This is a genomic window from Streptomyces sp. NPDC023527 (assembly GCF_055560115.1).
Window position 1 is genome coordinate 1 of sequence record NZ_JBVHJJ010000003.1, and the last position, 113031, is coordinate 113031.

Consider the following 113031-nt stretch of genomic DNA (forward strand, 5'->3'; position numbering starts at 1 on the left):
TACCAGATCCGTTTTCCGTTCCGTTCCCGGTTCGGATTTCATCTCCGGCCCCCTGTTGGAGCGGGGTTTGCCTTCTTGCTTTCGCTTTCCGGCTTGGCCGACTTTATCAGAAGCTTTCCGGGCCGAGCTAATCGGCCTTTTCGCTTCCGCCAGGGAATCGGGGTGTCTCCGTGCGAATTCAATCCGCCACCGGAGCGCTGTAGATACTATCCGTAGCGGTTGAACTTGTCCAGTTCTCCCGCCAACCGTTCGAATCTACCTCCCCCCGCGACCTGTGTCAACAGGTTTTGTGGGGCGAGGAGGACAGTACCAGCCCGAGCGGGTGCGACGCACATCCACGGCCCAGTAGTGGAGCGGGCTCCGGCTCAGGCGAAGGAGGATGGGGGGGTCTCCAGCTCCTCCAGCTCGACGCCGGGCGCCGCGAGGACCACGTCGCCGGCCAGGTGCACGGTCTGCACCTCACCGGTCTCCAGGTCGCTGACCTGGTACTCGTCCACGTCCAGCGGGCCGTTGTCAGTGGCGTGTGCTGTCCTGTCGACCAGGGCCCACGCCTGGTCGAGGGTGCGGGGGGCGAGTACGGGGGAGGTGAAGCCGACGAGGCGGATCCGCTTGGCGCCTTCGCCGGGTGCGAGCCGGAGCAGGCGGGACAGGGCCACGTAGAAGGCCGGGGAAGCGCCCGTGAAGGCATGCGCCGCGACGTTGCCCTCCGTCCCGTGCTCGCCGGTCGGGTCGGTGCGTACCCAGGTGACGCCGTCGAGGGCCGCGCCCCGTACCTGCCAGCTCGCCGCGTGGAGCTGGAGGCGGATGGGGCGGCCGAGGTCGTCGAGGGTGAGGTCGACGGAGCCGGCGTGGTCGCCGGCGGGGGTGGTGAGCTGCGAGACGTAGCGCCAGCCGGAGGGGCCGGTGGCGCAGTGGAAGTGTTCCGCGCCGAGGGGGGTGTGGTCGTGCGGGTCATAAAGGGAGTAGCGGCCGCGAGGCATGTGGGGGTCCTTGACGGGAAGCGGACAGGCCCCCGCCGAGGAGGGCGGGGGCCTGGCTACCGGCTTGTCACGCGGGTGGCGCGGTCAGTGGGCTCAGTAGCGGTAGTGGTCGGGCTTGTACGGGCCCTCGACCGGGACGCCGATGTAGGCGGCCTGCTCCGGGCGGAGCGTGGTCAGCTTGACGCCCAGGGCGTCGAGGTGGAGCCGGGCGACCTTCTCGTCCAGGTGCTTGGGCAGCACATAGACGTCGGTCGGGTACGACTCCGGCTTGGTGAACAGCTCGATCTGGGCCAGCGTCTGGTCCGCGAACGAGTTGGACATGACGAAGGACGGGTGACCGGTGGCGTTGCCCAGGTTCAGCAGACGGCCCTCGGACAGCACGATCAGGACCTTGCCGTCGGGGAACGTCCAGGTGTGGACCTGCGGCTTGACCTCGTCCTTGACGATGCCCGGGATCTTCGCGAGACCGGCCATGTCGATCTCGTTGTCGAAGTGACCGATGTTGCCCACGATGGCCTGGTGCTTCATCTTGGCCATGTCGGCGGCCATGATGATGTCCTTGTTGCCCGTGGTGGTGACGAAGATGTCGGCGATCTCGACGACATCGTCCAGGGTGGTGACCTGGAAGCCGTCCATCGCCGCCTGGAGGGCGTTGATCGGGTCGATCTCGGTGACGATGACCCGGGCGCCCTGGCCGCGCAGGGACTCGGCGCAGCCCTTGCCGACGTCGCCGTAGCCGCAGACGACCGCGACCTTGCCGCCGATGAGGACGTCGGTGGCGCGGTTGATGCCGTCGATGAGGGAGTGGCGGCAGCCGTACTTGTTGTCGAACTTCGACTTCGTCACGGCGTCGTTCACATTGATCGCCGGGAAGAGCAGCGAGCCGGCCTGCTGCATCTCGTACAGGCGGTGGACGCCGGTGGTGGTCTCCTCGGTGACGCCGCGGATCTCCGACGCCAGCTGGGTCCACTTCTGCGGGTTCTCACCGAGGGTGCGGTTCAGGACGGTGAGGATCTGCGCGTACTCCTCGCTGTCCGCGGTGGACGGGTCCGGGGCCGCGCCGGCCTTCTCGAACTCGACGCCCTTGTGGACCAGGAGCGTGGCGTCGCCGCCGTCGTCCAGGATCATGTTCGGGCCGCCGGTGACGGTGCCCGGCCAGGTCAGCGCCTGCTCCGTGCACCACCAGTACTCCTCCAGGGTCTCGCCCTTCCAGGCGAAGACCGGCACGCCCTGCGGGTCCTCCGGCGTGCCGTTCGGGCCCACCGCGATGGCGGCGGCCGCGTGGTCCTGGGTGGAGAAGATGTTGCAGGACGCCCAGCGCACCTGAGCGCCCAGCGCCACCAGCGTCTCGATGAGCACGGCCGTCTGCACCGTCATGTGCAGCGAACCGGTGACACGGGCGCCGGCCAGCGGCTGCGCCTGCGCGTACTCCTTGCGGATCGCCATCAGACCGGGCATCTCGTGCTCGGCGAGGGTGATCTCCTTGCGACCGAAGGCCGCCAGCGACAGGTCGGCGACCTTGAAGTCCTGACCGGTGGAGGTGGTGGTCATACGGGCTGCTCCTCCTGAAGGGGCGAGCGAGGGTGTGGGTACGACTGGGCACGCGGTCAGGCTGCCTGCCGCAGAAGCGACAGGACCTGGACAGAGGCCGTCAGAGTTGACGCACCTGTCCCCTGGCCGCAGCGCAGTCCGTCGGAGGCCCTCTCTCCCTCGGCCGGTCCGTCGCGCGGGCCGCCCGACCGCCATCAGCAGCGACGTCTGGCTCTGGTCACGAATCTACACCGGGGGCCCGGCGAACCCCAGCCCCACTCGGCCCTGTTCCGGTCAGGGGGCGAGTTCCTTGCGGACGGCGGCACCTGATGGTCCGGCAGGTCATCCCTTTGCTCCGCAGGTCACGTGTTGCAGGATGCGAGCAGCGCGAGGAAGCGGCACGCTCCACGCGCGCGTTGAGTTGTGAGGAGATCCACGTGATCAGTCCGGCCGATCCTCCCGAGGGCGCTTCCCCCGAGGACACCTCCTCCGGCGGCGCGGGCGCCGGGGGGCCGGGACTCAGACTGCTGGCCGTGACGGCCTGTCCGACCGGCATCGCGCACACGTACATGGCCGCGGAGAAGCTGGCCCAGGCGGCGCAGGCGCTCGGCCATGTGATGAAGGTGGAGACCCAGGGGTCGATCGGGGCCGAGAACGTCCTCACCGACAACGATGTCAGCCAGGCCGACGGCATCATCGTCGCCGCCGACAAGGACGTCGACCTCAGCCGCTTCGTGGGCAAGAGGGTGCTGTCGGTCGGTGTCGCGGAGGGCATTCACCATCCGGAGCGGCTCATCGAGCGGGTGCGGAGGGCGCCCGTGTACGAGGACGGCCGGGGGTCCGGCGGGAGCGGCGGTGGTGCCTCCCTGGCGCTGGACGGCGGCAGGGAGCGCGGCGCCGTCTACAAGGCGCTGATGAACGGCGTCTCGTACATGATCCCGTTCGTCGTCGTCGGCGGGCTGCTGATCGCGGTGTCGCTGGCGCTGGGCGGGCACACCACGCCCGAGGGGATCGTCTTCGAGAGCTCCTTCTGGAAGTCCGTCAACGACATCGGCGTCATCGGCTTCACGCTCATGATCCCGATCCTGTCCGGCTATATCGCCTACGCCATCGGTGACCGGCCCGCACTCGTGCCGGGCATGGTCGGCGGCTGGATCGCGGGCCACGGGGAGCTGTACGACAGCAAGGCGGGCGCGGGCTTCATCGGGGCGATCGCCACCGGGTTCCTGGCCGGTTATCTGGTGCTGTGGATCAAGAAGATGCGGGTTCCGGGGTTCGCCCGCCCGATCATGCCGGTCATCGTGATCCCGATCGTGTCGACGACCGCGCTCGGCCTGTTCTTCGTCTATGTCATCGGCCGGCCGATCGCCTGGGTCTTCGAGCACCTGACCAGCTGGCTGAGCGGCCTGACCGGTACGAGCGCGGCGCTGCTCGGGGTGCTCCTCGGCTTGATGATCGCATTCGACATGGGCGGGCCGGTCAACAAGACGGCGTTCCTCTTCGGCGCGGGTCTGGTCTCCCGGAACCCGGAGATCATGGGCATGTGCGCGGCGGCCATCCCGGTGCCGCCGCTCGGTCAGGGTCTGGCGACGGTGGTGCGGCGCGGGATGTTCACGGCGCAGGAGCGGGAGACCGGGTTCGCGGCGCTGTTCATGGGGTTCTTCGGGATCACGGAGGGCGCGATCCCGTTCGCGGCCGCCCGGCCGGCCCGGGTCATCCCCGCGAACATGCTCGGCGGCGCCGTGGCGGGTGCCGTCGCGGGCCTCGCGGCGGTCAAGGACTCCGTGCCGCACGGCGGTCCGATCGTGGCGGTGCTGGGCGCGGTCGGCGGGGTGCCGATGTTCTTCGTGGCCATCGCCATCGGCGCGGTGGTGACGGCTCTGACGACGGTGACCCTGATGGCGCTGGGCACTAGGACACCGGCGGGGGTGACGGGTGTGGCGGCGGCCGCGGTGCCCGCCGTGCGCCCGGTGGCGGCCGGCAGTCCCGCTTCCACCCTTTCCGGCCATCTCTCCGCGTCGGCGGTGCGGCCGCTGCTCGCCGCCGGGACGAAGGAGGCGGCGATCCGCGAGCTGGCCGAGCTGCTGGCCGCCACCGGGAAGGTCCGTGATGTCGACGGCCTGGTCGCCGCCGCGCTGGCGCGGGAGGCGCTGGGTACGACCGGCCTGGGTGAGGAGATCGCGATTCCGCACGCCAAGACGGACGCGGTCTCGGCGCCCGTCGTCGGCTTCGCGCGGTCCGCCGAGGGCGTCGAGTGGGGCTCGCTGGACGGTACGCGGGCCCGCCTGGTCTTCATGATCGCGGTGCCGGAGGCGGCCGCGGGCGACGAGCACCTGCGCATCCTGGCGATGCTCTCGCGCAAGCTGATGGACCCCGGCTTCCGGGAGCGGCTGCTGGTGGCCCCGGACACCACCGCGCTCATAAGGGTCCTGGGCGAGATCGAGTAGGCGCACGGCGTCGCACGTGAAGGCCCCCGCACCGTCCTGGGTGCGGGGGCCTTCACGTACGTACGCCATGCGGTGTCGTCAGTGGCGGTTCGGGCCGCCGGGGGTGGTGGCGGGGTCCTCGCCCGCGGCGGCGGCCTCCGCGCTGTAGATGTCCGGTTCCAGATAGATCACCCGGGCGATGGGCACCGCCTCGCGGATCCTGGCCTCGGCGGCGTCGATGGCCCGCGCGACCTCCACGGCGGTGTCGTCGTGCGGCACCGCGATCTTGGCGGCGACGAGCAGTTCCTCCGGGCCCAGGTGCAGCGTGCGCATGTGGATGACGGCGGTGACCGTCTCGCCGTCGACGGCGGCGGCGCGGATCCTCGCCACCTGCTCGGGGCCGGCGGCCTCGCCGAGGAGCAGCGACTTCGTCTCGGCGGCCAGGACCAGCGCGATCAGGACGAGCAGGGCGCCGATGCACATGGTGCCGATGCCGTCCCAGATGCCGTCGCCGGTGGCGAGGGTCAGGCCGACGCCGGCGAGGGCGAGGACGAGGCCGACGAGGGCGCCGAGGTCCTCCAGCAGGACGACGGGCAGTTCGGGTGCCTTGGCCGTCCGGATGAACTGGCTCCAGGACTGCTTGCCGCGCAGCTCGTTGGACTCCTTGACGGCCGTGCGGAAGGAGAAGCCCTCCGCGAGGATCGCGAAGACGAGCACACCGATCGGCCAGTACCAGTGTTTGAGCTCGTCCGGTTCCTTGATCTTTTCGTAGCCCTCGTAGAGGGCGAAGACGCCACCGATCGTGAACAGCACGATGGAGACGAGGAATCCGTAGATGTAGCGCTCTCGGCCGTAGCCGAAGGGGTGTTCCTCGCTCGCCTTCTTCTGCGCCTTCTTGCCGCCGAGCAGGAGCAGCGCCTGGTTGCCGGAGTCGGCGACCGAGTGCACCCCTTCGGCGAGCATCGACGGCGAGCCGCTGAACGCGAACGCGACGAATTTCGCCACGGCGATGGCCAGATTGGCGCCAAGCGCGGCGACGATGGCCTTGGTTCCGCCTGTTGCACTCATATGTGCGGGATGTCCCTTCCGCCCCAGCAGTTGCTTTGCTCTTCCTTTACGGCGGGCCATTGTTGCAGCCGCCGGGCGGAGTTACGGCTCGGACCGCGACTGTGGCGCGGAACACCGTGGCGCCGTCGCCGGCGAGCTCGACGCGCTCGTCCGCCCGTACGAACGCGGACTCGCCCCGCCCGAGGGGGAGCTCGGTGCCGTCGGCGGCGCGGAGCACGGCGGAGCCGGTGGTGCACAGGAGGATCTGCGGGGTGCCCCCGGGCAGGGCCGCCGGCGTCTCCGAGGCGGGTGCGAAGACGTAGCGGGAGAGGCGGAACTCGTCGGTGGGCGTCGCGTAGACCTCCTCGCCGCCGGCGTCGGCCTCGGGGCGCAGGACGGCCGGGGTGGTGCTCTCGAAGCGGACGACGCGCAGCAGTTCGGGGATGTCGATGTGCTTGGGGGTCAGACCGCAGCGGAGCACATTGTCCGAGTTGGCCATGATTTCGACGCCGAAGCCGTCGAGGTAGGCGTGCGGGACGCCGGCGCCCAGGAACAGCGCCTCGCCGGGGTGGAGGCATACGTGGTTGAGGAGCATGGCGGCGATCACACCGGGGTCGCCGGGGTAGTGGCGGGCGAGCCCGGCGTAGGCGGCGTACGCGGCCCGGTGCGGCCCGTCCTCGGCGGCGAGCCGCTCGGCGGCGGCGGTGGTGGCCGCGACGGTCTCCGCGATGGCGGCGGGTTCGGCGCTGAGGACCGCGGTGAGGACCTCGCGCAGGGCGTCCGACTCGGGCCGGGCGTGCAGGAGGTCCACGTACGGCTTGAGGGGATCGACGTCGAGGGCGGCGAGCAGCTCGGCGGTCCTGTCGGGGGCGCGGAAGCCGCACAGGCCCTCGAAGGGGGTGAGGGCGCAGAGCAGTTCGGGCTTGTGGTTGGCGTCCTTGTACGTGCGGTGCGGCGCGTCGTGCGGGACGCCGCGCGCCTCCTCGTCGGCGAAGCCGGCCCTGGCCTGTTCGAGGTCGGGGTGGACCTGGAGGGAGAGGGGGGACGCGGCGGCGAGGAGCTTGAAGAGGAACGGCAGCCGCGGGCCGAAGCGCCGGACGGCGGCGGCGCCGAGCTCGGCCTCCGGGTCGTCGGCGATGGCGTCGCACAGCGGGCGCGGGCCGTCGCCGCGGTCGACGCGGGAGGGGGCGCCGGGGTGGGCGCCCATCCACAGCTCGGCCTGGGGCTCGCCGGTGGGGGTGGTGCCGAGGAGTTCGGGGATCGCGGTGGTGGATCCCCACGCGTAGGGGCGCACGGTGTTGGCGAGGCGGTCCATGGGCGCGGTTCCTGACTGTTCGTACGGGCTGATGTCCGGTGGTGGGGCCTGGACACGGCCTTTGTGCGGCGGCCTTCTGGGGCCTTTCTACGGGCCGTCTACGGGGTGGAGGCGAGGGCCAGGTAGACGGCGGCGAAATCCGTGATGGCGAGCAGCTCCGCGGCGGTCTCCAGCGCGGTCTCCGCGTCGACCGCCTCCAGCTCGCTGACGGGGGTGTCGCGCTGGAGGGCGAGCTCGCGGGCGGCGGGGGCGGGCGAGGTGACGTCCGGTTCCTGCTCGCGTAGCAGGACGACCCGGACGTGCAGCGCCTCGGGCTCCTCCACCCGGTCGCGGAAGAACTCCTCCGGGTCGGCTCCGGCCGCGAAGTCCCCGGCGAGCAGCGTGCCGTGCAGGGTGAGCGCCTCGGGGAGCTCGGCAGCGAGCGCGGGGCGGCCGGCGAGCGCGGCGAGGACCGTGGCGAAGTGCCGGCCGGCCGCGCCGGCGAGCTCGCCCTCGGTCCAGATCAGGGGGAGGGTGTCCGCCAGCTCGGCCGCGAGGGTCTTGGCGGGGTTGCTGTACGTGGCGATGGCCGGGCCGCAGCGCTCGGCGACCTGGTCGAGCCGGTCGGCGAGCGACTCGATCGCGGAGGTGTCCGCGGCGAGCAGGCCGATGCGGTCGGCGAGGGTCAGCAAGGGGGTGAGCAGCGACCAGAGCAGGCCGGGGCCGATGGGCAGTGCGACCCTGCCCCTGGGGGGCTCCTCGCTCGCCAGGGACTCGCTCGGGGAATTGGTGAGCGGGATCGCCAGGCCGCGGGCCTGAGCGGTGGCGTCGGCGAGCGGCGAGCCGGCCGGGCTGACGCAGACGACGGAGCAGCCGCGCCGGTATGCCTGTTCGAGGAGGATGGCGAGGCCGGGTTCGGTGCCGTCCGGGCTGGCGACGAGCAGCAGGTCGAGCGGGCCCGTCCAGCCGGGGAGCGTCCAGAGCAGGGCGCCGGGGGCGGGGGCGACGCCGGTCGGGCGGATCAGGGAGACGGGCGCGCTGCCGCCGGCGAGGGCGGTGAGCAGGTCGGCGGTGCAGCCGGCGGCGGGGCCGGGGCCGGCGACCAGGACGGCGCGCGGGCGCCCGTCCGGCCGGAGACCGTCTATGCCCGCTTCGACGCTGTTCCGCGCGGCCGTACGGACCCGGGCGCCGGATTCGGCGGCGCCGCGCAGGAGTCCGTGGACATCGGCTCGGGACAGGGCGTCGGGGTCATCGAGGAGTGACTCGTCGAACACCGTTGATCAGCCTCCGATCGCCGTGGCGTACGCCGCGGCCTGCGGGCCGCCCTGTGGCGTGCGCCTCAGGGCGGGGGCGGGGTCAGGCCGGGCGCCGGGCCTCGTCCACGAGCAGGACGGGAATCTCGTCGCGCACGGGGTAGGCCAGGCCGCAGCTCTGGCTCTGGCACACCAGCTCGGAGCGCTCCTCGGAGGCGGCTTCCTCACGGAGGGGGGCGTGGCACGCCGGACAGGCGAGGATCTCCAGGAGACCGGCTTCGAGCGGCATGGGGGGTTCCCTTCGGGATGTGCGTGTTCTGTCCGGCCAGCGTAGTCGTTCCCACTGGGGGTGGCGGAGATATGGGTGGGGTGGCCCCGGGGGTGTGGCCGGCGCCGCCGGGCGGTCGCCGTCGCGGCGGGGAGTACCGGCGGACCGGAACCGCCGCCCGCACCCGGCGGGACGGGGATCCCGGAACCGCCGGGCGCCGCGATTTCGGCACCGCCGGGCCGCGGCGTGGTGGCCGGTCGCCGTCGCGGCGGGAAATCTGCAGCGGACCGGACCCGCTCTGCCCCTGCCCCTGCGGTGGCGCTGCCCGGCCCGCGGGGCGCCGCTCCTGCGGCCGGTGATCTCGGCACCGCCGGGCCGCGACGTGGTGGCCGGTCGCCGTCGCGGCGGGGAGTTGCCGGCGGGCCGGCCCGCCGCCCAACCTTTGGGTGACGAGGCTCCCGGCACCGGGATCCGGTCTGCGGAGCGCCGCCCTTGCGGCCGCGATTTCGGCACCGCCGGGCCACGGCCTCGTGGCTGATCGCCGTCGCGGCGGAGAGTTGCTGGCGGGCCAGGCCGCCGCCCGCACCCCCGCCGGACAGGGGTCCCGGGGCCGCCGGGCTCGGAGCGCCGCCCTCGTCGCGGTGATTTCGGCACCGCCGGGCCACGGCCTCGTGGCCGGTCGCCGTCGCGGCGGGGAGTTGCTGGCGGACCGGAACCGCCGCCCGCACCCCCGCCGCGGCGGTGGCCCACCGGCGCCGTCCGGCGCCGCCCCGTGCTCAGCGGAACCCGGCCGCCCCGCCCCCGAGTTGCGGGCGGGCCCCCGCCCGCTACGCGCGGACGATCGACAGGACCTCGTCGCGGATTCGTGCCACCGTTTCGGGGTCGCGGGCCTCTACGTTCAGGCGGAGGAGGGGCTCCGTGTTGGAGGCGCGGAGGTTGAACCACCAGTCGGGGGTGGTGACCGTGAGGCCGTCGAGGTCGTCGAGGTCGGTGTTGTCGCGGCCCTCGTACGCCGCGCGGACGGCGGCGGCGCGGTCGGCCTGGTCGGCGACGGTGCTGTTGATCTCGCCGGAGCCGGCGTAGCGGTCGTACTGCCGGACGAGCTCGGACAGGGTCCCGCCCTGGCCGCCGAGCGCCGCCAGGACGTGCAGGGCGGCCAGCATGCCCGTATCGGCGTTCCAGAAGTCGCGGAAGTAGTAGTGCGCGGAGTGCTCGCCGCCGAAGATCGCGCCGGTGCGGGCCATTTCCCCCTTGATGAAGGAGTGCCCCACGCGCGTACGGACCGCCTTGCCGCCGTTCTCCTTGACGACCTCCGGCACCGACCACGACGTGATCAGGTTGTGGATGACCGTGCCGCCGGGGTGCTTGGCCAGCTCGCGGGCGGCGACCAGGGCGGTGATCGCGGACGGGGAGACCGGCTCGCCGCGCTCGTCGACGACGAAGCAGCGGTCGGCGTCGCCGTCGAAGGCGAGACCGATGTCGGCGCCGGTCTCGCGGACCTTCGCCTGGAGGTCGACGAGGTTCTTCGGGTCGAGGGGGTTGGCCTCGTGGTTGGGGAACGTGCCGTCGAGCTCGAAGTACATCGGCGTCAGGTCGATCGGCAGGGCGTCGAACACGGTGGGCACCGTGTGTCCGCCCATGCCGTTGCCGGCGTCGACGACGACCTTCAGCGGCCGGATGGCGCGCAGGTCGACGAGCGAGCGCAGATACGCGGCGTAGTCGGTGAGGACGTCCCGCTCGGTGATCGTGCCGGCGGTGGCGGTGGGCGCGGGGGCGCCCGTCTCCGCCCAGCCCTCGACGAGCGTGCGGATCTCGCCGAGGCCGGTGTCCTGGCCGACCGGAGCGGCACCCGCCCGGCACAGCTTGATGCCGTTGTACTGCGCGGGGTTGTGGCTGGCCGTGAACATCGCGCCGGGCATGTCCAGTTGGCCGCTGGCGAAGTAGAGCTGGTCGGTGGAGCACAGGCCGATGCCGGTGACGTCCACGCCGCGCGCCGCCGCGCCCCGCGCGAAGGCGCGCGAGAGGCCGGGCGAGGACGGCCGCATGTCATGGCCGACCACGATCGCGTCCGCGCCGGTCACCTCGGCGAACGCGGCACCGAACAGCTCGGCCAGCGCCTCGTCCCACTGGTCGGGGACGACGCCGCGCACGTCGTACGCCTTCACGATCTGCGACAGATCAGCCACAGCCAACCCCTCCTGGAGTCCGGTACGGGGGAACAAACCTACCCGGACGGACTGACAATCCGGGACGCCGGACGGGTGAGAACGGGGGTGACAGGACGTCGAGGCGTCAGGAGTCGGGTGAACGCAGCACCCTGAGGTGGCCTCGGCGGGCGACCTCCATCGGGTCGGCCTCACGGCCGTTGGGCCCGACGGCGCCCGGCGTGTGCGGGCTCGCGAGACGTTCCTGCGGGCGGGCCGCCTCGCGCACGGCGTTGGCGAGCGCTTCGAGGTCGTCACCGCTGGGCCGGGAGGGGCCGCTGTCGAGGGCGAGCCGGACGACGTCCCAGCCACGGGGCGCGGTCAACCGCTCGGAGTGCTCGGCGCACAGGTCGTAGCAGTGGGGTTCCGCATAGGTGGCGAGCGGTCCGAGAACGGCGGTCGAATCGGCGTAGACGTACGTCAGCGTCGCGACGGCCGGGCGGCCGCACGCGGTGCGCGAACAGCGACGTACAGGGCTCACGAGGTTGGACGGTACCGCACTCTTGAGCGGTCCGCGACGACACTCCCCCGGCTCACTCCCCCGTGTCGTCCCGGTTCGTCCCGTGGACACCGTTTCCGCACCGGTCGGTTGACCTGCACGGAGTCCCTGGAAGCAGGCGCCGTTCGGGGCGAAAACTGTCATGTACCCACCTGCACTGTGTCATTCGGCATGCGTCATCCGATCCCGCGCCTGGCCGTAATTGATCGCAGAGGTGACCGAAATGTTCATCCGGCGACATGCCGTGGATGCGCGATCACCGCGTGCGCGCGGCCGGCCGGCGGATACCCTCAGGAGTGATGGACAGCCCTGTACCTCCTCGCCGCTCCGAGCCTCGCCCGCGCCACCGCGACCGCCACGGACGGGGCATGCGCGGCCCGATCGCCCCGCCCCAAGTGCCCTTGTCGGTCAGCCGCGGCGAGGCGTTCGTGGATCTGGTGCACGACTCGGCGGAGCGGCTGGAGCGGCGCTGGCCGCAGCTCTCCGCGGTCGACTTCGTCGTACGCGAGGTGCCGGTCACGCTCCGCGACTCCCCGGGCACTTCCGGCGACCCGGACGGGCTGGACGTCTTCGACTTCGACGGCGAGTCCGTGCCGCTGGGCCGGTACGTCGCCGCCCACGGTGACGCGCCCGACCGGATCGTGATCTACCGCCGCCCGGTGGAGATCCGCACCAAGACGCGCGACGAGCGCGCCCTGCTCGTGCACGAGGTCGTGGTGGAGCAGGTCGCCGAACTCCTCGGGCTCGCCCCGGAGTCGGTGGATCCGCGCTATGGACAGGACTAGCGCTCCCGGAAGGAGCGTCCGCCGCGGGCTCAGCGGTTGAGCATCGACAGGTCCTGCTCGGCCGCCGGGACCGCCACCGTGGAACGGTCGTCCGGCAGCGGCTGGACGGTGAACATCGGCACACCGTCCTTCGGCAGCGACAGCGTCCGCGACGCGTGCACCGGCCCGCCGGAGACCCGCTCGACGGTCACCGCGTACGACCCCTTGCCGCCGGCGGGCTGCGGCGGCTCCACGGTCAGCGTCGTGCCCGCCTTGACGGTGTAGGTCCTGCTCACCGGACCGCCGCCCTCGCTGCCCGCCGACGACGTGACCTTCACCTGCGCCGCCTCCTTGCCGGGCGCGACCAGGGCGAGCGTGCTGCCCTTGGCGCGGTTGTCGGCGACGGTGCCGCGCCGCTCGATCGCCGGCGTGGCCGGGATGAACGCCGTCTCCTGCTTGTCCTCCTTGCCGCGCGTGACCCGCAGCGCGGCCACGACCGGCGCTCCGCCGTCCTCCCCGGTGAGCAGGAGCGATCCCGCCTCGCCCTTGGTGACGTCCCCGAGGTCGACGGCCGCCGTCATGCCGCTCTTGATGTGCAGCGTCTCGTGGCCGGCCGGGGTGATCGAACCGTTCGGCCCGGCGAACCGCAGCTTGAGGTCGGCGTCGTCCGCGCCGGGCGCGAAGGCGACGAGCCGTACGGAGGTCGCGTCGGCCGGGATGCCGGGCAGGACCGCGTTCGCGGCCGGTCCGGCGGAGGCCGGCAGCCAGTCGCCGCCGGCCTTGTCGTCGGACGCCTGCACCGCGGCGCCGATCCGGCCGGAGCGGGCCGCCACGTGCAGCGTGATGTTCTCGGCGGGCGCGTCCGTCAGCGTCGACAGGAGCACCGGCACGGTGGAGCGGGGCGGGATGGTGACGCCCTCCCCGCCGACCGCCTTGATCCGGCCGTCCTTGCCGTAGAGCTCCAGGTCGACGACGGCCGCCGTGCCGTCCGGGTTGGTCAGATGGGCGTAGTCCTGGCGGCTCTTGACGGTGCTCGCGCCCGGGAACCAGAAGGACGTGTCGGGCGCCGTGCAGCTCAGCCCGTGCAGTCCGCGCCCGCTGCCCGCGCTCACCACGGTGCTCTGCTGCACGCTCCAGCCGGGCGCGAGGGCGCCCTCCGCGCTGCCGATGAGGGCGGGCGCCTCGGAGCTGCCGGTGGTGGCCGTGGCGGGCTTGCCGGGCTCCTTCAGTGAGAGGACGGACGTGCCCGGCGCGACCGCGCTCTTGTCGTCCTTCTTCTTTTCCTTGGCGTCCTTGGCGTTCGCGCCCTTGCCCGCGTCGTCCTTCCTGCCGCCGGCCGCGGCCGCCACCAGCTCCGCCGCCTTCCGCGCCGCCTTGTCCCCGGATTGCGGGGCGAAGGCCGTGTACGTCGTCTCCGCCACGTCGGAGGTCGTCGGAGCCGGGCACAGCGCCATGGACCGCTGCACCGGCAGCCGCTGCGCGGACTTCGCGGGCGTACGGGCGCCGTCCGCCGGCGCGGTGACCACGGCGACACCCGTGACGGCCGCGAGTGCCGCCACGGCACCGAACAGGGACAGGGTGGTGCGCTTCACTGCTGCTCGCTCCCGTCGCGGTGCGGCCGCGTGGCGCCGCCGTACGTCGTGTCATACGTCGTGTCGTAGGGCTGCGCGCTGTAGCCGTACGGGTCGTAGGCGCCGGCCGCGTACGGATCCGCCGCGTACTGCTGCTGCGGGTACGAGCCGTCCTGGGGGTGGCCCTGCTGGGGGTACGAGCCGTCGTAGCCCTCCTGGTAGGGCTGCCCGCCGTAGCCGCCGGGGTAGCCCTGGGCGGCGTCCCAGCCCTCGCCGCCGTACTGCTGCTGGTCCGGCACGGCCGCGTACGGATCGGCCGTCCCGCCCGCGTACGGATCGGCCGGGAGCTCGGCGGCGGGCGCCGGGGGCGCCACGGGCTCGGCGGGCCGCTCGGCCTCGGCGGCGGCGGCCCGCAGCCTGCGGGCGCGGCGGCCCTCGCCGGCGGCGGGCTGCGCCGGTACGGACGCGGGCGCCGGTGCGGGGGCGGCGGTCGCGGGCTCCGGCAGGTCGTCGTCGATCTCGCGTCGCCGGCCCGGGAGGGCGAGCACGACCAGGACGGCCGCGAGCAGGCCCTGCGCCCACACCCAGACGGTGTGCGACAGCGGCGTCCGGTAGGTCAGCACCAGCTTGCCGCCGGCGGCGGGGAGCTGGAAGCCCTGCGCCCAGCCGTCGAGGGTGACGCGCTTGAGGGCGCGGCCGTCGACGGTGGCCTCCCAGCCGGGGTCGGCCTTGTCGGCGAGCCGCAGGAGGCGGCCCTCGGCGCCGGCGGGGACGGTGGTGCGGGCCTCGACGGGCCCGGCCGCCACCGGCACCGGCGCGGTGCGACGGGCCGCGTCCTGGTCGGCGCCCGCGACGACGGTGACGCGGGCGACCTCCCGGTCGACCCGCCACAGCGAGCTGCTGTCCTGCCGGCTGAGCCGGGTGAGGCCGGGGGTGGTGTCCAGGACGCGGCCCATGCCCGGCGGCGCGCTGTCGCGGACGAGGACGTAGCCGACGGCGTAGTCGCCGAGGACGCCCGCCTGGTCGGCGCCGGAGCCCGCGACGAGGCCGGCGACGACGGCGTCGAGCTTCTTGTCGGGGCCGGCGGCCGCCGCCGGTTCGGCGTCGCCGAGCCGCGCCCCGGCGCCCCGTACGAGCGTGTAGACGACATGGCCGGCGTCCCCGTCGAGGACGAGGGTGCGGGCCTGGTCACGGGTGCCGGCCTCCTCGGCGACGAACGCGGGCACCTGGGCCGCGGGACGGCGCCCGACCGGTCCGTCGGCGCCGTCGGCCATCCAGCCGACGGCGGCGACCGCGGGCGCCGCGACGGCGGCGACGGCGATGAGGGCGGCCACCGGCTGCCGCCAGCCGAAGCTGAGGGCCGCGACGCGTTCGCGGGCGCCCTCGGCGCCGACGACGGCGGCGGCGATGAGCGCGAGGCAGTAGACGAGGGTGGCCGGTCCGGCCCAGGCGGAGCTCGCGTTGGCCAGCGCGGCGCACAGGAGGGCGGCGAGCGCGGCCGTCCAGGCCGTACGGACCGCGAGGACCCGGTCGGCGCGCAGCAGGGCGGCCAGCGCCGCCAGGACGAGGCCGACGAGCAGGAGTCCGCTGAGGGTCTTCGGGCCGCCGGGGTCGCCGGTCAGCAGCTGCCAGGGGGCGGGCGAGCCGTGCCCCTGGTCGAGGCCGGCCTCGGTGAAGAAGCGGCTCGGGTGGGAGAGCAGGTCCAGTGACCAGGGGGCGAGGACGGCGAGCGGGGTGAGGGCGACGGCGAGGAAGCGCGGCCCGTGGACCTTCAGCCGGTCGGCGCCGCCGTGCTTGAAGTGCAGCGCGAGCACGCCGAGGCCCAGGACGACGGCGAGCGGCCACACGACGGGCGTGAAGGCGGTGGTGACGGTGAGCAGGAGTGCGTACGTCCAGGAGGCGCGCCAGGTGGGGCGCGCGCCGAGCACCCGCAATCCGGCGCCCGCGACGGCCGCGCGCGCCATCAGCGGCAGCACGATCGCGAGGACAGCCGTGCCGAGCCGGCCGGTGGCGAGGGCGCCGGTGGCGGCGGGCAGGAAGGCGTAGGTGACGCTCGCCCAGGCCCGCAGGAGGCGTGAGGAGACCAGCGGGCGGGAAGCGAAGTAGGCGGTGAGCCCGGCCAGGGGCACCGAGCAGACCAGCAGCAGGGTGAGGGTGAAGCCGGTGGAGCCGAGGAAGAGCGTCGACAGGGCGGCGAGGACCGCCAGGTAGGGCGGTGCGGTGCCGGTGGTGCCGGTGGAGACCGGGTGCCAGGCGTCGGTGTAGCGCGCCCACAGGTCGGAGGCGCCGTCGGGCACGGGCAGCAGGGCGCCGCCGGACAGCGAGCCGCCGCCGAACAGGGCGCGGCAGGCGATGACCGAGACGAGCAGCAGGAGGGCGAAGAGGACGGGGGCGGGCTTGCGGGCGACGCGCTTGAGCCGGGCGAACTGCTCGATCTCCAGGAAGTCCGCGTCGTCGCCCCCGGGCCCGGACTCGACGGCGCCGCCGTGGCGTCCGGCGGAGGAGAGCTCGGCGTCCGAGCGGCCGCCGAGGTTGCTCGCGAGCTGTTCGACCGTGGCCCGGACGGTGGCGCCGGGCGGTGGGAACAGCGGCCGCAGTTCGCTCGGGGCGACGGCTCCGGCGGCGCGCCGCTTGCGGGCGGCGCGGAGTCTGCCGGGGCGCAGCAGGGTGCCGAAGAGGCCGGTGAGTTCGTCCAGGGCCTGTCCGGGGGCCTTGCCGAGGAGGTAGCCGAGCGTGCGCAGCAGCGTGCCGAGGACGATGCGCAGCATGACGTACGGCAGGAGCGGGCCACGGGTGTTGGCGAGGAGGGTGTAGACGGCACCGGCCTTGTCGACGCGGTGCGGGTTCGCGGCGGTGCGGCCGGCGCAGTCGACGGGGCGGCGCTCGCGGGCGGCGGCCTCGGCGTGGCGGGCCACGGCGTCGGGGGCGATGAGGACGCGGTGGCCGGCGGCGTGGGCGCGCCAGCACAGGTCGACGTCGTCGCGCATGAGGGGCAGCCGGGGGTCGAAGCCGCCGAGCTGTTCGTGGACGTCGCGGCGGACGAGCATGCCGGCGGTGGACACGGACAGGACGGGGCGCACCTGGTCGTGCTGGCCCTGGTCCTGTTCGCGGCGCTCCAGGCCGGTCCAGCGGCGGCCGCTGCGGGCGATGGAGACGCCGACCTCCAGCAGCTGTCTGCGGTCGTACCAGCTGCGCAGCTTGGGTCCGATGACGGCGGCGTCGGGTTCGGCGTCGGCGACGCGCAGCAGTTCGTGGAGGGCGGCGGGGTCGGGTGCGCAGTCGTCGTGCAGGAGCCACAGCCACTGGACGGGTTCGAGGTCGTCGCCGTGGCGCTGGTCGGACCGGCCGAAGTCGTGGGGGGCCTCGGTCCAGGTGCGGCTGACGGGGTCCCAGCCGCTGGAGCGCTTGAGGTAGGGCAGTGCGCCGGGGTCCGGTGCGGGGACGGTGCGGACCGCCTCGTCGACGGCGGCGCCGAATCCGGTGCGGCGCGCGAGGTGCAGGACGCGGTCGTCGCCGAGGGCGTCGGCGAGCAACCGGGCGGAGTCGTCGGTGCTGGCGGTGTCGGCGGCGACGACGCTCTGCACGGGGCGTTCCTGGCCGAGCAGCCCGGCCAGCGCGTCGGGCAGCCAGCGGGCGCCGTCGTGGGCGACGAGGACGGCCGTGACGACGTGGCGGGGGAACGCCGGGGGTACGGCGGGGTCGAACCCGGGCAGGGGTGCCGACGCGAAGGGGGCAGCGGTGGCCGGGTAGTGGGCCGCCGTATTGCTGTGCACGGACATCGAGGTACGGGCCCTCCGGCCGGGGTCCGGGGGGGCGCCCCCCGGATGACTGCTGTGCTGGACTGCGGACGGTGCGCCCCTGCGGGGCGGCGGTGCGTCGCGAACGGGCCACCACACTAGTGGCTGCGAACACAGCGGTCCGCCTCCTGCGGGGAGTCCCCGGGAGACGGACCGTTCGTCACGGGCGAGGCAATTTCCGGTATGCGGGCCCGGAGTGCGCTTCGTTTTCCCGGTCGGTCCTCGAGCCTGACGTGAAGTCGGGGCTTGAGTCAGTCCTTGAGTCGGACCTTGTTGTCGAGCCGGTCGGGCCTTGAGTCGGGCCTTGAGTCGGGCCTCAATAAGACCGTTCATCGGATCGGTCGGATCTGTATGAACTATCCGATCCGTGCGACCAATCCGACTTGTCAGACCGCGGCTTTCTTGAGGCGGCGGCGCTCGCGCTCGGACAGCCCGCCCCAGATGCCGAAGCGTTCGTCATTGGCAAGGGCATATTCAAGGCACTCCGAGCGAACCTCGCAGGCGAGACAGACCTTCTTCGCCTCGCGGGTGGATCCACCCTTTTCGGGGAAGAAGGACTCGGGGTCGGTCTGAGCGCACAACGCGCGCTCCTGCCAGCCGAGCTCCTCGTCCGCCTCCTCGACCAGCAGTTGCTGAAACAGCTCGGTCATGTGCGCCCCTCGTCTGTATTTGCGTCCCCGTGATGCTGCCTTCATCAAAGCGGCAGAACGACACGGGTGAAATTACAAGTGTGCGGATCCGGGCCAGTCAAGCCGAGATCTGCTATTGGGCCCCTTATTCACTCTGCGGAACCAAAGCCAAGCAGAAAGTGTCCAAAACATCACAAGTCCGGACACACTCATCCGCCTGTCGCGGGCGCCCCGCTTCCCTCTCCGAGAAGAGGACGCCACGGGCGGCAATCCCGTTGCACCGTCCGGTCGAACGATGTTTAAGCCCCGACTGGAGCGCCACCTGTCCGCACCCCCGCTTGCGCAAACCTTTCGACACCCACAGTAACCGGATGAGGTGAAAGATTAGCCTCAAAAGGGACGCGCAGTTGACAGAACGCAGTCGCGCCCGCCACCTTGGTTGGCATGCCAGCCATCGCCGCACTCAGCCTGACCCGGTCCTACGGGTCCCGCTGCGCTGTGCAGGCGCGCTGTCGCTGTTCCAGCTGTTGATGCCCTCGCGCTCCAGCTGATTCACCCTTGTGGCCCCGCCGTAGGGCCGCACCCGTGCGCGTATCTCCCTGTGTACGTACGCGCCGTCGTGCTCTCCCGCTCCGCCCGTCACTGCGCCGCCCCGCACACCCGCCGAGGAATCCCGCACATGAACAGCGACGTCCAGATCGCCGGCGACCCGCTCGCCATCCCGCACCTGCTGCCGCCCGCGCCCGCCCACCCCAGCACCGTCGCCGAGTTCGCCGGCCTGGCCCGCGCCGTCGCCGCCGACGTCGCCTCCTGGGCGCCGCTCGTCCAGTACGACGCCACGAGCCGCTGGTACCACCGCCTGCGCACCGGTCCCGGCTATGAGCTGTGGCTGCTCAGCTGGGTGCCCGGCCAGGGCAGCGGCCCGCACGACCACGGCCCCTCCGCCGGCGTGCTCACCGTCCTCCAGGGTGAACTCACCGAGATCACCGAGAGCGCGGGACCGCAGGCCGGCGCCCGGCGTCGGCTGCGCGCCGGAGCCCAGCGGGTCTTCGCGCCCGGCTACGCCCACGAGGTCGTCAACGACTCCCTCGCGCCGGCGGTCAGCCTGCACGTCTACTCCCCCGGGCTCACCGAGATGCCGATGCACGACCGGGCCCCGCTGATCACCTCCACGGCGCCCGTTGCCCGAGGTGTCGTGCTCGGCTGAGCCGGGCGGCCGTTGTCCACACCGCGCTTCGGTGGGCCGCCCCCGGCTGACAGACTGATCACATGCAGCGCATTGTGGTTCTGGCCGGCGGGATCGGGGGCGCCCGCTTCCTTCGTGGCCTCAAGTCAGCAGTCCCCGACGCGGACATCACCGTCATCGGGAACACCGGAGACGACATCCACCTCTTCGGCCTCAAAGTCTGTCCCGACCTCGACACCGTGATGTACACCCTCGGCGGCGGCATCCACGAGGAGCAGGGGTGGGGGCGGGCCGACGAGTCCTTCGCGGTGAAGGAGGAGCTGGCGGCGTACGGCGTGGGGCCCGAGTGGTTCGGGCTCGGCGACCGCGACTTCGCCACGCACATCGTCCGCACCCAGATGATCGCCGCCGGCTATCCGCTCAGCGCCGTCACGGAGGCCCTGTGCCGGCGCTGGCAGCCCGGCGTGCGGCTGCTGCCGATGAGCGACGACCGCGTCGAGACGCACGTCCTGATCGACGACCCGGACGGTGAGGGCCGCAAGGCCGTCCACTTCCAGGAGTACTGGGTACGGCTGCGCGCCGCCGCGACGGCGCACGCGATCATCCCCGTCGGCGCGGAGAGCGCCAAGCCCGCGCCCGGCGTCCTCGACGCCATCGCCCAGGCCGACGTCATCCTCTTCCCGCCGTCCAACCCCGTCGTCAGCGTCGGCACGATCCTCGCCGTGCCGGGTGTCCGCGAGGCCATCGCCGAGGCCGGCGTGCCCGTCGTGGGCCTCTCCCCCATCGTCGGCGACGCGCCCGTCCGCGGCATGGCCGACAAGGTGCTCGCGGCGGTCGGCGTCGAGTCCACGGCGGCCGCGGTGGCGCTCCACTACGGCTCCGGACTGCTCGACGGGTGGCTGGTCGACTCGGTGGACGCGGGCTCGGTGGACGCGGTCGAGGCCGCGGGCATCCGCTGCCGTGCCGTGCCGCTGATGATGACGGACACCGAGGCGACGGCCCTCATGGCGGCGGAGGCGCTGCGCCTCGCCGAGGAGGTCCGCTCATGAGCTCGCCCTCGTCCGCGCCCGCGTCTCCGCCCGCGTACCGGGTCTGGGCCCTGCCCGGCCTCCCTGAGGTGCGGCCAGGTGACGACCTCGTCAAGCTCGTCGCCGCCGCCGCGACCGCCCAGGGGATGCCCGGGCTCGCCGACGGCGATGTCCTGCTGGTCACCTCGAAGATCGTCAGCAAGGCCGAGGGGCGGATCGTGACGGCCGCGGACCGCGAGGCCGCCATAGACGCGGAAGCCGTACGCGTCGTCGCCCGGCGCGGGGACCTGCGCATCGTCGAGAACCGGCTCGGGATGGTCATGGCCGCCGCCGGCGTCGACGCCTCGAACACCGAGGCCGGCACGATACTGCTGCTTCCCGAGGACCCCGACGCCTCCGCGCGGGCCCTGCGGGCCGGGCTGCGCGAGGCGCTCGGTGTCGACGTCGGCGTCGTCGTCACCGACACGTTCGGGCGCCCTTGGCGCAGCGGGCTGACGGATGTGGCCATCGGCGCCGCCGGTGTTCGCGTGCTCGACGATCTGCGCGGTGGCGTCGACTCGCACGGCAATCCGCTGAACGTGACGGTCGTGGCCACGGCCGATGAGCTCGCCGCCGCGGGTGACCTCGTCAAGGGCAAGGCCGCGGGGCTGCCGGTCGCCGTGGTCCGGGGGCTGCCGCACGTGGTGGCGGACGCGGAGGCCGACGACGTCGGTGCGCGGGCGCTCGTCCGGGACGCCGCCGACGACATGTTCCGGCTGGGGACCTCCGAGGCGGTACGGGAAGCGGTGACGCTGCGGCGTACGGTCCGGGAGTTCACGGACCAGCCGGTGGACGGCTCCGCCGTGCGGCGCGCCGTGGCGGCCGCGGTCACCGCGCCCGCGCCGCATCACACGACGCCCTGGCGGTTCGTGCTGCTGGAGTCGGAGTCCTCGCGGGTTCGGCTGCTCGACGCCATGCGGGACGCGTGGATCGCCGACCTGCGCGGGGACGGCTTCAGCGAGGAGAGCGTCGCCAAGCGGGTGCGCCGGGGCGACGTCCTGCGCAACGCGCCCTATCTGGTGGTGCCGTGCCTGGTCATGGACGGCTCGCACACGTATCCCGATGCTCGGCGCAACGCGGCCGAGCGCGAGATGTTCGTGGTCGCGGCGGGGGCGGGCGTGCAGAACTTCCTGGTGGCGCTGGCCGGTGAGCGGCTGGGGTCGGCTTGGGTGTCGTCGACGCTGTTCTGCCGGGATGTGGTGCGGTCGGTGCTGTCGCTGCCGGATGAGTGGGATCCGATGGGGGCCGTGGCCGTCGGGCATGCGGCTGCCCCGCCCAGCTCTCGGCCTGCTCGGGACGCCACCGCCTTCTTCGAGGTGCGGTAGGGATGCGCGGGGCGCCGTCGTAGCGCCGGACGCCGGGGCCTCCGGGGCAGGGCCCCTGGACCGTATATTTACGGCGCCCTGCCCTCTGTTCCTCCGGGCACCCCGCACTTGGCGCCACAAATACACGTAAGCGTCCAGGAGCCCTGCCCCTCCGGCCCCGTCACCCTCCCGCCGTTCGCGGCCGGCCCTCTCCCCTACAGGGCCCTGATGTCGTTCACCGAGAAGCGCTGTGCGCGGCGCGGCGGGGTGCGGCCCGTGAGGAGGATCAGGCGGCATGCCCGGTGGCGCTGGCCCGCGTACGGGGCCAGGAGGTCGAGCATGCCCGCGTCGTCCGTGCCCCGGACGCCGGTGAGCGCGTAGCCGATGATCTTCGGCAGGTGGAGGTCGCCCAGCGTCACCGCGTCGGCCGCGCCGTTGCTGCGCTGGAGGGTCTCGGCGGCCGTCCAGGGGCCGATGCCCGGGACCAGCTGGAGGCGCGCCGCGGCGGCGGCCTCGTCCATGGCCGCCGCTTCCTCCAGCCGGGCCGCCACGCGCGCGGCCCGGATGATGGTCGCCGAGCGTTTGCCGTCCACGCCCGCCTTGTGCCACTCCCAGGAGGGGATCAGCGCCCAGGCGCGCGGCTCGGGCATCACGCGCATGCGGGGCGCGCCCGGTGCCGGTTCGCCGTGCCGCTGGAGGAGCAGTCGCCAGGCGCGGTACGCCTCGTCGCTGGTGACCTTCTGTTCCAGGACGGACGGGATGAGGGATTCCAGGACCAGCCCGGTGCGGGTCAGCCTCAGGCCCGGGTTTCTGCGGTGCGCCTCGTGGAGGAGGTGATGGCGGGGCGTGAAGGCGCTCGGGTCGTCCGCCTCTCCGAGGAGGGCCGGGAGGGTTTCCAGCAGCCAGTCCCCGCCCGGGCCCCATGCCTCGGCGTGGATGTCGCCCAGGCGGGCCGTCATGCGGAGGGTTCCCGGGCCCGCCGGGGTCCTGCTCGCTCGCCAGATGGAGCCGTCCGGGTCCCTGCGGTAGGCCGGGTCGCCGGGGCCGCGCGCCAGGACGCCCAGGGTGCGGCCCAGGTCGTACCGGGCCGGCGGGGTCCATGTGCGGGTGGCCATCCCGCCAGCCTACGTCCCGCCGATGACAAACGGAGGGGGCCGATCCACTTGGATCCCGGCCCGGAAATCACCCGGACGGATGGCTACTGGTCCGACGAGAAGCGGATCGCCGCGGCCGGGATCTCCGCCCCGCACCAGATCCTCGCCCCTGCCCGCAGCTCGTTGTCCGCGCCGATGACCGCCGTGTCGCCGATGACCGCGCCGTCCAGGACCGTACGGGCCCCGATGCGCGCGCCCGCGCCCACCAGTGAGTCGCGGATCTGCGCGCCGGCCTCGATGACCGCGCCGTCCAGGACCGTGGAGCCGTCCACCCGTGCGCCCGGCTCCACGCGGGCGCCCGCGCCGATGACCGTGCCGCCGGTGAGCTTGGCGTCCGGGGCGACCTCGGCCGTGTCGAGGATCAGCCGGTCGCCGCAGCGGCCGGGGACCGCCGGGGACGGGGCGCGGCCGAGGACCAGGTCCGCCGAGCCTCGAACGAACGCCTGCGGCGTCCCCAGGTCGAGCCAGTACGTGGAGTCGACCATGCCCTGGAGGTGGGCGCCCGCCGCGAGCAGCCCGGGGAAGGTCTCGCGTTCCACCGAGACCGGGCGGTCCGCCGGGATGGAGTCGATGATCTCGCGGTTGAAGACGTACGCGCCGGCGTTGATCTGGTCGGTGACGATCTCCTCGGGCGTCTGCGGCTTTTCCAGGAACGCCGTGACGCGCCCGTCCGGGTCCGTGGGGACCAGCCCGAACGCCCGGGGGTCCGACACCCGGGTGAGGTGCAGGGAGACGTCCGCGCCCGTGGTGCGGTGGGTGTCGACCAGGGCCTCGATGTCGAGGCCCGTGAGGATGTCGCCGTTGAAGATCAGGACCGGGTCGCCCGGGCCGGAGCGCAGCTTGGCGGCGACGTTGCGGATGGCTCCGCCCGTGCCGAGCGGCTCCTCCTCGGTGACGTACTCCAGGTGCAGGCCCAGGGCCGAGCCGTCGCCGAAGTACGGCTCGAAGACCTCGGCCAGATAGGAGGTCGCGAGCACGATGTGCTCGACCCCCGCCGCCCGGGCCCGCGCCAGCTGGTGCGTGAGGAACGGGACGCCCGCCGCCGGAACCATGGGTTTGGGCGTGTGCATCGTGAGCGGGCGCAGCCGGGTTCCCTTGCCGCCGACCAGGAGGATCGCTTCTGTCACCTTGTCGTCTCTGCTTCCTGCTGGGGCCGGGCCTTGATCGGCGGCCAGTGTATGCAGACCGGAGGGGCGCGCCGCGCCAGGTCAGCGCCCCTGGAGCCGGGCGGCCGTGCTGCGGGCGGTGCCGAGCTTGCCGTAGAGCTTGTCACCGGGGCACTCCGTGGCGTAACCGTCACGGTGCCCGGAGATGACCTTGAGCTTGACGTTGGTGCCCTTCTTGAACAGGTTTCCGCCCCCGGAGACCAGGGTCGCGGTGCCGGCCGGGTTGCCGCCGAACAGGCCGAGTTTCCAGGCGGTGAGGGAGCTGATGGCCTTCACCGCCGCGTTGGGCGGGTTGGATTTGGCGAAGGTTCCGAGAACGGCGATGCCCATGCTGTTGGTGTTGAAACCGAGAGTATGCGCACCCATGACGGCCTTGGCCACACCGCCTGCCCGGCCTTCGTAGATCGTGCCGCACTTGTCGATAAGGAAGTTGTAGCCCATGTCCCGCCAGCCGCTGCTCACAACGTGATAGCGGTAGATACCGCGGATGACTGACGCCGACTGCGAACAGCTGTAGGTGTTGCCCGAGGCCGAGTGGTGGACGAAGGCGACCTTGACCTTCTTGGTGTAGGCGAAGCCGTTCTCCCGGATCGATTCGTCGGCTCCCCAGCCGGCCCGGGTGACGATGCGCGGGCGCGGGCCGACGTAGCCGCCGGCCTCCTCGGCATATCTGTCCGGGTAGTCCTGGTAGTCCGAATAGTCCGTGTCATCGGGGTAGTCCGGGAAGTCGTCGTAGTCGTTGGCGCGGGGGACGTCCAGCTCGTCGAGCGGGTCCAGGTCGAACGGGAACTCCGGGTCGTCCGGCGGCCTGCCGCCCGTACGGCTGGCGGCGATGTCGGCGGCCGAGGCGGGTCTGGCGAGCGCCGGGATCTCGGTGGCGCCGAGCGGCGCGAGCGGGGCGTTGGCGGCGGAGCTGGCGTTCTCCTCCGGGTCCGCCGCCGCCCGGGAGCGGGCCGGGTCCTCGCCGGGGTCGACGAGTTCCAGGCGCATCCCGGAGGGCAGGGCGCGGCCCTCGGGGGTGCGTTCGGTCGCGGGTTCCGGGCGGACCTTGACCTGGATGGCGTCGGACGCGCCGACCCACAGGGGTGCCGTGGAGCCGCGCAGCCGCCCGCCACGCCCCTCCGCGGAGTCCAGGTCGGGGCGGTCGTCGTCGTGGGTCTGCACGTCCTGCCAGGCCGACCAGCCGCCGGCCACCGCACGGGTGCGCACCTGGGCCCGGCCGCGGAGTTCCGCCGAGGCGTCGTCCCAGACGATGCCGACCAGCGAGAAGGGCTTGACCTCCCGCTCCAGCAGCCCCTGCTCCGGAGCGGGGCCGGCGCCGCGGGTCCGGCCGAGCGGCACCAGCGGCAGCGACTGCGTCGAGCCGGGCACGGCCGCGGGGCCGGCCCGTCGGGCGGAGGAGGCGCCGGTGTCGGCGGCCCCGGAGGAGGAGGCGAGGAAGGGCAGCGTCAGGGCGGCGGCGCATGCGGTCACGGTCGAGGACACAAGGAATCCACGCATGACAGAAATCCTGGACATGTGCCCATGTATCTGTCTATTCGGAAAGTGACGTCCAGTCGGTTCGCGCGTGGTCCGCCCGGGGCTTTCCGACTGCCCGTCACCCCTTGCCGCCCCGTACGCTGGCGCCGATGAACGCCACCGATCGCACCCCCGCCGACCTGCTGCGTTCCGCGCTCGCCGCGGACCCGGCCCGCCCGCTCGTGACCTTCTACGACGACGCCACCGGCGAACGCGTGGAACTGTCCGTGGCCACCTTCGCCAATTGGGTGGCGAAGACCGCCAATCTGCTCCAGGGCGATCTCGCCGCCGAGCCGGGCGACCGGCTCGCGCTGCTGCTGCCCGCCCACTGGCAGACCGCCGTCTGGCTGCTCGCCTGTTCCTCGGTCGGCGTACTGGCCGATGTGGGCGGCGACCCGGCCGCGGCCGACCTGGTGGTGAGCGGGCCGGACACCCTGGAGGAGGCGCGCGCCTGCTCCGGGGAGCGCGTCGCGCTCGCCCTGCGCCCCCTGGGCGGCCGGTTCCCCCAGCCGCCGGCGGGCTTCGCCGACTACGCCGTCGAGGTGCCGAGCCAGGGCGACCGGTTCGCGCCTTTCGCCCCGGTCGACGCCGACGCGCCCGCCCTCGCGGTCGGCGGCCTGGAGCTGACGGGTGCGCAGCTGGTCGAGCGGGCCCGCACGGACGCCTTCCAGCACGGCCTGGGCCCGGGCTCGCGAATGCTCTCGGGCCTGCCGTACGACACCTGGGACGGCCTGTCCGCCGGGCTCTTCGCCCCGCTGGCGGCCGGCGGCTCCGTGGTGCTCTGCCGCAACCTCGACCGGCTCTCCGGCGGGGGCCTGGACAAGCGCCGGGAGAGCGAGCGCGTCACCGTGACGGCCCTGTAGAGCCTGCCGCGCGGTCGCGATCGCGCGATGATCGGGGGGTACGTACCGAAAACGACCGAGCGCGGACCCCCGCGCGGACCAGGCCCCTGCGGAGGCACGTACCACCCGATGAGGGAGGGACGCAGCCGTGAACGACAGCACCGACGCTCTCTCTCCCGCGCCCCGGCGCCGCCGCTGGGTGCGCTGGCTGGCGCTGGGTCTGGCCGTGCTCGTCGTCGGCGCGGTGGCGGTGGGCTGGGTGCTCTACGAGCGGCTCGACAGCAACATCACCACCGACACCGAGACCGCGAACGAGCTCGCCCGCTACGAGAAGGAGCGCCCCACGGCCCTGGTGGCCGGCGCGCAGAACATCCTGATCATCGGCTCCGACACGCGCGGCGGCCCCGGCAACGGCGAGTACGGCGAGGACAGCGGCACCCAGCGCTCGGACACCACGATCCTGCTGCACGTCGCCGCCGACCGGCACAGCGCGACCGCCGTCAGCCTGCCGCGCGACCTGATGGCGAAGATCCCGAGCTGCCGGCGACCGGACGGAACCCGGACGAACGAGCGATTCGCGCAGTTCAACTGGGCGTACGAGCTCGCCGGCGCGGCCTGCACGATCCGTACCGTCGAGAACATCAGCGGCATCCGCATCAACCACCACGTGATCGTGGACTTCAACGGCTTCAAGCGGCTGGTGGACGCCATCGACGGTGTCGAGGTGTGCCTGCGCCAGTCCGTGGACGACCCGGAGGCACGGCTGAAGCTCCCGGCGGGCCGTCAGGTCCTGCGCGGGGAACAGGCGCTGGGGTACGTACGGGCCCGCTACAGCCTCGGCAACGGCAGCGACACCGAGCGGATGGGCCGGCAGCAGGAGTTCCTGGGCTCGCTGTTCAAGGCGATGAAGAGCAACGGCGTGCTGCTCAACCCCACCCGGCTCTACCCGGTCCTGGACGCGGCCACGTCCTCGCTCACCACGGACGCCGGGCTGGACACGCTGCGGAAGATGTACGACCTGGTGCGCACGGTCCGGGGCATCCCCAGTGAGCGGGTGCAGTTCCTGACGGTGCCTCGGCGCCCGTACGTCTACAACCCCGACCGCGACGAGCTCGTACAACCGGACGCGGACCAGCTCTTCCAGCAACTGCGCATGGACCGCCCGGTGTCGGTCGGCGCGCACGTCCGGCCGGCGGACAGCAGGCCCGGCGGCCCGGCGCCGCGGCGGGAGTCGGACGAACCCTTGGGCCTGGAGGAGCCGTCCGCGGCCCCCGGCGTCCCGGCCACCCCGGCGAACCCCTCGTCGGCGTCGCCCCCGGACTCCCCGACGCCCTCCCCCGCGTCCTCTCCCTCACCCACCACACCGCCCACCTATGAAGGAACCACCGCAGCTCATGGCATCTGTGGATGAAACACCCGAAACGCATGATCGGGTTTTTCGGCCGGGCGAAGGGATTGGGCAGATTGCCCAGTTGTAGGGGAGTGGAATTTGTCACCGGCGTCGCTTGACGCTGAACTGGGCGGATAGTGTGAGCGATCCGGTGCGCACGGCCGGTGGACCGCGCACTGCACAGATGACATGACCGTGCGCCTCGGGGGGGTAGGCGCCGCGTGGCACCGACGGAGGACTCAAGCGACCGTGGACGCGCAAGGCCGTGGGCGGGCGGGCGGCATCGACCCCGCCGACCAGTGGGTCTACGACCCCAAAACCGGCAGCTACGAGCTGCGTCTTGACCATACCGAGGGGTCGGACACACCCCCCGGTGACAGCTCTGCCTCCGCGGCCCCTTCCGCCGATGCGGCGGCTTCCGCCTCGTCCGCCGAGCCGGCCGCGCCACGCGGCCCCAAGGCGACACCGGGCCGTCGTGCCGTACCGCCGCAGCGCGGTGGCGGCGGTGGCCGGCGGGCCGGGCTGAAGCAGGCCACGGGCCGGCGCAAGCCGAAACCGAAGAAGTCGGCGAAGAAGAAGGTCCTGCTGTGGACGGGCGGCACCCTCGCCTTCGTCCTGGTGGGCGGCTCGCTGGGCGCGTATCTGCTCTACGAGCACTTCAACAACAACCTCAACAAGATCGACGTCGGGGTGGACAACGCCGCCGTCACCAAGGGCCCGGTCAACATCCTCGTCATCGGCACCGACAAGCGTGACGGCAAGGGCAACCAGGGCTACGGCGACGAGGGCAGCGTCGGCCACGCCGACACCACGCTGCTCTTCCACGTCTCCGAGGACCGTACGAACGCCACCGCGCTCTCGATCCCGCGCGACATGATCACCGACATCCCGGAGTGCACCACCAAGAAGGACGGCAAGACCAAGACCATCCCCGGCTCCAAGGGCGTCCGCTTCAACGAGAGCCTGGGCCAGGAGGACCGCGACCCCGGCTGCACATGGCGGACGGTCGAGTCGCTGATGAACCTGAAGGTCAGTCACTTCATGATGGCCGACTTCAACGCCGTCAAGGAGATGTCCGCGGCCGTCGGCGGTGTCGAGGTGTGCCTGGGCAAGGACATCGACGACCCCAAGTCGCACCTCAAGCTCAGCGAGGGCCGGCACAAGATCCAGGGCGAGCAGGCGCTGGCGTTCGTACGGACCCGGCACAGCGTCGGCTTCGAGAGCGACCTGGACCGCATCAAGCTCCAGCAGCAGTTCCTGAGCTCGATGATCCGCGAGATGAAGTCGGACGACACCTTCACCAACCCGAAGAAGCTCTACAACCTCGGCAACGCCGCGACCAAGTCGCTGACCGTCGACACCGGCATAGGCTCCGTCAGCAACCTGACGCGGCTGGCCAAGGACCTCAGCCGGGTCAACCTCAAGAACATCACCTTCGCGACCGTCCCCGTCGACGACAACCCCGCCGAGGGCAAGAACCACAAGACCGTCGTCCTGAACAAGGCGAAGGCCGAGCAGCTCTTCTCCATGGTCCGCGAGGACGTCTCCCTCACCGAGGTGAAGGAGAAGGAGAAGAAGGCCCAGGAGAAGGAGGACGCCAAGCAGTCGGCGCTCCTGAAGGGTCCGAAGGCCGAGCCCGCGAACGTACGGGTCAAGGTGCTCAACGGCAGCGGCAGGATGGGGGCCGCCGGGGAGACCGTCACCTGGATGCAGAACTCCCAGGGCATGCGGCGCTCCAGCAACGGCGGCAACGCCGCGGGCGGCAAGAAGATCGACAAGACGGTCCTGGAGTTCGCGCCCAACCAGGCCGACCAGGCCCGGCGGCTCGCGGAGGCCATGGGTCTGCCCGCCGAGGCCCTCAAGGTGGGCACGGCCGACGCGGCGCCGACCGCGGAGATGACGCTCACCCTGGGCGCCGATTTCAAGGCCGCGGGCACCCCCGTCTCCACTCCGGCACCGGCCAAGGCGCCGAAGGACATCCAAAAGATCGAAGCGGACGACAAGAACATCTGCGCCAAGTGAACCCCGGCACCGCCCATACGCATCTCACTATCGGGCGACCGTCCGTGTGAGCACGGCACGGCCGTACCATCCGCACCGCACGCCGCGCGTGCGCCGAGCGACGAGATGATCACGCCTGCCCATCGGGCCGGACGCACCAGTTAGGGGAGGCCCGATGCGGCAGAGCAGTGTGCGGGGGCCGCGGGCGCGCGGCGGGGTGCCGGGAGCACGCGACGGCGGGGACGGCGGCAAGCCCGCGAACGGCGACGATGCCAAGGCCGAAAAGGGCGGGAGCGGCGGGAAGGGCAAGGCGGCCGGCGGCTCCTCCCGGCGCGCCCGCGCCGCCCGAATAGCCCGCTGGACCGCGCTCTGCCTCGCGGTCCTGATCCTCGGCACGGCGGCCGCGGGGTACTTCTACTACGAGCACCTCAACAGCAACCTCAAGAAGGATCCGCTCAACCTCGGCGACAAGCGGCTCGACCGCAGCGCGGCCAACGCGGCCGGACAACGTCCCCTGAACATCCTGCTCCTGGGCTCCGACAGCCGGAACAGCCCGGAGAACGTCGCCCTGGGCGGCGCCCGCGAGGACGCCGACCGCAAGCCGCTGGCCGATGTGCAGATGCTGGTGCACGTCTCGGCCGACCGCACGAACATGTCGGTCATCAGCGTCCCGCGCGACACCCGGGTGACGATTCCCAAGTGCACCGACCCTGAGGACGGCAAGGTCTACCGCGAGACCAACCGGCAGATCATCAACACCAGCCTGATGAACGGCGGCCCCGGCTGCACCGTCGCCACCTGGGAAGAGCTCACGGGCATCCCCGTCGACCACTTCATGATGATCGACTTCGCCGGTGTGGTGAGCATGGCCGACGCCGTCGGCGGCGTCCCGGTCTGCGTGGACGGCAACGTCTACGACGACAAGTCGGGGCTGCGTCTGACGAAGGGCGAGCACAAGGTCAAGGGCGAGCAGGCACTGCAGTGGCTGCGTACCCGCCACGGCTTCGAGGACGGCAGCGACATCGGCCGTACGCACGCGCAGCACATGTACATGAACTCGATGGTCCGGCAGCTGAAGTCCGGCACCAAGCTCTCCGACCCCGGCCAGCTCACCGACCTCGCCGACGCCGCCACCAAGGCCCTGACCGTCGACAAGGACCTCGGCTCGGTCAAGAAGCTCTACGACCTCGCCAACGACATCAAGCGCGTCCCGTCCGGCCGCATCACCATGACGACGATGCCCTGGATCTCCGACCCGCAGGACCCGGACGCGCACGTCATACCCAAGCCGGGCGACGCGGACAAGCTCTTCTCGCTCGTACGCAACGACATCGCGCTCGACGGCAAGGACAAGAAGAAGGACGACAAGGGCCCCGCGCGGTCCCTGCCGGCCGCGCCCAAGGCCGAGATCGCGGTGACCGTCTTCAACGGCACCGGCACCGCCGCCCAGCCGGTGGTCACCGGCCGCGGCTCCGACATCGCCGCGCACCTGGTCGAGCAGGGCTTCGCCAAGGCCACGGCCGACTCCACGCCGCGCGCGCAGGCCGATACGACCCTCACCTACGCCAAGGCGTCCCAGCGTGGCGACGCCGAAGCCCTGGCCAAGGCCCTGGGGCTGCCGGACACCGCGGTGCGCATGTCCACGGCGGTCGACGGGCTGACCCTGGTCATCGGCGGGGACTGGCGTACGGGCACGACCTACCCGAAGACCCCCGCGGGCGCCGACGGCGGCGCCAAGGGCGACCGGGACGGCAAGGGCGAGGACGGCGGCGCCAAGGGCGACGGCGGCAAGAACGGGGAGAAGGGCAAGGAGGGCGACAACAAGGCGCCCGAGAGCTCGGACCCGCTCAACGGCAACGACACGGCGGCCTGCATGAAGGTCAACTCGCTGACCCGCTTCTGAGCGGCGGGGGTGGAACGCCGGACGGGCCCGGCCACCGGGGGCCGGGCCCGTCCGGGGTGCCCTACTTCTTGACCGCCGGCCGGCGGCTGGCGATGACCTTCTTCGCGAGCGACCGCGGGCTGGTGAGGAAGCCGAATCCCCACGACATGTGCATCGTCGCCAGCGCGACGGGGATCTGCGCCCGTGCCTTCAGCGGCAGCCCCTTGCCGGCGGGCAGCGAGCCGGCCGTGATGGCCGCGAGATAGCCGGCGGGCACGACCAGGCCCCACGGTGTGACGGCCGCGCCGACCACGACGCCCGCGGCGATGGCCACGACGGCGGTCGGCGGCGCGAGATAGCGGAGGTTGATCGAGCCCTGGTGGTAGCGGGCGACGACATGCCGCCAGCGGCCGTAGTCCTTGTACTGCTTGGCGAGCGCCTTGACGCTCGGGCGCGGCCGGTAGGAGACCTTCAGCTCCGGCGAGAACCAGATCAGGCCGCCCGCCTCGCGGATCCGGAAGTTCAGCTCCCAGTCCTGGGCGCGGATGAATTCCTCGTTGTAGCCGCCCTGCTGCTCCAGCGCCTCGCGCCGGAAGACGCCCAGATACACGGTTTCGGCGGGCGCGGCCGCGCCGCCCGTGTGGAAGGCGGCGTTGCCCACGCCGATCTTCGAGGTCATGGCGGCGGCGACGGCCTGCTCCCAGGCGTTCTCGCCCTCGGCGTGCATGATGCCGCCGACATTCTGCGCGCCCGTCTCGTCGAGCAGGCGCACGGCCGTCGCGATGTAGTTCGGCGACAGCATGCCGTGACCGTCGACGCGCACCACGATCGGGTGGCGGGACGCCTTGATCGCGGCGTTGAGGGCGGCGGGCGTCCGGCCGGTGGGGTTCGGCACGGTGTGGACCCGCGGGTCCTCCCGTACGAGCTCGGCGGCGATCTCGTCCGTGCGGTCCGTGGACGGGCCGAGGGCGATCACCACCTCAAGCTCGCCGGCGTACTCCTGCTCCAGGATGTGCCGCACGGAGGTGCGCAGATGCCGCTCCTCATTGAGCACCGGCATGATCACGGAAACGGCGGGAGGCTGCTGTTCGGGCATGGTTCCTCGGGGGTACGGGGGTCACCCGCCGGCAGGGGCGCGGGCCGGTGGCATCGCGGTCACGTTACCGCTAATGGCGGACACCGACGCTCCCGGCCGGGTGGCAGGGGTGACCCGAACGGCGTGGGGGCGCGGTCCATTGATCGTATGGGCATACCGTGATCGGTCCTTGGCCCTCCCGGGCCTCGTCCCTGGTCCCGTCCGCGGAGGTCTCCTCATGACCGCACCGGCCCGTAACCAGCGCCCGCGCCGGGCCCGCCACGGCGCTCCCCGCCACCCGCGCTGGGGTCTGCGGCTCACGGCGGTGGCGGCGCTGGCGGTGCTGGGGACCGGTGGCATCGGGCACGCGATGGTCACCCGGATCGAGAACCGGATCGAGCGGGTGGACGCCTTCCGCGGGCTGTCGAACCGGCCGCCCGAGACGCGGCAGGGGATGAACGTCCTCCTCGTCGGCACCGACGGCCGGGACCGGATCAGCAAGGCCCAGCGGCAGCGCTACCACCTGGGCGGGGCGGCCTGCCACTGCACCGACACGCTGATGCTCGCCCACCTCTCGGCGGACCACGACCGGGCCACCGTCGTCAGCCTGCCGCGCGACACCTACGCCGAGATCCCCGAGCACATCGACGAGACCGGCCGCAGGCACCCCACCCACCCGCAGAAACTCAACGCCGCCTACGCCGAGGGCGGCCCCAGCCTGACCGTGCGGACGGTGGAGCGGCTGACCGGCGTGCACGTCGATCACTATCTGGAGATCGACTTCGCCACCTTCATGAGGACCGTCGACGTGCTGGGCGGGGTGCGGGTGTGCACGGCCAAGCCCCTGAAGGACATCTACAGCGGCCTGGACCTCCCGGCGGGCACCAGCAGCCTCAACGGCGGCCAGGCCCTTCAGTACGTACGCTCCCGGCATCTCGACGGCGCCGCCGACCTGGGCCGGATGCAGCGCCAGCAGCGCTTCCTCGCCTCCTTGCTGCACAAGGCCACCGGCAGCGGCGTGCTGCTGAACCCGGTGAAGTTCCAGGAGGTCTCCAGCACGCTGCTGGACTCCGTACGCGCGGACCGGGGCTTCGGCAGCGGTGAGCTGGTCCGGCTGGGCCGGGGGATGCGGAACCTGACGCCGGCCTCGGCGGAGTTCGTCTCGGTGCCGGTCGGCACGGCGAATTTCCCCGTGCCGCACATCGGCTCGACGGTGAAGTGGGACGAGGAGGCGGCCGCCAGGCTCTTCCAGGCCCTGCGCGAGGACCGGCCGCTCACCGACCGGATGCTGATCCGGCCGCACGACGCGAAGGCGCCGGGCCGGCCCGCGCTGCCGCCGGTCCCGGTCGAGGTGGCCCCCGGGCAGGTCCGGGTCCAGGTCTTCAACGGCTCCGGCCGCGAGGGCCTCGCCCGCGCCACCGACCTGGCGCTGCGCGCGACCGGCTTCGACACCACCGGGCTCCCCGCCGACGCCCGGACGCCGGTCGCGCAACCGCGCACGGTGATCTCGTACGACCCGCGCTGGGACCGCTCGGCGCGCTCCCTGGCGACCGCCCTGCCCGGCGCGGAGCTGCGGCCGGCGCCGGGCCAGGGGCCGCTGATGAAGGTCACCCTGGGCGCGGACTTCAAGGAGGTCCGCCCGGTGCGCCCGCAGGACCCGCCGCAGCGGGAGAACCCCACCAAGGCGGTCACGGGCGACCAGGTGCTCTGCCCGGAGAACCTCTAGGGGCCTCGCGGAGGGGGCTGTCAGTCCTCGATGCCCTCGGCGATCCGCTTCTCGCGGAGTTCCATGATCGCGCGGCGGCGGGCGAGGCGGTGGGTGCGGCGGATCTGGGCCTCCTGGTAGCGCCGCTTGTCCTGCTCGGTCTCCGGGAGCACCTGCGGTACGCGGCGGGGCTTGCCGTCCTCGTCGACGGCGGCGAAGACGAGATAGGCGCTGCCGACCTGGGTGGCGGGGGTCGACTCGTTCCAGCGCTCGGCGAGGACCCGTACGCCGACCTCCATGGACGACCGGCCGGTCCAGTTGCACTGCGCGCGCACATGGACCAGGTCGCCGACGCGGACGGGGGCGAGGAAAGCCATCTCGTCCATCGACGCGGTGACCGCGGGGCCGCCGGAGTGCCGCCCGGCGACGGCGCCGGCGGCGTCGTCCACGAGCTTCATGATCACACCGCCGTGGACGGTGCCCAGCAGATTGGTGTCGCTCGCCGTCATGATGTGGGAGAGCGTGGTGCGAGAAGCCGACGTCGGCTTGCCGGGTATGTCCGTCTCCGGGCTCCGGTCCTGAATGGTCATGTCCACCACTGTATGCCGGACCCGGTGGGCAGGTCGTTTTGCATCAGCTCTGCAACAGCACTGCCCCGATCATGTAGCCACCTGCCGGTCGACTGGCCACCGGGGGCACACTCGTCCCATGAGCGATTGGCCGGATGGACGGACCGACGAGCGGCGGAGCCGGTACGGGCAGGGCAGCGCCCGCCCCGAGCCGGAGGGTGCCCGCGCCATGCCGCACGTACGCCGTCCCGCACCGCCCCGTCAGTACCAGCCCGCCCCGGGCTACGACGACGGGTACGCCGGCGTACCGGAGCAGACCCGCCCCGACGACGGCTACAACACCGGCCAGGTCTACGGGCACGGCGGCCCCGGTGGCCCGGGCCGCGGCGGTGGCGGCGGCGACGGTCCGCGCGGCCGCGGTGGCTCGCCCCGCACCACGCCGCCGAACTGGCGCAAGAGGATCACGGTCGGCCTCACCACCCTCGTCGTGGTGCTGCTCGCCGTCTCCATCGGCACCTACTTCTGGGCGGACTCCAAGCTGCGCACCGAGGTCGACCTGTCCAAGGTGACGGACCGCCCCGCGTCGGGCGAGGGCACGAACTACCTGATCGTGGGTTCCGACAGTCGCGAGGGCCTGTCGGACGACGACAAGAAGGCGCTCCACACCGGGTCGGCCGACGGCAAGCGCACCGACTCGATGATGATCCTGCACACCGGTGACAACGGCACCACGATGCTGAGCCTGCCGCGCGACTCCTTCGTCACGATCCCGGCCTTCACCGGGCAGAAGTCCGGCAAGAAGTTCCCCGCCTCCACGCACAAGCTCAACCAGGCGTACTCGGACGGCGGGCCGGAGCTGCTCGCGCAGACCATCGAGTTCAACACCGGGCTGCGCATCGACCACTACGCGGAGATCGGCTTCGGCGGCTTCCGCAATCTGGTCGACGCGCTGGGCGGGGTGGAGATGTGCCTGGACAAGCCGCTGAAGGACCGCGACTCGGGCGCGGACTTCAAGGCGGGCTGCCAGGAGCTCGACGGCGCCCAGTCGCTGGCCTTCGTGCGCCAGCGCCACCAGGAGGCCGACCAGGACCTGGGCCGGATGCGCAACCAGCAGAAGTTCCTGAACACCCTGGCGAAGCAGGCCGCCTCGCCGAGCACGATCCTCAACCCCTTCCGCCTCTACCCCGTGATCGGCTCCGGGCTCGACACGCTCATCGTCGACAAGGACATGGGGCTGTGGGACCTGTCGTCGATGTTCTGGGCGATGAAGGGCGTGACGGGCGGCGACGGCAAGCAGCTGACCGTGCCGATAGCGTCGGCGAACTTCCCCACGCCGAGTGACGGCGTCGCGGTGAAGTGGGACAGGACCAAGTCGAAGCAGCTCTTCGACCAGCTGAAGAAGGACCAGAAGGTCACCGCCGAGTGAGGGCCGTCAGGCAGGCTGTCCGGCGGCGTTGATGACGGCGAAGACGCCGCCCCACGGGTCCTGCACGACGGCCATCCGGCCCGCCACCATGTCGAACGGCGGCTTGAGCACCACGCCGCCGGCGCGGACGAGCGCGTCGGTGACGCTGTCGGTGTCGTCGACCGCGAAGTACGTCATCCAGTGCGAGGGCGTGCCGGGCGGGAGCTTGTCCAGGCCCTGCATACCGCCGACCATGCGCCCGTCCGCCTCGAAGCAGAAGTAGTCGGGCAGGTCCTCCATGGGGACCGTCTCCACGCCCAGGGCGGCCGAGTAGAACGTCGAGGCCGCCTGGGCGTCGCCGGTGTTGAGCTCGTTCCAGATCAGCGCTCCGGGCTCGTTGACCACCTGCGCCCCGGTGAAGTCCCCGGCCTGCCACAGCCCGAAGATCGCCCCGGTGGGGTCGGCGGCCACGGCCATCCGCCCGCGCGCGAGCACGTCCATGCCCGGCATGATCACGGTGCCGCCGGCCGCGGCGATCGCCTTCTCGGTGGCGTTCAGGTCGGAGGAGGCCAGGTAGGTGGTCCAGACGGTCGGCGGGGTGGGCTGCTCGTCGTCCGGCGCCATCGCGGTCATGACCCCGGCGACGGCCTTCCCGTTCAGCGTGCAGACGGCGTACCCACCGACCTCCGGCGGCCCGGGCTCGCCCTGCCACCCGAAGAGATCCCGGTAGAAGTCGAGGGCGGCCTGCTGATCGGGAACCATCAGATCGACCCAGCAGGGGGTGCCGGGCGCGTAGGGACCGGTGACATCGGGCATGAGCAAACCCTCCAGCGCGGGTGCGGCCTGTCCCCCACCGCTACTTTCCGAGCTCCCGCCCCGCGGCGCCACCGCCGCTGGGCCGTACGGGCGGCCGCGACGCGCAACGGCCCCCGGCATCGCGCCGGGGGCCGTTCGTGGTGGTGCGGAGACTACTTCGGCAGGTTGCGCGCCATCACGATCCGCTGGACCTGGTTCGTGCCTTCATAAATCTGCGTGCTTCACGGGAAACGAGGCTCTGACCTGCACAGATGCCCACCCTGGAGGGGGTCTCCCCAGGATTTCCCCAGCATGACGCCGCCCGCCCATGCCATCGTCCGTGCTCAGGGCTGCTTTGGCTGCGATCTCGGTCTGCGGGGAGCTCTCCAGCACCAAGCACGCGCCCTTGACGCGCCCTTGCCGCCGGGCTGATGGTCATGCAATCGAGCGCAAGCCGGTGGACACAGGAGATCACCATGCCACTAGATTTCGTGGGGATGGACCCTGAGACGAAGGAAGAAGGGTCCGCTACGGTCTGGGTGCACCACGAGCAGCAGAGGATCATCATCCAAGGCGTGACTGCTGACGCCGCCCTCGCGGAGGAGGTCGGCAGCATCGAGTGGGTGCCTGGACACGCGGTGGGGATTCCGGCACATGAGTCGGTGATCTCCCTGCCTCTACGGATGGTTCCGATCTTGAGGAAGGCGTGCGATGCCGCAGAACGTGCCGGACTTTCCGACCCTGCTCCGGAGCGCGCAGGGGTCAGCGGTCCATCTGGAGATGCGTGACAGCTACGGTGTCGCTGGCGAAGCCGAGGAGTTCGAGCAGTGGAAGCGCACCGGTGAGGTAGACCTCGACCCGGAGTCCGAAGGCTGGTCCCGCTGGGTGTCGCTGGTACGTGAGACCGTCGCCCGGGGCGTGGTCATGCGACGCGCACGCATCGTCTCCGAGCCGGTGAGCGAATACATCAAGTACGAGCACGCCACCACCGCCGTCAACGTCGCCGTAGGCGAACAAGTCCGCTGGCTGCCTCGCCGGAAAGCGCTCGGCATCGCAGTGCCCGCAGCCGACTTCTGGCTGTTCGACAACCACCTCGTTCGGTTCAACCTCTTCACAGGTGACGGGGACTGGGCTGATCCCCGATTCGAGATCACCGAAGACCCGGCTGTCGCCAAGCTATGTTCCTCGGCCTTCGAAGCGGTGTGGGACCGAGGCATCCCGCACGAGGAGTACAAGGTCTGACGTACGCCACCACCGGACTGCCAGCAGATGTCCACGTCGCCGTCCTCCAGCGCCCAGGCCGCCCGCGAAGCTCTTGCCGAGCGGCTGGTGGAGATCCGTAAGGACGCCGGTATCACCGGCCATGAGCTCTCCGTCCGGTGCGAGTGGCACCCTGCGAAGACGAGCCGAATCCAGAGCGCCAAGGCAGCGCCCACGGACGCCGACATCCGTGCGTGGTGCGCTGCCTGTGGGGTGGAGGACCAAGCAGCCGACCTGATCGCCACGGCCCGAGCAGCCGACTCCATGTATGTCGAGTGGCGCAGGCGTCACCGGACAGGACTGCGGCAGGCACAAGAGCGGTTGATCAGCGGCTACGAGCAGACCTCGCTGTTCCGGATCTACGTCTCCAACGTGATCCCGGGCTTCTTCCAGACCCCCAAGTACGCCACGGCCCTGATGCGGTCGATGACCGACTTCCACGAGACCCCCGACGATGTCGCCGAGGCCGTACCGGCCCGGATGGCCCGAAGCCGCCTCATATACGAAGGCGGGCACCGGTTCGCTGTCCTGATCGAAGAATGGGTTCTCCGGAGTCAGATCGGTGACATCGAGACTATGGCTGGGCAGCTCAGGCACCTGCTTTCGCTGATGCCTCTGGCGTCCGTGTCGCTCGGGGTGATCCCCTCCGCAGGTCAGCGGAAGGTGTGGCCGCTGGAAGCGTTTTATTTGTTCGATGACCGGCGGGTCGCAGTCGAGAACCTGACAGCCAAGATCAACGTCGTGCAACCACGCGAGATCGCCGACTACGCCAAGGCGTTCAACGAACTGTCCAGCATGGCTGTCTACGGCGGTCGCGCCCAGGCGCTGATCACTGCGGCCATCGAAGCGCTCAGGTAGATCCGCGCGCAAGAAGTCGCAAGTTCCTGGCCGTCGAAGAGCACCGGTCCCTAGCGTCTCCTCATGGCCACGGACACCGAAGCAGCCGCCCAGCAAGCCGACGCCTTCATGGCGGGGAAGAAGAAAGCCGACGACACCGCGTTCATGTTCGGACGGGTGCTGGCGGAGATGGGCATCAAGGTCGGAGACCCGGACTCCTGGCCCCAGGTGATGGGCCGGGCATCCCTCTCCGGTGAGCCGTCGGTCTTCCTGGGAACCGTGCCCCTGCCCACCGTGCGGAAGCTGATCAACGCGCTGATCTACGCCGAGTCGGCGCAGCGACGCCAGCGCGACCAGGGTCACGACGCATAGCCCGGCGTCCTCCTGAAGCCCTCGTCCGGTCCCCAGCACGACAGCCGGCGGCTGGGACGGGTTCCGGTACACCACCCCGCTCCATCGAGAGAAAGGGAACATGGTGGCAACAGCACTCCAGACGCGGACCCGCGATCCGCGCATCATCCTCAATGCCGTGCAGGAGCGAGTACCGCACCTGGTCACCGATGTGGGGGTAGAGGACCTGTGGGAGCGCGAGGTTCGTCTGCTGCTGCGTGACAGCGTGGCCGTCCGAAGCCTCGCCGAACGCATCCTTGGGCAGGGCATCGCCTACCTGATCACAGCCATGGAGAACCCCGGCGTGGACATGGGCGTCGGGTACACGGTGGACATCGGTGTCCACCAGCTCATCCTCGACACGCCCCTGTACTTCGCCCTGTGCGACGAGTACAACGCCGGGCGGTACAAGCACCACGCCCCGCTCATCGAACGCCGCCGGGATGGCACCGTGATGCGCACGGCCGAGCTGCTGCGCCAGAACGGCTTCACCGTCGATGACGAGCTGTGGGCGGTGGACGCGTCCGACTGCTCACCGTGTGACAACAAGGTCCCCGACAGCCACTGACGCGGGACTAGAGTGCCCTCGCCCCCGGTCCGAACCAGGGGTGGGGGCACCTTCTTGCCCGCCCCGACACAGAGGAAGCGCCGTTGCCCGCACGACACGACATCGAAAGCGAACGCGAACTCTGGGACACCTTCGCGGAGAGCACTAAGGACAAGGTGTTCGACGCCGACCCTGTCTTCTGCTGGACGCAGTACGCCGGGCACGGACCAGGCCCCGAACTGCTGGGCGACCCGACAACCGTCCTGGAGATCGGATGCGGTACCGGGCGAGCGCTGGCCTACCTCGCACAGCAAGGCGTGAAGGCAACGGGCGTGGACCTCTCTCCCGTCATGGTCGCGAACACCACTGAACGATGGGGCCCGTTGAGAACGCGGTTCGTGTGTGCCGAAGTGCTGGACTACCTGAGCACCACGACGGACACCTACGACGCCGTTTACTCGATCTTCGGGGCCGCCTGGTTCACCGATCCGGCCAAGCTGCTCCCGCTCGCTGCCAAGCGGTTGAATCCGGGCGGCGTGCTCGCCTTCTCCCAGCCTCCGGCCATCCCTGGTGCGTACGGGCCACAGGGCATGTACAAGGGAGGGTTCGCGGGCAAGGCCATGTACACGTACCGGTACAGCTACACACCCCGGAAGTGGGCAAGTCTCCTTCTGCGGGCTGGGTTCGAGACGGCGGATGTGCGGGTTCTCGACGCCCCCGAGCCTGACCACATCGGGACTTTGATCGCTCGCGCTGTGGTGGGCTGAGCCAAAGCAAAGCAAGAACGCCCCGGCTGTGATGGCCGGGGCGTTTCTTTGGTTGGTTAGAGGAGAGCTCGGAAGGGGTTGTCCGCGAGCGGTTCCAAGCGCTTCGGTTCGGGCGCGGGCTTCGGGGCCTGCACGGGTGCCGGGCGGTAGGCATCGAGGTGCACGACAGTGGCACTGTTCCCCTCACGCTCCGCGCTGGCCGGCTGCGGCTCCGCGTAACGGGAAGCGTCCCGGTTCTGCTCACTGCCCGCGCTCGCCGGCTGGCGCTCAGGGTGATGGGAACTGTCACCGCAGATCGTGAAGACCGTCTTCGGTCGACCGGTCTTCCCTTCCCGTTGCACGGTGACGGCGATTCCGGGCAGTTCCCTGACCTCCGTTGTGGTCGCCCCCACGTACGGGAGCACCTGAGAGGACGTGGCCCGTCCGCCGTGCATCTCGATGCGGGCCCGGACCTTGTCGGCGAGGCTGAGCGGCTGGCGCTTCGTCTTCGGGGTGGTGGCGCCCCGCGTGATGCGGACGGCGTCCTGGACGGAGCGGCGTACGAGGGTGAAGGCGGCGAACAGCATGTCGTCTGTGATGGTCTCGGAGCATTCGGAGGCTGAGAGGCAGGCCGCGACCCGAAGGGTTTGTTCGGCGGTCCGCTCGATGAACACCGCCTGTCCCTCGGGCAGGGTCTCGCCCAGGATGCGGGCGTACCGGCGGACGGTCCGCCACAGCGGCCGGGCGTCCTCGGCCAGGGTGATCACCCAGGGGCGGGCGGTGGCCCATGCGTAGGCGTCGGACAGTTCCGAGCCGTCCAGCTTCGGCAGGCTCACACGGTCGTCATCGAGCATCGGCACCGAGGCGAGCAGGAAGGGAAGGATGCGGTTGTACGAGCCGCCCGCAGCCTCGGACTCGCCCACGTACTTGGCCCAGTCGGACGGTGTGATGTGCGAGTGGAGAACCATGGCGGGGTCGCGGATTTCCTGGGCCTCTTCCTTGGTGGTGTTGCGGAGCGTTGCCCCGTCCCACGCGGCCCGGAGTTTCGTGGTGAACGACGGGTCACGCTTGACCCGCTTCAAGACCTCCGTCCACTCCTCCTCGACCACCAGAGCCCGGACGTCCCGGCCGTGTTCAGTCTCGGCCGTTGTCTCCTGCTGCTCCCAGAGGTGACGCACCAGGCTCGCCCCGGAGGTGATCCCGGACGTGGTGTGTGTTGCCAGGAAGCGGCTCAGGGGCTCGTCCAGGACGTGAAGCGCTGCCCGCAGCGCGGTTCCCTTACCCCTGCCGGTCCCGGCTACCAGCGCCGACCACACCAGCACGGGGCGGGCGTGGCCTCGGGATGACACCTTGACCGTGCCGCCGATCGCGGCCGACCACATCGACAGGGCGGCGACGTACACCCCCAAGGCGTCAGTCTCAAGAAAGGGTGTGATCTTGCGGACGGCCCGGCCGATGGGACCGTAGAGAACCGGGGTGCTCATGCTTCCTCGATGTTCAGGAGTGAGAGTTGTACAGGGGGACGGCTGGGGAGGGCGGGCGCCCGACGCGCCCGCCACCATGGGCGCGGCTCAGGCCGCTACCGTTTCCTCCACGGCCTCGGTCTGGCGGTTGAGTTCGTAGGCGTGCCGCACGTGCATCGGAATGCGTCCCTTCTCTGGGACCGTGAAGCCGTTGTCCCTGGCCCACGAACGAACCAACCGGTTCCGCTCCCGCGCACTCACCCCAGACCGACCGATCTTCACCGGCTCGGGCAGCGGGTCACCACCGGTGAACTCACCGGCTCGGACAGCGGACTTGAAGCGACCCGGTGCGGACGCATCCATGCAGGGCACATCGCGTGCCCTCGCGTCGGCCAGCTTCGTGGCGTTCCGCTCCGCACCCTCACCACAGATGATCAGCACGGTGGAGTCGTCAGCACGCCCCACCACGTCGTAGCCGCAGTTACGCACCGCTTCCCGTGCCTCGTCGATCGTGTAGCCGGGCACCTCGCCACTGACCATCACGGACGGACGCACCGGCTCGCCCTGCTCGCCCTCGGCCGGATCGTCGTCGTCCTCCGGTTCGTCCTGTCCACTCACGCTCATAGTTGGGGTCTGACCCCCACTGTCCGAGGTGCGGCCCTCAATAGCAGGGGGCTGGCCCAGGCTTTCGGCGTCGTTCTGCTCCGTGACCACCAGTGCGGCCGGAGCCTCAACAGGTACCCCCAGGGCATCCGTCAGGTACCGGCCGAACACCACGTCGTGTTCCAGGCACAGATCCCACGTGCAGGACCCCAGAGACAGCGTCGCCGTCGCCTCTACCTCGCTCCCGTCTTTCGCTATATGAGCGTCACAGAAGCTCTTGTGCACGGGAACGAGCACGGTCTTACGCATGGCGCGGGAATCCTTTGATTCGGACTGGCAGGTGAAGTCTCAGTGAGTGGCCGGAGCGTTGCTCTTACGGCCGCCGCATTCACTGTTGCGGTACTGATCAACATCCTGCCCGACCCCTATCACGAAACGATAACGGACAGATTTCTAGACCATTACTCAAAACGGGGTAATGCCCATTGGGAAAAGAATAGGACCCGCCGCGGGCCCGGTTCTCCAGGTATGTACGGGTATGAAATCCCGGACAATCGACCAGGAAGGCTTCATGCGGCCTCACCAGTGTCGACCCAGAGCCGATCAGGGCCCCCGGGGGCCTGATTCAGGCCTTCAAAGTCCCCCACAAGACCCCACTGATGACCGGCGGGGCAATTTAATAAATTAATGCCACCGAGAACACGTGATTCCTCGCACTCTTGCGATGTTCGGCATCCGAAACGACCAGAAGGACACCGACATCCAGCACCTGGAACGTCCTCTGCCCGTGGGATTGACGCCTCCCAGTGGGTGTCCTCTCGGGTGATTCGGTTCGAGAGAGGCGGCATCTCGGTACTGTCCCCAGCATGACCGACACCGACAAGTCCGCAGAATCAGCCGATCCAAGAAAGCCATCCTGGCTAAAGCTTATTGAGCGCTTCGCAGATCTCGTAATCGTCGGGGGCCTCATCCTCTTCTGCGTGCTTGCCGCCCTTTACGATTCTTTCTACGGGGCCTTCGGGCTCACGTTGACAGATGTCGGCATCGGATACACAGATACACTTACTCGTTCCTGGGGCTTCATCTTCGCAATTATGATTTTGGCCATTGCTTTTTTTGGAACCCTCTATGGCACCTACCGCCTGCTGAAGCCTCAAGCTATCCGCCTCGGCCGGTGGCTGTGCAGAAAGTGCGGGCATCTTGACGTATTCAAGCATTCCGTCAAGAGGAAGCTTCCCGTGAAAGAGTCCATGCGAATGCATTGGAGATTCTTCTTTCAGGCTTTTGCGTTGGGGCTGTTCATTCTCGCAGTTGGGTGGCTGACGCATAGATGGTGGGTTTCAGAGCGGGCACGCACTGCGGTGAGCGGGAGCCCCGTCGATCCAATTCGCGTACTGCACTTTGTCACCCTCGATATTTACGCTCATCGCGTGGTGCAGGTGACGCCAGTACAAAGCGGAGATCCGAACTCCGTTCCATGCTGCCGGAACCCCATGCTGCATCTCGGAAGCAGCGACAGAGCGTACATCCTCTACTGCCCTGAATCTGGAAACAAAAGACTGATTCGACTGTCCGTCGAAAGGTACGTCCTGCAAACCTCTCGGGAGAAATGACGGAGCCCTCAGCTTCCTTCAAGGGCTCCGTCAGCGGGCAGCTCACTTACCGATCAGGCAACTTTTAGAGCCAAGCCAACCGAGCGGCGCTCGTCCAGGACGGCGGATCCTACGTAGCAGTCCATGATGGACCGCTGCTTGAGGGTGTCGCCGTTGAAGTCCAGCAGCCAGCGCATCGCGTAGCCCCGGTCAGCACCGCCTGAGGAGAAGGTCCCGCGGACTGCCACCGGCTGGCAGACGGCCATGGCGAAGGCCGATTCGACGTAGGCCACGGCGCCCTTAACGTAGGGGGAGAAGACGACCACGAAGCCGTACGCCGAGCCGATGACGCCGCCGCGCAGGGACTCGGCAGTGCCGGCCTGGCTGACCTGGCTGAAGTTGTCGTCCTTCATGAGGGCGTTCTTCACGTCCGGGTCAACGGCCAGATACCGGGTACCGGAGACCCGGGCCTTGTCCAGGTAGGTCATGGCGTCGATGATCGCCATACGCGGGTTCTTCGGGTCCATGGTGATCAGGCCGGACGCGTTGGCGGCGCTCCTGGTGCTGATCGTGTTGGCGATGTGCTGTTCGAGGTAGTCGGCGACACCGGCGGCCTGCGGGCCGGTTACCTGGGTCTCGAAGTCGGCGATGCTGAACCGCATCTCGCGGTCGGTGAGGTCCGTGGCCACGAGCGGCTGGTCCGTGATCTCCAGCTCGACCGTGTTCTCCTTGATCGGCTTGGCCAGCGCATTGACGGACCCGGCGAAGTTCTTCGCCTCGATGATCTCCGGGCGGCGGATGCGGACCTTGTCTCCGACACCGCCCCGGAAGTCTTCCTGTGCGTCGCGGTGAACGGTGTTGGCGAGCCCGGTAGCACCCTTGAGAAGGGCGAGGGCTCCGGACGCCACGATGTGGCTGATGGCGAAGTCGTTGTCCTGAACGGCGTCGTGCAGAGTGACTATGGATAACTCCTAATAAAGAAAACGGCTGTATTCGGGGCGCTGACCTGTGCCGAGCGCCCGCAGTGGAAGGCTCGTTGAGCAACGCTGTGCGAGTCCACGCCCTTCGTGAGCCCGCAGACCTCGCAGCGGATGGTGAACTCGTATCGCCACTCGTCGTGCGGGGTGACCTTCCAGGTCATCAGAGGCTCATGGCGGCCTGGGGGCCGATGCCGGAGCGGTCGGTCTCCGCTGCGGCTCGGGCATCAGCCTTCGTCATCAGGATTCGGCCTGTGCCCTGTTCCCGGTGCCGCAGCGCCTCGGCGGCGTAGATGGCCTTGACGAGCACGTTCCAGCCTTCAGCGTCTGCGGTCTGACACCGCTGCTCCGCCTGCTCCACCAGCGAAGCCACGCTGATGCGCAGATGGTGAGCCAGCTTGATGAACGTCAGAAAGCTCGGCCGAAGGTCCCCGGCCTCGTACTTGTAGATGGCCATCGGTGAAACTCCGCACAGAGCAGCCATCTGAGGAACGGACAGGCCAAGCTCCTTGCGTCGAGCCTTGCCACGAACAGGGTCATAGAGATTCACGATCACTCCAGAGATTTGTAGAACGAGAGGCCAAATAAAAAATCCCCTCAGGGGGGAGGAGGTAGCTCTAGATGTAGAACCCGCTCAAAATAAATGTCGGTGTCCGGTGGGCCCGGATCGGACACCAACAGCGGAAAGTGTGACTGGCCTCACCCCTGGATGGGTGACTTTGCCCTGACGGCGTGACACCCCGGTATCAGTCAGCTCGGTTGTCGAACCATCGCTCCAGTTCGGTCGGGCGGCACCTCAACGCTTGCCCCACCTTCTTGAACGGCAATGCCTCGCGGCGCCAGTTGTCGTACACCCAGGAAGGCGGCTTGCCCAGGAACTCGGCAACGTCGGCAACGGTCATCAGCTTGGTCAAAGGTCCTCCGAAACAGAACAGCCCCCGAGTGGCCTCGGGGGCTGACGAAATATGAAGCTGAGTGCGCGACAGGAAGCGGCTATCTCACCGCGCTGGCCATCGATTCCAGGACCGCCTTGGCCTTGTCGGTCAAGTCCCCTCCGGCCTTGCCCGCCAGCGTGCTCAGATAGCCGTCCCGGCGGGCCTTCTTGAGGTGGTCCTTGACCGTCTCCGGACGTCGGTCGATCAGCCGGGCCAGCCAGGGAACGGGCGCAGGCGCCCCGCTGTCGGCCATGCCCTTGTAGGTCGCCGCCAGCATGGCCAGGTACCGCTCGGAGACGCCTTCGTCGGCCAGCAGCGCCCCTGCGGCCTCCCCGGATTCGGTGAGCTTCCGCGTCACGTCCTCCAAGGTGCGCTGGGCCTCAGGGGCCAGCTTGGCCGCGTTCATGGCCGCTGCGATGTCCAGCCTGCGAAGCACCGTTGTGGAGATTCCGCGCACCACATCCCGAGAAGACGCGTCATCGGCCGCCTCCACGGTGATGCGCTGCGGGCCGCCCGTCACCGGGCCCGCCGGCCACCACATCCGGATCACCCAGCTCCCTTGCTGCTGGCTGATCTCGAAGCCGCTTTCCTCTGCTCGCATACGCCGAGGCTACACCACACGGAGTGGACCACCCCGGGTTGACAAGCAAGGGTGGATGCCGGGCAGACTGAGGCACGGGCCGACCAAGGACGACATGGGGGGCGGTCCGCTCACCGACCAGAGAGGCCAGCACGGCAGTGGCAAGGGCATGGGTAGCGCGGTCCACGGACGATCCGAAGAAGTGGACCACCTACTGGTACGACCCCGACGGCAAGCAACGGCAGAAGACGTTCGAGACCAAGAAACGCGCTGACGACCAGCGCAAGCGCAAGGAGCGGGAACTCGACGCGGGGACCTACCTCGACGACAAACTGGCCAAGCAGCCCGTGACGGCCGTCTGGCAGCAGTGGACGACCCAGCGAAAGCTGGAGAACAGCACCAAGAAGCAGTACCGGTCGATCCTGACGACGACCATCGAGCCCTTCTTCAAGGCCCGCTCCATCGGCTCCCTGAAGGTCGCGGACGTCGAGCAGTGGCTGTTGTGGATGGAGACCGACCGCAAGCTGGCCGCCAGGACACGCCGCCAGCGCTTCTCGTTCTTCTCCGGAATGATGGACTGGGCCGTGATCAACGAGATCATCGGCCGTAACCCCTGCAAGAAGATCAGGCATGCGGGCAGCCGCGCCAAGGAGATCCGCGAGCACAAGACCAAGGCGCGGCGGCTGACGACGCGGGAAGTCCTCGCCCTGCTGGACAGCTGCCCGCCCCGGTACCGGGCGATGCTCTGGCTGATGGCCGGCTGCGGTCTGCGGCTCGGCGAGGCCATGGGCGTGGCCCGCGACCAGATCGACTTCAAGGCCGAGACGCTACGGGTCGACTTTCAGATCACCGAGGACGGTGAGACCGAGTCGGGCAAGAACAGCGCGCTTCAGCGTCGGCACATCAAGGCGCGCGACGAGGAGGAGCCCGGCCGGATCGTCCCGCTCCCGCCGAACGTCGCCTTCGAGCTGCGGCGGCACATCAAGAACCACGGAGTGTGGGGGCCGGAGGGCCTGCTCTTCCCCAACGTCACCCGGACCGGCTACCTGTACGCGTCGTACTTCTACCCGAAGATCTGGCTGACGGCGCTCACCAAAGGCAAGGTGCCGTACTGCAAGCCCCACGCCCTCCGGCACTACTACGGGTCTCGCCTGCTCTACGCAGGCGTCCCTGAGAACGACGTGGCGGACTGGATGGGCCACAGCAGCACGGACGTGCTGCGGCAGCACTATCACTACATCTTCGAGGGAGCCGAGCAGCGCGGCAGGGCGGCCATCGCAACGATGCTGACACCCGGCGCGGACGACCCCACCGAGCGGGCCGAGGTCGCCTGATCGACCCAAACGAACAGCCCCCGGCGCTACGCCGGGGGCTGTGTCATATGTGCAGGTCAGAGGGCGTTTTCACCCCAGCGTCAGCCCAGGATCTCCCCAGCATGACGCCAGGAACGGCCCCGACCGGGCCGGAACGGACCGAAGCCCGAGACTGCCGTTCCGATAGCGGAAAACTGCCTCTGACCTGCGAAAATGCCGCTACGGCAGGTTCCTGGCCATGACGATCCGCTGGACCTGGTTCGTGCCTTCATAAATCTGCGTGATCTTGGCGTCGCGCATCATGCGCTCGACCGGGTAGTCACGGGTGTAGCCGTAGCCGCCGAGGAGCTGGACGGCGTCCACCGTGACCTCCATGGCCACGTCCGAGGCGAAGCACTTGGCGGCCGCGCCCTGGAAGGTGAGGTCGCTGTCGCCGCGCTCCGACTTCGCGGCGGCCGCGTAGGTCAGCTGGCGGGCGGCCTCGATCTTCATGGCCATGTCGGCGAGCATGAACTGCACGCCCTGGAAGTCCGCGATCGGCTTGCCGAACTGCTTGCGCTCCTGGACATAGCCCTTGGCGTAGTCCAGCGCGCCCTGGGCGATGCCCAGCGCCTGCGCCGCGATCGTGATGCGGGTGTGGTCGAGCGTCTTCATCGCCGTGGCGAAGCCGGTGCCCTCCTCGCCGATCATGCGGTCGGCGGGGATCCGGACGTTGTCGAGGTAGACCTCGCGGGTCGGGGACCCCTTGATGCCGAGCTTGCGCTCGGGGGCGCCGAAGGAGACGCCCTCGTCCGACTTCTCGACGACGAACGCGGAGATGCCCTTGGAGCGCTTCTCCGGGTCGGTGACGGCCATGACCGTGTAGTACTCGCTGACGCCGGCGTTGGTGATCCAGCGCTTCACGCCGTTGAGGACCCAGAAGTCGCCGTCGCGCACGGCCTTGGTCTTCATGCCGGCCGCGTCCGAGCCCGCGTCGGGCTCGGAGAGGCAGTACGAGAACATCGCGTCGCCCTGGGCGAGCGGGCCCAGGTACTTCTTCTTCAGCTCCTCGGAACCGGAGAGGATCACCGGCAGCGAGCCCAGCTTGTTGACCGCCGGGATCAGGGAGGAGGAGGCACAGACGCGCGCGACCTCCTCGATGACGATCACGGTCGCCAGGGCGTCGGCGCCCGCGCCGCCGAAGTCCTCCGGGACGTGCACGGCGTGCAGGTCGGAGGCGACCAGCGCGTCGAGCGCCTCCTGTGGGAAGCGACCCTCCTCGTCCACCTCGGCGGCGAACGGCGCGATCTTCGCCTCGGCGAGCTGGCGAACGACCTTCCGGAGCTCGTCGTGCTCCTCGGCCGGCCGGTACAGGTCGAAGTCCTTTGATCCCGCCAAGGCGTACTCCCCTGAAAAGTTAACTACCGTTTAGTAACCCAATTCTAGGGGGCGGCTTCCGGACAGGGATACGTGAGCTTGCCGACAGCGTCCGCACAGGGTCCGCGCTGCGCCCGGTGGTCATGGCGTCTCCCCAGGTCCTTCCCCTGCCCGGCCCCGACTATGCTCGGGGCGCAGTCCAGCCCGTCAGCACATGGAGCACCGCATGGCCCCCAGGATCACCGTGATCGGCACCGGCTACCTCGGCGCCACCCATGCCGCCGCCATGGCCGAACTCGGATTCGAGGTGCTGGGCCTCGACGTGGTCCCCGAGAAGATCGAGATGCTCGGCCGCGGCAAGGTCCCGATGTACGAGCCGGGCCTGGAGGAGCTGCTGCGCCGCCATGTGGCCGGAATCGAGGGTTCGACCGGGCGGCTGCGCTTCACGGACTCCTGGGAGGAGGTCGGCGAATTCGGCGACGTCCACTTCGTCTGTGTGAACACTCCGCAGAAGCACGGCGAGTACGCCTGCGACATGTCCTACGTCGACTCCGCCTTCTCCTCGCTGGCCCAGGTGCTGCACCGGCCGGCGCTGGTCGTCGGCAAGTCCACCGTCCCGGTCGGCAGCGCGGCCCGGCTCGCCCGGCTGCTGGCGGAGCGGGCGCCGGCGGGCGCGGACGTCGAGCTGGCCTGGAACCCCGAGTTCCTGCGCGAGGGCTTCGCGGTCCAGGACACCCTGCACCCGGACCGGATCGTCGTCGGCGTCTCCGGCGAGCGTGGCGAGAAGCTGCTGCGCGAGGTGTACGCGATCCCGATCGGCGAGGGCTCGCCGTTCGTCGTCGCCGACTACCCCACGGCCGAGCTGGTCAAGACCGCCGCGAACTCCTTCCTCGCCACGAAGATCTCCTTCATCAACGCCATGGCCGAGGTCTGCGAGGCCGCCGACGGCGACGTGGTGAAGCTGGCGGAGGCCATCGGCCACGACGAGCGGATCGGGAAGAAGTTCCTGCGGGCCGGCATCGGCTTCGGCGGCGGCTGCCTGCCCAAGGACATCCGCGCCTTCATGGCCCGCGCGGGCGAGCTGGGCGCCGACCAGGCGCTGACGTTCCTGCGCGAGGTCGACTCGATCAACATGCGCCGCCGCGGCCACATGGTCGAGCTGGCCCGTGAGACGGTCGGTGGCAGCTTCCTCGGGCAGCGCGTCGCGGTGCTCGGCGCCACGTTCAAGCCGGACTCCGACGACGTGCGGGACTCCCCGGCGCTCAATGTCGCCGGGCAGATCCACCTCCAGGGCGGCCAGGTCACCGTCTACGACCCCAAGGGCATGGACAACGCCGCCCGGCTCTTCCCGACGCTCGCCTACGCGCCGACCGCGCTGGAGGCGTGCCGCGGGGCGCACGTCGTGCTGCATCTGACGGAGTGGTCGGAGTTCCGCGAGCTGGACCCGGCCGCGCTGGGCGAGGTGGTGGCCGAGCGGCGGATCCTCGACGGCCGCAACGCGCTCGACTCCGGCGCCTGGCGCGGGGCCGGCTGGGCCTTCCGGGCGATGGGCCGGCCGCAGGCGTAGCCCGGCCCCCGGCGGGGAACCCGTCTCTTCCCCGTCCGGTTCCATCCGAGGAGGAGTGAGCATGGGCTTCGCGAAGATCACCGCGATCGTCCTGGACTGTCCCGAGCCCCTGGCGCTGGCCCGTTTCTACGCCGAGGTGCTCGGCGGCGAGATCAAGGGCGGCGCCGACGACGACTGGGTCGACCTCTTCCTGGAGGACGGTCACCGGCTGGCGTTCCAGCGCGCCCCCGGCTACGTACCGCCGAACTGGCCCAGCTCCGACGACAACTCGCAGCAGCTGCACCTCGACTTCGACGTCACCGACATCGAGGCGGCACAGGAGCGGGTGCTGGCGCTCGGGGCGCTGCCGCTGGACATCGACGACCAGGACGGCCGGCGTGACTTCCGCGTCTACGCGGACCCCGCCGGCCACCCGTTCTGCCTGATCCTCCCCTGACGGGCCGGGCCCGCCCGGGGCGGGGCGGTCAGCCGTCCAGCTGGTCGATGGTCGCGATCGACGGGCCGCGGCGGGTCTGCAGGTCCCGCGCCACGCTCTCCGCGTCGCCGAGGACGCGTACCGCGTTGCGCCACGTCAGCTTCGCCAGGTCGGTCTCCGACCAGCCGCGGCGCAGGAGCTCCGCGACCAGGTTGGGGTAGCCGGCCACGTCGGCGAGGTCGGCCGGGGTGAAGGCCGTGCCGTCGTAGTCGCCGCCGACGCCGATGTGGTCGACGCCCGCGACCTCGCGCATGTGGTCGAGGTGGTCGGCGACGGTCGCGGCCGTGGCCAGCGGGCGCGGGTGCTCCGCCTCGAAGGCGCGCTGCACCGCCATGCCGGCGGACGTGGTGTCGAGGGGATGCAGGCCGTTGGCGCGCATGTTCTCGTCGGCGGCCTTGGTCCAGCCGATCGCCGCGGGCAGGATGAACTTCGGGACGAAGGTCGCCATGGCGACGCCGCCGTTCGCGGCGAGCGCGGCGAGGACGTCGTCGGGGATGTTGCGCGGGTGGTCGCAGACGGCGCGTGCCGAGGAGTGCGAGAAGATCACCGGCGCCTCGGAGACCCGCAGCGCGTCCCGCATGGTGTCGGCCGAGACGTGCGAGAGGTCGACGAGCATGCCGGTGCGGTTCATCTCCCGGACGACCTCTTCGCCGAAGCGGGTCAGACCGCCCGCCTTCGGCTCGTCGGTCGCCGAGTCCGCCCACGCGATGTTGTCGTTGTGGGTCAGCGTCATATAGCGGACGCCGAGCCGGTGCATGGCGCGGAGCGTGGCGAGGGAGTTGTTGATGCTGTGGCCGCCCTCGGCGCCCATGAGGGAGGCGATCCGGCCCTCGGCGCGTGCCGTCTCCATGTCGTGGGCGCTGAGCGCGAGCCGCAGCTCGCCGGGATAGCGGGCGATCAGCTGCTGGACGATGTCGATCTGTTCGAGCGTGGCGCTGACCGCCTCGTCGCCGGCCATGTCGGTGCGTACGTACACGGACCAGAACTGCGCGCCGACGCCGCCCGCGCGCAGCCGGGGCAGGTCGGTGTGCAGGTCGGCGCTCTGGTCGGTGGCGATGTCGCGCCGGTCGAGGTCGTAGCGGACCTGCTCGCGCAGCGCCCAGGGGAGGTCGTTGTGACCGTCGACGACGGGGTGCGCGGCGAGGAGTTCGCGGGCGCGGGCGAGGTGGCCGGAGGCGGCGGACGCGTCGGTCACGGCGGTCACTTCCCGAAGCCGAAGGAGTCCTGGCTCGCGGCCTTGGCGCGCAGCCGCCGGCCCTTCTCGGTGGCCTGTTCGTTCAGCTCGTCCTGGAAGTGGCGCATGCGCGCCTGGAGGTCGCTGTCGTACGCGGCGAGCATCCGGACGGCGAGCAGGCCGGCGTTGCGGGCGCCCGCGACGGAGACGGTGGCGACCGGCACGCCGGCCGGCATCTGCACGATGGACAGCAGGGAGTCCATGCCGTCGAGGTACTTCAGCGGTACGGGCACGCCGATGACCGGCAGCGGGGTCACGGAGGCGAGCATGCCGGGCAGGTGGGCCGCTCCCCCGGCGCCGGCGATGACCGCCTTGAGGCCGCGGCCGGCGGCCTGCTCCCCGTACGCGATCATCTCGCGCGGCATCCGGTGCGCGGAGACGACGTCCACCTCGTAGGGGACCTCGAATTCGGCCAGGGCCTTGGCCGCTGCTTCCATGACGGGCCAGTCGGAGTCGGAGCCCATGACGATGCCGACGAGAGGAGAACTCATTCCGTGATCGTTCCTCGCAGATATCCGGCGGCGTGGCTCGCGCGCTCACGCACATCCGCCAGATCGTCGCCGTAGGTGTTGACGTGTCCGACCTTCCGACCGGGCTTGACGTCCTTGCCGTACATATGGATCTTCAGGCCAGGATCGCGTGCCATGCAATGGAGGTAGGCGGAATACATGTCGGGATAGTCGCCGCCGAGCACATTGGCCATGACGGTCCACTTGGCGCGCGGGCGGGGATCGCCGAGCGGGAGGTCCAGTACGGCGCGGACGTGGTTGGCGAACTGCGAGGTGATCGCGCCGTCCTGGGTCCAGTGGCCGGAGTTGTGGGGGCGCATCGCGAGCTCGTTGACGAGGATGCGGCCGTCGCGGGTCTCGAACAGCTCCACGGCGAGGTGTCCGACGACGCCCAGTTCCTGGGCGACCTTCAGGGCGAGCTGCTGGGCCCGTGCGGAGAGCTCCTGGGAGAGGTCCGGCGCGGGGGCGATGACGGTGTCGCAGACGCCGTCGACCTGGATGGACTCGACGACGGGGTACGAGACGGCCTGGCCGTGCGGGGAGCGGACGACATTGGCCGCGAGCTCGCGGACGAAGTCGACCTTCTCCTCGGCGAGTACGGGCACTCCGGCGCGGAAGGGCTCAGCCGCGTCCTCCGCGCTTCGGACGACCCAGACCCCCTTTCCGTCGTATCCGCCGCGCACCGTCTTCAGGACGACGGGGAAACCATCGCCCTCGGCCGCGAAGCGCTCGACGTCGGCGGGGTCCTCGACGATCCGGTGCCGTGGGCACGGCACCCCGATCTCCTGGAGCCTGGCCCGCATCACGCCCTTGTCCTGGGCGTGCACCAGGGCGTCGGGCCCGGGGCGGACGGGAATGCCGTCGGCCTCCAGGGCCCGGAGGTGCTCGGTCGGAACGTGCTCGTGATCGAAGGTGATCACGTCACAGCCTTGTGCGAAAGCACGAAGGGTGTCCAGGTCGCGGTAGTCGCCGATGACGACATCGCTGACCACCTGGGCCGCCGAGTCCTGCGGGGTATCGCTGAGCAGCTTGAACTTGATGCCGAGGGGGATGCCCGCCTCGTGGGTCATACGGGCGAGCTGGCCGCCGCCGACCATGCCGACTACCGGGAACGTCACGCCCCCAGGGTATCCGTACGCGCCAACCACCCCGGACCCGGCCTGGAGGATCATCCGAAGAGACAGCATGTGCGGGCTTGGCCGATATGGCACGCGTTCGTCTCGCGTTCACCGACTCGGCCCATCGACCACCGGGGTCGCTGGATAGCATGAATGCTGCCCCACGCCCCCTGACGCCGAACCGACGGAGCCTGAGATCGTGACGAGTCAACGGCGGACAGTGCGTTCCCGGCTGGAGCGGCTGGTCCGCGAGATCGCGAAATTCGGCGCGGTCGGGGCCATCGGGTTCGTGGTCAATTTCATCGTCTTCAACATCTGTATCCACGGTTTCGGCCTCGCCGTGGTGCGCTCGGGCATCATCGCCACCGCGGTCGCGATCGCCGCCAATTACGTGGGCAACCGCTACTGGACGTACCGCGACGCGGACCGCAATCGCCGCAGCCGCGAACTGTCGCTGTTCCTGCTCTTCAGCGGCGTCGGCCTGGTCATCGAGAACGGCATCCTGGGCCTGTCGCACTACGGCTTCGGCTTCACGTCCACCCTCGCGGACAACATCGCCAAGAATGTCATCGGCCTCGGCATAGGGACGGTCTTCCGCTTCTGGTCCTACCGGACCTGGGTGTTCCGCGCGCTGCCGGCGCGCGCTGCCGTAGAGACTGCCGAATCGTTCCTGGCGGCGCCGCCGCAGCCGGTCGACGCGGCGAGCGGGCCCCGGGCCGGCGGCCCGCGGACCGGCCGCTAGGAGCGTCCCCGCAGGCCCGCGTCGGCTCCGCGGGGCTCTTCGCCCTAGCCCCGCTCGGGGTGGTCCCCTTCGCGGCTCAGGAAGAGCGCGAACACGGGCGGGTTCGCCTGGAGGAGCTCCAGCCGCCCGCCGTCCGCCTCCGCCAGGTCGCGGGCGACCGCCAGCCCCAGCCCGGTGGAGTTGCGGCCGCTGACCGTCCGCTCGAAGACCCGCGCCCCCAGGTCCGGCGGCACGCCCGGCCCCTCGTCGGTGACCTCCACGACCGCCTGGTTGCCGGTGACCCGGGTGCGCAGGGCCACCGTGCCGTCCCCGTGCATCAGCGAGTTCTCGATGAGGGTCGCGAGCACCTGCGAGACCGCGCCCGGCGTGCCCACGGCCCGCAGCCCCTGCTTGCCCGAGCGCACGATGGCGCGCCCCTCGCTGCGGGTGGCCGGCCGCCACTCCTCCAGCTGCTGCTTGATGACCTCGTCGAGGTCGAAGACGACGGCCGAGCTGGACTTGGGGTCACGGGAATTGGTCAGCAGCCGTTGGACGACGTCGGTGAGCCGCTCCACCTGCGCCAGCGCGATGGTCGCCTCCTCCTTGACCGTCTCGGGCTCGTCGGTGAGCGTGATCTCCTCCAGCCGCATCGACAGCGCGGTCAGCGGCGTGCGGAGCTGATGCGAGGCGTCCGCCGCGAGCCTGCGCTCGGCGGTCAGCATGCGGGCGATGCGCTCGGCGGACCCGTCCAGGACGTCGGCGACGCGGTCCAGTTCGGGCACGCCGTAGCGGCGGTGGCGGGGACGGGGGTCGCCGGAGCCGAGCCGCTCGGCGGTCTCGGCGAGGTCGGTGAGCGGCGCGGTGAGCCGGTTGGCCTGTCGTACGGCCAGGAAGACGGCGGCGACCACGGCCAGCAGGGCCACCGCGAGGATCACCAGCAGGGTCCGGCCGAGCTCCCGGCTGACGGTGGAGCGGGACTCCTCGACCCGTACGGTCTCGCCCTGCTCGCCCTTCTGCGTCGTGCTGATGACCCCGCCCTCGGGCGGGGTGCCGATCTCGATGGTCGACCGGCCGGGGATCTCGATCCGGGCGTACCGGTCCGGGGTGATCTGCTCGCGCAGCACCTCGGACTCCACGCGCTCCTTGCCCAGCAGCCGGCTGTCGACGATGCTCACCAGGCGCACGGCCTCGGACTGCACGCTCTCGCGCGCGCTGCTCTCGATCGTGCGGGTCTCGACGATGACGAGCGAGATCCCGAAGACGGCGATCACGACGAGCACGACGGCGAGCGTGGAGTTGATCAGTCGGCGGCGCACGGTGTCCTCCGGGCGGGGGTGGTACGTAAGCAGCCCGGGTGGGCCCTGAGTCCGGTGGGATCAGCTCTTCTCGAAGCGGAAGCCGACGCCACGGACAGTGGCGATGTAGCGGGGGTTCGCGGCGTCGTCGCCGAGCTTCTTGCGGAGCCAGGAGATGTGCATGTCCAGGGTCTTGGTGGACGACCACCAAGTGGTGTCCCAGACCTCGCGCATCAGCTGGTCACGGGTGACGACCCGGCCCGCGTCGCGCACCAGCACCCGCAGCAGGTCGAACTCCTTGGCGGTGAGCTGGAGTTCCTCCTCGCCCATCCAGGCCCGGTGCGACTCGACGTCGATGCGCACGCCATGGGTGGCGGGCGGCTGCTGGTGGGAGTCGACGGTGCCGCGCCGCAGGAGGGCCCGTACGCGCGCGAGGAGCTCGGCGAGGCGGAAGGGCTTGGTGACGTAGTCGTCGGCGCCGGCGTCCAGGCCGACGACGGTGTCCACCTCGTCGGCGCGGGCGGTCAGGACCAGCACCGGGAAGCCGTGGCCCTCGGTGCGCAGTCGGCGGCACACCTCCAGGCCGTCCATCCCGGGCAGCCCGAGGTCGAGGACGAGCAGGTCCACCCCTCCCTTGAGGCCGGCGTCGAGCGCCGTGGGACCGTCTTCGCGCACCTCCACCTCATAACCCTCGCGGCGCAACGCGCGCGCGAGAGGCTCCGAGATGGACGCGTCATCCTCGGCGAGCAGTACTCGGGTCATGGACAGATGGTAGTCCGCTCGGGCGCACGTCAGAGGTGTACTGACAGCTACCTACGGCAACACTTCTCCAAGAACAAACTCACCTTCGAAAGTGTGCGGATGGTTCCGCCGCAAGCTGTGATCCATATCTCAACTCCTTCCATTTGCGGGCGGGGTGTGACGTATGGTTACCAGACGTCTGTAGCACCACCGAGGGACCTTCGGGCCGTATGACACACCGAAGGTCTCTGTTGTGCGCGGGGCTGAATCCCTCAGCCTTGTTTCACAGTGAATGACCTGTCGGCCGGGCCCGCCGCGCGAAGGTGCGCGGGGGCGTGGATCCCGGAATACGGCTGTCCTGTCCGTCCCTCAGCGAGGTGCGGAACCCCTGGGGCGTGGGGGGCGGGCGGTGCAGTAGCCGGTGCCGGCCCACCCCCACCCGGGCGCGCAGCAGCTCCACGCGTCCCGAGCACACAAGGATCGACCATGGCGTCCAGCCTTACGAAGGGCGCGGCCCCGGCCCCGCAGGAGACCACTCCCGCCGCCGGCGGCGGCAAGACCTTCTTCGGCCACCCCCGCGGCCTGGCCCCTCTCTTCCTGACGGAGATGTGGGAGCGCTTCAGCTACTACGGCATGCGCGCTCTCCTCGTCGTCTACCTGATCGCTGGCGGCCCGGACGCCAAGCCGGACAGCCAGGGCGGCGGTCTGGCGATGCCCGAGGCCAGCTCGGTGGCCATCTACTCCGTCTACGTGGCGATGGTCTACCTGCTCGCCATGCCCGGCGGCTGGTTCGGCGACCGAGTCTGGGGGCCGCGCAAGACGGTCGCCATCGCGGCGGGCATCATCATGGCCGGTCACCTGGCCCTGGCGATCCCCGGCAAGCCGAGCTTCTTCGCCGGCCTCGCGCTGGTGGCGATGGGCTCGGGTCTGCTGAAGGCCAACATCTCCACGATGGTCGGCCACCTCTACGACGGCCCGCAGGACCCGCGCCGCGACGGCGGCTTCACGATCTTCTACATCGGTGTGAACACCGGTGCCTTCGCCGCTCCGCTCGTCATCGGCACGGTCGGCCAGAAGGTCAACTGGCACCTGGGCTTCTCGATCGCCGCGATCGGCATGGGCATCGGCCTGATCATCTTCATGCTGGGCACCCGCCACCTCAGCCCCAAGAGCAGCGTCGTCCCGAAGCCGCTGACGGCCGCCGAGCGCAAGTCGACGCTCATGAAGGCCCTCCTCTGGCTGGCCGTCGCCGCCGCGTTCTACGGCGTCGTCGGTGGCACCGGCCACTTCTCGCAGAAGTGGGCCACCATCCCGCTCGCCCTGCTCGGCGTGGCCATCCCGATCACGGTGCTGACCCGCATCAAGCGCGACAAGGAACTGTCCGCGAGCGAGCAGACCAAGGTCAGCGGCTACATCTGGTTCTTCGTCGCCGCCGCCGTGTTCTGGATGATCTTCGACCAGGCCGGCTCGACGATGTCGACCTTCGCCGAGAAGAAGACCGCGGACAACGTCTTCGGCATCGACTTCCCGTCGACCTGGTTCCAGTCGGTCAACCCGCTGTGGGTCATGGCCATCGCCCCGATCTTCGCGTCGATGTGGCTCTGGCTGGCCCGCTCCAACCGCGAGCCGAGCACCACGGTGAAGTTCTCGATGGCCATGGTCATCATCGGTGCCTCGTTCTTCGTCTTCGCCATCCCGATGGCGATGGCCACCGACGGCACGAAGGTCACCCCGGCCTGGCTGCTGATGATCTACGGCATCCAGACCATGGGCGAGCTGTGCCTCTCCCCGGTCGGCCTGTCGCTCACCACGAAGATGGCGCCGCAGAAGTACGCGAGCCAGATGATGGGTGTCTGGTTCCTCGCGGTGACCGCGGGCGACTGCACGATGACCCTGCTGACCGAGGCGGGCGCCGACCTGAACGGCACCAGCGTGATCCTCGCGCAGGCGGCGGCCGCCACCCTGGCCGGTTTCGCGGTGTGGATGTCCCGCAAGCGGATCGAAGGCCTGATGGGCGACGTCCGCTGACGCGGTCGACTTCCTGAGCAGTGGGAAAGGCCCCCGGCGCGATGGCGCCGGGGGCCTTTTTCATGTCTGCTCCGCGGCCGGGGGGTCGGGGTCCTTCCGCCGGGCGGCCGGCGAGACGTCCGGCGTGAACCAGGGCAGGCCGCCGTCCGGGGCGTGGGGCGGGGGGCTGTCGGTGCTCTTGGGGTTTTTGGTGTCCTTGCGAATCGCGTGGCGGGAGCGGCGTACGAGCGGCCCGCGTGCCGGCTCCGTGGAGCCCGCACGCTCCGTGGAGCCCGCACGCGGCCGGAGCCGGTCCACCACCGCCATCCCGACGCGGAACACCCCCACGGGCACCACCACGCACAGCAGGATCCAGAAGAGCGTCACGCCCCACGGTCGGCCCACGTCCCAGGGCTCCCTCACCAGCACCGTGTCCCCGTACTTCAGTGACACGGTGTAGTCGCCGTACGCGCCCGCCGACAGCTCCACGTCCAGGGCGACCGCGGCGCGCTGCCCGGCGGCGATCGTGCCCCGCCAGCGCCGCTCCTCCCAGGACGGGGCCAGCACCCCGTGCGCGGTGCCGAGCCGGAAGACCGGGTCCTTCGCCGGGGTCGAGCCGAGATTGCCGACGGTGACCACGAGCCGGCGCTTCGGCGGCGCCCCGAACCACGTCAGCACCCCGCTCGACCCCGTCAGCCGCGCCCCCAGGACGCCCAGCCGCTCGCCGCCGCTCTGCTGCGGCAGCGGTGCGACGGGGTGCCCGGCCACGGTGAACGCGGCGTCCGCGGCCGCCGCCGTCCCCTCGGTCACCGTCGCCACGTGCACCACGCACGGGCAGGGCTTGGGCGGCTCGGCGACCGGGAGCTCGCGGCGGAAGGCCCCCTGGGCGTCGGTGGTGACGGTCCGGCCGTCCGCGTTGGCGCAGGCGTTGGTGCCGCCGATCATGTTCTGGCCGCAGATCAGCAGGGTGAGCAGGGTCCGGGGCCGCCATCCGGTGCCGCTCACCGTGACGCTGCCGCCCTTGCCGGCCTCTTGACGGCTCAGGGTCACGGTGGGCGCGGCGGCGGCCTCGGCCGGGGCGGCGGGCAGCAGGACGAGGGCCGGGGCGAGAGCCGGGGCGAGGAGGAGCAGCGCGAGCAGTGGGCGTATCAGCGCCCGGGGGATGCTCCGGAGGGCTTTCGCGACGCTTTTCCCGGTGCCTCTCACGCCGGGGCCTCACTGGCGGCCCCCGTGGCCTCGTCGGGGACTCTGTGGCGGTCGGGGCGGCCGTGACGGCGTACGAGCAGCCCGGCGGCGGTGGCGAGGGCCATGCCGAGCCCACCGAGAGCGGGCAGCACCCAGGGCAGCGGCGTATACGAACCGGAAGCGGAGGCGCGGGCGGCGCCGGGGGCGCTCGCTGTGACCTCGACGTCGACCCGGTCCAGGCGCGGGGCGTCCGGCCACGGCTCGCTCAGCCGCAGGCTCCGGCCGGGCGGCAGCTCGGCGGGCACGCCGCTCACAGTGCGGCGCAGGGACGTGCCGAGGACGCCGTCGGCGCGGATCGTCAGGTGCGGGGCGAGCGCGGTGTTGCCGCGGTTGACCAGGGCGTAGCGGATGACGGCGCCCCTGCCCGCGCGCTCGACCCGGACGTTCTCGACCGCGAGCGCGGGCAGCGCGGGGCCGCCGGTGACGCGGACGGCGAGCGGTACGCGCGCGTGGCGGCCGTCCCCGCTGACGACGACCGCGGCGGGGTGGTCGCCCGCCCGGGCGCCGCCGGGGACGGTCACGGTGAGGGGGATGTCCGCGCGGGTGCGCGGCGGGACCCTCACCCGCCGTGCGGCCAGGGTGATCCACGGCCCGGTGGCCCCTATGTCGAGGGAGAGCGCCCGGCCGGCCGGGTTGACGACCGACAGCCTGTCCTCGAAGACCGTGCCCGGGCCGCCCTCCAGGTAGAACGCCGACCGGTCCTCCGCGCCGGGCGCGGCCCTGCCCGGGGGCGCGGGCGCCGCCGTCCAGGGCCTGTCGTCCGCCCCGGCGGCGGGGGCGGCGGCGAGGAGGGCCACGGCGGCGGCCAGGGCGGCCGCGCGGGCGAGTACCGCGCGGGGGGTACGGGACGTCATCGGCGGCTCCCTGTGCGTACGCGTACGGCGGTCTAGCCCGCGGCGCGGTTCCTGCGGGTGAGCCAGAGGGTGCCGGCGACGCCGGCGAGGAGGACGGTGCCGCCGAGGGTACCGAGGGCGACGGCGGAGTCGACGGGGCCGGTCTGGGGGAGCTGGCCACCGCCGGTGGAACCGGAGCCCCCGGTGGAAGCGGAACCTCCGGTGGTGGATCCGGAGCCGCCGGTGGAACCCGTACCGCCCGTGGAGCCTGTGCCGCCCGTGGAGCCGCCGGTCGAGCCGGTGCCGCCGGTGGAACCCGTACCGCCCGTGGACCCGCCCGAGCCGCCCGTACTGCCGGTGCCGCCGGAGGACGACCCTCCGGGGCCCTTGACGTCGAGGGTCAGGGACGGCTTGGGGTTGTTGGAGGGCGTGCAGGTGGTCGTCGTGCCCAGCGCGCTGATGGTGAGGGTGGACGCCGTGAAGGTGACCGAGCCGGTCTTCTTGGGCGTGTAGGTACCCGACAAATCACTGATCTTGATCGGGGTGTTGGCGGGTATCTCCTGGTCGTTGGCGGGGCCCGAGACCGCCACCGTGCCGCTCTCCGCGCCGCCGAGCTTGATCAGCGCGCTTGGCTTCATCGCGCCCTTGCCGAGCGGTATCGGACTGGAGGAGACGCCCTTTTCGAAGGACATGGTGAGTTTGTACGAACTGCCGCTCGCCACTCCCTTGATGTCGATCGGTGAGACGGCGCTGCGGTCCCCGATCGGGGTCTTGCACTGGTAGTTGACCTCGACCGTGACGGCGTGCGCGGCCGGGGCGAGCAGCAGGATCGTCCCGCCGGCCAGTGCCGCGGCGACCGCGAGCGCGCTCGACCGGCGCGCGGGGCGGCGTGGGATGTGGGACACCTCGGGTTCCCCTCTCGTCCGGTGCCGTCGCCGGAAATTACTGACGACACATCAGATCGGGCGCCGACAGTACGCCGGGGACCTTGCGGAGGGAAGACACGGAACACGCCGCCGTGGGGATCCGGCGGCGTATACGAAGCGGTGGGGCGGTACGGCCCACGCGGGGGGCGGGTCGGGCGGAGGGAGGGGGTCCGATCCGGCCCGCACGAGTGGGACCGGTCCGCACCTGATCGGATCCGGAGCGTGCGGGCGTGCCCCCCGGATCCGGACCGGCCGACGCGGCCCCCGCATCCGTACCGTCTACGCGGGCGCGGCCAGCTCGGCCCAGACCGTCTTGCCTTCGCTCTCCTCGTCGCGCACGACGCCCCAGTCGAGGCAGAGCCGCTGCACGATGAACATGCCGTGGCCGCCGGGGCGGCCCGCGCGGTGCGGAGTGCGGGGCGCCGGCGTACCGGCGCCGAGGTCGACGACCTCCAGGCGCAGCACCTTGCCCGCGAAGCTCACGCGCAGCTCCTCGGGGCCGTCGGCGTGCAGGCAGGCGTTGGTGACCAGCTCGGAGACGACCAGCAGGACATCCTCGGCGGCGGCCCGCCGGTCGGCGCCGGCCGCGGGCAGCCAGCCCCAGTCCGTCAGCGCCTGGCGGGTGAAGTCGCGAGACCGCGGCACGGCGCCGCTGACCCCGACGAGGCGGAGCCTGCGGACCTGCCCGGCGCCCGGTGGATGCGGCGGGGTGAGGGCCGACGCGGCGCCGTCCGCCTCCGGACCGGGCTCGCCCGGCGGCGGGTACGGCCGGGTGGTGCTCATCAGCGCTTCACCTCACCGATTCACCGATTGAGAAATGATGGTCACCTGGTCACCTGGTCGCCTGGCACATGGAACAGATTCAGCAGACTCCTGCCCGACCGTTCGAGGGGAACACCCACTTCTTCGGTACGGGTCCTGTGACGCGGGTAACGCGTGAGAAATACACAGGTGGCGGCAGGAGCCGCCGGAGTCATTCGGCGATGGCCGCTTCGAGCGTGTCGTGCACGGTGAAGACGGCTTCGGCGCCGGTGATCTCGAAGACCCTGGCGACAACGGGCCGCATCGCCGCCAGGTGGACGGCGCCTCCGGCGGCCTCGGCGGTGAGCCGGGCGCCGAGCAGCACGTTCAGCCCGGTGGAGTCACAGAACTCCAGCTTCGAGCAGTCGACCACCACGCGGGTGAGCCCCTGCTCCACGCAGGCGTCGAGGGGCTCGCGCAGCAGTTCGGCCGTGTGGTGATCGAGCTCACCCTCCGGCGTCACGATCGCGCTCACGCCGTGGCGCCGGACCTCTACATGCAGCCGGCCCCTGCTCGCACTGCCGACCATTTCGCGGTCCATGCGCATCCCTTCCCGGTGATCCTGCCTGGCCTGCCAGAACACTACGCCTTTGATACGACGACCGGTAGCCGAAGATCCGTCATTTACGTACATAAGCGGACATGACGCACTTGCCATGGGGAGGTCAAGGCAGGTAGGGCTAGTAGAGGACATCCACCACGGACGGCTTTGGAGGCGCCGCAAACCGCAGCAAGAAGTAAGGCATCGGCGGCCATATGCCGAGAATGATGGAGGAGACCATGTCACCCCGGCTCGACGAACCGCGCACCGAATACTCTCGGGAGACCGCCTCGTCGACAACCCCGCCCGAGCAGTTGGAGCCCGAGAATTCCGGACTCCCCGTGATCCCGCCGTACGACGAGGTGGGGCCGCTCGACGCACGGGCTCTGTCCAAGACACTCTTCGCACGGCTCGTGGAGCTCGAAGAGGGCACCCACGAATACTCCTACGTACGCAACACCCTGGTCGAACTGAACCTGGCGCTCGTGAAGTTCGCCGCCTCCCGGTTCCGCTCCCGCAGCGAGCCGATGGAGGACATCGTCCAGGTGGGCACGATCGGCCTGATCAAGGCCATCGACCGCTTCGAGCTCAGCCGGGGCGTCGAGTTCCCCACCTTCGCGATGCCGACGATCATCGGCGAGATCAAGCGCTTCTTCCGCGACACCAGCTGGTCGGTCCGCGTCCCCCGACGCCTCCAGGAACTCCGCATCGACCTGGCCAAGGCCCGCGACGAACTGGCCCAGCAGCTGGACCGCTCCCCCACCGTCGCCGAACTGGCCGAGCGCCTCGGCCTCTCCGAGGACGAGGTCGTCGAGGGCATGGCCGCGAGCAACGCGTACACCGCGAGCTCGCTGGACGCCCAGCCCGACGAGGACGACTCGGAAGGCTCGCTCACCGCCCGCATCGGCTATGAGGACCACGGCCTCGAAGGCATCGAGTACGTCGAGTCCCTCAAGCCCATGATCGCCGAACTGGCGCCGCGCGACCGGAAGATCCTGTCGCTGCGCTTCGTCGCGAACATGACCCAGTCGGAGATCGGCGAGGAACTGGGCATCTCCCAGATGCACGTCTCCAGGCTGCTCTCCCGCACGCTGGTGCGGTTGCGCCGGGGGCTGACCCTCGACGAGTGATCCTCAAGGAGGGACCTCCGCCCTCCTCACGCCGCGCGCCGCCCGGACCCCGTCCGGTGCGGCGCGCGGCGTTTCCAGCGGGCGTCAGCGGCCGGGGACGGCCCGGGGTGTACGGCGGGCGGGACGCCGCGTCAGTCGTCCGCCCCGCCGGATCGGTGCTTCGCGTGGCCCGCTGTGCGCCAGATCACCGTCATGCCCACGGTCAGGGCGATCAGGGCCACGACCACGATGGCGCCCTTGATCGCGTAGTCCATCAGCAGGTGGTGGACCAGGTCGGACGACTCCGCCGTCTCCACCGCGAGGGCGATCATCGCCGGCCGTCCCGGTGTCGCGACCGGGCGGGGCCGTCCTCCAGGCGCCGGGTGGCGGCGCGCAGCGCGGCGCGTACGGCGGGGTCGGCGTACCGGCGGGCCTGGTCGAGCCGGCCCCTGCGCTTGAGGGTCAGGGCGACGGCGAAGGCCGCCAGGGCCAGCACCACGAGGCCGCCCGCGATGAGGCCGAACCGGATGAGCATCAGGTCGAGGAACGTTTCCATGGGTTCTCCCGGCTTTTTATCACGACTGTGATACCAAACAATTTATCACAGGCGTGATAGAAAGAAGCCATGCCGAAGCTCGTGGACCCGGACGCCCGCCGCCGCGACGTCGTCGACGCCCTGTTCCGCGTCGCCGTGCGGGACGGCTTGCAGCGCGCCTCGCTACGGGCCGTCGCCGACGAGGCGGGGCTCAATATCGGGTCGCTGCGCCATTACTTCGCCGGCCAGCAGGAACTGATGGACTTCGCGATGCAGTCGATGCTCGACCGCGTCAGCAGCCGGCTGCTCCGCCACGCCGAGCGCATCGGAGACCTGAACCGCGACGACCACTCCGAACGCGTCCGGCTCGCCGCGGACCTCCTGGCCGAGCTGTTGCCGCTCGACGAGCGGCGCCGCGCGGAGGTCACGGTCTTCGTCGACTTCAACGCGGCCGCCCGCACCAACCCCGCCTTCCGGGGCCTCGCGCGGGAGACCGCCGCCGGCACGCGGAGACTGGTGCGCCGCGTCCTCACCCGGCTCGACGACAACGGCACCCTGCGCCCCGGCCTCGACATCGACATCGAGACCGAGCACCTGACCGCACTGCTGGACGGGCTCGGCCACAACGCCGTACTCCACCCCGACGTCCTGAGCGCGCAGGCGTGCGCCGAGGTGCTGCTCGCCCACCTGAAGGACCGCTGCGCGCCCGCCCGTTGACCTACGACAGGCGAACCCGCCGGGCCGCCCCGCCGGGGAGCGCACCCCTGGGGGTGATTCGGCGTGTCTCGCGGCTTTCGATCACCGTTGAGTCGGCATGACCACATTCCGCGGTGTGCGCCGTACGGCTGCCGCTGTGCTGTTCCTGACCGCCGTCGCCGTCCCGACCGTTCCGGCCATGCCGTCGGCCACCGCGGTGGCGCCGCGGGGCTCCCGGGCGCACCAGGCGGTCCGGCCGGCCGATGTCGCCGATCCGCCCCTGCCCGTCGAGCAGTTCCCCGGCCAGGTCAAGGTGGCGTGCGGCATCTGGCGGGAGCTGAACTGGCCGACCGCCAACCGCGCCCAGGACTACCGGGTGCCGGACACCACCTTCGTCATCCGCGGCAGCAACACCTACGGCAACCGCAGCGGCGACCTCCCGCCCTCCAGCCGCTACCGCGAATACGACGTCAACCCGCGCCGCCCCGGCCAGCACCGCGACGCGGAACGCCTCGTGCGCGACAGCGGCTCCCACACCGTCTGGTACACGGACGACCACTACAACAACTTCCGGGAGATCTCCTCGGGGTGCTCCTGAACGGCGCCGGCGGGCGGGTCCGGAGGGAGCCGCGCCCTCACACCACCCGCTCGCCGCGTTGCCAGACCGCCGAGACCAGGGGGACGCCCGGGCGGTAGGCGAGGTGCACGTGGGAGGGGGCGTCGAGGAGGGTGAGGTCGGCTCGGGTGCCGGGGGAGATCCGGCCGATGTCGGTGCGGCGCAGGGCCTTCGCGCCGCCCGCCGTCGCCGACCAGATCGCCTCGTCGGGCGTCATCCCCATGTCGCGTACGGCCAGTGCCACGCAGAACGGCACCGAGCTGGTGAAGGACGAGCCGGGGTTGCAGTCCGTGGAGAGGGCGACGGTGGCGCCCGCGTCCAGGAGGCGGCGGGCGTCCGGCCACTGTGCGCGGGTGGAGAACTCCGCGCCGGGCAGGAGCGTCGCCACCGTGTCGCCGCTCGCGAGGGCGTCGACGTCCGCGTCGGTCAGGTGCGTGCAGTGGTCGGCGGAGGCGGCGCCGAGCTCCACGGCGAGCTGGACGCCGGGGCCGTGGGTGAGCTGGTTGGCGTGGACGCGGGGAGTCAGGCCCCGGGCGGCGCCGGCGGTGAGGATCGTACGGGCCTGGTCGCCGTCGAAGGCGCCCCGCTCGCAGAAGACGTCGATCCAGCGGGCGTGCGGGGCGCACGCGTCGAGCATCGGGCCGGTGACGAGGTCGACGTAGGCGGCCGGGTCGTCGGCGTAGTCGGGCGGGACGATGTGGGCGCCGAGGTAGGTGACCTCGTCCGTGTGGGCGGCGGCGATGCGCAGGGCACGGGCCTCGTCCTCGACCGTCAGGCCGTAGCCGGACTTGGTCTCCAGGGTCGTGGTGCCCTGGCGCAGCGCCTCGCGTACGTACCGCCGGAGGTTGTCCTCCAGCGTCTCGTCGCTCGCGGCGCGGGTCGCGGCGACCGTGGTGCGGATGCCGCCGGCGCTGTAGCTCTGCCCGGACATCCGGGCGTTGAACTCGGCCGTGCGGTCGCCCGCGAAGACCAGGTGGGAGTGGGAGTCGACGAAGCCGGGGAGCGCGGAGCGGCCCTCGGCGTCGACTCGATTGTCAGTGGCGGGTGCTTTGCTCGACCTACCGACCCAGGCGACGCGGTCACCGTCGAGGACGACCGCCGCGTCCTGGATCAGACCGAGGGGGCCTTCACCGAGGAAGGGGTCGTTGGTGACGAGACTGCTGATGTTGGTGATGACCGTGGTCGCCATGGGTGGGCGGCACTCCTTCGGGTTTCTCGGGGTCTGCCTGGGTCTCAGGCGCGCAGCGCCGCGATGGACTCGGCCAGCGCCGCCGGCACGTCCGGTACGAGCTGGTGGGCTCCCTCGCGCACGATGTGGCGGCCGCCGACGACCGTGTCCCGGACATCCGCGTTGCTCGCCGCGAATACGGCCGTCTCGACGGCGAGTTCCGGCGGCGGGCCCGCGGTGCGTACGGAGTCCAGGGCGATCGTGGTGAAGTCGGCGAGCGCGCCCGCCTCGATGCGTCCCGCGTCGTCCCAGCCGAGCGCGGCGTGCCCGTCGGTGGTGGCGGCGCGCAGCAGCTGATCCGCGGTCCAGTGGCCGCGGGCGCGGGTGTGCAGCCGTTCGTCCAGCTCCATGGCGCGCGCCTCTTCGAGGATGTCGATGACGGCGTGGCTGTCGCTGCCGAGGGACAGCGGCGAGCCCGAGAGCTGGAGCTTCAGGGCCGGGCCGATGCCGTCGGCCAGGTCGCGCTCCGTGGTGGGGCACATGCACACGCCGGTGGCCGAGTGACCGAGGAGGCGGATGTCGCCGGGCGTGAGGTGGGTGGCGTGGACGGCCGTGGTGCGCGGGCCGAGCACGCCGTGGTCCGACAGCAGGGTGGTGGGGGTGAAGCCATGGGCCTCGACGCAGGCGTCGTTCTCGGCGGTCTGCTCGGAGAGGTGGACGTGCAGGGGCGCCTCGCGCTCCCGGGCCCAGTCGGCGACGGTGGCCAGCTGGTCGACGGGCACGGCCCGCACGGAGTGGATGGCCGCGCCGATCCGGGTGTTGTCGTCGGCCTTGAGACCGGCGGCGCGCTCCGCCCATGCCTCGGCGGTGCCGTCGCTGAAACGGAGCTGGTGCGGGTTGGGCTCGGCGCCGAAACCGGCGGAGAGATAGCAGGTGTCGAGGAGGGTGATGCGGATGCCGGCCTCGGACGCGGCCGCGATCAGGGCCTCGCCCATGGCGTTGGGGTCGGCGTAGCCGGCTCCGCCGGGCGCGTGGTGGAGGTAGTGGAACTCCCCCACGGCGGTGATGCCCGCGAGGGCCATCTCGGCGTACGTCGCCCTGGCGAGCGCGAAATACGTGTCCGGGGTGAGCCGGTCGGCGACGCCGTACATCACCTCGCGCCAGGCCCAGAAGGAGTCCGGCGCGTGGGTGTGCTGCCGGTCCGCCTCCGCCTCGGCGCCCGGCAGGGAGCCGGGTGGCGCCTGCACGACGCCGCGCAGGGCCCGGTGGAAGCAGTGCGAGTGGGCGTTGGCCAGGCCCGGGACCGTGAGGCCCCGGAGGGTCACCGATCCCGTCGGCGGTGCCTCGACGCCCTTGCGCACGGTCTTGATCCGGCCGTTCGTGCCCGTCTTGATGACCACTCCCGGCTCGACGCCCGTGTCGAGCCAGGCGTGCTCCGCCCAGTAAGTCTGTGCCGTCAGCGACACGCCAGGCCCTCCAGTACATCGGCGAGTGCGGTCACCCCGGCCAGGCAGTCGTCCTCGGTCGCCGTCTCGGCGGGTGAGTGGGAGACGCCTGTGGGGTTGCGTACGAACAGCATGGCGGTCGGGACGGTCCCGGAGAGGATTCCGGCGTCGTGTCCCGCGCCCGTACCGAGGACGGGGAGGGATCCGCCCAGGATCCGGCCGAGCTCGTCACGCAGGGCGTGTTCGAATTCGACGACGGGGGTGAAGGACTCGCGGGTGATGCGGACGTCGACGCCGTCGCGCTCGCCGCGCTCGACGGCCGCCTTCTCGATCTCGGCGATCACGAGGTCGAGGGTGTCCTGGTCGGCGGCGCGGGAGTCCAGCCAGCCGCGCACGAGGGAGGGGATGGCGTTGACGCCGTTCGGCTCGACGCTCACCTTCCCGAAGGTGGCCAGGGCGCCGGCGAGGCGGGCCTTCTTGCGGGCGGCGAGGACGGTGTTGGCGTAGGTGAGCATCGGGTCGCGCCGGTCCTCGATGCGGGTGGTGCCGGCGTGGTTGGCCTCGCCGTGGAAGTCGAACCGCCAGCGGCCGTGCGGCCAGATGGCGGAGGCGATGCCGACGGGGTCGCCGCTCAGGTCCAGGGCACGGCCCTGTTCGACGTGCAGCTCGACGAAGGCGCCGATGCGGGCGAGCCGCTCGGGGTCGGCGCCGATGGCCTCCGGGTCGTATCCGGCGCGCTCCATGGCCTGTGGCAGGGACACCCCGTCGCCGTCGCGGAGCTTGTGGGCCGCCTCGACGGTCAGCTGCCCGGCGGCCAGGCGGGAGCCCACGCAGGCGAGGCCGAAGCGGGCTCCTTCCTCGTCGCCGAAGTTGACGACGGCCAGTGGTCGGCTGGGGTGCGCCCCGCGGGAGCGGAGTTCGTCCAGGGCGGCGAAGGAGGACACGACGCCGAGCGGGCCGTCGTACGCGCCGCCGTCCGGGACGGAGTCCAGGTGCGAGCCGGTGACGACGGCGTCACCGGCTTCGGGGTCGCCGAGCCAGGCCCATTGGTTGCCGTTGCGGTCGAGCTCGTAGGTGAGGCCGCGGGACTCCGCCTGGGCGCGGAACCACGCCCGGCAGTCGGTGTCGGCTTCGGTCCAGGCGTAGCGGCGGTATCCGCGGGTGGCCGCGTTGCGGCCGATGGGCCGTAGGTCGGACCACATCTCGTGGAAGGACGCGCCCGCGGCGGGGCTCCGCCCCGGCCCCCGGTCCTCAAACGCCGGACGGGCTGAATGGTTGCCCGGACGGGCTGAGTGGCTGGGCTCGTCCGTCACGCCGACCCGCCCTCCCGCATCGGGATGCGGACGCCCTTGTCCTCCGCGACCGACTCCGCGATGTCGTAGCCCGCGTCGACGTGGCGGATGACGCCCATGCCGGGGTCGTTCGTCAGGACGCGGCGGATCTTCTCGCCGGCGAGCGGGGTGCCGTCGGCGACCGTCACCTGGCCGGCGTGGATGGAGCGGCCCATGCCGACGCCGCCGCCGTGGTGGAGGGAGACCCAGGAGGCGCCCGAGGCCACGTTGACCATGGCGTTGAGGAGCGGCCAGTCGGCGATCGCGTCGGAGCCGTCGAGCATGGCCTCCGTCTCGCGGTACGGGGAGGCGACGGAGCCGCAGTCGAGGTGGTCGCGGCCGATGACGACGGGGGCGGAGAGTTCGCCGGAGGCCACCATGTCGTTGAAGCGCTCGCCCGCCTTGTCGCGCTCGCCGTAGCCGAGCCAGCAGATGCGGGCCGGCAGGCCCTGGAAGTGGACGCGCTCGCCGGCCATCTTGATCCAGCGGGCGAGGGACTCGTTCTCCGGGAAGAGGTCGAGGATCGCCTTGTCGGTGCGGTGGATGTCGGCCGGGTCGCCGGAGAGCGCCGCCCAGCGGAAGGGGCCCTTGCCCTCGCAGAAGAGGGGCCGGATGTAGGCGGGGACGAAGCCGGGGAACGCGAAGGCGCGGTCGTAACCCGCGAGCTGGGCCTCGCCGCGGATGGAGTTGCCGTAGTCGAAGACCTCGGCACCGGCGTCCATGAAGCCGACCATGGCCTCCACGTGGCGCGCCATCGACTCGCGGGCCCGCTGGGTGAAGTCGGCGGGCTTCTCGGCCGCGTAGGAGGCCATCTCGTCGAAGTCGACGCCCAGCGGCAGATACGCCAGCGGGTCGTGGGCGCTCGTCTGGTCGGTGACGATGTCGATGGGCGCGTTCATCGCCAGGAGCTGCGGTACGAGCTCGGCGGCGTTGCCCAGGACGCCGATGGACAGCGGACGCCGGGCGTCACGGGCCTCCGTGGCCAGCTGGAGGGCGTGGTCGAGGGAGTCGGCCTTGACGTCGAGGTAGCGGTGTTCGATGCGGCGCTCGATGGCGCGCGGGTCGCAGTCGATACAGATGGCGACGCCGTCGTTCATGGTGACGGCGAGCGGCTGGGCGCCACCCATGCCGCCGAGCCCGGCCGTCAGCGTGATCGTGCCAGCCAGCGTGCCGCCGAACTTCTTGGCGGCGACGGCGGCGAAGGTCTCGTACGTGCCCTGCAGGATGCCCTGCGTGCCGATGTAGATCCACGAACCGGCGGTCATCTGGCCGTACATGGTGAGGCCGAGGTGCTCCAGGCGGCGGAACTCCTCCCAGTTGGCCCAGTCGCCGACGAGGTTGGAGTTGGCGAGCAGGACGCGCGGCGCCCACTCGTGGGTCTGCATCACGCCGACCGGGCGGCCGGACTGGACGAGCATGGTCTCGTCCCGCTTGAGCGTCTCCAGGGTGCGGACCATGGCGTCGAAGGAGCGCCAGTCGCGGGCGGCCTTGCCGGTGCCGCCGTAGACGACGAGCTTGTCCGGGTGCTCGGCGACCTCGGGGTCGAGGTTGTTCTGGAGCATGCGCAGGGCGGCTTCCTGCTGCCATCCCTGGGTGCTCAGCGTTGTGCCTCGCGCTGCTCGGACGGGTCGCGGTCCTGACATGGGGCCCTGCCTCCCTGGCGTTCTGACCTGGTGCTCTGACCTGGCGCCCCGAGGAGCACCGCTGAATAGAACACTTCACATCTTGTGGCAGTGAATAGCGCCAGTCAACAGCTGGAGCGACACGGTTGCCGGAACCGTGCCCCGCTCCGTCCTCAATCGCCGGACGGGCTGGTTCGCGATCGGAACGCCGATGGGCCGGAGTGGGCGGACCACGCGAGGTGACGGGCCCGCAGGGGCAGGGGCCCGGCGCCGCCCCCGCGACGGCGATCGCCCAAAGCCGCTCGGCCCGCGCCGAACCATGGTGGAGTGGACGTATGAGCCCACAGGGCATGAGTCCACAGGACGACGCACCCACCCGGCGCCAAAAAGCCATCCGCGCCGCCGTCCAGGACGGGATCATCACCGCGGAGCGCCCCGTCGTCGGGCTCCTCGACGTCCACGGCATCCGCAACGCCGCGGCGGAACTGCGCGCCGCCTTCCACAACACCGGCGCCCCCGTCCTGCACGCCTTCGCCGTGAAGGCCACCCCCCTCGTCCCCGTCCTCCGCCTCCTCGCCCACGAAGGGCTCGGCTGCGAGGTCGCCAGCGCCGGCGAACTCGCGCTGGCGCGCGCGGCCGGTGTCGCGCCGGGGCGCACGGTCCTGGACTCCCCCGCGAAGACGCCCGCCGAGCTGCGCGAGGCCCTCGCGCTGGGCATCGCGGTCAACGCCGACAACCGCGAGGAGCTGGCCCGCCTGGACCCGCTCGTACGGTCGGCGCCGACCGACTCCGTGCTGGGCATCCGCGTGAACCCGCAGATCGGCGCCGGCAGCATCGCCGCGATGAGCACGGCCACGGAGACGTCCAAGTTCGGGGTGGCACTGGGCGACGAAGGGGCGCGCGAGTGGGTCGTACGCGCCTATGTGGAGCGGCCGTGGCTGACGCGGATGCACGCGCACGTGGGTTCGCAGGGCTGCCCCCTGGAGCTGATGGCGGAGGGCGTGCGGGCCACGTACGAGCTGGCCGAGGAGGTCAACCGGACCGTGGGCCGGCAGCAGGTGCGGACCCTGGACATCGGCGGCGGACTGCCCGTCAACTTCGCCTCCGACGAGGTCACGCCCACCTACCGGGACTACGCGCGGCTGCTGGCCGGCACCGTCCCCGGGCTGTTCGACGGGCGCTATGGGCTGGTCACCGAGTTCGGCCGGTCGCTGCTGGCCAAGAGCGGCACGGTCCTGGCCCGCGTGGAGTACACCAAGTCGGCGGGCGGGCGGCGGATCGCCGTGACGCACGCGGGCGCCCAGGTCGCGACGCGCACCGTGTTCGCGCCGCGGTCATGGCCGCTGCGGGTGCTGGCCTTCGACGCGGAGGGGCGGCCGAAGCCGGCCGGCGACCCGGTGCCGCAGGACATCGCGGGGCCGTGCTGCTTCGCGGGCGACCTGGTCGCCGTGGGCAGGCCGCTGCCGCCGCTGGAGCCCGGCGACCACGTGGCGCTGCTGGACACCGGCGCGTACTACTTCTCGAACCACTTCGCGTACAACTCTCTGCCCCGCCCAGGGGTTTACGGCTACGCGTCCGCAGAAGGACAGACGCTCACGCCGGAGGGCCGCACCCGCTTCGCGCCCGTACGCCATCCGCAGTCCCTCGGCGAGCTCGTCGAGGAGTCCGGTGGCGGCCCGCACGCGGCGGACCTCAGCGCGCTGCGCTGACCGCCCCGCCGGCCGCGGCCCGGCCGCGCCTGCGCTTCGCGCCACCCGGCACGGCGTCACCGGCGGCGAGCCCGGTGGTCTGATAGCCCCGCACGTCCTTGGCGGCGGGGCTGCGCCGCGCCGATTCGGTCCGTACCCACAGCAGGGATTCGCTCCGCCGCTCCAGGCCGCCCAGCCACAGGGCCTTCGCCCACAGGCCGACGCCCGCCCCGGCCATCGCCAGTCCGGCGGCCGCCGGTACGGCGAAGGAGGAGCCCACGGCCGCGAGGAAGGCGGCCAGCAGCCACCAGCGGCGGGCCCGCCGCCAGTTGCGCAGGGCGACGGCGCGGTCCTGGAGGAAGACGGTCCGGCCCGCCCGGGAGGCGCCGCGCGCCAGCTCCTCGTACCTCCGGCGCCGCGCCATGAAGACCGCGCCCGCCACGATCAGGAACAGCGCCGCCCCGGCGAGCACCCCGATCCTCCGGCCGGTGAGCCCCGGCACCAGCACTCCCGCGCCCGCGGCCAGCAGTCCCGGCCACCACAACCAGCCGGCCGGCGCTCTGACGACCACCGCCACCCGCGCCAGCGCATACGACCCGCGCCCCACGTCGCTCCTCCTTCTTCGCGTCACCGGCACGCCGCTCTCCAGCGGAATCTGCCCAGTCCTGCCTCCGGCCCAACCGGAACCGGGGATCCGCGCGGCAGGCTAGCCAACGTTTCTGAGGACTGGCTGAGAAGCGAGGGGCGCGTGTGTCATACCCCGGTAGCACCCGCGCATTGGCTCCGCCGTATGACGCGTACGTGCCCGCCCCTTCCCTACAGTCGGCCCACAGCCGATCGGGAGGAGCGAGTCGATGGCGGCGTACGAGCGGGGACTGCGGCGACGGGCGGCGGTGGCGGCGGGGGTGCTGGCCGTGACGGCTCTGGTGGGCATGGCGGCGCCCAGAGCGGAGGCGCGAGGGGCGGAGGCGGCCACGGCACCCAACGGGGCGCCGGCGCCCACCGCGGCGCTGCCGGCGCCCACCGGCCCGTACGCGGTCGGCACGACGACCCGGCACCTGGTGCACACCGGCCACCCGGATCCGTGGAAGCCAGAAGAAGGCGACCGCGAGGTGATGGTCAGCCTGTTCTATCCGGCGGACCGCGGAAGCGGAGGCGATACCGCCCCGCACATGGACGGCCTCTCAGCCGCCCATTTCGGTTCCGCTCACGGCGCGGGCAGCTTCAACTACGGCGTCCGCCCGGACGCCGCCGACTGGGCGTCCACGCGTACGCACGCACGCGTGGACGCCCCCGTGGCGCGCGGCGGCCACGCGCTGCCGGTCGTGCTGTACTCCGCGGGGCTGGGCGACCCGCGCACCTGGAACACCGGCCTGGTGGAGGAGCTGGCCTCACGCGGCTATGTGGTCGTCACCGTCGACCACACCCACGACTCCTCCGAGGTGCTCCTGCCGGGCGGGCGCCTGAAGGAGTCGGTGCTGCCCTCGCTCGCCGGCGCGCCCGTGGCCGAGGTGGACGCCGCGCTGCGCAGGTCCATGCGGGCCCGGGTGGCCGACACCCGGTTCGTGCTCGACACCCTGGGCGACACGACGTGGCGGAAGGGCCTGCCGCGCGGTCTGGGGGCCGCCATGGACCTGCGGCGGGTGGGCATGGCCGGGCAGTCCGCGGGCGGGTTCACGGCGGCCCAGACCATGCACGACGACCGCCGCATCAGGGCGGGCGTCAACATGGACGGCCAGATGGACTTCCCCCTGCCCGACGCCGACGGCAGCAAGCTGAGCACGGTCGCGCGCGAGGGTGTGGACCGGCCGTTCCTGCTCCTGGGCTCCGACGGCCCCGGGGCGGGCGACAACACCGCGTCCTGGACGTCCTTCCGGCAGCACGCGCGCGGCCCGCTGGCGGAGCTGACCATGGTGGGCGGCGCCCACGGTTCGTACACCGACGCCCCCTCCCTGCTGCCCCCGCTCGTCCGGCGGGGCGCGCTGACGGAGGAGGGCCTCCGCCAGGACATCGGGACCGTGCGCCCGGAGCGGGCGGTGGCGGCCACGCGCGCGTACGTGGTGTCGTTCTTCGACCGCTTCCTCAAGGGCCGCGACGACCACCTCCTGGACGGCCCGTCACCCCGCTTCCCGGAGATGCGCCACGCGCGGTAGACGCGGCGCCTCACTCCACGAACAGCCCCCGCGCCGCCGCCTTCGCGTCGAACTCCTCCAGCCGCGCCTGGGCGTCGGGCAGCGCGTCGCACATGGCCTCCAGCAGCACCCGCCCCAGCAGCATCGGCGCGCACGCCGTGTCGAAGGCGAGGCCCGTGCCGACGGCGGCGGGCAGCAGGAGGTCGCTGTGGCGGGCGACGGGCGCGAACGTGGAGTCGGCGACGGTGACGACGGTCAGGCCCTCGCCCCGCGCGTACTCCAGCGCCTCGACCACCTCGCGCGGGTGGCGGGGCAGCGCGAAGCACAGCAGCGCGCTCGCCCCGGCCCGGACGGCCGCGTCGACGCGGTCGGCGAGCAGCGTGCCGCCCTCGTCCAGGAGCCGCACATCGGGGTGGACCTTGCGCGCGAAGTAGGTGAAGCCTGCCGCTTGGGCGGTCGCGGCGCGCAGGCCGAGCACGGGCAGCGGCCGGGACGCCGCGAGCAGCCGCCCGGCGCGGCTGACGGGCTCGGGGTCGGCGAGCAGGGAGGCCAGGTGGCGGAGGTTGTCGATCTCGGCGTGGACCGCCTGCTGGTATTCGTTGTACGAGTCCTCGCCGGGCCCCGCGCCGGCGGGGACGACGTCGCGCAGGTGCCGGCGCAGCGCGGGGTAGCCGTCGAAGCCGAGGGCGACCGCGAAGCGGGTCACGGACGGTTGGCTGACGCCGGCGAGCTCGGCGAGCTCGACGCTGGAGAGGAACGGCGCGTCGGCGGCGCGCCGGACCACGCAGTGGGCGATCCGGCGCTGGGTGGGTGTCAGCCGGTGCCCTTCGAAGAGCTTTTGCAGGCGCGCGGTGGCTTCCGGCTCGCCTCCGTTGTCACTCATCGGCCCTCCACGGTCTCGTCGCGTTCGGTCCGGTCATTCAGCAGCCCCCGACCCTGCATGGAATTATGCAGGGTCGGGGCGTGCCCCACTCGCCGACGCGGGCGGCGGGGGCTAGAGCGGCGGCAGGAGCTTCTTCTGCGGCTTGCCCATGGCGTTGCGCGGCAGCGACTCCAGGAAGCGGACCCGACGCGGCCGCTTGTGCCCGGACAGGTGCCCGGCCACGAAGTCGATCAGCGCCCGCTCGGTGACCCCGTCGGCCACCACGTAGGCGACGATCTCCTGCCCGAGGTCGTCGTGCGGCACCCCCACGACGGCGGCCTCGCGCACCGCCGGGTGGTCCAGCAGCGCGTTCTCCACCTCGCCCGCGCCCACGCGGTAACCGCCGGACTTGATGAGGTCGGTGGAGGCCCGGCCCACGATCCGGTGCATGCCGTCCGGTTCGACCGTGGCGATGTCGCCCGTACGGAACCAGCCGTCGGCCGTGTACGCGCCCGCCGTGGCCTCCGGGCGGCCGAGGTACCCGGCGAACAGCGTCGGCCCGGACACCTCCAGCTCGCCGATGCCGCCCTCGGTCGCCGCCAGCCGGGTGCGTATCCCCGGCAGCGGCAGACCCACCGAGCCGGGCCGGCGCTCGCCGTCGGCGCGGGTGGAGAGGGTGATCAGCGTCTCGGTCATGCCGTAGCGCTCCACGGGCCGCTGCCCGGTGAGCTCCTCCAGGTCACGGAAGACGGGCGCGGGCAGCGCCGCGCTGCCCGAGACCAGCAGCCGGGCCTTGCCCAGCTCCCGGGCGGCGTCGGGGGTGCGGACCACGCGCGACCACACGGTCGGCACCCCGAAGTAGAGGGTGCCCCCGGCGGCCGCGTACGCCTCCGGGGTCGGCCGGCCCGTGTGCACCAGGCGGCACCCGGTCCGCAGCGCACCCAGCACGCCCAGCACGAGGCCGTGCACGTGGAAGAGCGGCAGGCCGTGCACGAGCGTGTCCTCGGCCGTCCACTGCCAGGCGCGCGCGAGCCCGTCCAGGCCGGCCGCGACGGCCCCGCGCGGGATCAGCGCACCCTTGGGCGCCCCGGTGGTGCCGGAGGTGTAGAGGATCAGCGCGGTGCTGCCGGGGTCCGCCTCGGCGCCCGACCAGTCGGCCCGCTCCCGCGGGTCGACCGCGAGGTCCCCGCCCGCGCCCAGCACCAGCGCGGCGCCGGAGTCGCGCAGGATGTGCTCGCGTTCGGCGGGCCCGGAGTCCGGCGGCAGCGGCACCACGGGCACCCCGGCCAGCAGCGCGCCCACGACGGCCACGACCGTCTCCAGCGTCGCCTCCGCGTGCACGGCCACGGACGGCGCGCCCGCGATCCGGTGCGCCACCGCGCCCGCCGCGCCCAGCAGTTCCTCCCGCGAGCAGGACCGGCCGGCGACGGTGAGGGCGTCGGGCCGGTCGGCGCCGCCGGCCGCTCCGGCGGCGAGGGACGACAGCAGGGGTTCGGTCGGTCCAGGCACGGACTGCTCCTTCCACGGGGGCTCGCCGGCGGTCCGGGGACTGCCCCCACTGCGGATACGGGTGCTGGCCCCAGGGACGGGGCCCGGTTGCGACCGTATCGTCGACCGTATGACGGCCCACGACCCTGAGCTGAAAAAAGAACTCGCCGCGACGCTGGAGACCCGCAAGGAGCTGGGCCCGGAGTACGAGGCCGAGCTCGTCGACTCCTTCCTGGCGAACGTCGACCGGAAGATCGACCAGAAGATCGACGGCACGATCGACCGCCAGGTGCGGCGCCATCTCGCCGAGCAGCAGATGTCGGTGGCCCGGGGCGCCCGCCCCCGGCCGGCCGACACCGGTCCGGGCAACTTCGGGGAGCGCTTCGGCTTCGCGGCGATCTCCCTGGTGCTGGCGATCCCGCTGTCCGCCATCGGCGTGGTCAACGCGCACCTGCCCGGCCTGCTGGTGACCTGGGCGGGCATCGTCGGCGTCAACGCCCTGAACGCGGCGGGGGTCTTCCCCTGGCCGCGCCACCGCGAGCGGGACGACGCCTAGGGCCTGTCCGGCGGATCATGGGGGCGCACCACCGCTGCGCGGCGGTGTCCTCAAACGCCGGACGGGCTGGTTGCTGAGCCCAGCCCATACCAGCCCGTCCGGCGCTTGAGGACGTGCCCGCAGGGCGCTCGCCGCCGAAGGCGGCAACGACGGCCCGCAGTCGGAGATTCGTCGTTGGTCTGGTGTGAGTCGTCCTGGACCGAAGATCCCGCCGGTGGTGCTGTCCGATGCCGAGCGGTCGATGTTGCAGTCGTGGGTGCGTCGTCGTTCGAGTGCCCAGTCGTTGGCGTTGCGATCGCGGATCGTCCTGGAGAGCGCGGACGGTCATGCGATTGCTGAAGTCGCACGGCGGCTGGGCATCACCACGGACACCGTTCGTGCCTGGCGGCGGCGGTTTCTCGAACGCCGGCTGGACGGCCTGTGTGACGAGCCCCGGCCGGGTGTCCCGCGGAAGATCACCGACGCTGACGTGGAACGTGTCATCGTCAAGACGCTGGAGGAGACACCGAAGGACGCGACCCACTGGTCGACCCGTTCGATGGCCGCGGCCACGGGGATGTCGCAGTCGGCGATCTCACGGATCTGGCGTGCGTTCGCTCTCCAGCCGCATCGGGCCGAGACGTTCAAGCTGTCGAAGGACCCGCTGTTCATCGACAAGGTTCGTGACGTGGTCGGACTGTATCTCGACCCGCCGGAGCGAGCCCTGGTGCTGTGTGTCGACGAGAAATCCCAGATCCAGGCCCTGGACAGGTCCCAGCCGGTCCTGCCGATGATGCCCGGGGTGCCCGAACGCCGCAGTCACGACTACGTCCGCGCAGGCACCACGACTCTCTTCGCGGCCCTGGACACCGCGACGGGAAAGGTCATCGGCTCGCTCCACCGCCGTCACCGCGCGGTGGAGTTCAAGAAATTCCTGGCCAAGCTCGAGAAGGAGGTTCCAGCCGGCCTCGAGGTCCACCTGATCCTGGACAACTACGTCACTCACAAGGTCCCGGCGGTCAAGAAGTGGCTGCTGGCGCATCCGCGCTTCCACCTGCATTTCACCCCGACCGGGTCCTCGTGGCTGAACCTGGTCGAGCGGTGGTTCGCTGAACTCACCACGAAGAAACTCCGCCGTGGCGTCCACCGCTCCGTCCAGGCCCTCGAACGCGACATCCGGGCCTGGCTCGTCGACTGGAACGACCATCCCAGGCCGTTCGTCTGGACGAAGACCGCCGACGAGATCCTCGACAAAGTCGCCGCCTACTGCCGACGAATCTCCGACTCAGGACACTAGGCCGTGCCCGCGGATCATGTGAGCAGGTGCTGCGCGGCGGTATCCTCGAACCCGAACTCCCCCAGCTACCGCTGAGAGGTGCCCCCGGGCGGGCCGGCATCGGCGGAGCCCAGCCGAATCGAGCCCGTCCGGCGTTTGAGGACGCGCCCGCAGGGCGCTCACCGCCGCAGGCGGCAACGACGGGCCCGCCCCACCGCGAGCGGGGCGAGGCATAGCCCGGGAGGGTGGATGGGCGGGGGACCGCCGCACCCCGGCCGAGGCCGGAGTCGGGACGACGGCGGTCCCCCGCGGGGACACGGTCCGGGCGCCTGGCCCGTACACCCGTGTCCGGACGGCCGTGGAGTCCGGGAGCCGCTCCGGAAATTCCCGCCGCCGCACTGAGGGGCGCCGGCCCGGGCGGTTCCGCCCTTGCCGACACCCCTCAATATGCCGGACCGTTGTTAAGTCCGTGCTGCGAGCGCGTGACGCATACGCACCTTTTACGGGTCGTCCGTGTGCCCTGCTGTTCGCTTGACAGCGGCGTTTGACCACATCTGACAGCCTTTCGGCCGACGGCCGCGGCCAACGCCCCTGTCGAGCAGCCCTACTTGGCGGGCGGGGCGCCCGCGTCCTCCGCGAGGAAGGCCAGCAGGTCCTGACGGCTCACCACGCCGGTCGGCTTGCCCTCGACCAGCACGATCGCCGCGTCCGCCTCACCGAGGACGGCCATCAGGTCCGCGACCGGCTCGCCGGAGCCGACCTGCGGCAGCGGCGCGCACATGTGCTTCTCCAGCGGGTCGGACAGCGAGGCGCGCTGGTTGAACAGCGCGTCCAGCAGCTCGCGCTCCACGACCGAGCCGATGACCTCGGCGGCCATCACATCGGGGTGCCCCGCGCCCGGCTTGACGATGGGCATCTGCGAGACGCCGTACTCGCGGAGCACCTCGATGGCCTCGCCGACCGTCTCCTCGGGGTGCATGTGCACCAGCGAGGGCATGCCGCCGTCCTTGCGGCGCAGCACGTCCGCGACGCGGGCGGCGTCGCCCGGCTCCTCCAGGAAGCCGTAGTCCGCCATCCACTCGTCGTTGAAGATCTTGCTCAGGTAGCCGCGGCCGCTGTCGGGCAGCAGCACGACGACGACGTCGTCCGGGCCGAGGCGCTTGGCGAGCTCCAGCGCGCTGACGACGGCCATGCCGCAGGAGCCGCCGACGAGCAGGCCCTCCTCGCGGGCGAGGCGGCGGGTCATCTGGAAGGCGTCCTTGTCGGAGACCGCGATGATCTCGTCGGTCACCGTGCCGTCGTAGGCGGTGGGCCAGAAGTCCTCACCGACGCCCTCGATCAGGTACGGACGGCCGGAGCCGCCGCTGTAGACCGAGCCCTCCGGGTCGGAGCCGACGACCTGGACCCGGCCCTCGCTGACCTCCTTGAGGTAGCGGCCGGTGCCGCTGATGGTGCCGCCGGTGCCCACGCCCGCCACGAAGTGCGTGATCTTGCCCTCGGTCTGCTCCCAGATCTCCGGACCGGTGGAGTAGTAGTGCGAGAGAGGGTTGTTGGGGTTGCTGTACTGGTCGGGCTTCCAGGCGTTCGGCGTCTCGCGCACGAGCCGGTCCGAGACGTTGTAGTACGAGTCCGGGTGCTCCGGGTCGACGGCCGTGGGGCAGACCACGACCTCGGCGCCGTAGGCACGCAGCACATTGATCTTGTCGTTGGAGACCTTGTCGGGGCACACGAAAATGCACTTGTAGCCCTTTTGCTGGGCCACGATCGCCAGACCCACACCGGTGTTGCCGGAGGTCGGCTCGATGATCGTGCCGCCCGGCTTCAGCGCGCCGGACTCCTCCGCGGCCTCGATCATCCGCACGGCGATACGGTCCTTCACCGAGCCGCCGGGGTTGAAGTACTCGACCTTGGCAAGGACGGTGGCCCGGATGCCTTCGGTCACGTTGTTGAGCTTCACAAGCGGGGTGTTGCCAACAAGCTCAACCATCGAATCGTGATACTGCACGGTGATCTCCGCGGTCGGGGGCACTAGCGGTCGTCGCGTACCCGTACGTCCAGCCTATTCCGCCGCCGAGTGCACTAGCGGTGCGTTGCGAGAAGGAGCACACGGGGCAACAACCTGTTAGCACGGTGGAGCGGTGCGTACCGTCGGAGCGGGAGGAGGTCGGCCCATGTCCATGTCGAGGGCGAGAGTCGCGCGGCGGATCGCGTCGGCGGCGGCCTATGGAGGGGGCGGCATCGGCCTGCTGGGCGCGACGGTGGTCGGCGTCCTGCTCACCGAGGCGCGGCTGGCCAAGCGGGTGGTCGGCGGGGGCCACGAACCGCCGCCGCACGCGGACGGCCGCTACGGCTCCGCCTTCGTGCACCGGCTGGGCGGCCGGCCGCTGCTGCTGGGGTTGCTGGGCGACTCCACGGCCGCCGGGCAGGGCGTGCACCGGCCCCGGCAGACACCGGGGGCGCTGCTGGCCTCCGGGCTCGCGGCGGTCGCCGAGCGGCCCGTACAGCTGCGCAATGTGGCGCTGTCGGGCGCGCAGTCCCACGACCTGGACCGGCAGGTCACGCTGATGCTGGAGGACGGCCCGGTCCCCGACGTGTGCGTGATCATGATCGGCGCCAACGACGTCACCCACGGCATGCCCGCCGCCCGCTCCGTGCGGCTGCTGTCCGACGCCGTGCTCAGGCTGCGCGAGGCGGGCTGCGAGGTGGTGGTGGGCACCTGCCCCGACCTGGGCACGATCGAGCCGGTGTACCAGCCGCTGCGCTGGATCGCGCGGCGGCTGAGCCGTCAGCTGGCGGCGGCGCAGACGATAGGGGTGATCGAGGCGGGCGGCCGGACGGTCTCGCTCGGCGACCTGCTGGGCCCGGAGTTCGCCGAGAACCCCCGCGAGCTGTTCGGACCGGACAACTACCACCCGTCCGCCGAGGGGTACGCCACGGCGGCGATGGCCGTGCTGCCGACCCTGTGCGCGGCGCTGGGGCTGTGGCCGGAGCACGAGGAGCGGCCGGACGTCGCACGCCGCGAGGGCATCCTGCCGGTGGCCCGGGCGGCCGCGGAGGCCGCCGCCGAGGGCGGCACGGAGGTGACCGGCGCCCGCGGCCGGTGGGCGCTGCTCAAGCACCGCAAGCGGCGCCGGCTGCCGACGCACACGGAGGCGACGCCCCACCACTTGTGGTCGAGGGTGGGCAGGGGGATGTGAGCGGTGGCCCGCATCACAGTGACCAAGCCGTGACCCGAACCCCTACGGGCGGGTAACTTCCAACAGGCCCTGCCCGTATTTCCCTCCAATCCCGCCTTCTCGCGCCCACTGGAGCCCGTGATGCCCGAAGCCGTGATCGTCTCCACCGCCCGTTCCCCCATCGGTCGCGCCTTCAAGGGCTCGCTGAAGGAGATGCGGGCCGACGACCTGACCGCGACGATCATCGGCGCCGCGCTCGCCAAGGTCCCCGAGCTCGACCCGCGTGACATCGACGACCTGATGCTCGGCTGCGGCCTGCCCGGCGGCGAGCAGGGCCACAACCTGGGCCGCATCGTGGCCGTGCAGATGGGCATGGACCACCTGCCCGGCTGCACGATCACCCGCTACTGCTCCTCCTCGCTGCAGACCTCGCGGATGGCGCTGCACGCCATCAAGGCGGGCGAGGGCGACGTCTTCATCTCGGCGGGCGTCGAGACGGTCTCGCGGACCGTGAACGGCTCCTCCGACGGCATGCCCGGCAGCCACAACCCGTTCTTCGCCGAGGCCGAGGCCCGTACGGCCCACCGCGCCGAGCACGGCAGCGACGAGTGGCACGACCCGCGCGAGGACGGCCTGGTCCCGGACGCGTACATCGCGATGGGGCAGACCGCCGAGAACCTGGCGCGCCTGAAGGGCATCACCCGCCAGGAGATGGACGAGTTCGGCGTCCGCTCGCAGAACCTCGCCGAGGAGGCCATCAAGAACGGCTTCTGGGCGCGCGAGATCACCCCGGTCACCACGCCGGACGGCACGGTCGTGGCCAAGGACGACGGTCCGCGCGCCGGCGTGACCCTGGAGGGCGTCCAGGGCCTGAAGCCGTCCTTCCGCGCCGACGGCCTGATCACGCCGGGCAACTGCTGCCCGCTCAACGACGGCGCCGCCGCGCTGGTGATCATGTCCGACACGAAGGCGCGGGAGCTGGGCCTGACCCCGCTCGCCCGGATCGTCTCCACCGGCGTCTCCGCCCTCTCCCCCGAGATCATGGGCTTCGGCCCGGTCGAGGCCAGCAAGCAGGCGCTGCGGCGCGCCGGTCTGGGCATCGGCGACATCGACCTCCTCGAGATCAACGAGGCGTTCGCCGCCCAGGTCATCCCCTCCTACCAGGCCCTGGGCGCCGACCTGGACCGCGTCAACGTCAACGGCGGCGCGATCGCGGTCGGCCACCCCTTCGGCATGACCGGCGCCCGTATCACCGGCACCCTGATCAACTCCCTCCAGTGGCACGACAAGCAGTTCGGCCTGGAGACGATGTGCGTGGGTGGCGGGCAGGGCATGGCGATGGTCATCGAGCGGCTGAGCTGAGCTGGAGCGGAGGGTAGGGGTCGCCCGAGGCTCCAACCGACATGCGGCTCCGCCGCGTGGGGGCGGCACCTGCCCGCAGCGGAAGCGAAGCGAAGACGCGACCGAAAAAAGCGCGCGGCTGAGCTGATCTCCGCCTCCTTGCACGTTGATCAGCACTTGCTCCCCGAGCGCCTGAGCTGGTCACAAACGCACGCACGACGGTCCATACATGACCGTGACCGAATCGCCCCCAGGATGTGACCAACGTCCTGGGGGCGATTCGTTTCCGCAGGTCAGATATGTTGAAGGGACAACGTCCGGGCCCTAAGTCCCGTCCCCTTCATGCCCTTTTGCACTGTGGCCCCACGGCGTCGCGCGCGAAGCTGAGGTAGGAATCTGGGGGACCTATAGCAACCGGGAGTACGTCAGTGAGCGCAATGTCCCTTGCCCTGCTGCTGGCCGCCGCCACGGCGACGGCCGCCGGCGCGGCCGCGCTGTACAGCACTCGCGGCCTGCGTCGCCAGATCACCGCGCTGCGTGCCGACCTGGCCGCCGCCGGCGCGGACCGCCGCGCCCGCGCCACCGTGCCCGCCGCCCGGCCCGCCCCCGGGGCCGAGATCGCGGAGATACGGGCGGCCGTCGCCGACGCGCTCGCCGAGGAGCGCGAGCGGGAGCTGGCCGAGGCACGCGCTTTCTGGGCCGCGCAGGAGGCACGGGAGCCCGGCGGGCTCGACACCCCCTCGCTCCTGGCCGGTCTGCCCGGCTTCGGCGACGAGCTGGGCCCCGAGGGCCCGCACAGCAGCCTCTACCTGCCCCGCCAGGCCGACCTCGTGGGCCTCGAGCCGCTGAGCGAGGCCGCCGAGGCCGAGGCCGCCGACTCCCCGGAGCTGGCCGCCGCCCGGCGCCGCCACCCCTCGCACCCCGACTTCACCCCGGCCGCCCTCGCCGGCGACCACGAGAACACCATCGAGCGCCTCGCCGAGCTGGCGGACGCCCGTGTTCCGCTGACCGATGTGCGCCCCGGGCCGCTGGGCACCCTCGATGTGTACGTCTTCGCCGACGGCACCACCGTCTGCATGACCCCGGGCCACCGCGAGACCGCCGAACGCCTGGAGGACGCCCTGCGCGCCGGTGAGGCGCCGATCCTCCTGGGCGGCTCCGGGGTGTCCGGCGCGTACGCCCTGACGTTCGGCTGCCAGGCGGAGCGCGTCTACGTCCTGGCCGACCGCGTCATCGCCTCGCCCTGACCCCCGCCGCCGGCGCGTGACGCGCGCCGGCGCCCGGCGGCACCCTCAGAGCCCGCAGCGCCGCGCGGCGTCCTCGACCAGCGCGACCGCCTCGGCCACTCCGGCCCCCTCGGGGGCCGCCTTCGCGCCATGGGCGGCGAGCGCTTCGGCCAAATCATGACCGGCCACGGCCACTTGGTCGGCGACCGCGAACATGCCCGCTTCCGGCATTTCCCTCACCTCCCCGGCGTCCGGTTCCTCGATCCGCTGCGTCCACGCCGCCAACTCGCGGGCGAGCGTCAGCGCTTCCGCCGCGGCTCCCCTGCTCAGGCGGGACTGCGGCAGGGCACGCAGCCGGTCGGCGAAGGCGTCCACGGCGGCCAGAAGAGGCGTCACATCATCCACAGCGCGAGCCTATGCGCCGTGGCCGGACTGTTGCCAACGCCTGAACACTCAGGCACGGTGACAGGAAGGACCAACATCCGACGCGTCCGGAGGCGCCGATGTCCCACGTCTTCTCCGACGAGACCCACCGGAACCTGCTCTCCCGAATCCCCCATTGCACCGGCCGGGAAGTCGCCGACTGGCTGCGCACGGTCGAAGAAGGCCCCTCACTCTTCCGCTTCGAGGAGAAGGTCAGCTGGCTGCGGGGAGAGCACGACCTCGCCTACGGCCACGCCAAAGCGATCGTCCATGAGTACGACCTCCGCAGGGCCGCCCGGAAGTTCCGTTAGCGGTCACACTCCCCCGGCTCTCCCCGACACCATGGCGCGCAACGGGGCACTCCACGGCGAAGGGCCCGGGAAGACGATGTCTTCCCGGGCCCTTCGTCAGCTCGCCGGAGCGTCAGCCGTCCGCTAGTCGTTGCCCATGATGGCGGTGACCAGCTGCAGCATCTGCACGTAGATCCACACCAGCGACAGCGTCAGACCGAAGGCCGCCATCCAGGCCATCTCACGCGGAGCGCCGTAGCGGACGCCGTCCTCGATCCCCTTGAAGTCGATCGCGAGGAACGCCGCACCGATCAGCACGCCGAGGACACCGACGCCGATGCCCAGCCAGCCGGACCTCAGGCCGAGGCCGTCGCCGCCACCGAACGCGGCGAACAGGACGTTCACCAGCAGCAGCAGCATGAAGCCGATCGCGGCGGCCGTCACGAAGCGGACGAAGCGCCGGTCGACGCGGATCAGCTTGGTCTTGTAGGCGATGAGCACACCGACGGAGACCGCCATCGTGCCCAGCACCGCCTGCACGGGCGCGCCGTCCGCGTAGTGGTTGTACGCCTTGCTGACCACGCCGAGGAACAGGCCCTCGAACGCGGCGTAGCCCAGGATCAGCGCGGGGACCGGCTTCTCCTTGAACGACTGGATCAGGCCGAGCACCATCGCGACGATGGCCGCGCCGAAGCCGATGCCTACGGGGACGTTCGCCGCCCAGCCGACGGCCGCCAGCAGGATGACCGTGCCCAGCGTCATGCCGGTGCGCATGACGACGTCGTCCATCGTCATCCGGCCGGGCTGCGCGGGGGCCTGCGGGGCGCCCTGCTGAAGGCCGGGGCCGCCCTGGGCGTACGGGTTCGCCGCGTACGGGTTGGTGGGCTGGGCGTAGGGGTTGCTCGCGTACGGGTTGCCCTGGGCCGCGGTCCCGGCCTGCGGACCCTGCGGCCCCGCGTTGAAGCCCGCGTAGCCGTTGTCGCGGAACCGACGCGAGAAGACCGGGTTGCTGCTCCTCATCTCACTCCTCCATGGCCACCCTGCGCGGCCTTGCGACCAGGGTAATGGGTAGGCAAAAGAATGCGCTCGTGCTTGGGGACGATCTTTTCCCGTCGCTTCTGGGGGAAACGCGAACCGGTGGCAGTCGGTTCCCTGCGGAGAGTGAGCACCAGGAAGCAGAAGAGTGCCCGGAGCCGGACTTGAACCGGCACGGCCCGAAGGGCCAGCGAGGTTTAAGCTCGCCGTGTCTGCATTCCACCATCCGGGCAGGGCTCTCGGGCGTACAGGCAGGGAGAGGCGCGCGAGCCTTCTCTCTTTGAGGAGAGCAGGACGAGCCTAGCCGGGCGGCGCCCCCCAAACAGCGGAACGAGACCCCGAGGTTGTCTTATTTTATTGGCAACTGAGGGTGCATCAGTACAGGTGTGACGCCAAAGGCACATGCCACGGGCCGATACCCCCCGTTCACCGACCCACCTCCACGGAGGCCCGGAATTGTCGCAATCTCGCGCCTTCGACCGGGGGGACCGGTAGGGGTCCGAGGGAGGGGCCCCTCATACCCAAGGAGGAGGAGACGGCGCCGGGATACCTCCCGGGTCTCCCCCGGGAACGAGAGCTGGGGCTGATCCACGGGCCCTTTGCGCAACGGACGATGGACACAGTCCCCTTCGTCCGTCGTCCCGACAGGAGTGCTCCACCGTGTCCCTCTCCCCCGGCTCCCTCTCCGGCGTGCAGACCGCCGCCCGCCCCACCGCGGTGGCGGCCCGCGCCACGGATCTGTCCAAGGTGTACGGCCAGGGCGAGACCCAGGTGGTCGCCCTGGACGCCGTGTCCGTGGAATTCCGGCAGGCCGAGTTCACCGCGATCATGGGCCCCTCCGGCTCCGGCAAGTCCACGCTCATGCACTGCATGGCCGGCCTCGACTCCGTCTCCGGCGGCTCCGCCCGCATCGGCGACACCGAGCTCACCTCGCTCAACGACAAGAAGCTCACCCGCCTGCGCCGCGACAAGATCGGCTTCATATTCCAGGCGTTCAACCTCCTGCCGACCCTGACGGCGCTGGAGAACATCACCCTGCCGATGGACATCGCCGGCCGGAAGCCCGACAAGGCGTGGCTGGACATGGTCGTCGACACCGTCGGCCTCTCCGGACGGCTCAAGCACCGCCCCAGCCAGCTCTCCGGCGGCCAGCAGCAGCGCGTCGCCGTCGCCCGCGCCCTGGCCGGCAAGCCCGAGATCATGTTCGCCGACGAACCCACCGGCAACCTCGACTCCCGCTCCGGCGCCGAGGTCCTCGGCTTCCTGCGCAACTCCGTGCGCGAGCTCGGCCAGACCGTCGTCATGGTCACCCACGACCCCGTCGCCGCCTCCTACGCCGACCGGGTGGTCTTCCTCGCCGACGGCCGCATCGTCGACGAACTCCAGCGGCCCACCGCCGACGGCGTCCTCGACCGCATGAAGCGCTTCGACGCCAAGGGCCGTACGAGCTGACTTCCCCCAGCCGACAGCCAGCTCACCACAGCCCACTCCCCCAGGACTGACTGACCATGTTCCGTACCGCCCTGCGCAATGTGCTCGCGCACAAGGCCAGGCTGCTGATGACCGTCCTCGCCGTGATGCTCGGCGTGGCCTTCGTCTCCGGCACCCTGGTGTTCACCAACACCATCTCGGACGCCTTCCAGAAGAGCTCCGAAAAGGGCTTCACCGGCGTCGACGTCGCCATCCAGCCGCACAAGGAGGACCGCGACCAGGGCAACCCCGGCGCGGCTCCCCGGCTCACCCAGAAGCTCCTGGACCAGGTGGCGCGGGTGCCCGGCGCGACCGCGGCCACCGGCACCGTGAACGGCTTCGCCGCCGTCGCCGGCAAGGACGGCAAGCTGGTCGGCGAGGGCTTCAACTCCTCCGGCGGCAACTACTACGCGGGCAAGGACGGCAAGGACGCCCGCTACCCCATGAAGAACGGCCGCGCACCGCACGGCCCCGGCGAGATCGCCCTGGACACCAGGACCGCCGACCGCGCGGGCCACAAGGTCGGCGACACCGTCCGTGTCTCCGTCGACGGCCCGGTGATGAACCAGAAGGTCGTCGGCGTCTTCACCACCGAGGACGGCAACGTCGCCGCCGGCGGCAGCCTCGCCCTGTTCGACACGGCCACCGCGCAGAAGCTCTACGGCAGGCCCGGCACGTTCGACGAGATCGACGTGAAGGCCGCGGCCGGCACCTCGCAGGCCGCCCTGAAGTCCGCCGTCGACAAGGTCCTGCCGGCCGACGCCGAGGCGACCACGGGCAAGGAGCTCGCCGACGAGCAGGCCAAGATGATCGCCCAGAGCATGGACGGCATGAAGACCGGCATGCTGGTCTTCGCCGGCATCTCCCTCTTCGTCGGCATCTTCATCATCGCCAACACCTTCACCATGCTGGTCGCCCAGCGCACCAAGGAGCTGGCGCTGCTGCGCGCCGTCGGCGCGAGCCGCCGCCAGGTCACCCGCTCCGTCCTGATCGAGGCGTTCGTCGTCGGCGCCGTCGCCGCCGTCACCGGCCTGCTCGCGGGCATCGGCATCGGCGCCGGGCTGCGCGCGCTGATGAACGGCGCCGGGGCCACCGTCCCCGACGGCCCGCTCGTCATCTCCCCGGGCACGATCCTCACCTCGCTGATCGTCGGCGTCGTCGTCACGATGCTCGCCGCCTGGCTGCCCGGCCGCCGCGCCGCGAAGATCCCGCCGGTCGCCGCGATGAACAGCGTCCACGCCACGCCCACCACCCGCTCCCTGGTCGTGCGCAACAGCATCGGCGGCGCCTTCGCCGCGATCGGTGTCCTGCTCACGGTGACCGCCGGGAGCGAGAGCGTCCTGGGGCTGGGCGCGGGCCTGCTGCTCATCGGCGTCTTCGTCCTGACGCCGCTGCTGTCCCGCCCGCTGATCGCCGCCGCCGCTCCCGTCCTGCGCGCGTTCGGCATGCCCGGCAAGCTCGCCCGGCAGAACGCCGTCCGCAACCCGCGCCGCACCGCCGCGACCGCCTCCGCGCTGATGATCGGTCTGACCCTGATCACCGGCCTGACCGTGATCGCCGGCAGTGTGCAGCAGGCCATCGACAAGATGGCCACCGGCTCCCTGAAGGCCGACTACGTCGTCTCCATGGCCAGCATGACCCCGCTGTCCACCGATGTGGAGAAGAAGCTCTCCGCACACCCCGACGTCACCGCGGCCAGCCCGCTGCGCTCGTCCCCCGCCCGCATCGGCGGCGACCACCAGAGCCTCACGGGCGTCAACGGCAAGACCATCGGCGAGCTGACGAACCTCGAGTTCACGGCGGGCTCGGTCAACGGGCTCTCCGGCGACAAGGTCGTCGTCGACGACGCCACCGCGCGCGACAACCACTGGAAGCTCGGCTCGTCCCTCGACGTCACCTTCGAGGACGGCAAGAAGGGCAAGCTGACGGTCTCCGGCCTCTACAAGGGCAACGACCTGATGCGCGGCGTCTGGATCGACAAGGAGGCCCTGGCCCCGCACCAGAGCCAGGTCGACGACCGCCAGGTGATGGTCAAGACCAAGGGCGGCACCAGCGAGGCCACCGAGGCCTCGCTGCGCAAGGCCATCGGCGACAACCCGGCCATCCAGATCCAGACCAAGCAGGACATCTCCGACGGCATATCCCGGGCCATCGGCCTGATGCTGAACATGCTCTACGGGCTGCTCGCCATGGCCGTGATCGTCGCGGTCCTCGGCGTCGTCAACACCCTGGCGATGTCGGTGTTCGAGCGGTCCCAGGAGATCGGGATGCTGCGCGCCATCGGCCTGGACCGCAAGGGCATCAAGCGGATGGTGCGCCTGGAGTCGCTGGTCATCTCGCTCTTCGGCGGTGTGCTCGGCATCGGCCTCGGCGTCTTCTTCGGCTGGGCCGCCGGTGAGCAGATAGGCACCTCCCTGAGCACCTACGAGCTCGTCCTGCCGTGGGGCCGGATGGGCGTCTTCCTCGCCCTGGCCGCCCTGGTCGGCGTCCTGGCCGCGCTGTGGCCCGCGCGCCGGGCCGCGAAGCTCAACATGCTCTCCGCCATCAAGGCCGAGTAGTACCGCCCCACACACCGATCCGGCCCCGCGGCGACCGCCGCGGGGCCGGAGTCGTATCAGGGGAGCGTCAGCGCCAGTCGCGCGAACGCAGCGGCAGCCCCGACGCCCCCGATTCCGGCGTACGGACCGCCAGCACCTGGTTGACGCCGATGCGGTTGCGCTCGAAGGACAGCGCGCACGCGGCCATGTAGAGCCGCCAGACGCGGGCCCGGCTGGGCGAGGTGAGGCCGACGGCCTCGTCCCAGTGGGCCTCCAGGTTGGCCACCCACCGGCGCAGGGTCAGGGCGTAGTGCTCCCGCAGCGCCTCCACGTCCCGGACCTCGAAGCCCGCCTCCTCCAGCTGCGCCACGGTCCGCCCGACCGGGGCGAGTTCGCCGTCGGGGAAGACATAGCGGTCGATGAACTCGTCGACCTCGTACGCCTCCTCGTCCATCAGCGGGCGGCGGCCGATCTGGTGGTTGAGCAGTCTGCCGCCGGGCTCCAGCAGGCCGTAGAGGTCGTCGGCGTACTCGGCGTAGAGCGCGGAGCCGACGTGCTCGGCCATGCCGATGGAGGAGATCGCGTCGAACGGCCCGTCGGTGATCTCGCGGTAGTCCTGGACCCGGATCTCGATACGGTCCGTCAGACCGGCCTGGGCGACGCGCTTGCGGGCGTACGCGGCCTGCTCCTCGGAGAGCGTGATGCCCACGGCGCTCACGCCGTACTCGCGCGCCGCGTGCAGCACCATCGAGCCCCAGCCGCAGCCGACGTCCAGCAGGCGCATGCCCGGCCGGAGCGCCAGCTTGCGGCAGACCAGGTCGAGTTTGGCGCTCTGGGCCTCTTCCAGGGTGCTGTCGGGGCTCTCCCAGTAGGCGCAGGAGTAGACCATGGAGGGGCCGAGCACACGCTCGTAGAAGGTGTTGCCGACGTCGTAGTGGTGGCTGATGGCCGCGCGGTCGCGGCGCAGCGAGTGCAGTCCGCCGCGCTTGCGGGCCTCTTCGCGCGGGGGCCTGGGCGGCAGTCCGGGGCCGGCCAGTCTGATCATTTCGCGGGCCGCGTCGCGCACCCAGGGGTCGCGGACGGCGGACAGCAGGGCGGCGATGCCGGAGGAGCGGCCGGTGCCCTCGCCGCGCTCCCACAGGGAGCCGGCGAGCAGGTCGAGGGCTTCGTAGAGGTCGCCGTCGATGTCGATCTCGCCCGCGACCCAGGCGCGGGTGAGGCCGAGCTCACCCGGCTTCCACAGCAGCCGGCGCAGGGCCCGGCGGTGCCGGACGACCAGGACCGGGGTGCCCGGGGGGCCGTACTCGCTGGCGTCCCATGCGCGGATGCGGACGGGGAGCGGCGTCCCCAGTACCTGTTCCGCGAGCGCGGAGAGCCGTCGAGCGGCGTCGGCCATGTCGCACACCTCCATGATGCAAGGTCAGGAGAAACGTTCAACTGACACCTAAACACCCGGAGTCGGCTCCGTAGTCCCGTTCCGTCAGAGTAGATCGACTCTCCGCGTCCGGACATGCCGGAAGGCGCCCACCCCACGGATTGGTGGACGCCTTCCGGCTACGTTGACCGCGCTGTCGCGGAACCCGCTAGGAGGCCTTGGCCTTCTGTGCGGGAGAGTCGGCCTTGGCGGCCTGCGGCGCGGGCTTGGCGGCCTCGTAGAACTCGTCGCGCGGGTTCTCCATGGCGCCGAGCGAGACGACCTCGCGCTTGAGGAACATGCCGAGGGTCCAGTCCGCGAAGACGCGGATCTTGCGGTTCCAGGTCGGCATGGCCATGCCGTGGTAGCCACGGTGCATGTACCAGGCGAGGCGGCCCTTGAGCTTGATCTTCATCTTGCCCATGACGATCATCGCGACGCCCTTGTGGAGGCCGAGGCCCGCCACCGCACCCTTGTTGGCGTGCTCGTACGTCTTCTGCGGGAAGCCGCGCATGCCCGAGATGACGTTGTCGCCGAGGACCTTCGCCTGACGCAGCGCGTGCTGGGCGTTCGGCGGGCACCAGGCGTTCTCGTTGCCGGCCTTGCGGCCGATCATGTCCGGGACCTGGGCGTTGTCGCCGGCGGCCCAGATGTAGTCGGTGCCCTGGACCTGGAGGGTCTCGGAGGTGTCGACGTGGCCGCGCGGGCCCAGCGGCAGGCCGAAGCGGGCCAGGGCCGGGTTGGGCTTGACGCCGGCGGTCCACACGATCGTGTTGGAGTCGACCTCCAGGCCGTTCTTCAGCACGACGTGGCCGTCGACGCAGGAGTCCATCGAGGTGGAGAGGTGGATCTCGACCCCACGGCTCTCCAGGTGCTCCTTGCCGTACGCGCCGAGCTTCGGCCCGACCTCGGGAAGGATCTTGTCCGCGGCGTCGACCAGAATGAAGCGCATGTCCTCGCGCTTGACATTCGGGTAGTACTTCGCGGCGTCGCGGGCCATGTCCTCGACCTCGCCGACCGTCTCGGCGCCGGCGAAGCCGCCGCCGACGAAGACGAAGGTGAGCGCCTTGCGGCGGATCTCCTCGTCGGTGGTCGAGTCGGCCTTGTCGAGCTGCTCGAGGACGTGGTTGCGCAGGCCGATGGCCTCCTCGATGCCCTTCATGCCGATGCCGTTCTCGGCCAGGCCGGGGATCGGGAAGGTGCGGGAGACCGCGCCGAGCGCGATGACCAGGTAGTCGAAGGGCAGCTCGTACGCCTCGCCGACGAGCGGCGCGATCGTGGCGACCTTGCGGTCCTGGTCGATGGTGGTGACGCGGCCGGTGAGGACCTCCGCCTTGGGGAGCACGCGTCGCAGCGGCACCACGACGTGGCGGGGGGAGATGCTGCCGGCAGCTGCTTCGGGCAGGAAGGGCTGGTAGGTCATGTACGAGCGCGGGTCGACGACCGTGACGGTCGCCTCCGCGTACCGCATCTTCTTAAGGATGCGGCGCGCCGCGTACAGGCCGACGTACCCACCGCCTACTACGAGGATCCGTGGACGCTCCGTGGTGCTCATGTTTCGAGTATCCAGCACTCCGCACAGGGGTGCTCGTGAGCCCCTTCACAAGGTGTGCGGGCCTGTCTGCTACACTCCGCCGCTCCCGTGACCCATGTCATGCCCCGGAAAGGGAACCACCACCTCCGGGCATGCGTTGTACACCCCCGCTGAACTGGACTTGTGGCCTCTCGGGGCGGTGAACCACTGCCGCTCGAAGGGTCCGCATAAACGTCTCTTTAAGCCGCCAGAAACCGACCTGTATCCGGTCGTCGACGGCTCCGGGGACGACAAAGGGGGCCCATCGGCCCCCTCGCGTGCCCCACCGGGCATTTTTTCATGTGAAGGATTTCACGAACCTTTTCCCGGAGAGGGCGCCCAAGCCGTTCCGATGGGTCCCGCTCCTCCCCCGGACGCCCTCTCGTCGCCGCCTCTACGCGGCAGCGACGAGATCGCGCACTCGTTCATCGAAGTCCGCGACGAGCCGGTTCCGCCCGAAGGGCCGCAGTCGCTTTTGCAGGTCCGTCACAGCTTCGACCGCTCGTGAGGACTTCACCTGCTTCGCCAGCGCCAACGTCCGCAGACCGGCCGCACAGGCGGATTCCAGGTCCCGTCGCTGCACGTGGGAGGCCGCGAGTGCGGCATGGGACATCGCGCCTCGCCGCGCCCTGTTCTGCCTCTTCGCGTAGTCGATCGAGCGGCGTGCGTGCTCTTCGGAGGCGGTGGACTCGCCGAGGTCCCGGAGGGTGTTGGCGTGCTCCCCGTGAAGGTACGCGGGGTCGATGAACGCGGCCCACTCCGGTTCGCCTTCGAGCCGTACTCGCTCGGCGGCCTTCTCCGACTCCGCCACGGCGCGAACCGCCCCGGCCCTGTCGCCAAGCAGGGCAAGCGCCCGCCCCTCAAGGCACCAGAGGTCGGCGAGGCAGGCGAGCGAGGTCGACTTCGCGAGTCCGTGGCGCCCCGCCTGCGCCAGCCTGCGCCCCTCGGCCGGATCGCCGAGCAACGTGGCCTGGTCCGCCATACCGGCCAGAACGTGGGCCCCGAGTGCGACGTCCTTCGACTCGTCGGCCAGCCTCAGGGACTGAATGAGGTAGCGCTGTGCGGTCCCGTGCTCGCCGTTGTCGTAAGCCATCCAGCCGAGCAGGTACGTCTGTTCGGCCGCCGCCTCGCACAGGGCCCGGCGGACGTCTTCGGAATGCGTGCGGCGCAGCAACGGGTAGACGTGCTGGTTCAGGTACTCGGCCAGCGCAAGCCGACCGGACCCTCCCCCTTGGAAGATGTCCATGCGCTGGAACGTCGTGAACATGTTCTTGACGGCGCTGACGTCCTCGAGCTTCACCCTCGGTCCCGGCCTCGGCTCCTGACTCAGGGTGTTCAGCAACCAGTCCCGCGACGGCCCCAGTCCGGCAACGGCCGCGAACGGTGCGGCTGCCAGGAATGCACGTCGGTCCACGTCCGCTCTCCCCAGGTCTGCGACGACTTCAACCGTACCTGCGTACGACGAGTTGTACACGAGTGCCGCATCGGCGGTGGTGCTGTCGCCGAGCCCGAGGTCGTACGTCGTGACGCGGTAGCCGAAGTGGTCCGAGAACACCCCCGCCAGGATCTCGGGGATGGGATGGCGCGGCTTTTCCCCTTGAACCCAGCGGCGCACACCGGTGGCATCAGGCCCGATGTGCGGCTGACTCCAGGCCATCGCCTTGGCTTTGACGCGTCGGGCGAGCTCGCCTCGGCTCATTCCCGAACGCTCCAACCAGCCTGACAACTCAACGTTCGGTAACCCCATGTCTGCCTGCCTTCTGCGCGCACTAATGGCCCGGAAGCGACACCTTTCGACACCCTCTGACGGTACCGCCGCATGCGCCGCCGTTGTTGTCTATGCCGTACGAACCGACTCACGAGTGCGGGGAGCGCAATGGCAGCGAACGTCAGGACCACAGGTGACACCGCCATCCAGCCCGACCATGACCACCTCCTGATCGGCACGGTGGTCAATGACAGGACCCGCTGCCGTCTCGCCGAAGTCATGGAAAGGATCGGGCCCACGTACCGGCTCCGTCCGCTCGAAGGCGGCCGGGAGTGGGAGACGGGCTACGGCAGCCTCGAAGTCGTCGTCCCCCTGCGGTGCCCCACCATCGACAAATACAAGGCGTTGCGCAGCCAAGCGCACCGCGAGGGGCGCACGGCCGCCGTCCGCATGTTCACCACGGCGTTGAGCCGCCACCTGCGGGTGATGCACTCATGAGCCACAGCACGCTGCTTCCCGTACTACCGGCCCCGCCTCCGGGTCTGCTTCGCGGAAAGGCCGCCTACGCGGCAGCGGCGCGCGCCGCCGGCCCGGGCAGCCCTGGACGCCGCCGTCCGAGCCCCCGTCCCCCGACGGCGGTGGCCCCGAGGGAGACGGGGACCGCCGCAAGTGACGGGTAACCCACAGGTGGAGCGCCCCGGCCGGAAGGAGCTGGGGCGCGTCCTCTTCGAGACGAAAGCGATGTCGTCGGACTGGGCTCCGACCTTCGCAGCCGTGGACCGGGCAGCCTTCCTGCCCGATCTGATCTGGCCGTGGGACATGGAGACCGGTACGAGCGTCGCCGTCGACCGGACCGTCGACCCCGAGGGCTGGTACGCGGCCGTGGACAGCAACCAGCCCATCGTGACCCAGTGGGACGACGGCGCGCACTCCGGTACCGCGCCGGGGCGCGTGTCGACAAGCTCGTCGTCCGCTCCGTCCGTGAACTACGGACTGTTTCAGGACCTGGGCGCGGACGAGGGCATGAACGTGCTGGACGTGGCTACCGGGACAGGTGAGACCGCCGGGGCTCTGTACCACCGATGTGTGGGCTCACGCAGGCGCGGGCGCGTCACCACGATCGAGATTGATCGCACGGTGTCCATGCGGGCCCGCGAGCGGCTGTGCGCGGCCGGGCTGTATCCGGACGTGGTCGAGGGCGACGGGTTCAAGGGCTACCCGGACCACGCGCCGTACGACCGCGTCCTCGCCACCGTCGGGCTCCGGGAATCCCCGCGTGTGTGGCTGCCGCAGATCCGCAAGGGCGGGATCGTCGTCGCCCCATGGGGCACGCATTACAGCAACGCGGACGCCGTGGTCCGCCTGAGGGTGAACGGCGGAACCGCGCTCGGCCGCTTCACCCGCCCGGTGGAGTTCATGAAGATCCGGTCCCAGCGCTCTCCTCGGCGACCGCACGCGGAATACGTTCCGGCGGGCACGTTCGACAGCGCGGAGACCTCCGACACGGCGGTCACCGAGTCCGAGTTCGTCACCGGGCGGTACACCGCCCTGCCGTTCGCTCTGGGCCTCCGGGTGCGGAAGTGCGTTCAGGCCGTGGCCGACGCGCGCGACGGCGCGCGCCCCGTGTGGTTCTACGGGCTGGGCGATCGCTCCTGGGCGTGCGTGATGTTCCGCGACGGGAAAGAAGCGCGCGTCTGGCAGTCGGGCCCGCGCCGGCTGTGGGATGAGGTGGAAGCGGCCTTCCGGTGGTGGCAGAAGCAGGGCAGACCCACGCATGACCGGTTCGGGCTCACCGTGACACCGGACGGGCAACAGGCGTGGCTCGACACCCCGGGCGACTCCTGGCCGGTGTGAGGAAACGAGACGGCCCCGGTCCGCATCCAGCGGACCGGGGCTGCGCATGCGAATCACCGCAGGTCAGCGGCGCCTCAGGCGGCGCTCCAGGCGATGCCGTCGGGCATGTCGTCCAAAGCAACACTGGACAACAGACCTGATGGAACCGCCTGGACACCGACGTCTGAGGCCGCTTCCTCCGGCTTCCACACTGGGACGATGCTCGCCGCCGTCTCGTGCCGGGAGGGGCGCGGCGATACGAGGATGTACCGGATCATCTGCTTGAGGATCATGTTTCGGTACTGGGTCGTGAACGTCTTCCACTCCGGCAGCACGCCGACCACAAGCTCGCGGTAGTCCTCTTGCTTGGGTGCCAGCCGCTCGTCCTCCTCCTCGAGGAAGGGCGCGAGCTCTGCACTGACCCTGTCGCGCTCGGCCTGAAGGTCTTGCCGCGCTTCATCGTAGGCGTCCTCCGGATAGCGGTCGGGGTTCAAGGAGTAGTCCTTGATCAACCGCTTGAGGGCGTCGCGCAGCTTGTCGAGGTCGGCAGTCAGCCGTGCGCGCTCGCGCGCAGGGTCGGGGCCGGGCGGGATCGCCGGCACAGGCACCTTGGTCGGGGGCAGGGTGTCGATGCCGTTCGCGACCTTCATCAGGAAGTGTTGTACGAGCTGGAGCAGGTCTCTGTGTGTGCCCGCGACGCCGGGGCAGTCGCCTCCGGCGTCCGCGGTGGCGCAGCGCCAGTAAATTTCACCGTTGGTGTTCGGTAGGCCGCGCATCGCCTTCCTGCACAGGATGCAGCGGGGCAGGCTGGTGATCTCGTGGACGGCATTGCGGGCTCGGGGGGGCGTTTTTTTGACGGTCTGTCGACGTTCGCGGTACTCCGCCCAGAGCTCTTCCGCGTCACGTTCAATGCCCCAGTTGATGACGGGTTGTTGGGCACCGAGGAAGTGGCGCCAGTGCAGGCAGATGCTCTTTTTACCCTTGGGGCAGTCGCAGGAGTCGCGGACTTGGAGGAGTCCGGCGGGGAAACCCGAGTCCATGTAGCGGCGCAGGCTGTCGGCCTTCCACGGGTTGCCCATCGTGGTCACAAAGCCGCGCTCGTTGAGGTAGCGGGAGAGGTCGACGTACCCCGTTCCATCGATGTACCCGAGGTAGAGCTCGGGGAAGACGGGCGCCTGCTCGGGGTGCGGCTCGTACCACTCTTCCTGGATGCGCCATCCGCCGAGAAGCGTGGGGTCGTAGATGCGGCGCGGGTGCCAGATGTAGCCGAAGCGGGCCCGGCCGCCGGACGGGATCTTGAGTTCGTTGAGGCGGTACTGATGGACGTCCGTCCACTGCTCGCCGGCGCGGTCGCTCTCGAACGCGGCGAACTCCAGGAGCATGCCGCGCTGGAAGCGGCCGATGGCTGTACTGGCGTCGATCTGCTCGGTGGCGGACTCGAGCTGTCCGCCGACTTCCTCGAGGCGGGCGAGGTTCATCGCGTTGCCGGTGCGGTTGCGGCCGAAGCGGCTGTACTTCCACACGGCGATACCGCGGGCGATCCTGGCCTCGACGCCCTCGATGCCGTTCATGATCTTGCGACGGAAGTTGCGGCCTGTGGCGTCGAGGTCGGAGATCCACCCGATGATGCGCTTGTTGTTGCGGCGCGCCCATTCGCGTACGGCCTTCTTCTGAAGGGTCGGGCTGATCTTCTCCTCGTTCCAGCTCGAAACCCGGACGTAGCCGATGTACGGCTCGAGCTTGAGGTAGTCACCCGAGGCGAAGGTTCCGAGTGTTTCCGGGCGAATTGGTTCGATCTCGTCCAAGTAGCGCAACAGCTCCGCCTTGGACGGTTGAGCAGGTGTCACCGTGCTTCCTTCCCTTGGGAGTAGGGGCGCGGGATTGCGCTGCCCCCCGCGGCAGCGCACGGCGCCCTATAGATAGGGGATGGAGCGGGCGCCGCGTGGGCGCGGCGCGGTGTTGCTATAGGGCTCTGCGGTCCGGGGGCTGGTACTTGACGACCCGGAGAGGACGGGCACAGCCGGACATGCGGACGCGGGCGCCGGCGCGGGCGCCGGGGGTGGGCGGTACGGATGTCTCGTCGAGCAGGCCAAGGGCGGCGTGTTGGAGTCCTAGGCGGTAGCCGGCTGTGTGCGCCTTGGCGAGCTGGTCGGCCGTGGCGCGGTGTGTGCGCTGGTTGTGGCCGATGACGAACGACGGGAGGGCGGCGATGGTGAGGAGGAAGCCGAAATAGGTCTGGTCCGCATTTGTCCCGCCGCGCGTTCCGATGGTGCCGAGCAGGCCGAGAGCTACCCCGGATATCAGCAAAACAGTTCCGAGGGCGGGCAGGTAGCGGCCATACAACACGTGTGCCTCCGTGCGGATTCAGTTCTCTGCGAGGCGGTCCTCGCCGTTCGTGTTCGCGGGGGGTGGCGTGCGTTGAAGTGACTGGATCATGTTGACGAGCAGGGTGCGCCGGTACTCGTCGTGGAGCCCTAGCTCGTCGGCCGCTTGCTCGGGTGTGATGCGGCGGGCGCCCGGGGTCGGGTGCTGGACTGAGCGGAGCTCTTCTTCGTCGAGGACGCCGGCGCGTACCAGCACTTCGCCGAGGGGCAGATGTAGCGCCTGGGCAAGTAGGGCGAGGCTGTTGACGTCTGGTGAGGCGGCTTGGCCAGACAGGAAGCGGCTGATAGTGGCGCGTCCGATGCCGGAATCTTCCGCGAAGCGGGTTCGGCCGCCTCCCCGGAGTCCGAGATCGTAGCCACGGCGGGTGAGCGCTTCGCGGAGCCAGTCCGCGAAGCGCCGTGGGGCGTCGTTGTCCATGGATGAAACATACCGTCCATGGACGACCGATGCAGCCCCTTCATCAGGGCAGGTCTGGTCCAACTCCCCCGTGCCACGACAGGCCCCCTCACCTGCGTAAACGATCGAACTGATGCCCGATTGTTCTCGCCCGGTTGCTATGTGTCAACGGCATTTGAAACCTGAAATTCCCCCAGGCATAACCCATTTGCAAGTTCGACCGCCGATGCTACCGTCCATCCATGAACGATCACTGTTCATCTATGAAAGGACGGTGTCGCTGATGTACGACCGTTCCCTCTTGGTTGCCGCTGCTCACGACATGGGTGACCGGACCCCTGCGGACGCCGCGCGTCGACTGAACGTTCCTCGCGCCACGGCATGGCGCCTGTGGCACGGCCGCACCGCGCCGTCAGCCGCACTGGCCGCCGTGGTCGAAGAGCACTACGGCCTGTCCGCCCGCCAACTCACGAAGAAGCTCGCCGCATGACCGGCCCGGCGATCACCCGCGAGGAAGCGCTCGCCAACGCCCGCGCCGTCATCGACCGGGCACGCGCGCACCGCGACGCCGAACGCGCCGCCGGCCGCCTCGACCCCGAGGTCGAACTCATCCTCCGCCGCCTCGAGCGCCAGCAGCGCACGTCCGCCATGCCGGAGCGCGCCGCGGCCTGAGACGCCAAAGGGGCCGCTCCGGATTGCGCCCGGAGCGACCCCACACGACCGCCAGAGAAAGGGGTCAGTCGTGAACCCGGAGATTACCCCGCCGAGCGTCCCCGAACGCCGGCCCTTTCAACCCCAGCTCACGGCCGACGGCCTCGCCGTCCGCCTGCCGTTCGCCGACCGCGCCGCGCCGCTGCTCGACGATCTCGCCCTCGCCTACGCCCAGGACCCCCACGCCGTCGGCCGCCTGCTCGCCGCCCACGCCGCGAGCGTCGTCCGCCTCGACCACGCCGAGGTGAGCGAGGACATACCTGACCACGAGCGCGCCATGCGCGCCGCCGAGGCCGACGGCACCCGCGACGCGCTGCTCGCCGAGGCACCCAGCGCCGCCACCCTCGACGACCGCCTCGGCCCCGACGACGCGATCACCCTCGCCGGCCGGATCACCCGCCTCGCCGCTCACATCCGCCACCGCACGAACCGGAGCCCGCGCCCGTGACCGTCACCACCCTGCCCACCGCCCTTACCGACCCGCGCGTCACTCCGGAACTCGCCGCACGCCTGATCGAGGCCGTGACCGGCGGCCCGTCCCCGGCCCGCGCGCTGGACCGTGCGCCCGATGCGGTCTACGTGCCCGCCCCCGAGGGCGCCCCCGCCGACGCGCCCCGCGTATTCACCGCCATCAACGCCGTGATGCGCGACGCGATGCCCGTCGGGAAGAACCAGCGGAACGAACAGCAGAACTACGTGTTCCGCGGCATCGACGACGTCATGTCGGCGATGGCGGGCCCGATGCGGGCGCACGGCGTGTTCATCCTGCCGACCATCGCCGAGCACGCGCAGACGCGTGACGGGAAGATGACCCGGACCGTCATCACCATGCGGTACCGCGTCTACGGGCCCGCGGGTGACTGCCTGCTCGCGGACGTTCCGGGCGAGGCGTTCGACTTCGCCGACAAGAGCACCAACAAGGCCCAGTCCGCCGCCCTCAAGTACCTCTTGTTCACCCTGTTCATGCTGCCTGTGGATGGTCGCAGCATCGACGACGGCGACCGCCAGCACCCGACCGCGGAGCCGACCCCCGAGCACCGCGCCGAGCACGCCCAGCGTCAGCAAGGCCGACGCCAGCAGCGCGAGCAGCAACCACGCCGCAGCAACCGCGCCGAGCCCGGACCGTGGGAGCAGCCGGCCGCCCAGCGCCCCACGGGCCCGCGACGCGACTACCTTGCCGAGGCTCGGAAGGCGCCGAACCCCGAGGCGTTCGCCAAGGTGCGCGCCGCCGCCGTCGCCGACCAGGCGCCCGAGGACTACCTCGCCGGCCTCGACCAGGTCGCCGCGCAGAAACGTGCCGCCACCCAGCAGCAGGCCCCGGCCGAGCAGCGTCCGGGCCCGATCGCCGACGCACCGCGTCGGGCGATGGAGTGGGCCAGGGGCGCCCCGGCCGCCGAGCAGCCGGTCGACCAGGAGAAGGCCGCCGCCACGGGCGAGCTGTACGACGCCGCCAAGACCGCCGGGTTGTCCGGCCGGGCGGAGGCCGACGACGCGTTCGCCGCCCGCTACGGATGCCAGCCGGCCGCCGCCACCGCCGAGCAGCTGCGCGAGATGCGCGACGACCTGCTCGAGGCCGCGGGGGTGACCCGTGGCTGAGTCCCTGCGAGACCTCGCCGCACAGGCCGCGGTACTCAAGCTGCTCGCCGAGCGCGTGGCCGACGCGCAGAAGGACGTGAAGAAGCGGACACAGGCCGCGCTCGACGACGCGGCGAAGCGCGACGGAGTCGAGCGGGTCGTCGCCGCCCTGCCGGACGGGCAGGAGGTCGCCACGATCTCGCTTCGCCGCGGCGAGACGGGCCCCGTGGTCGTGGACGAGGCCGCATTCGCCCTGTGGGTGCGTGAGACCTTCCCCGACGAGGCGTGCACGACGGTCCGAGTCGTGCGCGAGGTGAAGCCCTGGAAGCTCGCGGAACTGCTCGCTCAGATGAACGCGGTCGGTGCCGCTCAGGTCGTCGACCGGGCCACCGGCGAAGTGCACGCGGTGCCGGGCGTGGCCATCCAGCCGACCCGCGCCCGCACCCACGCGCTTACGTGGCGCAAGACCGGCCGGACCGCCGTCGCCGAGGCGTGGCGCACCGGCGCCCTCGCCGACCACATGGCCGTTCTCACCGCAGGCGAGGAGGCCGTCGCATCGTGACCGTCCTCATTGCTGATCTCTCCTGCCTCGCCGCCCTCGCCGTCGGCGCATGGGCCATCGAGACCCGCCTCGCCGCCCTGTACCGCGCGTCGCAGCGCCGGCACCGCCGCAAGTAGCCGCCCGCCCGCCCCCGACTCCCGCGGGGGCGGGCCCCGGAACGGAGAACTCGGATGATCGCTCACGCCGTGACCCTCGACCGCGTCGCGCAGCTGCTCGAAACGCCGCCCGCGCCGACCATCCCCGGACAGCTCGCCATCGACGCCCCCGCGCCGTCCGCGGGCCCGAACGGCCTCGCCCAGGCGTTCGCCGCCCGCACCCGCGCCGCCGACGGCGGACACCGCGAATGGACCGCCCGCAGCCGCACCGCGTCCGGCGCTGGACGGTTGCGCCACCAGGGCCGCGACTACACCGCCTACCAGGCCGCATTCGTTCTGCGCACCGGCCGCGCCCCCGTCGGCACCGTGCGCCCGACATGCGACATGCCCCGTTGCTGCGACCCCGCCCACGTCGACGATCAGGCCACCCGGCAGCGCGATCGCGCCGCCCTCGCCGCGCTCGTTGGCATCGTCCATCGACCGCCGTCGTGCGACCACGACCAGGCCGTACACGGCCGGCACCGAGCCGACGGCAAGCGGTACTGCAACGCGTGCAACCAGAACCCCCGCACCGCCCCGTGAGCGGCCCCGGGGCGAGGGCGAGCCGCCGCGCCCCTCGCTCCGGGCGCCACACCCCCAAAGGAGCACAAACCCCGTGTCCTGGTTCAAAGTCGACGACACCGCCCACGGGCACCCCAAGCTGTTGAAGGCCGGGAATGCCGCCCTCGGCCTGTGGATGCGCGCGGGCAGTTACGCCGCCCAGCACCTCACCGAGGGCGCCATTCCCGGCATCGTCGCCCAGCTGTACGGCACCGCCCCGCAGGCCCGAAAGCTGGTCGCCGCCGGGTTGTGGCACGAGCACGGCCACGGCTGCGCACGGTGCCCGCAGCCGGCCGCCGGCGACTACGTGATGCACGACTACCTCATCTACAACCCGACCCGCGAGAAGGTCGAGGCCAAGCGCAGCGCCGCCGCCGACCGCCAGCAGCGCGCCCGCGAGAAGGCCGCACAGCAACGCGCCCAGGACGGTAATCCCCTCCATTCGCCCCCGAAGATGAATCTTTTCGCCGACGATCCGTCACCGGAAAACCGCGGAAGTTCCGCGAATCAGATCGAGTTTCCGGACGGCGCCGCAGGTCAGGACTGGTCGTCACACCGTGACGACGTGGACCGGTCACGGTCCCCCCGTCCCGGCCCGTCCCCTCTACCTCCTACGGAGGTAGAGCTAGCTAGCTACGCGAGCGCGAGCGTCCCGCCGAACATCCGGCCGTTGCGCGACGCGATGACGGCCGCCGGCATCGTCGTCGAGTGGGCCCTCGCCGAGGCCGAGTGGTTCCGCCTCGAGGCGATCGTCAGACGGACCGCGCCCGCCGCGCTGGTTGACCACGCCCGCGGGCAGTGGCACCACGCCCGCAGCCGGCCGCGGTCCGTGCGCTACTTCCTGCCCGGTTGGACCGCGCTACCGCCCGTCCCCGAGGGCACCCCCACCGCGCCGACCGCCGACGTGATCCCCCTCGCCGCCGCCCGCACCGCCGGAACCAGCCGCGTGCAGCAGGCCGCCGCATGGTTCGCCGCCGCCGCCGACCGCCCCGAAGGAGCCGCCCAATGAACCGCCGAGAAGTCGCCGCGCTGCTCGCATACGCGACCCGCCTCGACCCGCGCACCGCCCCCGCCGATCCGGCCGCCGCCGACGACCTGCTCGACCAGTGGTGCGACCTGCTCGCCGACGTGCCCCCGACCGCGCCGCACCCGCACGGCCGCAACTGGGACGCCGCGCAGGTGGTACGCCACCACATCGCATCCTCGCCGTACCCGATCAAGCCGGCCGACGTCTCCCGCCCGTGGCACGACTTCCGCCGCGACGTGCTCGGCCGGCACACCGACCCGACCCCCGCGGCCGACCCGGACGACGTCGCCGCCTACCGCGCCGAACTGCTCGGCACCCGGCACGCCGTCGCCACCGGCGCCGCCGCCGCGACCACGTACCGCGAGCTCACCGGCGGGCCGGCGCCCGAGGTGGCCGCCCGCCTCGCCGCGCTCGGCGACTACGTGCCGGCCCACGTCCGCGACGAGCTCGCCGCCTTCCGGCCGCGCCGCGCCGAGCGGGAACGCCTCGCCACCACCGGACAGCCCGACCCGCTCGACGTGCCGTGCACCTGGTGCGGCGCCGAGGAGGGCGAGCCGTGCCGCGGCCGGCGCATCGACCCCAAGGGGGGCGAGATCAAGAACCGGCGCCGCGCCCGCGCCCATCCCGGACGCATGGACGACGCCGCCCGCCGCACCGACCAGAGCAGAGCCGCAGCATGAACCGCAAGCACCCCAGCAAGGCCCCGTACCGCCGTCACGCCAACTCCAGCGACCGCACGAAGAACACCAAGGGCTACCGGGTCACCGGTTCGTGGGACGCCCACCCCGACCGGCCCGCGATCCGAGGCACCACCGACCGTCGAGCCGTGCGCCGCCTCGCCGCCGCCATGGCCGAGCAGGGCGCGTACGTGATCGTCGAGGCGCACACCGGATACGGCCAGTGGCGCACCCTGTACGAGGTCGACGGGCCCGCCATCCTTGCCGAGCGCCGCCACGCCGAGGCCGCGCAGCGCGTCGCCGCTGTGCGTGAACAGCGCCTCGCCGCCGAGTACGCCGCGCAGCTCGAGCAGAACCGACGGGCCCGCACGCATCAGGTCGAGCGCAACTTCGAGGCCATGGCCCGCCTCATGGTGCGCCCGCCCATCGCCCGTGCCGCGGCCGGCCGCTTCACCGCCCGGCACATCACCGGGGCGCAGGGCCGATGATCCCCGCCGCTCTCGCCGTGATCCGTGCCGCTCTTGAGGACGCGCACCGCCTCGCGCTCACGCATCCCGAGGACGTGGCCGAGCAGGTCGCCGACGAGCTCACGGCCCAGGGCTGGACACTCACCCTCGCCGACCCCGAAACGCCCCGCCCGCCAGCCGCTTAACCCGCCGACAGGGGGCGGCAATTGCGGGTACCAGCGCCGCCCCTCGTCAACTATCGTCCACCCATGGACGAACACAGTTCGCCCATGGAAAGAACATTGGGAACGACTACATCCCGCAGGAGGTACGCACCGATGGACCGGACAACCCCCGCCGCACGATTCGCCGCCAAGGTGAACACGGCCGGCCCCCTGCCGCTCATCCGCGGAGTCCTCGACCCCTGCCACCTGTGGGACGGAAGCACAAACGACACGGGATACGGCACCTTTTGGGCCGACGGACGCACCGTCAAGGCCCACCGCTACGCCTACGAGCAGGCCATCGGCCCCATACCCGACGGCCTCGAAGTCGACCACCGATGCCGCCGCCGCGCGTGCGTCCGGCCCTCCCACCTCGAGGCCGTCACCCACCGCGTGAACATCCTCCGCAGCTCCAACCACGTCGCCCGCCGCGCCGCCGTCACACACTGCCCCGCAGGCCACCCCTACGACGACACGCACACGTATTGGGCGCCCAACGGCACCCGGAAGTGCCGCACCTGCAAGAGGACCCGCGCCCGCGCCGCCCGCACCGCCAAGCGCACCGCCCAGCTCGCCACTGTCGAGCTGATCACCCCCCGCACCTCCTCCGACACCCTCGAAAGGGCCGCCTAGCCATGTCTGGCGAAACCACCATCACCGTGATCGGAAACGTCGTTGCCGACCCCGAGCTCAGGTTCACCCCGGCCGGCGCCCCCGTCGCGAACTTTCGGATCGCCTCAACGCCCCGCAAGTTCAACAAGCAGGCCAACGCATGGGAGGACGGCGAGCCGCTGTTCCTGTCCGTCGCCGTATGGCGCCAGCAGGCCGAGCACGTCGCCGAGTCCATCACCCGCGGCATGCGCGTGATCGTCGTCGGCCGCCTCACCCAGCGCCAGTACGAAGCCAACGACGGAAGCAAGCGCAGCAGCTACGAGATTCAGGCCGATGAGGTCGCCCCGAGCCTGATGCGCGCAACCGCCGTCGTCACCAAAGCCGACGGCAATGCCCAGGGCGGGCAGCCGCAGCGCCGACAGACCCAGGGATACGGCCAGCAGCCGGCCCACGACCCATGGGTGACTCACGAACCGAGCAACGAGCCCCCGTTCTGAGCAGGCCCCACGACCGGGCCGCGCGTCCGGTCGCGGGCCCGCCCGCGCGCGCGAGCAGCGCCTCGACCCCCTCGGACCCGAGACAGGAGCACCGCCCCGTGACCCGCATGCCCGACGCCGTCGCCGTCGCCTCGCTCGACACTCACCGCCTGATCATCGCCGTCCCGAACGACGGGCCCGCCGACGTCGTGTCGAACCTCGCTCCGGCCGGCGTCGTTCGCGTGCTGCGCCACCTCGCTGACACCGTCGAGCAGCGCGCCGCCGTGCCCGCCCGGCCCGCCGCCCTCGACCGCCTGCTCGACCATGTCGCCGGCAACCTCCCCGACGACACCCGCGCATCGCTCGACCACGCGACTGCGACCTCGCCCGCCCTCGCCTCGCTGTGCGACGCCCTGCTCGACGAGGAGCACGCACCCACGCCCGAGGCCGCCCTCGCCGCCGCGTACATCCTGCTCGCCGCCCACACCCGCGAGCTCGCCGCCATGGCCAAGCAGCACTACGACGACACCCAGAACACGTACGGGCTGACCCGCAGTTCCCGGGGCCTGCTCACCGGTATGAACAGCATCCGGCGCCTGCTCGAGCAGCACGCGTCCGACCTCCACGAGCAGGCGCAGCGGTGAACAGCCTCGTCCCCGCGTTGGCCGTCGTATCCGCCGTCCTGCTCGGCCTGTGGGCACGCCCGCGCGCCGCCGGCCGCCGGGCCCGCCGCACCGCCGACCGCGCCCTGTTGCACCTCGCCCGCCGCAACCAGGAGTACCGCCGATGAACCCGCGCCCGACGACCGCCCTCGACGAGCAGACCCTCGAGGCCCGTCCCGTCAATGAAGAGCATGCGCCGCGGCGCCGCCGTCACTCCCGCAGCAAGCCGGCAGACCATGAGCGTCGCGACCGCCGCGCCGCGCTCGACATTCTGCTCGCCCGCGCCGATCGCGGCCGACTGTCCCGCGACGAGGCCACCCTCTTGCGCCGGTACGTCGCCGAGGAGCAGCGCACCGCCGACGAGTCCCGCCGCGCCAACACGGGAGCCGTGCGGGCCCTCGAACTCAATCGGACCGCGGCCGACACCGCCATACGCGAGCTCGAGACTGACCTCGCCACCGCCGAGCAGCGCGCCGAGCGAGTCCTCGCCGCGTGGCGCAGCGCCTGCCACCGCGCTACCCGGCGGGCCCGCGACGCCGCCGCCAACGCCGCCGAGTGGCGCACCATGCGCAACCGCGCCGAACAGGCCGAGGCCGCACTCGACCCCGACCAGCCCATCCCGTACACCCTCGCCGAGGAGCCGCAGCCGTGACCGACCTCGCCCTCGCCGCGCCGCCCGTCGCCCGCCGCGCCGCCGCCGACCTCGCCGCCGTACGCGAGCAGTGGGGTGACCTGCTCGCCGCCATCGCCCGCCCGCCGGCCGAGGAGTGGCCGCCGCGCGAGCGCCGCGGATTCCTCGACCAGCTCGCCGCTGACGATGTCGAGGACGACGAGCAGCCCGTCGAGCCCGTCGTCGGCCGCCTGCCGCTCACCTTGCGCGAACACCCCGCCCCGCTGAACCTCGACGCCCTCGACGCCGCCCTCGAGGTCGAGCACGCCCTGTTCGACCTCGCCGACCGCGTGGCCGCCGCCGTACAGCGCCCGATACGCCCGGCCCGCGACGCTCACGGCCGTTACCTGCCGGACCAGCCGGACGCGACCGACCCCGCACGGTGGCACTACCAGGCTCCAACCTCCCCTGGTTCACGCGCGTACGGGCTGCACTGGGCCACCGTGTGGCTGACGGGCCGGACCCTCGACGACGGCCTCGACAACGGCCTGTTCGCACCGGTGCCGGCCCGGCTGCTTGACGAGGTCGCCGCCACCGCGCAGCACGCCCGCCGCGCCGTCGAGCGGGCCCTCGGCCGTGACGGGCGCACGACCGCCCTCGGCACCCCTTGCCCCTGGTGCGGCGGGCAGCTGGTCGGGGTGACACAACCCGGAGGCGAGCCCGTCGTCACCTGCTCGACCGGGCCCGGCTGCGGGGCGCCCGCCCTGCTCGGCGACCGCGGCCGGCGGGAGTGGCGAGGCGCCGACCTGGTCGGCCTGTGGGCCGCGCTGGACGCCGCGCGCCGCCGCTGCACAGCGACATAGGCCACTTTCCACCAAGTCCTTTGGGGCGCCGACGCGTTGTCGGCGCCCCGCTGTGTGAAACCATTTGCCAAACCGCTTGTGTAGCCACTTGAGAAGTCGCTACATTGAAGCCTTCGCCGGACCTCACCCGGCACACCAACAGCCAGAGGGAGCAACCCCCTTGAACACCTACGCCCTGCGCAGCGCCGTGCGCCGCACGACCGGCCACTACCGCAAGCCCGGCACGACCACGAGCTACTGCGGACACGACACCGACCACACCCCCACCCCCGCCGCCCAGTTCGGCGCCATCTGCAAGACGTGCACCAAGGCAGAACAGCGCGACCGCGCCGAGGCCGCCGCTGTCGCCGCCGACCACGACGAGAACGCTCCCACCCTTGCCGAGCGCGCCGGCGTCACCCTCGCCATCGTCGGTCGAGGCTGCCGCCCCCACTACGCCGACGGGAACGAGACCCTTTGCCGCCGTGGCCTCGACGAGGACCACCGCGCCAAAGCTGCCGCCCTGCGCGTGAACGGAGGGGTACCCGTGTGCGTCCCGTGTGAGCGCGCCGCCGAAGAGCGCGCCTACGCACGCCGCCTCGCCACCGTCTCGCCCCTCGCCGCCGCCGCGGTCGAGTTCGCCGAGGTCGTCGAGCAGACCGATGCCGAGCGCGCCGGGGCGCGGCTCTACGATGTCGAAGCCCAGGAGAACGAGAAGTTCGCCATGGCAACCCGCGCAGTTGACGCCGTCGAGGCCGCGGAGGTGGCCGACGCCAAGGTCGAGACGGTCGAGGACGCCGAGGCACGCCACGGCGCCCAGCTGGTCACCGAGGCCGACGCGACCGACGGAACGTGGCGAGGCGAGTGGATCGGCGAGCAGGCCCACGACGGCCTGTTCACCCTCGAGCGTCCCGCCGAACAGGGCGCCCTGTTCGAGGCCAGTAACGAGGCGTTGGAGAGGCTGAAGCGGTCCGCGGCCGAGTGCGCCGACATGCTCGGCCGCTTGCGCACCCCGGTCACCGCCGATCCGGCCGCACCGATCGTCGTCCAGATGCGCCCCCACGCCGCAACCCTCGACCGCATCAAGGCTCAGGCCGCCGCCGACCACGCCGCACACTGCACCGAGATGGACACCCGCAAGGCCGCCGAGGCCGCCCAGCACGCCCCACAGCAGCCGAGCGAGCAGGCCATCGAGGGCATCGTCGTCGAGCACGCGAGCACGGCCGATGGCAGCGCCCCGAAGGACGCAACGCACCCTGACGTGATCGCCGCCCGCGAGGTTCTGCGCCCACTCAAGCCCGCGACGATGACCGACCGGCACAACTTCCAGAAGCCCGAGGGGGACGAGCTCGACGTACGCGGGTACGCCGTCATCCCCCGAGGACACGGCCGCATCGCTGTCTACTGGCTCGAGGCCGGCCGCGCCGTCCGTCGTGACGAGGGGGCGCACGGCCCGTCGCTCGACATCCTCGCCGACAAGATGCAGCGCGCCGGATGGAGGACGGAACGCATGCTCCGTTCGTCTCAATGCATGTTCGCCCACCGCCCCACCCAGTAGGGCACCGACCGGCCCGCCCCCGCCCGGGGGCGGGCCCTGTTCACCGACAGGAGCACACCTCATGAGCACCAACGAGAAGCCGACCGAGGACGAGCAGCCGCGTACCGCGAAGGAAGCATTCGCCGCCGGGACCATCCCCGCCGACCGCCCGGCCCTCGCTGATCGCAACCGGCGCGTGATCGATCGGATTGCCGACCAGTTCAACGAACAGGGCATCGCCCCCACCCGAAACCCGTCGGCCAACCTCGTGCGGCAGGTATTCGACCTGTTCGACCAGTACGAGCGCGAGCGCCGCGCCGAGGTCATCGCGGCCGGCGGCAACCCCATCGACGACGAGGACCTACTCGACTACGTGCGCGTGATCGCTACCCAGTACGAGCACCACCGCGAGGACCCCGCGGAGTTGCGGGCGTTTGTCGACAGCCTCGCCGACGACCTCGACCTCGATGACCTGCGCACGCTGCGCCTCGCAGGCGAGGCCGCCGTCGCCGCCACGCCTCGAGTGATCCAGCGCGCCAAGGACGACGGCAGGAAGCCCGACCAGATCGCCGCCGGCCTCGGCCTCACCTTGTCGCGCGTCTATCAGATCCTTCGCGAGCTCGAGGCCGGTCGCGCCGCCGACAACGACTAGTAGCTCCCGACAACAGCGCGGGCCCGGTCCGGCGACCTCACCGCCGTACGGGCCCGACTCACCATCGATGGGAGCAACCCCCACCCATGGCTGATCAGCAGACTACCGGCACCCGCCGGCACTCCCCTCCGGACGTTGGCAAACCCCTACCCATAACGGTTGCCGATCCGGGCATGTACGACGACCTCGCCGTCATCATGCGCACGGGCCGGACCGCGCCGGACGCCATCCGGTACGCCCTGCTCGTCATCGCCAACGCGTTCCATGCGGCGTGGGCCGGCGGGCACTACCCGGCCGGCGTCACACCGGAAATCATCGCCGTTCGCCTTGCCCCGTATCGGCCCGTCGGGGAAGCCGATCGGGCTGTGTGACGCGTGTGCCCCACCACCTCACTCGGCGGCAGGGCACACGTGCGACCGGAGGCGAGACTGTGCGCACGCCTGCCTTACCGCTTGCGCCGTTACCGTTCCGTGATCTACA

General features: G+C 71.2%; 108 protein-coding genes and 1 tRNA gene. 56 read left to right on the forward strand and 53 right to left on the reverse strand.

Going from position 1 to position 113031, the window contains the following annotated elements; translation table 11 throughout:
* Positions 1–365 precede the first annotated feature (365 nt).
* Positions 366–980, reverse strand: coding sequence for a hypothetical protein (locus ACZ303_RS06900; RefSeq protein WP_467335846.1), 615 nt, complete (start codon positions 978–980; stop codon positions 366–368).
* Positions 981–1073: 93 nt separating this feature from the next.
* A complete protein-coding gene (ahcY, locus tag ACZ303_RS06905; protein WP_467335848.1) occupies positions 1074–2531 on the reverse strand; it encodes an adenosylhomocysteinase in 1458 nt (485 codons plus the stop codon).
* Between the two features lie 416 nt (positions 2532–2947).
* Here ahcY and ACZ303_RS06910 point away from each other — a divergent pair, with 416 nt between their 5' ends.
* A complete protein-coding gene (locus ACZ303_RS06910; protein WP_467335850.1) occupies positions 2948–4957 on the forward strand; it encodes a fructose-specific PTS transporter subunit EIIC in 2010 nt (669 codons plus the stop codon).
* Positions 4958–5035: 78 nt separating this feature from the next.
* Here ACZ303_RS06910 and ACZ303_RS06915 read toward each other — a convergent pair whose 3' ends face one another.
* The 6 genes from ACZ303_RS06915 to ACZ303_RS06940 all read right to left on the reverse strand — a co-directional run bounded on the left by ACZ303_RS06915 (position 5036) and on the right by ACZ303_RS06940 (position 11573).
* Positions 5036–6004 carry a cation diffusion facilitator family transporter gene (locus tag ACZ303_RS06915; RefSeq protein ID WP_467335852.1) on the reverse strand — a complete coding sequence of 323 codons (969 nt, stop codon included), beginning with the start codon at positions 6002–6004 and terminating at the stop codon, positions 5036–5038.
* A 46-nt stretch (positions 6005–6050) separates the two neighbouring features.
* Complete coding sequence (manA, locus tag ACZ303_RS06920; RefSeq protein ID WP_467335854.1) at positions 6051–7298, reverse strand: mannose-6-phosphate isomerase, class I; 1248 nt, start codon at positions 7296–7298, stop codon at positions 6051–6053.
* A 98-nt stretch (positions 7299–7396) separates the two neighbouring features.
* Positions 7397–8551: an SIS domain-containing protein gene (locus ACZ303_RS06925; protein WP_467335856.1), complete on the reverse strand. Its 1155-nt coding sequence runs from the start codon at positions 8549–8551 to the stop codon at positions 7397–7399.
* Positions 8552–8633: 82 nt separating this feature from the next.
* A complete protein-coding gene (locus ACZ303_RS06930; protein WP_467335858.1) occupies positions 8634–8819 on the reverse strand; it encodes a Trm112 family protein in 186 nt (61 codons plus the stop codon).
* 806 nt (positions 8820–9625) lie between these two features.
* Positions 9626–10984: a phosphomannomutase/phosphoglucomutase gene (locus ACZ303_RS06935; protein ID WP_467335860.1), complete on the reverse strand. Its 1359-nt coding sequence runs from the start codon at positions 10982–10984 to the stop codon at positions 9626–9628.
* A gap of 106 nt (positions 10985–11090) precedes the next feature.
* Positions 11091–11573: a DUF3499 domain-containing protein gene (locus tag ACZ303_RS06940; protein ID WP_467335862.1), complete on the reverse strand. Its 483-nt coding sequence runs from the start codon at positions 11571–11573 to the stop codon at positions 11091–11093.
* 227 nt (positions 11574–11800) lie between these two features.
* Here ACZ303_RS06940 and ACZ303_RS06945 point away from each other — a divergent pair, with 227 nt between their 5' ends.
* Positions 11801–12286 carry a metallopeptidase family protein gene (locus ACZ303_RS06945; RefSeq protein WP_467335864.1) on the forward strand — a complete coding sequence of 162 codons (486 nt, stop codon included), beginning with the start codon at positions 11801–11803 and terminating at the stop codon, positions 12284–12286.
* Between the two features lie 29 nt (positions 12287–12315).
* Here ACZ303_RS06945 and ACZ303_RS06950 read toward each other — a convergent pair whose 3' ends face one another.
* From ACZ303_RS06950 to ACZ303_RS06960, 3 genes are all read right to left on the reverse strand, one after another.
* Positions 12316–13857, reverse strand: a complete 1542-nt coding sequence (locus tag ACZ303_RS06950) for a DUF5719 family protein (RefSeq protein WP_467335866.1) — start codon at positions 13855–13857, stop codon at positions 12316–12318.
* Positions 13854–17615, reverse strand: coding sequence for a glycosyltransferase family 2 protein (locus ACZ303_RS06955; protein WP_467335868.1), 3762 nt, complete (start codon positions 17613–17615; stop codon positions 13854–13856). Before ACZ303_RS06955 ends, ACZ303_RS06950 begins: the two co-directional genes overlap by 4 nt.
* Before the next feature lie 404 nt (positions 17616–18019).
* The gene (locus ACZ303_RS06960; protein WP_004952403.1) at positions 18020–18283 is read right to left on the reverse strand and encodes a WhiB family transcriptional regulator; all 264 of its coding nucleotides are present in this window, start codon (positions 18281–18283) and stop codon (positions 18020–18022) included.
* 658 nt (positions 18284–18941) lie between these two features.
* Between ACZ303_RS06960 and ACZ303_RS06965 the strand changes: the two genes are divergently transcribed.
* From ACZ303_RS06965 to ACZ303_RS06975, 3 genes are all read left to right on the forward strand, one after another.
* Positions 18942–19469: a cysteine dioxygenase gene (locus ACZ303_RS06965; RefSeq protein WP_467335871.1), complete on the forward strand. Its 528-nt coding sequence runs from the start codon at positions 18942–18944 to the stop codon at positions 19467–19469.
* A gap of 62 nt (positions 19470–19531) precedes the next feature.
* The gene (gene cofD / locus ACZ303_RS06970) at positions 19532–20497 is read left to right on the forward strand and encodes a 2-phospho-L-lactate transferase (RefSeq protein ID WP_467335873.1); all 966 of its coding nucleotides are present in this window, start codon (positions 19532–19534) and stop codon (positions 20495–20497) included.
* Entirely contained in the window at positions 20494–21840 is a 1347-nt protein-coding gene (locus ACZ303_RS06975) for a coenzyme F420-0:L-glutamate ligase (protein WP_467335875.1), read from the forward strand. The genes cofD and ACZ303_RS06975 overlap by 4 nt, the downstream gene beginning before the upstream one ends.
* A gap of 194 nt (positions 21841–22034) precedes the next feature.
* Here ACZ303_RS06975 and ACZ303_RS06980 read toward each other — a convergent pair whose 3' ends face one another.
* From ACZ303_RS06980 to ACZ303_RS06990, 3 genes are all read right to left on the reverse strand, one after another.
* Entirely contained in the window at positions 22035–22934 is a 900-nt protein-coding gene (locus tag ACZ303_RS06980) for a DNA-3-methyladenine glycosylase family protein (RefSeq protein WP_467335877.1), read from the reverse strand.
* Positions 22935–23017: 83 nt separating this feature from the next.
* On the reverse strand, positions 23018–24100 hold the full coding sequence (gene manB, locus ACZ303_RS06985; RefSeq protein ID WP_467335879.1) for a mannose-1-phosphate guanylyltransferase: 1083 nt from the start codon (positions 24098–24100) through the stop codon (positions 23018–23020).
* A gap of 81 nt (positions 24101–24181) precedes the next feature.
* Positions 24182–25639, reverse strand: coding sequence for a peptidoglycan recognition protein family protein (locus tag ACZ303_RS06990; RefSeq protein ID WP_467335881.1), 1458 nt, complete (start codon positions 25637–25639; stop codon positions 24182–24184).
* Positions 25640–25767: 128 nt separating this feature from the next.
* On the opposite strand from ACZ303_RS06990, the gene ACZ303_RS06995 reads away from it, so the two are divergent.
* The 4 genes from ACZ303_RS06995 to ACZ303_RS07010 all read left to right on the forward strand — a co-directional run bounded on the left by ACZ303_RS06995 (position 25768) and on the right by ACZ303_RS07010 (position 31793).
* Positions 25768–26520, forward strand: coding sequence for a TIGR03089 family protein (locus tag ACZ303_RS06995; protein ID WP_467335882.1), 753 nt, complete (start codon positions 25768–25770; stop codon positions 26518–26520).
* A gap of 127 nt (positions 26521–26647) precedes the next feature.
* On the forward strand, positions 26648–27910 hold the full coding sequence (locus ACZ303_RS07000) for an LCP family protein (protein WP_467335884.1): 1263 nt from the start codon (positions 26648–26650) through the stop codon (positions 27908–27910).
* A gap of 228 nt (positions 27911–28138) precedes the next feature.
* Complete coding sequence (locus tag ACZ303_RS07005) at positions 28139–29911, forward strand: LCP family protein (RefSeq protein ID WP_467335886.1); 1773 nt, start codon at positions 28139–28141, stop codon at positions 29909–29911.
* A gap of 154 nt (positions 29912–30065) precedes the next feature.
* On the forward strand, positions 30066–31793 hold the full coding sequence (locus tag ACZ303_RS07010) for an LCP family protein (RefSeq protein WP_467335889.1): 1728 nt from the start codon (positions 30066–30068) through the stop codon (positions 31791–31793).
* 61 nt (positions 31794–31854) lie between these two features.
* On the opposite strand, the gene ACZ303_RS07015 is transcribed toward ACZ303_RS07010, so the two are convergent.
* Positions 31855–32868: a glycosyltransferase family 2 protein gene (locus ACZ303_RS07015; RefSeq protein WP_467335891.1), complete on the reverse strand. Its 1014-nt coding sequence runs from the start codon at positions 32866–32868 to the stop codon at positions 31855–31857.
* A gap of 217 nt (positions 32869–33085) precedes the next feature.
* On the opposite strand from ACZ303_RS07015, the gene ACZ303_RS07020 reads away from it, so the two are divergent.
* Entirely contained in the window at positions 33086–34573 is a 1488-nt protein-coding gene (locus tag ACZ303_RS07020) for an LCP family protein (RefSeq protein WP_467335893.1), read from the forward strand.
* 20 nt (positions 34574–34593) lie between these two features.
* Here the strand turns inward: ACZ303_RS07020 and ACZ303_RS07025 are convergent, their stop codons facing one another.
* The gene (locus ACZ303_RS07025; RefSeq protein WP_467335895.1) at positions 34594–35142 is read right to left on the reverse strand and encodes an acyl-CoA thioesterase; all 549 of its coding nucleotides are present in this window, start codon (positions 35140–35142) and stop codon (positions 34594–34596) included.
* A gap of 118 nt (positions 35143–35260) precedes the next feature.
* On the opposite strand from ACZ303_RS07025, the gene ACZ303_RS07030 reads away from it, so the two are divergent.
* Positions 35261–36547, forward strand: coding sequence for an LCP family protein (locus tag ACZ303_RS07030; RefSeq protein ID WP_467335897.1), 1287 nt, complete (start codon positions 35261–35263; stop codon positions 36545–36547).
* A 6-nt stretch (positions 36548–36553) separates the two neighbouring features.
* Here the strand turns inward: ACZ303_RS07030 and ACZ303_RS07035 are convergent, their stop codons facing one another.
* Entirely contained in the window at positions 36554–37342 is a 789-nt protein-coding gene (locus tag ACZ303_RS07035) for a VOC family protein (protein WP_467335899.1), read from the reverse strand.
* A 690-nt stretch (positions 37343–38032) separates the two neighbouring features.
* Here ACZ303_RS07035 and ACZ303_RS07040 point away from each other — a divergent pair.
* The 5 genes from ACZ303_RS07040 to ACZ303_RS07060 all read left to right on the forward strand — a co-directional run bounded on the left by ACZ303_RS07040 (position 38033) and on the right by ACZ303_RS07060 (position 41122).
* A complete protein-coding gene (locus ACZ303_RS07040) occupies positions 38033–38563 on the forward strand; it encodes a DUF6879 family protein (RefSeq protein ID WP_467335900.1) in 531 nt (176 codons plus the stop codon).
* Between the two features lie 27 nt (positions 38564–38590).
* Positions 38591–39439 (forward strand): helix-turn-helix domain-containing protein, encoded by an 849-nt coding sequence (locus ACZ303_RS07045; RefSeq protein WP_467335902.1) that lies wholly within the window; start codon positions 38591–38593, stop codon positions 39437–39439.
* Positions 39440–39502: 63 nt separating this feature from the next.
* Positions 39503–39790: a hypothetical protein gene (locus tag ACZ303_RS07050; RefSeq protein WP_467335904.1), complete on the forward strand. Its 288-nt coding sequence runs from the start codon at positions 39503–39505 to the stop codon at positions 39788–39790.
* 100 nt (positions 39791–39890) lie between these two features.
* On the forward strand, positions 39891–40376 hold the full coding sequence (locus ACZ303_RS07055; protein WP_467335906.1) for a hypothetical protein: 486 nt from the start codon (positions 39891–39893) through the stop codon (positions 40374–40376).
* A gap of 83 nt (positions 40377–40459) precedes the next feature.
* The gene (locus tag ACZ303_RS07060; RefSeq protein WP_467335908.1) at positions 40460–41122 is read left to right on the forward strand and encodes a class I SAM-dependent methyltransferase; all 663 of its coding nucleotides are present in this window, start codon (positions 40460–40462) and stop codon (positions 41120–41122) included.
* 56 nt (positions 41123–41178) lie between these two features.
* On the opposite strand, the gene ACZ303_RS07065 is transcribed toward ACZ303_RS07060, so the two are convergent.
* Positions 41179–42585: a DUF3987 domain-containing protein gene (locus ACZ303_RS07065; RefSeq protein ID WP_467335910.1), complete on the reverse strand. Its 1407-nt coding sequence runs from the start codon at positions 42583–42585 to the stop codon at positions 41179–41181.
* 87 nt (positions 42586–42672) lie between these two features.
* Positions 42673–43476 (reverse strand): Lsr2 family DNA-binding protein, encoded by an 804-nt coding sequence (locus ACZ303_RS07070; protein ID WP_467335912.1) that lies wholly within the window; start codon positions 43474–43476, stop codon positions 42673–42675.
* A gap of 557 nt (positions 43477–44033) precedes the next feature.
* Between ACZ303_RS07070 and ACZ303_RS07075 the strand changes: the two genes are divergently transcribed.
* On the forward strand, positions 44034–44780 hold the full coding sequence (locus ACZ303_RS07075) for a hypothetical protein (protein WP_467335914.1): 747 nt from the start codon (positions 44034–44036) through the stop codon (positions 44778–44780).
* Between the two features lie 53 nt (positions 44781–44833).
* Here the strand turns inward: ACZ303_RS07075 and ACZ303_RS07080 are convergent, their stop codons facing one another.
* From ACZ303_RS07080 to ACZ303_RS07095, 4 genes are all read right to left on the reverse strand, one after another.
* A complete protein-coding gene (locus ACZ303_RS07080) occupies positions 44834–45667 on the reverse strand; it encodes a major capsid protein (RefSeq protein WP_467335916.1) in 834 nt (277 codons plus the stop codon).
* A gap of 232 nt (positions 45668–45899) precedes the next feature.
* Positions 45900–46292: a helix-turn-helix domain-containing protein gene (locus ACZ303_RS07085; protein WP_467335917.1), complete on the reverse strand. Its 393-nt coding sequence runs from the start codon at positions 46290–46292 to the stop codon at positions 45900–45902.
* A gap of 190 nt (positions 46293–46482) precedes the next feature.
* Positions 46483–46650 (reverse strand): helix-turn-helix domain-containing protein, encoded by a 168-nt coding sequence (locus ACZ303_RS07090; protein WP_365965940.1) that lies wholly within the window; start codon positions 46648–46650, stop codon positions 46483–46485.
* Positions 46651–46729: 79 nt separating this feature from the next.
* Positions 46730–47272 carry a hypothetical protein gene (locus ACZ303_RS07095; RefSeq protein ID WP_467335921.1) on the reverse strand — a complete coding sequence of 181 codons (543 nt, stop codon included), beginning with the start codon at positions 47270–47272 and terminating at the stop codon, positions 46730–46732.
* Between the two features lie 137 nt (positions 47273–47409).
* On the opposite strand from ACZ303_RS07095, the gene ACZ303_RS07100 reads away from it, so the two are divergent.
* Positions 47410–48585 (forward strand): tyrosine-type recombinase/integrase, encoded by a 1176-nt coding sequence (locus ACZ303_RS07100; protein ID WP_365965938.1) that lies wholly within the window; start codon positions 47410–47412, stop codon positions 48583–48585.
* A 198-nt stretch (positions 48586–48783) separates the two neighbouring features.
* On the opposite strand, the gene ACZ303_RS07105 is transcribed toward ACZ303_RS07100, so the two are convergent.
* On the reverse strand, positions 48784–49941 hold the full coding sequence (locus ACZ303_RS07105; RefSeq protein ID WP_467335923.1) for an acyl-CoA dehydrogenase: 1158 nt from the start codon (positions 49939–49941) through the stop codon (positions 48784–48786).
* 205 nt (positions 49942–50146) lie between these two features.
* Between ACZ303_RS07105 and ACZ303_RS07110 the strand changes: the two genes are divergently transcribed.
* Complete coding sequence (locus ACZ303_RS07110) at positions 50147–51487, forward strand: UDP-glucose dehydrogenase family protein (protein ID WP_467335925.1); 1341 nt, start codon at positions 50147–50149, stop codon at positions 51485–51487.
* Positions 51488–51548: 61 nt separating this feature from the next.
* Positions 51549–51923, forward strand: a complete 375-nt coding sequence (locus ACZ303_RS07115; protein ID WP_467335927.1) for a VOC family protein — start codon at positions 51549–51551, stop codon at positions 51921–51923.
* Positions 51924–51951: 28 nt separating this feature from the next.
* Here ACZ303_RS07115 and ACZ303_RS07120 read toward each other — a convergent pair whose 3' ends face one another.
* The 3 genes from ACZ303_RS07120 to ACZ303_RS07130 are packed head-to-tail and all read right to left on the reverse strand — an operon-like array spanning position 51952 to position 54823.
* The gene (locus ACZ303_RS07120) at positions 51952–53166 is read right to left on the reverse strand and encodes a dipeptidase (RefSeq protein WP_467335929.1); all 1215 of its coding nucleotides are present in this window, start codon (positions 53164–53166) and stop codon (positions 51952–51954) included.
* A complete protein-coding gene (gene purE, locus ACZ303_RS07125) occupies positions 53163–53687 on the reverse strand; it encodes a 5-(carboxyamino)imidazole ribonucleotide mutase (RefSeq protein ID WP_467335931.1) in 525 nt (174 codons plus the stop codon). Before purE ends, ACZ303_RS07120 begins: the two co-directional genes overlap by 4 nt.
* Positions 53684–54823 (reverse strand): 5-(carboxyamino)imidazole ribonucleotide synthase, encoded by a 1140-nt coding sequence (locus ACZ303_RS07130; protein WP_467335933.1) that lies wholly within the window; start codon positions 54821–54823, stop codon positions 53684–53686. Before ACZ303_RS07130 ends, purE begins: the two co-directional genes overlap by 4 nt.
* 199 nt (positions 54824–55022) lie before the next feature.
* Between ACZ303_RS07130 and ACZ303_RS07135 the strand changes: the two genes are divergently transcribed.
* A complete protein-coding gene (locus ACZ303_RS07135; RefSeq protein ID WP_467335934.1) occupies positions 55023–55565 on the forward strand; it encodes a GtrA family protein in 543 nt (180 codons plus the stop codon).
* 44 nt (positions 55566–55609) lie between these two features.
* Here ACZ303_RS07135 and ACZ303_RS07140 read toward each other — a convergent pair whose 3' ends face one another.
* Together ACZ303_RS07140 and ACZ303_RS07145 are read right to left on the reverse strand one after the other, a co-directional pair.
* Positions 55610–56860 carry an ATP-binding protein gene (locus tag ACZ303_RS07140; RefSeq protein WP_467335935.1) on the reverse strand — a complete coding sequence of 417 codons (1251 nt, stop codon included), beginning with the start codon at positions 56858–56860 and terminating at the stop codon, positions 55610–55612.
* Between the two features lie 60 nt (positions 56861–56920).
* The gene (locus tag ACZ303_RS07145) at positions 56921–57601 is read right to left on the reverse strand and encodes a response regulator transcription factor (protein WP_467335937.1); all 681 of its coding nucleotides are present in this window, start codon (positions 57599–57601) and stop codon (positions 56921–56923) included.
* A gap of 465 nt (positions 57602–58066) precedes the next feature.
* On the opposite strand from ACZ303_RS07145, the gene ACZ303_RS07150 reads away from it, so the two are divergent.
* Entirely contained in the window at positions 58067–59608 is a 1542-nt protein-coding gene (locus ACZ303_RS07150; protein ID WP_467335939.1) for a peptide MFS transporter, read from the forward strand.
* 60 nt (positions 59609–59668) lie between these two features.
* Here the strand turns inward: ACZ303_RS07150 and ACZ303_RS07155 are convergent, their stop codons facing one another.
* The 5 genes from ACZ303_RS07155 to ACZ303_RS07175 form a co-directional block, all read right to left on the reverse strand.
* Positions 59669–60793 (reverse strand): neocarzinostatin apoprotein domain-containing protein, encoded by a 1125-nt coding sequence (locus ACZ303_RS07155; RefSeq protein WP_467335941.1) that lies wholly within the window; start codon positions 60791–60793, stop codon positions 59669–59671.
* Positions 60790–61686 carry a COG1470 family protein gene (locus ACZ303_RS07160; RefSeq protein ID WP_467335943.1) on the reverse strand — a complete coding sequence of 299 codons (897 nt, stop codon included), beginning with the start codon at positions 61684–61686 and terminating at the stop codon, positions 60790–60792. The genes ACZ303_RS07155 and ACZ303_RS07160 overlap by 4 nt, the downstream gene beginning before the upstream one ends.
* Positions 61687–61718: 32 nt before the next feature.
* Positions 61719–62570 carry a peptidase gene (locus ACZ303_RS07165; protein ID WP_467335944.1) on the reverse strand — a complete coding sequence of 284 codons (852 nt, stop codon included), beginning with the start codon at positions 62568–62570 and terminating at the stop codon, positions 61719–61721.
* A gap of 300 nt (positions 62571–62870) precedes the next feature.
* Entirely contained in the window at positions 62871–63374 is a 504-nt protein-coding gene (locus tag ACZ303_RS07170; protein WP_467335946.1) for an ATP-binding protein, read from the reverse strand.
* A gap of 190 nt (positions 63375–63564) precedes the next feature.
* On the reverse strand, positions 63565–63933 hold the full coding sequence (locus tag ACZ303_RS07175) for an STAS domain-containing protein (RefSeq protein WP_467335948.1): 369 nt from the start codon (positions 63931–63933) through the stop codon (positions 63565–63567).
* 239 nt (positions 63934–64172) lie between these two features.
* Between ACZ303_RS07175 and ACZ303_RS07180 the strand changes: the two genes are divergently transcribed.
* Positions 64173–65063 carry an RNA polymerase sigma factor SigF gene (locus ACZ303_RS07180; protein WP_467335950.1) on the forward strand — a complete coding sequence of 297 codons (891 nt, stop codon included), beginning with the start codon at positions 64173–64175 and terminating at the stop codon, positions 65061–65063.
* Between the two features lie 131 nt (positions 65064–65194).
* Here ACZ303_RS07180 and ACZ303_RS07185 read toward each other — a convergent pair whose 3' ends face one another.
* Together ACZ303_RS07185 and ACZ303_RS07190 are read right to left on the reverse strand one after the other, a co-directional pair.
* Positions 65195–65374, reverse strand: coding sequence for a hypothetical protein (locus tag ACZ303_RS07185; protein WP_467335952.1), 180 nt, complete (start codon positions 65372–65374; stop codon positions 65195–65197).
* The gene (locus ACZ303_RS07190; RefSeq protein ID WP_467335954.1) at positions 65371–65598 is read right to left on the reverse strand and encodes a hypothetical protein; all 228 of its coding nucleotides are present in this window, start codon (positions 65596–65598) and stop codon (positions 65371–65373) included. Before ACZ303_RS07190 ends, ACZ303_RS07185 begins: the two co-directional genes overlap by 4 nt.
* A gap of 69 nt (positions 65599–65667) precedes the next feature.
* Between ACZ303_RS07190 and ACZ303_RS07195 the strand changes: the two genes are divergently transcribed.
* Complete coding sequence (locus ACZ303_RS07195; protein WP_467335956.1) at positions 65668–66294, forward strand: TetR/AcrR family transcriptional regulator; 627 nt, start codon at positions 65668–65670, stop codon at positions 66292–66294.
* Between the two features lie 97 nt (positions 66295–66391).
* Positions 66392–66871, forward strand: coding sequence for a ribonuclease domain-containing protein (locus ACZ303_RS07200; RefSeq protein ID WP_467335958.1), 480 nt, complete (start codon positions 66392–66394; stop codon positions 66869–66871).
* 37 nt (positions 66872–66908) lie between these two features.
* Here the strand turns inward: ACZ303_RS07200 and hutI are convergent, their stop codons facing one another.
* The 4 genes from hutI to hutU form a co-directional block, all read right to left on the reverse strand.
* Positions 66909–68078 carry an imidazolonepropionase gene (hutI, locus tag ACZ303_RS07205; protein ID WP_467335960.1) on the reverse strand — a complete coding sequence of 390 codons (1170 nt, stop codon included), beginning with the start codon at positions 68076–68078 and terminating at the stop codon, positions 66909–66911.
* A 44-nt stretch (positions 68079–68122) separates the two neighbouring features.
* A complete protein-coding gene (locus tag ACZ303_RS07210) occupies positions 68123–69517 on the reverse strand; it encodes a formimidoylglutamate deiminase (RefSeq protein ID WP_467336675.1) in 1395 nt (464 codons plus the stop codon).
* Positions 69514–70704 (reverse strand): allantoate amidohydrolase, encoded by a 1191-nt coding sequence (locus ACZ303_RS07215; protein ID WP_467335962.1) that lies wholly within the window; start codon positions 70702–70704, stop codon positions 69514–69516. Before ACZ303_RS07215 ends, ACZ303_RS07210 begins: the two co-directional genes overlap by 4 nt.
* 107 nt (positions 70705–70811) lie before the next feature.
* A complete protein-coding gene (hutU, locus tag ACZ303_RS07220; protein WP_467335964.1) occupies positions 70812–72476 on the reverse strand; it encodes a urocanate hydratase in 1665 nt (554 codons plus the stop codon).
* A gap of 329 nt (positions 72477–72805) precedes the next feature.
* Here hutU and ACZ303_RS07225 point away from each other — a divergent pair, with 329 nt between their 5' ends.
* Complete coding sequence (locus tag ACZ303_RS07225) at positions 72806–74164, forward strand: type III PLP-dependent enzyme domain-containing protein (protein ID WP_467335966.1); 1359 nt, start codon at positions 72806–72808, stop codon at positions 74162–74164.
* Here the strand turns inward: ACZ303_RS07225 and ACZ303_RS07230 are convergent.
* Positions 74148–74750, reverse strand: a complete 603-nt coding sequence (locus ACZ303_RS07230) for a hypothetical protein (protein WP_467335967.1) — start codon at positions 74748–74750, stop codon at positions 74148–74150. The two genes, ACZ303_RS07225 and ACZ303_RS07230, sit on opposite strands and share 17 nt — an antisense overlap.
* 247 nt (positions 74751–74997) lie before the next feature.
* Here ACZ303_RS07230 and ACZ303_RS07235 point away from each other — a divergent pair, with 247 nt between their 5' ends.
* Positions 74998–76296: an alpha/beta hydrolase family protein gene (locus ACZ303_RS07235; protein ID WP_467335969.1), complete on the forward strand. Its 1299-nt coding sequence runs from the start codon at positions 74998–75000 to the stop codon at positions 76294–76296.
* 10 nt (positions 76297–76306) lie between these two features.
* Here ACZ303_RS07235 and ACZ303_RS07240 read toward each other — a convergent pair whose 3' ends face one another.
* A complete protein-coding gene (locus ACZ303_RS07240) occupies positions 76307–77158 on the reverse strand; it encodes a MurR/RpiR family transcriptional regulator (RefSeq protein ID WP_467335971.1) in 852 nt (283 codons plus the stop codon).
* A 111-nt stretch (positions 77159–77269) separates the two neighbouring features.
* Positions 77270–78646, reverse strand: coding sequence for an acyl-CoA synthetase (locus ACZ303_RS07245; RefSeq protein ID WP_467335973.1), 1377 nt, complete (start codon positions 78644–78646; stop codon positions 77270–77272).
* Positions 78647–78755: 109 nt separating this feature from the next.
* Here ACZ303_RS07245 and ACZ303_RS07250 point away from each other — a divergent pair, with 109 nt between their 5' ends.
* Together ACZ303_RS07250 and ACZ303_RS07255 are read left to right on the forward strand one after the other, a co-directional pair.
* A complete protein-coding gene (locus ACZ303_RS07250; protein ID WP_467335975.1) occupies positions 78756–79181 on the forward strand; it encodes a hypothetical protein in 426 nt (141 codons plus the stop codon).
* 241 nt (positions 79182–79422) lie between these two features.
* Positions 79423–80457 (forward strand): IS630 family transposase, encoded by a 1035-nt coding sequence (locus ACZ303_RS07255; RefSeq protein WP_467336677.1) that lies wholly within the window; start codon positions 79423–79425, stop codon positions 80455–80457.
* A 583-nt stretch (positions 80458–81040) separates the two neighbouring features.
* On the opposite strand, the gene ACZ303_RS07260 is transcribed toward ACZ303_RS07255, so the two are convergent.
* Positions 81041–82441: a cystathionine beta-synthase gene (locus ACZ303_RS07260; RefSeq protein WP_467335977.1), complete on the reverse strand. Its 1401-nt coding sequence runs from the start codon at positions 82439–82441 to the stop codon at positions 81041–81043.
* Between the two features lie 166 nt (positions 82442–82607).
* Here ACZ303_RS07260 and ACZ303_RS07265 point away from each other — a divergent pair, with 166 nt between their 5' ends.
* From ACZ303_RS07265 to ACZ303_RS07275, 3 genes are all read left to right on the forward strand, one after another.
* Positions 82608–83633, forward strand: coding sequence for an SGNH/GDSL hydrolase family protein (locus ACZ303_RS07265; protein WP_467335979.1), 1026 nt, complete (start codon positions 82608–82610; stop codon positions 83631–83633).
* Between the two features lie 120 nt (positions 83634–83753).
* Positions 83754–84974 (forward strand): acetyl-CoA C-acetyltransferase, encoded by a 1221-nt coding sequence (locus tag ACZ303_RS07270; RefSeq protein ID WP_467335981.1) that lies wholly within the window; start codon positions 83754–83756, stop codon positions 84972–84974.
* A 407-nt stretch (positions 84975–85381) separates the two neighbouring features.
* Entirely contained in the window at positions 85382–86200 is an 819-nt protein-coding gene (locus tag ACZ303_RS07275; RefSeq protein ID WP_467335983.1) for a hypothetical protein, read from the forward strand.
* 45 nt (positions 86201–86245) lie between these two features.
* Here the strand turns inward: ACZ303_RS07275 and ACZ303_RS07280 are convergent, their stop codons facing one another.
* Entirely contained in the window at positions 86246–86584 is a 339-nt protein-coding gene (locus tag ACZ303_RS07280) for a hypothetical protein (protein ID WP_467335985.1), read from the reverse strand.
* Positions 86585–86682: 98 nt separating this feature from the next.
* Between ACZ303_RS07280 and ACZ303_RS07285 the strand changes: the two genes are divergently transcribed.
* Entirely contained in the window at positions 86683–86913 is a 231-nt protein-coding gene (locus ACZ303_RS07285; protein ID WP_467335987.1) for a DUF4287 domain-containing protein, read from the forward strand.
* A gap of 123 nt (positions 86914–87036) precedes the next feature.
* On the opposite strand, the gene ACZ303_RS07290 is transcribed toward ACZ303_RS07285, so the two are convergent.
* Both ACZ303_RS07290 and ACZ303_RS07295 read right to left on the reverse strand, forming a co-directional pair.
* Positions 87037–87912, reverse strand: coding sequence for a Bax inhibitor-1/YccA family protein (locus ACZ303_RS07290; protein WP_467335989.1), 876 nt, complete (start codon positions 87910–87912; stop codon positions 87037–87039).
* 164 nt (positions 87913–88076) lie between these two features.
* Positions 88077–88159 (reverse strand) — tRNA-Leu (locus tag ACZ303_RS07295).
* Positions 88160–88617: 458 nt separating this feature from the next.
* Between ACZ303_RS07295 and ACZ303_RS07300 the strand changes: the two genes are divergently transcribed.
* Together ACZ303_RS07300 and ACZ303_RS07305 are read left to right on the forward strand one after the other, a co-directional pair.
* Positions 88618–89379, forward strand: coding sequence for an ABC transporter ATP-binding protein (locus ACZ303_RS07300; RefSeq protein WP_467336679.1), 762 nt, complete (start codon positions 88618–88620; stop codon positions 89377–89379).
* A gap of 56 nt (positions 89380–89435) precedes the next feature.
* Entirely contained in the window at positions 89436–91955 is a 2520-nt protein-coding gene (locus ACZ303_RS07305) for an ABC transporter permease (RefSeq protein ID WP_467335991.1), read from the forward strand.
* 67 nt (positions 91956–92022) lie between these two features.
* Here the strand turns inward: ACZ303_RS07305 and ACZ303_RS07310 are convergent, their stop codons facing one another.
* From ACZ303_RS07310 to ACZ303_RS07320, 3 genes are all read right to left on the reverse strand, one after another.
* Entirely contained in the window at positions 92023–93330 is a 1308-nt protein-coding gene (locus ACZ303_RS07310) for a class I SAM-dependent methyltransferase (protein ID WP_467335993.1), read from the reverse strand.
* 187 nt (positions 93331–93517) lie between these two features.
* Positions 93518–94903, reverse strand: coding sequence for an NAD(P)/FAD-dependent oxidoreductase (locus ACZ303_RS07315; protein WP_467335995.1), 1386 nt, complete (start codon positions 94901–94903; stop codon positions 93518–93520).
* A gap of 412 nt (positions 94904–95315) precedes the next feature.
* On the reverse strand, positions 95316–96668 hold the full coding sequence (locus ACZ303_RS07320) for a transcriptional regulator (RefSeq protein WP_467335997.1): 1353 nt from the start codon (positions 96666–96668) through the stop codon (positions 95316–95318).
* A gap of 129 nt (positions 96669–96797) precedes the next feature.
* Between ACZ303_RS07320 and ACZ303_RS07325 the strand changes: the two genes are divergently transcribed.
* Complete coding sequence (locus ACZ303_RS07325) at positions 96798–97127, forward strand: hypothetical protein (RefSeq protein ID WP_467335999.1); 330 nt, start codon at positions 96798–96800, stop codon at positions 97125–97127.
* Between the two features lie 171 nt (positions 97128–97298).
* Positions 97299–98483, forward strand: a complete 1185-nt coding sequence (locus ACZ303_RS07330) for a methyltransferase domain-containing protein (protein WP_467336001.1) — start codon at positions 97299–97301, stop codon at positions 98481–98483.
* A gap of 74 nt (positions 98484–98557) precedes the next feature.
* Here the strand turns inward: ACZ303_RS07330 and ACZ303_RS07335 are convergent, their stop codons facing one another.
* The 3 genes from ACZ303_RS07335 to ACZ303_RS07345 all read right to left on the reverse strand — a co-directional run bounded on the left by ACZ303_RS07335 (position 98558) and on the right by ACZ303_RS07345 (position 101264).
* On the reverse strand, positions 98558–100309 hold the full coding sequence (locus tag ACZ303_RS07335) for a recombinase family protein (RefSeq protein ID WP_467336002.1): 1752 nt from the start codon (positions 100307–100309) through the stop codon (positions 98558–98560).
* A 115-nt stretch (positions 100310–100424) separates the two neighbouring features.
* The gene (locus tag ACZ303_RS07340; RefSeq protein WP_467336004.1) at positions 100425–100808 is read right to left on the reverse strand and encodes a hypothetical protein; all 384 of its coding nucleotides are present in this window, start codon (positions 100806–100808) and stop codon (positions 100425–100427) included.
* Between the two features lie 18 nt (positions 100809–100826).
* A complete protein-coding gene (locus tag ACZ303_RS07345) occupies positions 100827–101264 on the reverse strand; it encodes a helix-turn-helix domain-containing protein (protein ID WP_467336006.1) in 438 nt (145 codons plus the stop codon).
* 253 nt (positions 101265–101517) lie between these two features.
* Here ACZ303_RS07345 and ACZ303_RS07350 point away from each other — a divergent pair, with 253 nt between their 5' ends.
* The 19 genes from ACZ303_RS07350 to ACZ303_RS07440 all read left to right on the forward strand — a co-directional run bounded on the left by ACZ303_RS07350 (position 101518) and on the right by ACZ303_RS07440 (position 112922).
* Positions 101518–101733: an XRE family transcriptional regulator gene (locus tag ACZ303_RS07350; protein ID WP_467336008.1), complete on the forward strand. Its 216-nt coding sequence runs from the start codon at positions 101518–101520 to the stop codon at positions 101731–101733.
* Positions 101730–101915: a hypothetical protein gene (locus ACZ303_RS07355; RefSeq protein ID WP_467336010.1), complete on the forward strand. Its 186-nt coding sequence runs from the start codon at positions 101730–101732 to the stop codon at positions 101913–101915. The genes ACZ303_RS07350 and ACZ303_RS07355 overlap by 4 nt, the downstream gene beginning before the upstream one ends.
* 70 nt (positions 101916–101985) lie before the next feature.
* Positions 101986–102402: a hypothetical protein gene (locus ACZ303_RS07360; RefSeq protein WP_467336011.1), complete on the forward strand. Its 417-nt coding sequence runs from the start codon at positions 101986–101988 to the stop codon at positions 102400–102402.
* Positions 102399–103550 (forward strand): ERF family protein, encoded by a 1152-nt coding sequence (locus tag ACZ303_RS07365; protein WP_467336013.1) that lies wholly within the window; start codon positions 102399–102401, stop codon positions 103548–103550. Before ACZ303_RS07360 ends, ACZ303_RS07365 begins: the two co-directional genes overlap by 4 nt.
* A complete protein-coding gene (locus ACZ303_RS07370; RefSeq protein WP_467336015.1) occupies positions 103543–104091 on the forward strand; it encodes a hypothetical protein in 549 nt (182 codons plus the stop codon). The genes ACZ303_RS07365 and ACZ303_RS07370 overlap by 8 nt, the downstream gene beginning before the upstream one ends.
* A gap of 170 nt (positions 104092–104261) precedes the next feature.
* The gene (locus ACZ303_RS07375) at positions 104262–104768 is read left to right on the forward strand and encodes a hypothetical protein (RefSeq protein WP_467336017.1); all 507 of its coding nucleotides are present in this window, start codon (positions 104262–104264) and stop codon (positions 104766–104768) included.
* A gap of 73 nt (positions 104769–104841) precedes the next feature.
* Positions 104842–105795, forward strand: a complete 954-nt coding sequence (locus tag ACZ303_RS07380; RefSeq protein ID WP_467336019.1) for a mucin-2 — start codon at positions 104842–104844, stop codon at positions 105793–105795.
* Positions 105792–106493 carry a zinc finger domain-containing protein gene (locus ACZ303_RS07385; protein WP_467336021.1) on the forward strand — a complete coding sequence of 234 codons (702 nt, stop codon included), beginning with the start codon at positions 105792–105794 and terminating at the stop codon, positions 106491–106493. Before ACZ303_RS07380 ends, ACZ303_RS07385 begins: the two co-directional genes overlap by 4 nt.
* Positions 106490–106978 (forward strand): hypothetical protein, encoded by a 489-nt coding sequence (locus ACZ303_RS07390; RefSeq protein WP_467336023.1) that lies wholly within the window; start codon positions 106490–106492, stop codon positions 106976–106978. The genes ACZ303_RS07385 and ACZ303_RS07390 overlap by 4 nt, the downstream gene beginning before the upstream one ends.
* Positions 106975–107142, forward strand: a complete 168-nt coding sequence (locus tag ACZ303_RS07395; protein ID WP_467336025.1) for a hypothetical protein — start codon at positions 106975–106977, stop codon at positions 107140–107142. The genes ACZ303_RS07390 and ACZ303_RS07395 overlap by 4 nt, the downstream gene beginning before the upstream one ends.
* Positions 107143–107274: 132 nt before the next feature.
* Complete coding sequence (locus ACZ303_RS07400) at positions 107275–107793, forward strand: HNH endonuclease signature motif containing protein (RefSeq protein ID WP_467336027.1); 519 nt, start codon at positions 107275–107277, stop codon at positions 107791–107793.
* 2 nt (positions 107794–107795) lie between these two features.
* Positions 107796–108269 carry a single-stranded DNA-binding protein gene (locus ACZ303_RS07405; protein WP_467336029.1) on the forward strand — a complete coding sequence of 158 codons (474 nt, stop codon included), beginning with the start codon at positions 107796–107798 and terminating at the stop codon, positions 108267–108269.
* Positions 108270–108376: 107 nt separating this feature from the next.
* Positions 108377–108892 carry a hypothetical protein gene (locus ACZ303_RS07410; protein ID WP_467336681.1) on the forward strand — a complete coding sequence of 172 codons (516 nt, stop codon included), beginning with the start codon at positions 108377–108379 and terminating at the stop codon, positions 108890–108892.
* Entirely contained in the window at positions 108889–109038 is a 150-nt protein-coding gene (locus tag ACZ303_RS07415) for a hypothetical protein (protein ID WP_467336031.1), read from the forward strand. The genes ACZ303_RS07410 and ACZ303_RS07415 overlap by 4 nt, the downstream gene beginning before the upstream one ends.
* A complete protein-coding gene (locus ACZ303_RS07420) occupies positions 109035–109562 on the forward strand; it encodes a hypothetical protein (RefSeq protein ID WP_467336033.1) in 528 nt (175 codons plus the stop codon). The genes ACZ303_RS07415 and ACZ303_RS07420 overlap by 4 nt, the downstream gene beginning before the upstream one ends.
* A complete protein-coding gene (locus tag ACZ303_RS07425) occupies positions 109559–110383 on the forward strand; it encodes a hypothetical protein (protein WP_467336035.1) in 825 nt (274 codons plus the stop codon). The genes ACZ303_RS07420 and ACZ303_RS07425 overlap by 4 nt, the downstream gene beginning before the upstream one ends.
* Before the next feature lie 160 nt (positions 110384–110543).
* Positions 110544–111920 carry a hypothetical protein gene (locus ACZ303_RS07430; RefSeq protein WP_467336037.1) on the forward strand — a complete coding sequence of 459 codons (1377 nt, stop codon included), beginning with the start codon at positions 110544–110546 and terminating at the stop codon, positions 111918–111920.
* 61 nt (positions 111921–111981) lie between these two features.
* Entirely contained in the window at positions 111982–112551 is a 570-nt protein-coding gene (locus tag ACZ303_RS07435; protein WP_467336039.1) for a hypothetical protein, read from the forward strand.
* A 173-nt stretch (positions 112552–112724) separates the two neighbouring features.
* Positions 112725–112922: a hypothetical protein gene (locus ACZ303_RS07440; protein ID WP_467336041.1), complete on the forward strand. Its 198-nt coding sequence runs from the start codon at positions 112725–112727 to the stop codon at positions 112920–112922.
* Positions 112923–113031: the final 109 nt, after the last annotated feature.

Excerpts from the sequence above, each read along its gene's own strand:
- ACZ303_RS07240 (WP_467335971.1), bottom strand. The coding sequence starts at position 77,158 with ATGAGTGACAACGGAGGCGAGCCGGAAGCCACCGCGCGCCTGCAAAAG.
- ACZ303_RS07315 (WP_467335995.1), bottom strand. The coding sequence starts at position 94,903 with ATGAGCACCACGGAGCGTCCACGGATCCTCGTAGTAGGCGGTGGGTAC.
- ACZ303_RS07400 (WP_467336027.1), top strand. The coding sequence starts at position 107,275 with ATGGACCGGACAACCCCCGCCGCACGATTCGCCGCCAAGGTGAACACG.
- ACZ303_RS07030 (WP_467335897.1), top strand. The coding sequence starts at position 35,261 with ATGAGCGATTGGCCGGATGGACGGACCGACGAGCGGCGGAGCCGGTAC.
- ACZ303_RS07175 (WP_467335948.1), bottom strand. The coding sequence starts at position 63,933 with ATGGACCGCGAAATGGTCGGCAGTGCGAGCAGGGGCCGGCTGCATGTA.
- ACZ303_RS07355 (WP_467336010.1), top strand. The coding sequence starts at position 101,730 with ATGACCGGCCCGGCGATCACCCGCGAGGAAGCGCTCGCCAACGCCCGC.
- ACZ303_RS07250 (WP_467335975.1), top strand. The coding sequence starts at position 78,756 with ATGACGGCCCACGACCCTGAGCTGAAAAAAGAACTCGCCGCGACGCTG.
- ACZ303_RS07200 (WP_467335958.1), top strand. The coding sequence starts at position 66,392 with ATGACCACATTCCGCGGTGTGCGCCGTACGGCTGCCGCTGTGCTGTTC.
- ACZ303_RS07070 (WP_467335912.1), bottom strand. The coding sequence starts at position 43,476 with ATGCGTAAGACCGTGCTCGTTCCCGTGCACAAGAGCTTCTGTGACGCT.
- ACZ303_RS07285 (WP_467335987.1), top strand. The coding sequence starts at position 86,683 with ATGTCCCACGTCTTCTCCGACGAGACCCACCGGAACCTGCTCTCCCGA.
- ACZ303_RS07160 (WP_467335943.1), bottom strand. The coding sequence starts at position 61,686 with ATGACGTCCCGTACCCCCCGCGCGGTACTCGCCCGCGCGGCCGCCCTG.
- cofD (WP_467335873.1), top strand. The coding sequence starts at position 19,532 with ATGCAGCGCATTGTGGTTCTGGCCGGCGGGATCGGGGGCGCCCGCTTC.
- ahcY (WP_467335848.1), bottom strand. The coding sequence starts at position 2,531 with ATGACCACCACCTCCACCGGTCAGGACTTCAAGGTCGCCGACCTGTCG.
- ACZ303_RS07190 (WP_467335954.1), bottom strand. The coding sequence starts at position 65,598 with ATGGAAACGTTCCTCGACCTGATGCTCATCCGGTTCGGCCTCATCGCG.
- ACZ303_RS07305 (WP_467335991.1), top strand. The coding sequence starts at position 89,436 with ATGTTCCGTACCGCCCTGCGCAATGTGCTCGCGCACAAGGCCAGGCTG.
- ACZ303_RS07050 (WP_467335904.1), top strand. The coding sequence starts at position 39,503 with ATGGCCACGGACACCGAAGCAGCCGCCCAGCAAGCCGACGCCTTCATG.
- ACZ303_RS07035 (WP_467335899.1), bottom strand. The coding sequence starts at position 37,342 with ATGCCCGATGTCACCGGTCCCTACGCGCCCGGCACCCCCTGCTGGGTC.
- purE (WP_467335931.1), bottom strand. The coding sequence starts at position 53,687 with ATGAGTTCTCCTCTCGTCGGCATCGTCATGGGCTCCGACTCCGACTGG.
- ACZ303_RS07015 (WP_467335891.1), bottom strand. The coding sequence starts at position 32,868 with ATGCCCGAACAGCAGCCTCCCGCCGTTTCCGTGATCATGCCGGTGCTC.
- ACZ303_RS07020 (WP_467335893.1), top strand. The coding sequence starts at position 33,086 with ATGACCGCACCGGCCCGTAACCAGCGCCCGCGCCGGGCCCGCCACGGC.
- ACZ303_RS07145 (WP_467335937.1), bottom strand. The coding sequence starts at position 57,601 with ATGACCCGAGTACTGCTCGCCGAGGATGACGCGTCCATCTCGGAGCCT.
- ACZ303_RS07405 (WP_467336029.1), top strand. The coding sequence starts at position 107,796 with ATGTCTGGCGAAACCACCATCACCGTGATCGGAAACGTCGTTGCCGAC.
- ACZ303_RS06930 (WP_467335858.1), bottom strand. The coding sequence starts at position 8,819 with ATGCCGCTCGAAGCCGGTCTCCTGGAGATCCTCGCCTGTCCGGCGTGC.
- ACZ303_RS07320 (WP_467335997.1), bottom strand. The coding sequence starts at position 96,668 with ATGGGGTTACCGAACGTTGAGTTGTCAGGCTGGTTGGAGCGTTCGGGA.
- ACZ303_RS06900 (WP_467335846.1), bottom strand. The coding sequence starts at position 980 with ATGCCTCGCGGCCGCTACTCCCTTTATGACCCGCACGACCACACCCCC.
- ACZ303_RS06980 (WP_467335877.1), bottom strand. The coding sequence starts at position 22,934 with ATGGCCACCCGCACATGGACCCCGCCGGCCCGGTACGACCTGGGCCGC.
- ACZ303_RS06995 (WP_467335882.1), top strand. The coding sequence starts at position 25,768 with ATGAACGCCACCGATCGCACCCCCGCCGACCTGCTGCGTTCCGCGCTC.
- ACZ303_RS07410 (WP_467336681.1), top strand. The coding sequence starts at position 108,377 with ATGCCCGACGCCGTCGCCGTCGCCTCGCTCGACACTCACCGCCTGATC.
- ACZ303_RS06955 (WP_467335868.1), bottom strand. The coding sequence starts at position 17,615 with ATGTCCGTGCACAGCAATACGGCGGCCCACTACCCGGCCACCGCTGCC.
- ACZ303_RS07185 (WP_467335952.1), bottom strand. The coding sequence starts at position 65,374 with ATGATCGCCCTCGCGGTGGAGACGGCGGAGTCGTCCGACCTGGTCCAC.
- ACZ303_RS07040 (WP_467335900.1), top strand. The coding sequence starts at position 38,033 with ATGCCGCAGAACGTGCCGGACTTTCCGACCCTGCTCCGGAGCGCGCAG.
- ACZ303_RS07010 (WP_467335889.1), top strand. The coding sequence starts at position 30,066 with ATGCGGCAGAGCAGTGTGCGGGGGCCGCGGGCGCGCGGCGGGGTGCCG.
- ACZ303_RS07215 (WP_467335962.1), bottom strand. The coding sequence starts at position 70,704 with ATGTGGTCCGACCTACGGCCCATCGGCCGCAACGCGGCCACCCGCGGA.
- ACZ303_RS06915 (WP_467335852.1), bottom strand. The coding sequence starts at position 6,004 with ATGAGTGCAACAGGCGGAACCAAGGCCATCGTCGCCGCGCTTGGCGCC.
- ACZ303_RS07290 (WP_467335989.1), bottom strand. The coding sequence starts at position 87,912 with ATGAGGAGCAGCAACCCGGTCTTCTCGCGTCGGTTCCGCGACAACGGC.
- hutU (WP_467335964.1), bottom strand. The coding sequence starts at position 72,476 with ATGTCAGGACCGCGACCCGTCCGAGCAGCGCGAGGCACAACGCTGAGC.
- ACZ303_RS07395 (WP_467336025.1), top strand. The coding sequence starts at position 106,975 with ATGATCCCCGCCGCTCTCGCCGTGATCCGTGCCGCTCTTGAGGACGCG.
- ACZ303_RS07225 (WP_467335966.1), top strand. The coding sequence starts at position 72,806 with ATGAGTCCACAGGACGACGCACCCACCCGGCGCCAAAAAGCCATCCGC.
- ACZ303_RS07110 (WP_467335925.1), top strand. The coding sequence starts at position 50,147 with ATGGCCCCCAGGATCACCGTGATCGGCACCGGCTACCTCGGCGCCACC.
- ACZ303_RS07310 (WP_467335993.1), bottom strand. The coding sequence starts at position 93,330 with ATGGCCGACGCCGCTCGACGGCTCTCCGCGCTCGCGGAACAGGTACTG.
- ACZ303_RS07045 (WP_467335902.1), top strand. The coding sequence starts at position 38,591 with ATGTCCACGTCGCCGTCCTCCAGCGCCCAGGCCGCCCGCGAAGCTCTT.
- ACZ303_RS07390 (WP_467336023.1), top strand. The coding sequence starts at position 106,490 with ATGAACCGCAAGCACCCCAGCAAGGCCCCGTACCGCCGTCACGCCAAC.
- ACZ303_RS07180 (WP_467335950.1), top strand. The coding sequence starts at position 64,173 with ATGTCACCCCGGCTCGACGAACCGCGCACCGAATACTCTCGGGAGACC.
- ACZ303_RS07115 (WP_467335927.1), top strand. The coding sequence starts at position 51,549 with ATGGGCTTCGCGAAGATCACCGCGATCGTCCTGGACTGTCCCGAGCCC.
- ACZ303_RS07270 (WP_467335981.1), top strand. The coding sequence starts at position 83,754 with ATGCCCGAAGCCGTGATCGTCTCCACCGCCCGTTCCCCCATCGGTCGC.
- ACZ303_RS07195 (WP_467335956.1), top strand. The coding sequence starts at position 65,668 with ATGCCGAAGCTCGTGGACCCGGACGCCCGCCGCCGCGACGTCGTCGAC.
- manA (WP_467335854.1), bottom strand. The coding sequence starts at position 7,298 with ATGGACCGCCTCGCCAACACCGTGCGCCCCTACGCGTGGGGATCCACC.
- ACZ303_RS07150 (WP_467335939.1), top strand. The coding sequence starts at position 58,067 with ATGGCGTCCAGCCTTACGAAGGGCGCGGCCCCGGCCCCGCAGGAGACC.
- ACZ303_RS07385 (WP_467336021.1), top strand. The coding sequence starts at position 105,792 with ATGAACCGCCGAGAAGTCGCCGCGCTGCTCGCATACGCGACCCGCCTC.
- ACZ303_RS07025 (WP_467335895.1), bottom strand. The coding sequence starts at position 35,142 with ATGACCATTCAGGACCGGAGCCCGGAGACGGACATACCCGGCAAGCCG.
- ACZ303_RS07375 (WP_467336017.1), top strand. The coding sequence starts at position 104,262 with ATGATCGCTCACGCCGTGACCCTCGACCGCGTCGCGCAGCTGCTCGAA.
- ACZ303_RS07440 (WP_467336041.1), top strand. The coding sequence starts at position 112,725 with ATGTACGACGACCTCGCCGTCATCATGCGCACGGGCCGGACCGCGCCG.
- ACZ303_RS06975 (WP_467335875.1), top strand. The coding sequence starts at position 20,494 with ATGAGCTCGCCCTCGTCCGCGCCCGCGTCTCCGCCCGCGTACCGGGTC.
- ACZ303_RS07075 (WP_467335914.1), top strand. The coding sequence starts at position 44,034 with ATGACCGACACCGACAAGTCCGCAGAATCAGCCGATCCAAGAAAGCCA.
- ACZ303_RS06960 (WP_004952403.1), bottom strand. The coding sequence starts at position 18,283 with ATGACCGAGCTGTTTCAGCAACTGCTGGTCGAGGAGGCGGACGAGGAG.
- ACZ303_RS07325 (WP_467335999.1), top strand. The coding sequence starts at position 96,798 with ATGGCAGCGAACGTCAGGACCACAGGTGACACCGCCATCCAGCCCGAC.
- ACZ303_RS07420 (WP_467336033.1), top strand. The coding sequence starts at position 109,035 with ATGAACCCGCGCCCGACGACCGCCCTCGACGAGCAGACCCTCGAGGCC.
- ACZ303_RS07255 (WP_467336677.1), top strand. The coding sequence starts at position 79,423 with ATGTTGCAGTCGTGGGTGCGTCGTCGTTCGAGTGCCCAGTCGTTGGCG.
- ACZ303_RS07095 (WP_467335921.1), bottom strand. The coding sequence starts at position 47,272 with ATGCGAGCAGAGGAAAGCGGCTTCGAGATCAGCCAGCAGCAAGGGAGC.
- ACZ303_RS07265 (WP_467335979.1), top strand. The coding sequence starts at position 82,608 with ATGTCCATGTCGAGGGCGAGAGTCGCGCGGCGGATCGCGTCGGCGGCG.
- ACZ303_RS06965 (WP_467335871.1), top strand. The coding sequence starts at position 18,942 with ATGAACAGCGACGTCCAGATCGCCGGCGACCCGCTCGCCATCCCGCAC.
- ACZ303_RS07170 (WP_467335946.1), bottom strand. The coding sequence starts at position 63,374 with ATGAGCACCACCCGGCCGTACCCGCCGCCGGGCGAGCCCGGTCCGGAG.
- ACZ303_RS06945 (WP_467335864.1), top strand. The coding sequence starts at position 11,801 with ATGGACAGCCCTGTACCTCCTCGCCGCTCCGAGCCTCGCCCGCGCCAC.
- ACZ303_RS06990 (WP_467335881.1), bottom strand. The coding sequence starts at position 25,639 with ATGCGTGGATTCCTTGTGTCCTCGACCGTGACCGCATGCGCCGCCGCC.
- ACZ303_RS07065 (WP_467335910.1), bottom strand. The coding sequence starts at position 42,585 with ATGAGCACCCCGGTTCTCTACGGTCCCATCGGCCGGGCCGTCCGCAAG.
- ACZ303_RS07345 (WP_467336006.1), bottom strand. The coding sequence starts at position 101,264 with ATGGACAACGACGCCCCACGGCGCTTCGCGGACTGGCTCCGCGAAGCG.
- ACZ303_RS07435 (WP_467336039.1), top strand. The coding sequence starts at position 111,982 with ATGAGCACCAACGAGAAGCCGACCGAGGACGAGCAGCCGCGTACCGCG.
- ACZ303_RS07055 (WP_467335906.1), top strand. The coding sequence starts at position 39,891 with ATGGTGGCAACAGCACTCCAGACGCGGACCCGCGATCCGCGCATCATC.
- hutI (WP_467335960.1), bottom strand. The coding sequence starts at position 68,078 with ATGGCGACCACGGTCATCACCAACATCAGCAGTCTCGTCACCAACGAC.
- ACZ303_RS07235 (WP_467335969.1), top strand. The coding sequence starts at position 74,998 with ATGGCGGCGTACGAGCGGGGACTGCGGCGACGGGCGGCGGTGGCGGCG.